General features: G+C 66.3%; 98 protein-coding genes and 1 tRNA gene (2 of these 99 running past the window's edge). 41 read left to right on the top strand and 58 right to left on the bottom strand.

Translation table 11 applies throughout. The annotated features are described in order from the left end of the window. From AC1DX5_RS08815 to AC1DX5_RS08790, 6 genes are all read right to left on the bottom strand, one after another. On the bottom strand, positions 1–57 hold the start of the coding sequence (locus AC1DX5_RS08815; RefSeq protein WP_478014887.1) for a hypothetical protein. Its footprint begins 849 nt before the window's first position; the window shows 57 of its 906 coding nt (coding positions 1–57); the start codon lies at positions 55–57; its stop codon lies off the left edge, out of view. A gap of 217 nt (positions 58–274) precedes the next feature. Beyond that, positions 275–1,177: an NAD-dependent epimerase/dehydratase family protein gene (locus AC1DX5_RS08810; RefSeq protein WP_478014885.1), complete on the bottom strand. Its 903-nt coding sequence runs from the start codon at positions 1,175–1,177 to the stop codon at positions 275–277. 121 nt (positions 1,178–1,298) lie between these two features. Then, positions 1,299–2,429: a glutamate 5-kinase gene (gene proB / locus AC1DX5_RS08805; protein ID WP_465177086.1), complete on the bottom strand. Its 1,131-nt coding sequence runs from the start codon at positions 2,427–2,429 to the stop codon at positions 1,299–1,301. 45 nt (positions 2,430–2,474) lie between these two features. After that, entirely contained in the window at positions 2,475–3,344 is an 870-nt protein-coding gene (locus AC1DX5_RS08800; protein WP_478014883.1) for a hypothetical protein, read from the bottom strand. A 69-nt stretch (positions 3,345–3,413) separates the two neighbouring features. Next, positions 3,414–4,460, bottom strand: a complete 1,047-nt coding sequence (gene obgE / locus AC1DX5_RS08795) for a GTPase ObgE (protein WP_465169471.1) — start codon at positions 4,458–4,460, stop codon at positions 3,414–3,416. A gap of 47 nt (positions 4,461–4,507) precedes the next feature. Further along, positions 4,508–5,092 carry a TetR/AcrR family transcriptional regulator gene (locus AC1DX5_RS08790; RefSeq protein WP_465169470.1) on the bottom strand — a complete coding sequence of 195 codons (585 nt, stop codon included), beginning with the start codon at positions 5,090–5,092 and terminating at the stop codon, positions 4,508–4,510. Between the two features lie 67 nt (positions 5,093–5,159). Between AC1DX5_RS08790 and AC1DX5_RS08785 the strand changes: the two genes are divergently transcribed. Next, entirely contained in the window at positions 5,160–6,020 is an 861-nt protein-coding gene (locus AC1DX5_RS08785) for a metal-dependent hydrolase (RefSeq protein ID WP_465169469.1), read from the top strand. 35 nt (positions 6,021–6,055) lie between these two features. Here AC1DX5_RS08785 and AC1DX5_RS08780 read toward each other — a convergent pair whose 3' ends face one another. The 6 genes from AC1DX5_RS08780 to hspQ form a co-directional block, all read right to left on the bottom strand. After that, the gene (locus tag AC1DX5_RS08780) at positions 6,056–8,524 is read right to left on the bottom strand and encodes a TonB-dependent receptor plug domain-containing protein (RefSeq protein ID WP_478014881.1); all 2,469 of its coding nucleotides are present in this window, start codon (positions 8,522–8,524) and stop codon (positions 6,056–6,058) included. A 179-nt stretch (positions 8,525–8,703) separates the two neighbouring features. Then, positions 8,704–9,261 (bottom strand): GNAT family N-acetyltransferase, encoded by a 558-nt coding sequence (locus AC1DX5_RS08775; protein WP_478014879.1) that lies wholly within the window; start codon positions 9,259–9,261, stop codon positions 8,704–8,706. Between the two features lie 170 nt (positions 9,262–9,431). Beyond that, a complete protein-coding gene (gene rpmA / locus AC1DX5_RS08770; RefSeq protein ID WP_465169466.1) occupies positions 9,432–9,701 on the bottom strand; it encodes a 50S ribosomal protein L27 in 270 nt (89 codons plus the stop codon). A 12-nt stretch (positions 9,702–9,713) separates the two neighbouring features. Further along, positions 9,714–10,091, bottom strand: a complete 378-nt coding sequence (gene rplU / locus AC1DX5_RS08765) for a 50S ribosomal protein L21 (RefSeq protein ID WP_465173954.1) — start codon at positions 10,089–10,091, stop codon at positions 9,714–9,716. A gap of 176 nt (positions 10,092–10,267) precedes the next feature. Then, positions 10,268–10,927, bottom strand: coding sequence for a glyoxalase superfamily protein (locus AC1DX5_RS08760; protein WP_478014877.1), 660 nt, complete (start codon positions 10,925–10,927; stop codon positions 10,268–10,270). Positions 10,928–11,050: 123 nt separating this feature from the next. Continuing rightward, positions 11,051–11,431 carry a heat shock protein HspQ gene (gene hspQ / locus AC1DX5_RS08755; RefSeq protein ID WP_465169464.1) on the bottom strand — a complete coding sequence of 127 codons (381 nt, stop codon included), beginning with the start codon at positions 11,429–11,431 and terminating at the stop codon, positions 11,051–11,053. 149 nt (positions 11,432–11,580) lie between these two features. Between hspQ and AC1DX5_RS08750 the strand changes: the two genes are divergently transcribed. Next, a tRNA-Ser gene (locus AC1DX5_RS08750) sits at positions 11,581–11,670 on the top strand. 200 nt (positions 11,671–11,870) lie between these two features. Here AC1DX5_RS08750 and AC1DX5_RS08745 read toward each other — a convergent pair. The 4 genes from AC1DX5_RS08745 to AC1DX5_RS08730 all read right to left on the bottom strand — a co-directional run bounded on the left by AC1DX5_RS08745 (position 11,871) and on the right by AC1DX5_RS08730 (position 15,143). Then, positions 11,871–12,185 (bottom strand): hypothetical protein, encoded by a 315-nt coding sequence (locus tag AC1DX5_RS08745; RefSeq protein WP_465169463.1) that lies wholly within the window; start codon positions 12,183–12,185, stop codon positions 11,871–11,873. Next, positions 12,182–13,327 (bottom strand): class I SAM-dependent methyltransferase, encoded by a 1,146-nt coding sequence (locus AC1DX5_RS08740; protein WP_465169462.1) that lies wholly within the window; start codon positions 13,325–13,327, stop codon positions 12,182–12,184. Before AC1DX5_RS08740 ends, AC1DX5_RS08745 begins: the two co-directional genes overlap by 4 nt. After that, the gene (locus tag AC1DX5_RS08735) at positions 13,327–14,259 is read right to left on the bottom strand and encodes a VOC family protein (RefSeq protein WP_465169461.1); all 933 of its coding nucleotides are present in this window, start codon (positions 14,257–14,259) and stop codon (positions 13,327–13,329) included. Before AC1DX5_RS08735 ends, AC1DX5_RS08740 begins: the two co-directional genes overlap by 1 nt. A 128-nt stretch (positions 14,260–14,387) precedes the next feature. Further along, positions 14,388–15,143, bottom strand: coding sequence for a GntR family transcriptional regulator (locus AC1DX5_RS08730; protein ID WP_478014875.1), 756 nt, complete (start codon positions 15,141–15,143; stop codon positions 14,388–14,390). Positions 15,144–15,214: 71 nt separating this feature from the next. On the opposite strand from AC1DX5_RS08730, the gene AC1DX5_RS08725 reads away from it, so the two are divergent. Continuing rightward, positions 15,215–15,613: a GlcG/HbpS family heme-binding protein gene (locus tag AC1DX5_RS08725; RefSeq protein WP_465169459.1), complete on the top strand. Its 399-nt coding sequence runs from the start codon at positions 15,215–15,217 to the stop codon at positions 15,611–15,613. 23 nt (positions 15,614–15,636) lie between these two features. On the opposite strand, the gene AC1DX5_RS08720 is transcribed toward AC1DX5_RS08725, so the two are convergent. From AC1DX5_RS08720 to AC1DX5_RS08690, 7 genes are all read right to left on the bottom strand, one after another. Continuing rightward, the gene (locus AC1DX5_RS08720; protein ID WP_465177077.1) at positions 15,637–16,488 is read right to left on the bottom strand and encodes an SDR family NAD(P)-dependent oxidoreductase; all 852 of its coding nucleotides are present in this window, start codon (positions 16,486–16,488) and stop codon (positions 15,637–15,639) included. Positions 16,489–16,499: 11 nt separating this feature from the next. Beyond that, positions 16,500–18,476, bottom strand: a complete 1,977-nt coding sequence (locus AC1DX5_RS08715; protein WP_478014873.1) for an oxidoreductase — start codon at positions 18,474–18,476, stop codon at positions 16,500–16,502. A gap of 14 nt (positions 18,477–18,490) precedes the next feature. Further along, on the bottom strand, positions 18,491–18,790 hold the full coding sequence (locus tag AC1DX5_RS08710) for a hypothetical protein (RefSeq protein ID WP_332717809.1): 300 nt from the start codon (positions 18,788–18,790) through the stop codon (positions 18,491–18,493). Between the two features lie 74 nt (positions 18,791–18,864). Beyond that, positions 18,865–21,222: a TonB-dependent receptor gene (locus AC1DX5_RS08705; protein WP_478014871.1), complete on the bottom strand. Its 2,358-nt coding sequence runs from the start codon at positions 21,220–21,222 to the stop codon at positions 18,865–18,867. A gap of 222 nt (positions 21,223–21,444) precedes the next feature. Continuing rightward, on the bottom strand, positions 21,445–22,038 hold the full coding sequence (locus tag AC1DX5_RS08700) for a glutathione S-transferase family protein (protein ID WP_478014869.1): 594 nt from the start codon (positions 22,036–22,038) through the stop codon (positions 21,445–21,447). Positions 22,039–22,046: 8 nt separating this feature from the next. Beyond that, on the bottom strand, positions 22,047–22,862 hold the full coding sequence (locus AC1DX5_RS08695) for an alpha/beta fold hydrolase (protein ID WP_465169453.1): 816 nt from the start codon (positions 22,860–22,862) through the stop codon (positions 22,047–22,049). Continuing rightward, positions 22,862–24,274 carry an FAD-dependent oxidoreductase gene (locus AC1DX5_RS08690; RefSeq protein ID WP_465177072.1) on the bottom strand — a complete coding sequence of 471 codons (1,413 nt, stop codon included), beginning with the start codon at positions 24,272–24,274 and terminating at the stop codon, positions 22,862–22,864. The genes AC1DX5_RS08695 and AC1DX5_RS08690 overlap by 1 nt, the downstream gene beginning before the upstream one ends. Before the next feature lie 214 nt (positions 24,275–24,488). On the opposite strand from AC1DX5_RS08690, the gene AC1DX5_RS08685 reads away from it, so the two are divergent. Next, positions 24,489–25,439, top strand: coding sequence for an alpha/beta fold hydrolase (locus AC1DX5_RS08685; protein WP_465177071.1), 951 nt, complete (start codon positions 24,489–24,491; stop codon positions 25,437–25,439). Positions 25,440–25,496: 57 nt separating this feature from the next. Here AC1DX5_RS08685 and AC1DX5_RS08680 read toward each other — a convergent pair whose 3' ends face one another. The 3 genes from AC1DX5_RS08680 to AC1DX5_RS08670 are packed head-to-tail and all read right to left on the bottom strand — an operon-like array spanning position 25,497 to position 28,861. Next, a complete protein-coding gene (locus AC1DX5_RS08680; RefSeq protein WP_465169450.1) occupies positions 25,497–26,270 on the bottom strand; it encodes an IclR family transcriptional regulator in 774 nt (257 codons plus the stop codon). A gap of 41 nt (positions 26,271–26,311) precedes the next feature. Next, positions 26,312–27,637 (bottom strand): MFS transporter, encoded by a 1,326-nt coding sequence (locus AC1DX5_RS08675; protein ID WP_478014867.1) that lies wholly within the window; start codon positions 27,635–27,637, stop codon positions 26,312–26,314. Between the two features lie 39 nt (positions 27,638–27,676). Continuing rightward, positions 27,677–28,861: a class I SAM-dependent methyltransferase gene (locus AC1DX5_RS08670; protein ID WP_465177069.1), complete on the bottom strand. Its 1,185-nt coding sequence runs from the start codon at positions 28,859–28,861 to the stop codon at positions 27,677–27,679. A gap of 201 nt (positions 28,862–29,062) precedes the next feature. On the opposite strand from AC1DX5_RS08670, the gene AC1DX5_RS08665 reads away from it, so the two are divergent. From AC1DX5_RS08665 to AC1DX5_RS08635, 7 genes are read left to right on the top strand one after another with little or no spacing between them, the layout of a single operon-like run. Continuing rightward, positions 29,063–30,247 (top strand): FAD-dependent oxidoreductase, encoded by a 1,185-nt coding sequence (locus AC1DX5_RS08665; protein WP_478014866.1) that lies wholly within the window; start codon positions 29,063–29,065, stop codon positions 30,245–30,247. Further along, positions 30,244–31,017, top strand: coding sequence for a maleate cis-trans isomerase family protein (locus AC1DX5_RS08660; protein ID WP_478014864.1), 774 nt, complete (start codon positions 30,244–30,246; stop codon positions 31,015–31,017). Before AC1DX5_RS08665 ends, AC1DX5_RS08660 begins: the two co-directional genes overlap by 4 nt. 1 nt (position 31,018) lies before the next feature. Beyond that, on the top strand, positions 31,019–32,485 hold the full coding sequence (locus tag AC1DX5_RS08655) for an aldehyde dehydrogenase (protein ID WP_478014862.1): 1,467 nt from the start codon (positions 31,019–31,021) through the stop codon (positions 32,483–32,485). Further along, complete coding sequence (locus tag AC1DX5_RS08650) at positions 32,482–33,849, top strand: MFS transporter (protein ID WP_478014860.1); 1,368 nt, start codon at positions 32,482–32,484, stop codon at positions 33,847–33,849. Before AC1DX5_RS08655 ends, AC1DX5_RS08650 begins: the two co-directional genes overlap by 4 nt. Continuing rightward, positions 33,846–34,757 (top strand): hypothetical protein, encoded by a 912-nt coding sequence (locus tag AC1DX5_RS08645; RefSeq protein WP_465169443.1) that lies wholly within the window; start codon positions 33,846–33,848, stop codon positions 34,755–34,757. The genes AC1DX5_RS08650 and AC1DX5_RS08645 overlap by 4 nt, the downstream gene beginning before the upstream one ends. Further along, a complete protein-coding gene (locus AC1DX5_RS08640) occupies positions 34,754–35,230 on the top strand; it encodes a nuclear transport factor 2 family protein (protein ID WP_478014858.1) in 477 nt (158 codons plus the stop codon). Before AC1DX5_RS08645 ends, AC1DX5_RS08640 begins: the two co-directional genes overlap by 4 nt. After that, positions 35,227–36,084 carry an alpha/beta fold hydrolase gene (locus AC1DX5_RS08635; RefSeq protein WP_478014856.1) on the top strand — a complete coding sequence of 286 codons (858 nt, stop codon included), beginning with the start codon at positions 35,227–35,229 and terminating at the stop codon, positions 36,082–36,084. The genes AC1DX5_RS08640 and AC1DX5_RS08635 overlap by 4 nt, the downstream gene beginning before the upstream one ends. Positions 36,085–36,094: 10 nt before the next feature. On the opposite strand, the gene AC1DX5_RS08630 is transcribed toward AC1DX5_RS08635, so the two are convergent. From AC1DX5_RS08630 to AC1DX5_RS08615, 4 genes are read right to left on the bottom strand one after another with little or no spacing between them, the layout of a single operon-like run. Continuing rightward, on the bottom strand, positions 36,095–37,018 hold the full coding sequence (locus AC1DX5_RS08630) for a polysaccharide deacetylase family protein (protein ID WP_465169440.1): 924 nt from the start codon (positions 37,016–37,018) through the stop codon (positions 36,095–36,097). Next, positions 37,018–37,944, bottom strand: a complete 927-nt coding sequence (locus tag AC1DX5_RS08625; RefSeq protein ID WP_478014854.1) for a polysaccharide deacetylase family protein — start codon at positions 37,942–37,944, stop codon at positions 37,018–37,020. Before AC1DX5_RS08625 ends, AC1DX5_RS08630 begins: the two co-directional genes overlap by 1 nt. Beyond that, positions 37,944–38,627, bottom strand: coding sequence for an isochorismatase family protein (locus AC1DX5_RS08620; RefSeq protein ID WP_465169438.1), 684 nt, complete (start codon positions 38,625–38,627; stop codon positions 37,944–37,946). The genes AC1DX5_RS08625 and AC1DX5_RS08620 overlap by 1 nt, the downstream gene beginning before the upstream one ends. Next, complete coding sequence (locus AC1DX5_RS08615) at positions 38,624–39,580, bottom strand: hydroxymethylglutaryl-CoA lyase (RefSeq protein WP_478014901.1); 957 nt, start codon at positions 39,578–39,580, stop codon at positions 38,624–38,626. Before AC1DX5_RS08615 ends, AC1DX5_RS08620 begins: the two co-directional genes overlap by 4 nt. 106 nt (positions 39,581–39,686) lie before the next feature. Between AC1DX5_RS08615 and AC1DX5_RS08610 the strand changes: the two genes are divergently transcribed. The 4 genes from AC1DX5_RS08610 to AC1DX5_RS08595 are packed head-to-tail and all read left to right on the top strand — an operon-like array spanning position 39,687 to position 43,470. After that, positions 39,687–40,868 (top strand): CaiB/BaiF CoA transferase family protein, encoded by a 1,182-nt coding sequence (locus AC1DX5_RS08610; protein WP_465169437.1) that lies wholly within the window; start codon positions 39,687–39,689, stop codon positions 40,866–40,868. A gap of 2 nt (positions 40,869–40,870) precedes the next feature. Further along, positions 40,871–42,274, top strand: a complete 1,404-nt coding sequence (locus AC1DX5_RS08605; protein WP_465169436.1) for a 3-isopropylmalate dehydratase large subunit — start codon at positions 40,871–40,873, stop codon at positions 42,272–42,274. Then, complete coding sequence (gene leuD, locus AC1DX5_RS08600) at positions 42,271–42,897, top strand: 3-isopropylmalate dehydratase small subunit (RefSeq protein ID WP_478014852.1); 627 nt, start codon at positions 42,271–42,273, stop codon at positions 42,895–42,897. Before AC1DX5_RS08605 ends, leuD begins: the two co-directional genes overlap by 4 nt. An 18-nt stretch (positions 42,898–42,915) precedes the next feature. After that, entirely contained in the window at positions 42,916–43,470 is a 555-nt protein-coding gene (locus tag AC1DX5_RS08595; protein WP_465173861.1) for a cysteine hydrolase family protein, read from the top strand. Between the two features lie 80 nt (positions 43,471–43,550). Here the strand turns inward: AC1DX5_RS08595 and AC1DX5_RS08590 are convergent, their stop codons facing one another. After that, a complete protein-coding gene (locus tag AC1DX5_RS08590) occupies positions 43,551–45,182 on the bottom strand; it encodes an ArnT family glycosyltransferase (RefSeq protein ID WP_478014850.1) in 1,632 nt (543 codons plus the stop codon). 94 nt (positions 45,183–45,276) lie between these two features. Between AC1DX5_RS08590 and rfbF the strand changes: the two genes are divergently transcribed. Beyond that, positions 45,277–46,050 carry a glucose-1-phosphate cytidylyltransferase gene (gene rfbF / locus AC1DX5_RS08585; RefSeq protein WP_465173859.1) on the top strand — a complete coding sequence of 258 codons (774 nt, stop codon included), beginning with the start codon at positions 45,277–45,279 and terminating at the stop codon, positions 46,048–46,050. Further along, complete coding sequence (rfbG, locus tag AC1DX5_RS08580; protein WP_478014848.1) at positions 46,035–47,126, top strand: CDP-glucose 4,6-dehydratase; 1,092 nt, start codon at positions 46,035–46,037, stop codon at positions 47,124–47,126. The genes rfbF and rfbG overlap by 16 nt, the downstream gene beginning before the upstream one ends. Here the strand turns inward: rfbG and AC1DX5_RS08575 are convergent. The 9 genes from AC1DX5_RS08575 to AC1DX5_RS08535 are packed head-to-tail and all read right to left on the bottom strand — an operon-like array spanning position 47,102 to position 57,292. Then, a complete protein-coding gene (locus AC1DX5_RS08575; RefSeq protein ID WP_478014846.1) occupies positions 47,102–47,563 on the bottom strand; it encodes a GtrA family protein in 462 nt (153 codons plus the stop codon). The genes rfbG and AC1DX5_RS08575 overlap by 25 nt on opposite strands. After that, complete coding sequence (locus AC1DX5_RS08570) at positions 47,548–49,368, bottom strand: thiamine pyrophosphate-binding protein (protein ID WP_478014845.1); 1,821 nt, start codon at positions 49,366–49,368, stop codon at positions 47,548–47,550. The genes AC1DX5_RS08575 and AC1DX5_RS08570 overlap by 16 nt, the downstream gene beginning before the upstream one ends. Next, a complete protein-coding gene (locus AC1DX5_RS08565; protein ID WP_478014844.1) occupies positions 49,365–50,378 on the bottom strand; it encodes an NAD-dependent epimerase/dehydratase family protein in 1,014 nt (337 codons plus the stop codon). Before AC1DX5_RS08565 ends, AC1DX5_RS08570 begins: the two co-directional genes overlap by 4 nt. Further along, complete coding sequence (locus AC1DX5_RS08560; RefSeq protein WP_465173854.1) at positions 50,375–51,673, bottom strand: hypothetical protein; 1,299 nt, start codon at positions 51,671–51,673, stop codon at positions 50,375–50,377. Before AC1DX5_RS08560 ends, AC1DX5_RS08565 begins: the two co-directional genes overlap by 4 nt. Next, a complete protein-coding gene (locus AC1DX5_RS08555; protein WP_478014842.1) occupies positions 51,670–52,668 on the bottom strand; it encodes a glycosyltransferase family 2 protein in 999 nt (332 codons plus the stop codon). Before AC1DX5_RS08555 ends, AC1DX5_RS08560 begins: the two co-directional genes overlap by 4 nt. Beyond that, positions 52,665–53,774, bottom strand: coding sequence for a capsule biosynthesis protein (locus AC1DX5_RS08550; protein ID WP_478014900.1), 1,110 nt, complete (start codon positions 53,772–53,774; stop codon positions 52,665–52,667). Before AC1DX5_RS08550 ends, AC1DX5_RS08555 begins: the two co-directional genes overlap by 4 nt. Positions 53,775–53,776: 2 nt before the next feature. After that, positions 53,777–55,651, bottom strand: a complete 1,875-nt coding sequence (locus AC1DX5_RS08545; protein WP_478014840.1) for an SLBB domain-containing protein — start codon at positions 55,649–55,651, stop codon at positions 53,777–53,779. Then, on the bottom strand, positions 55,648–56,445 hold the full coding sequence (locus tag AC1DX5_RS08540; RefSeq protein ID WP_478014899.1) for an inositol monophosphatase family protein: 798 nt from the start codon (positions 56,443–56,445) through the stop codon (positions 55,648–55,650). Before AC1DX5_RS08540 ends, AC1DX5_RS08545 begins: the two co-directional genes overlap by 4 nt. Before the next feature lie 37 nt (positions 56,446–56,482). Beyond that, the gene (locus tag AC1DX5_RS08535) at positions 56,483–57,292 is read right to left on the bottom strand and encodes an aldolase/citrate lyase family protein (RefSeq protein ID WP_478014838.1); all 810 of its coding nucleotides are present in this window, start codon (positions 57,290–57,292) and stop codon (positions 56,483–56,485) included. A gap of 200 nt (positions 57,293–57,492) precedes the next feature. On the opposite strand from AC1DX5_RS08535, the gene AC1DX5_RS08530 reads away from it, so the two are divergent. The 5 genes from AC1DX5_RS08530 to AC1DX5_RS08510 all read left to right on the top strand — a co-directional run bounded on the left by AC1DX5_RS08530 (position 57,493) and on the right by AC1DX5_RS08510 (position 63,186). Then, on the top strand, positions 57,493–58,086 hold the full coding sequence (locus AC1DX5_RS08530) for a M23 family metallopeptidase (protein WP_478014836.1): 594 nt from the start codon (positions 57,493–57,495) through the stop codon (positions 58,084–58,086). 98 nt (positions 58,087–58,184) lie between these two features. After that, a complete protein-coding gene (locus AC1DX5_RS08525; RefSeq protein WP_478014834.1) occupies positions 58,185–58,697 on the top strand; it encodes an RNA polymerase sigma factor in 513 nt (170 codons plus the stop codon). Positions 58,698–58,751: 54 nt separating this feature from the next. Then, a complete protein-coding gene (locus tag AC1DX5_RS08520) occupies positions 58,752–59,681 on the top strand; it encodes a FecR family protein (RefSeq protein ID WP_478014832.1) in 930 nt (309 codons plus the stop codon). After that, on the top strand, positions 59,665–62,118 hold the full coding sequence (locus AC1DX5_RS08515) for a TonB-dependent receptor (protein WP_465177047.1): 2,454 nt from the start codon (positions 59,665–59,667) through the stop codon (positions 62,116–62,118). The genes AC1DX5_RS08520 and AC1DX5_RS08515 overlap by 17 nt, the downstream gene beginning before the upstream one ends. Positions 62,119–62,262: 144 nt before the next feature. Continuing rightward, complete coding sequence (locus AC1DX5_RS08510; RefSeq protein WP_478014830.1) at positions 62,263–63,186, top strand: HPr kinase/phosphorylase; 924 nt, start codon at positions 62,263–62,265, stop codon at positions 63,184–63,186. A 6-nt stretch (positions 63,187–63,192) separates the two neighbouring features. Here the strand turns inward: AC1DX5_RS08510 and AC1DX5_RS08505 are convergent, their stop codons facing one another. Genes AC1DX5_RS08505 through AC1DX5_RS08495 form a run of 3 tightly spaced genes read right to left on the bottom strand, consistent with a single transcriptional unit; the run spans position 63,193 to position 70,319 of the window. Then, positions 63,193–63,474, bottom strand: coding sequence for a PqqD family protein (locus AC1DX5_RS08505; protein ID WP_465173845.1), 282 nt, complete (start codon positions 63,472–63,474; stop codon positions 63,193–63,195). A gap of 16 nt (positions 63,475–63,490) precedes the next feature. Continuing rightward, positions 63,491–63,643, bottom strand: a complete 153-nt coding sequence (locus AC1DX5_RS08500; protein WP_465173844.1) for a hypothetical protein — start codon at positions 63,641–63,643, stop codon at positions 63,491–63,493. A gap of 37 nt (positions 63,644–63,680) precedes the next feature. Next, positions 63,681–70,319, bottom strand: a complete 6,639-nt coding sequence (locus AC1DX5_RS08495; RefSeq protein ID WP_478014828.1) for a beta strand repeat-containing protein — start codon at positions 70,317–70,319, stop codon at positions 63,681–63,683. Between the two features lie 163 nt (positions 70,320–70,482). Here AC1DX5_RS08495 and AC1DX5_RS08490 point away from each other — a divergent pair, with 163 nt between their 5' ends. Beyond that, positions 70,483–70,815, top strand: a complete 333-nt coding sequence (locus AC1DX5_RS08490; RefSeq protein ID WP_478014826.1) for a DUF6481 family protein — start codon at positions 70,483–70,485, stop codon at positions 70,813–70,815. Positions 70,816–70,857: 42 nt separating this feature from the next. Here AC1DX5_RS08490 and AC1DX5_RS08485 read toward each other — a convergent pair whose 3' ends face one another. Both AC1DX5_RS08485 and AC1DX5_RS08480 read right to left on the bottom strand, forming a co-directional pair. Further along, positions 70,858–72,906: an NAD(+) synthase gene (locus AC1DX5_RS08485; protein ID WP_478014825.1), complete on the bottom strand. Its 2,049-nt coding sequence runs from the start codon at positions 72,904–72,906 to the stop codon at positions 70,858–70,860. 45 nt (positions 72,907–72,951) lie between these two features. Continuing rightward, positions 72,952–73,461: a homogentisate 1,2-dioxygenase gene (locus tag AC1DX5_RS08480; RefSeq protein ID WP_465177043.1), complete on the bottom strand. Its 510-nt coding sequence runs from the start codon at positions 73,459–73,461 to the stop codon at positions 72,952–72,954. 101 nt (positions 73,462–73,562) lie between these two features. On the opposite strand from AC1DX5_RS08480, the gene AC1DX5_RS08475 reads away from it, so the two are divergent. Next, the gene (locus AC1DX5_RS08475) at positions 73,563–74,966 is read left to right on the top strand and encodes a M20/M25/M40 family metallo-hydrolase (protein WP_478014824.1); all 1,404 of its coding nucleotides are present in this window, start codon (positions 73,563–73,565) and stop codon (positions 74,964–74,966) included. Between the two features lie 10 nt (positions 74,967–74,976). Beyond that, positions 74,977–75,423, top strand: a complete 447-nt coding sequence (locus AC1DX5_RS08470; RefSeq protein WP_478014823.1) for a hypothetical protein — start codon at positions 74,977–74,979, stop codon at positions 75,421–75,423. Between the two features lie 140 nt (positions 75,424–75,563). On the opposite strand, the gene AC1DX5_RS08465 is transcribed toward AC1DX5_RS08470, so the two are convergent. Both AC1DX5_RS08465 and AC1DX5_RS08460 read right to left on the bottom strand, forming a co-directional pair. Further along, on the bottom strand, positions 75,564–78,110 hold the full coding sequence (locus tag AC1DX5_RS08465; RefSeq protein ID WP_478014822.1) for a TonB-dependent receptor: 2,547 nt from the start codon (positions 78,108–78,110) through the stop codon (positions 75,564–75,566). A gap of 116 nt (positions 78,111–78,226) precedes the next feature. Further along, the gene (locus tag AC1DX5_RS08460) at positions 78,227–78,865 is read right to left on the bottom strand and encodes a TetR/AcrR family transcriptional regulator (protein ID WP_478014821.1); all 639 of its coding nucleotides are present in this window, start codon (positions 78,863–78,865) and stop codon (positions 78,227–78,229) included. Positions 78,866–78,955: 90 nt separating this feature from the next. On the opposite strand from AC1DX5_RS08460, the gene AC1DX5_RS08455 reads away from it, so the two are divergent. Beyond that, positions 78,956–79,621: an O-methyltransferase gene (locus tag AC1DX5_RS08455; protein WP_478014820.1), complete on the top strand. Its 666-nt coding sequence runs from the start codon at positions 78,956–78,958 to the stop codon at positions 79,619–79,621. Positions 79,622–79,843: 222 nt separating this feature from the next. Here the strand turns inward: AC1DX5_RS08455 and AC1DX5_RS08450 are convergent, their stop codons facing one another. Beyond that, positions 79,844–80,446, bottom strand: a complete 603-nt coding sequence (locus AC1DX5_RS08450; RefSeq protein WP_478014819.1) for a TetR family transcriptional regulator C-terminal domain-containing protein — start codon at positions 80,444–80,446, stop codon at positions 79,844–79,846. A 102-nt stretch (positions 80,447–80,548) separates the two neighbouring features. On the opposite strand from AC1DX5_RS08450, the gene AC1DX5_RS08445 reads away from it, so the two are divergent. Both AC1DX5_RS08445 and AC1DX5_RS08440 read left to right on the top strand, forming a co-directional pair. After that, positions 80,549–81,748: an aromatic ring-hydroxylating oxygenase subunit alpha gene (locus AC1DX5_RS08445; RefSeq protein ID WP_478014818.1), complete on the top strand. Its 1,200-nt coding sequence runs from the start codon at positions 80,549–80,551 to the stop codon at positions 81,746–81,748. 97 nt (positions 81,749–81,845) lie between these two features. Continuing rightward, a complete protein-coding gene (locus AC1DX5_RS08440; RefSeq protein WP_478014817.1) occupies positions 81,846–83,459 on the top strand; it encodes a phytoene desaturase family protein in 1,614 nt (537 codons plus the stop codon). On the opposite strand, the gene AC1DX5_RS08435 is transcribed toward AC1DX5_RS08440, so the two are convergent. Continuing rightward, positions 83,431–84,744, bottom strand: coding sequence for an amino acid permease (locus AC1DX5_RS08435; protein WP_478014816.1), 1,314 nt, complete (start codon positions 84,742–84,744; stop codon positions 83,431–83,433). The two genes, AC1DX5_RS08440 and AC1DX5_RS08435, sit on opposite strands and share 29 nt — an antisense overlap. Positions 84,745–84,814: 70 nt before the next feature. Here AC1DX5_RS08435 and AC1DX5_RS08430 point away from each other — a divergent pair, with 70 nt between their 5' ends. From AC1DX5_RS08430 to AC1DX5_RS08420, 3 genes are all read left to right on the top strand, one after another. Then, positions 84,815–86,431, top strand: a complete 1,617-nt coding sequence (locus AC1DX5_RS08430; RefSeq protein WP_478014815.1) for a tetratricopeptide repeat-containing sulfotransferase family protein — start codon at positions 84,815–84,817, stop codon at positions 86,429–86,431. Between the two features lie 114 nt (positions 86,432–86,545). Beyond that, positions 86,546–89,128, top strand: a complete 2,583-nt coding sequence (locus AC1DX5_RS08425) for a TonB-dependent receptor (RefSeq protein WP_478014814.1) — start codon at positions 86,546–86,548, stop codon at positions 89,126–89,128. 419 nt (positions 89,129–89,547) lie between these two features. Continuing rightward, positions 89,548–93,291 carry a LamG-like jellyroll fold domain-containing protein gene (locus tag AC1DX5_RS08420; RefSeq protein ID WP_478014897.1) on the top strand — a complete coding sequence of 1,248 codons (3,744 nt, stop codon included), beginning with the start codon at positions 89,548–89,550 and terminating at the stop codon, positions 93,289–93,291. Positions 93,292–93,298: 7 nt separating this feature from the next. Here AC1DX5_RS08420 and AC1DX5_RS08415 read toward each other — a convergent pair whose 3' ends face one another. After that, a complete protein-coding gene (locus tag AC1DX5_RS08415; RefSeq protein ID WP_478014813.1) occupies positions 93,299–94,195 on the bottom strand; it encodes a LysR family transcriptional regulator in 897 nt (298 codons plus the stop codon). Positions 94,196–94,299: 104 nt separating this feature from the next. Between AC1DX5_RS08415 and AC1DX5_RS08410 the strand changes: the two genes are divergently transcribed. After that, positions 94,300–95,913 carry a family 43 glycosylhydrolase gene (locus tag AC1DX5_RS08410; protein ID WP_478014896.1) on the top strand — a complete coding sequence of 538 codons (1,614 nt, stop codon included), beginning with the start codon at positions 94,300–94,302 and terminating at the stop codon, positions 95,911–95,913. 6 nt (positions 95,914–95,919) lie between these two features. Here AC1DX5_RS08410 and AC1DX5_RS08405 read toward each other — a convergent pair whose 3' ends face one another. The 7 genes from AC1DX5_RS08405 to AC1DX5_RS08375 form a co-directional block, all read right to left on the bottom strand. After that, positions 95,920–96,915 (bottom strand): alpha/beta hydrolase, encoded by a 996-nt coding sequence (locus tag AC1DX5_RS08405; RefSeq protein WP_478014812.1) that lies wholly within the window; start codon positions 96,913–96,915, stop codon positions 95,920–95,922. Positions 96,916–96,991: 76 nt separating this feature from the next. Then, positions 96,992–99,946 (bottom strand): TonB-dependent receptor, encoded by a 2,955-nt coding sequence (locus tag AC1DX5_RS08400; protein ID WP_478014811.1) that lies wholly within the window; start codon positions 99,944–99,946, stop codon positions 96,992–96,994. A gap of 262 nt (positions 99,947–100,208) precedes the next feature. Further along, a complete protein-coding gene (locus AC1DX5_RS08395; RefSeq protein ID WP_478014810.1) occupies positions 100,209–101,762 on the bottom strand; it encodes a carboxylesterase/lipase family protein in 1,554 nt (517 codons plus the stop codon). Further along, positions 101,749–102,756: a sugar kinase gene (locus tag AC1DX5_RS08390; RefSeq protein ID WP_465173823.1), complete on the bottom strand. Its 1,008-nt coding sequence runs from the start codon at positions 102,754–102,756 to the stop codon at positions 101,749–101,751. The genes AC1DX5_RS08395 and AC1DX5_RS08390 overlap by 14 nt, the downstream gene beginning before the upstream one ends. A gap of 67 nt (positions 102,757–102,823) precedes the next feature. Beyond that, a complete protein-coding gene (gene kduD, locus AC1DX5_RS08385) occupies positions 102,824–103,582 on the bottom strand; it encodes a 2-dehydro-3-deoxy-D-gluconate 5-dehydrogenase KduD (protein ID WP_465173822.1) in 759 nt (252 codons plus the stop codon). 104 nt (positions 103,583–103,686) lie between these two features. Further along, positions 103,687–104,526 carry a 5-dehydro-4-deoxy-D-glucuronate isomerase gene (gene kduI / locus AC1DX5_RS08380; RefSeq protein WP_465177027.1) on the bottom strand — a complete coding sequence of 280 codons (840 nt, stop codon included), beginning with the start codon at positions 104,524–104,526 and terminating at the stop codon, positions 103,687–103,689. Positions 104,527–104,616: 90 nt separating this feature from the next. Then, positions 104,617–105,636: a LacI family DNA-binding transcriptional regulator gene (locus AC1DX5_RS08375; protein WP_465173820.1), complete on the bottom strand. Its 1,020-nt coding sequence runs from the start codon at positions 105,634–105,636 to the stop codon at positions 104,617–104,619. Positions 105,637–105,813: 177 nt separating this feature from the next. Here AC1DX5_RS08375 and AC1DX5_RS08370 point away from each other — a divergent pair, with 177 nt between their 5' ends. Together AC1DX5_RS08370 and AC1DX5_RS08365 are read left to right on the top strand one after the other, a co-directional pair. Beyond that, a complete protein-coding gene (locus tag AC1DX5_RS08370) occupies positions 105,814–106,608 on the top strand; it encodes a 2-keto-4-pentenoate hydratase (protein ID WP_478014809.1) in 795 nt (264 codons plus the stop codon). A 22-nt stretch (positions 106,609–106,630) separates the two neighbouring features. Continuing rightward, positions 106,631–107,938: an MFS transporter gene (locus AC1DX5_RS08365; protein WP_465173818.1), complete on the top strand. Its 1,308-nt coding sequence runs from the start codon at positions 106,631–106,633 to the stop codon at positions 107,936–107,938. A 3-nt stretch (positions 107,939–107,941) separates the two neighbouring features. On the opposite strand, the gene AC1DX5_RS08360 is transcribed toward AC1DX5_RS08365, so the two are convergent. Continuing rightward, a complete protein-coding gene (locus AC1DX5_RS08360) occupies positions 107,942–109,072 on the bottom strand; it encodes a nucleotidyltransferase domain-containing protein (RefSeq protein WP_478014808.1) in 1,131 nt (376 codons plus the stop codon). A gap of 262 nt (positions 109,073–109,334) precedes the next feature. Here AC1DX5_RS08360 and AC1DX5_RS08355 point away from each other — a divergent pair, with 262 nt between their 5' ends. The 7 genes in view from AC1DX5_RS08355 to AC1DX5_RS08325 are tightly spaced (at most 3 nt apart) and all read left to right on the top strand, a layout consistent with a single transcriptional unit that may run on beyond the window. Continuing rightward, a complete protein-coding gene (locus AC1DX5_RS08355; protein WP_465173949.1) occupies positions 109,335–109,628 on the top strand; it encodes a TrbC/VirB2 family protein in 294 nt (97 codons plus the stop codon). 3 nt (positions 109,629–109,631) lie between these two features. After that, positions 109,632–109,916 (top strand): VirB3 family type IV secretion system protein, encoded by a 285-nt coding sequence (locus AC1DX5_RS08350; RefSeq protein ID WP_272627477.1) that lies wholly within the window; start codon positions 109,632–109,634, stop codon positions 109,914–109,916. Beyond that, positions 109,895–112,267 (top strand): VirB4 family type IV secretion/conjugal transfer ATPase, encoded by a 2,373-nt coding sequence (locus tag AC1DX5_RS08345; RefSeq protein ID WP_465173816.1) that lies wholly within the window; start codon positions 109,895–109,897, stop codon positions 112,265–112,267. Before AC1DX5_RS08350 ends, AC1DX5_RS08345 begins: the two co-directional genes overlap by 22 nt. Continuing rightward, the gene (locus AC1DX5_RS08340) at positions 112,267–113,532 is read left to right on the top strand and encodes a TrbL/VirB6 family protein (RefSeq protein ID WP_478014807.1); all 1,266 of its coding nucleotides are present in this window, start codon (positions 112,267–112,269) and stop codon (positions 113,530–113,532) included. Before AC1DX5_RS08345 ends, AC1DX5_RS08340 begins: the two co-directional genes overlap by 1 nt. Continuing rightward, the gene (locus AC1DX5_RS08335) at positions 113,529–114,380 is read left to right on the top strand and encodes a VirB8 family type IV secretion system protein (protein WP_478014806.1); all 852 of its coding nucleotides are present in this window, start codon (positions 113,529–113,531) and stop codon (positions 114,378–114,380) included. The genes AC1DX5_RS08340 and AC1DX5_RS08335 overlap by 4 nt, the downstream gene beginning before the upstream one ends. After that, a complete protein-coding gene (locus AC1DX5_RS08330) occupies positions 114,377–115,072 on the top strand; it encodes a TrbG/VirB9 family P-type conjugative transfer protein (protein ID WP_478014805.1) in 696 nt (231 codons plus the stop codon). Before AC1DX5_RS08335 ends, AC1DX5_RS08330 begins: the two co-directional genes overlap by 4 nt. Further along, a protein-coding gene (locus tag AC1DX5_RS08325) for a TrbI/VirB10 family protein (protein ID WP_478014804.1) crosses the window boundary here: on the top strand, positions 115,072–115,343 show its 5' portion. The gene runs 847 nt beyond the window's last position; only the first 272 of its 1,119 coding nucleotides appear in the window; its start codon is at positions 115,072–115,074; the stop codon falls past the right edge of the window. Before AC1DX5_RS08330 ends, AC1DX5_RS08325 begins: the two co-directional genes overlap by 1 nt.

Raw genomic sequence — 115,343 nt, 5'->3', positions numbered from 1 at the left:
GGGGTTGTCCCGCTGGATGGTCCTGTCGGGCTTCGTGTCGTTATCGCGGGTTGGCACTATTTCAATCCTGGCCGAGGCGTGGTCTTGAGCGGATGCGAGGCCGCCAAATGGTATCCCGCACCAGAGCGCCACGCACATCATCGCTCGGAAAGGACAAGCTTGCCTCCGCGGTTCAATCATCACCGGTAAGCCCTATTTGCGTAAATTGATCCATGGCCGATGATCCCGCGCCAGCTCCCATTAGCCTGGACGTGCCCGACTATGGGCTCGCGCGCTAGAGCAGGCCGTTCGCGCGGTACCAGGCGGCAGTGGCGGCAAGGCCGCGCGGCGTCGGTACCTCGGGCTGCCAGAGCGAAGGGGCGGGGCGGCGCGCGGGATCGATCGTCCAGTCGGGGTGCGAGAGATAGCCGACCCGATCGGCGGTGAGCTTCGCCTTCGGGCCGCGGAACAGCCCGTCGCCCTTTGCCGCGAGCGACAGCAGCGCCTTGGGCAGCGCAAGGGGCAGCACGCGCTGACCGACCGCCGCGCCGATCGCGCGGGCGAACGCATCGTGAGTCCAGCCGCCCTCGACGCCGTCATCGGCCTCCAGGATCACGCGCCCCGGATCGGTCGCGACCAAGGCGAGCAGCAGCCGCGCGAAATCGCCGACTTCGATCACCGAAATCCTGCCCGGCGGCGGCAGCAGCGCGAGGCCGCGCTTCGCCAGGCGGAACATGTCGCGCATTTCCATGTCGCCCGGGCCGTAGATCGCGGTGGGGCGGACGATGGTCCAGTCGAGCGAGGAGGCCTCGACGACATGCTCGGCGCCGGCTTTCGACCAGCCATAGGCGGACAGAGAGGGCTCGCGGGCGGCGAGGGAAGACACGTGGATGAAGCGGCGGGCGCCGGCGCCGGTCGCGGCATCGACCACTGCCTGGGTGCCCGCGATATTGCCGGCGGCAAAGCCGTCGCGGTCAGGCGCATTCACCACGCCCGCGACATGGATCACCGCGTCGGCGCCGCGCACCAGGCTGGTCAGCGCCATGCCCGTGTCGAGCGCGCCGGAGACCCAGGTGACGCGCGGCATGTCGGGCTGCGGGCGGCGGGTGAGGGCGCGGACTTCGTGCCCGGTCTCTACCGCCAATTCGATCAGTTTCTTGCCGACGAATCCGGTGCCCCCGGTGATGGCTAACAGCATGAGGTAATCTCCCCAACCGTTTGCCCTGAGCTTGTCGAAGGGCTGCTCTTCTTCGGCCGGGCAAACAGAAAGGACAGGGCTTCGACAAGCTCAGCCCGAACGGGGTGAGGGGCGAGCTTATTCACAGCAGCGCCATATGGTTGCGGTGGACCAGCGCGGCGCGCGGCGCATAGCCGAGGATCGCGGCGAGCGCGTCGCTGCGGCGGCCGATGATCTTGCCCGCATCGGGCGCGTCATATTCGGCGAGCCCGCGCGCGATGGGCTTTCCGTCCGGCCCGCAGATCGCGACGAGGTCGCCGCGCCGGAATGTGCCCTCGATCCGCACCGCGCCGGCGGCGAGCAGGCTCTTGCCGCCGAGCAGTGCCTTCATCGCGCCGGCATCGATATGGATTTCGCCCTTGGCGGTCAGGCCGCCCGCCAGCCAGGCCTTCCGCGCGGGCGCGGTCTTTTCGGCGACGAACACGGTGCCGCGGCCGGTCTGCGCGAAGGTCGCGAGCGGGCTGGTCTGGTGGCCGGAGACGATGGCGAGATGCGCGCCCGCGGCGGTGGCGATGCGGGCGGCGGCGATTTTCGACACCATGCCGCCCGACCCCATGCCCGAGCCGGAACCGCGATCGGCCATCGCCTCGATCCTGGCGTCGATCCGCTCGACCCGGTTGATCATGATCGCGTCTGGATTGGTGGTCGGGTTGGAATCGTACAGGCCATCGACGTCGGACAGCAGGATCACGCCCTGCGCGCCCGCCGCCTGGCCGACCCGGGCAGCGAGCCGGTCATTGTCGCCGAAGCGGATTTCCTCGGTCGCGACGCTGTCATTCTCGTTGATCACCGGCACCACGCCCAGCGCGAGCAGCCGGCTGAGCGTGGCGGCGGCGTTGAGATAGCGGCGGCGATCCTCGAGATCGTCGAGCGTGATGAGGATCTGCGCCGCGGTCAGCCCCTCGGCGCCGAGCAGTTCCGCCCAGACCTGGCTCAGCGCGATCTGGCCGGTCGCGGCGGCAGCCTGCGCGTCCTCCAGGCTGGCGCGCCCGCCCTTGGGCAGCTTCAACCGGCGCGCGCCGAGCGCGATCGCGCCGGAGGAGACCACGGCGATCTCCTGGCCGGCCTTTGCGCGCGCGGCGATGTCGGCGACGAGGCTGGACAGCCACTCGCGTCGCACCGTGCCGTCAGGCGCGACCAGCAATGCCGAGCCGACCTTGACGATCAGGCGGGGGCATCTGGCCGGGGAGAAGGAGAGCGGGGCGCTGGTCATCGCTCAAGCGCTTAGCGACGGTTGCGCCCGCAATCCACCGGCACGTCACACGATCGACGGGCGCCCGATATCGCTGCGATGCCCGGTCGGCGTAGCGGCGAGCCGCGCCACGATCGCGTCGCGCGTCTCTTCGTCGCCGGCGCGGATTTCGCCGAGCTCGACGGCAGTGAGCAGCACGACCGGCACGATGCGCACGGGCGACAAGGGCATGTCCTCGATCAGCGTGGCGAAATCGGGAGCGGGGCCGCCGATGAGAATGCCGATCGCATCGTCCGCGGTGACGAAATCCTCGGGCAGCTGGTTTCCGATCGCGTGGGACGAGGAGACACCGGGCACCTCCATCGACAACACACCATAGCTTTCGAGCTGCCGCTCGATCCCGCCGGCGCCGGCCACCGTGCCGGCGACATTCTGAAGCAGCTCGAGCATCCAGCTCCGCGCGAGCGGGGATATGTCGCCTGGCGTGCCGGCGAGGTCGGCGGGCAGATCGGCGCTTTCCACGAACAGTTCCAGGTTGAAGCCGTTGGTGTCGCCGCCCCGGTCACCCGCGTCGTCGAATGGATCGGAGAGGCCGTCGGTCGCGATCAGGATCGATCCGTTCGCCCGGCGGATCACCCGATAGGCCTGGCGCGTGGTCGGCCAGGCGGGGCCGCCCATCAGGCCCGGGCTGACGAGATGCGTGAGGACGTCGCTCTCGACGGCGCCGACCGTTGCCCAGAACGCGTCCCGCCGTGCCGCCGAGCGCTGAAACGTGTCGGGCTCGACCGGCTCGGGTTCCACCGCGATTTCGGAGTCGACGGCTATGGGGTCGGCAATCGCTTCAGGTGTAGCAGGCGCTTCGGTAGCGACGAGTGCCGGCTGCGATGGAGCGGGCGCGCGGCCGAACAGTTTCCGGATCAGATCGAAAAGCGCCATGTCCACATCTCCGTTCGGTTTCCAGGGCGACGGCCCCGAATCGCTACGGCGTGATCGCGCGGATATGCTTCACAGCGGTGACCATTCGATCGTATCTTCCGCCCCGTCGTCGCGCACCGGCGCCGTTTCGGCCGGGCCGATCGCTTCGAGTAGCCGGTCGAGCACTGCTTCCAGCCCTTCGCCGCCCGCGCCCGACATGGGCAGGACGTCCGCCTTGCTGGCGCGCTTGAGCTTGGTGATCAGCTTCTTGGCATCGGCGGGCTCGATCGCATCGACCTTGTTGAGGCCGATCACCTGGGGCTTGTCGATCAGGCCGGCGCCATAGGCGTCGAGCTCGCCGCGCACGATGCGATAATTGCCGACCGGATCCTCCTCGGTCGCGTCGACGAGATGGAGCAGCACCTTGCAGCGCTCGATATGGCCGAGGAAGCGGTCACCGATGCCGGCGCCGTCCGCCGCGCCTTCGATCAGGCCGGGGATGTCGGCCACGACGAACTCGCGATTGTGGCGGCTGACTACGCCGAGCTGCGGCCGGACGGTGGTGAAGGGATAATCGCCGACCTTGGCCTTGGCATTGGTGACGGCATTGATGAAGGTCGATTTGCCGGCATTGGGCAGGCCGACCAGCCCGGCATCGGCAAGCAGCTTCAGCCGCAGCCAGACCCAGGCCTCTTCCGAGGGCCAGCCCGTGCCGTGCTGGCGCGGGGTGCGATTGGTCGAGGTCTTGTAGCTGGCATTGCCGCGCCCGCCATCGCCGCCGCGCAGGAACACTTCGCGCTGGCCCGCCACGGTGAAGTCGGCGAGCACTTCCTCCTTGTCCTCGGACAGGATCTGGGTGCCGACGGGGACCTTGATCACCAGATCCTCGCCGCCCGCCCCGGTCATGTTCTGGCCGGAGCCGCCATGGCCGCGCGGCGCCCGGAAATGCTGGGTGTAGCGGAAGTCGATCAGCGTATTGAGACCGGCGACCGCCTCGAAGATGATGTCGCCGCCCTTGCCGCCATTGCCGCCGTTCGGGCCGCCATATTCGATGAACTTCTCACGCCGGAAGGCGACGGCGCCGGGGCCGCCCGCGCCCGAGCGGACGAAGATCTTTGCTTGGTCAAGAAAATGCATGGCCGCTCTCTAGCGGAAATCGTAATTTTATCCAGTACGGGCGTGGATCAGGCGTTTTCGCTCTTGTGCGACGCCATCAGCGCATTGGTGGCGAGCTCGCGCGCCTTTTCCCGGGGCAGGCCGAGCGCCTTCGCCATCGGACCGCCGAGTAGCGCGTCGCCCAGCGCGGTCAGCACCAGCTGGAGCGTTTCCTCATGGATCGTCATGCGGCTGGCCTCATGGTCCTCGGACAATTCCTCGACGAGGTTGTGGATCGCCTCGAGGATCGGATCGAGCGCATTCTGGTTGCCGGTCAGGATCATCCAGCTCGCCATCGCGCCCGCGCCACGGGCGAAGGCGTCGAAGGTCATGTCGACCACTTCGCGCGGATTCTGGTCGGTCTCGCGCGCGCGCTTTGCCGCGGCGCCGATCTGTGCGGTGATCTTGTCGGCGAGATGCTTGATCAGCGCGCGTTGCAGATCCCCGGCCGAGCCGAAATGATGGAGCAGATTGGCATGGGTCCGCCCGATCCGCGCCGCGACCGCCTTGAGCGTCACGGCCTGCGGCCCTTCCTCGACCAGCAGCGCGCGTGCCGCCTCGATCGCGGCATCGCGTGATTCTTCCGGGCTAAGGCGTTTGCGAATTATTGACACTAGTGTAAGTAAAGCCTATTGACAGTCTTGTAAGCGACCCATTTCCCTACCCTGTTCGGAGGTTTTCGTGGCGAAAGCAACCACTCCCGGTGACCTGACGATCACGCCACGCGATCGCCGCTTCGGCCGCGAGACGCGGATGGGGCGCTGGTGGCTCAACAACGACCCTTATGCCACGGCCTTCTACAACGCGCTGTCGGTGACGTTTCCGCGCGGCGAGGCCTTTTTCGTGGAGAGCGTCCGCGCGTTTCGCGACGGCACGCCGCCCAAGCTGTCGGGCGAGATCCAGGCGTTCATCAAGCAGGAAGTGATGCATACGCGCGAGCATGTCGCGTTCAACCGCCATGTCGTCGACCAGGGTTATGACATCGCCGGGCTGGAGGCGCGGGTGCAGAAGGGGCTCGACCTGACCAAGGGGCGCCCGCCGATCGCCAATCTGACCGCGACGATGGTGCTCGAGCATTTCACCGCGATCATCGCGCACGAACTGCTCGCCAATCCGCGCCATCTCGCCGGCGGCGAGGAGGAATTCGCCAATCTGTGGCGCTGGCATGCCGCCGAGGAGATCGAGCACAAGGGCGTCGCCTATGACACCTGGCTGCATGCGACGCGGAACTGGAGCGAATGGCAGCGCTTCAAGGTGAAGGCGCTGGTGATGCTTCGCGTCACCGCCAATTTCACGCGCGGACGGACGCGCGGCATGCTCGACCTGCTCGCGCAGGACGGGCTGACAGGTCCCAAGGTGTGGGCGAAGATGTTCTGGTACGCGTTCGGCCGGCCCGGCATGGCGCGCAAGATCGCGGGGCAATGGCTCGCTTTCTTTCTGCCGAGCTTCCATCCGTGGAACCATGACGATCGCAAGCTGATCGGCATGTACGAGAGCGAGTATGAAGCGGCGGTGCTGCCGCGCGAGACGGTCGCGGCCTGAAGGGGAGGGCCGGCGAACCGGCCCTCCGCCTGTCGTTACCAGGTCACGCCGACACGGGCGTAGAGGTAGCGGCCGTTAAACCCGAACGGCGAGTAATAGGGAAAGCCGACCAGGCCCGTGCTGTTGAGAAGAGTCCCGCGGGACGAGGCGAGCTTCACATAGTCCGGATAGGTGTCGAACAGATTGTTCGCGCCTACCGCCAGGTTGACGTTGCGGATCACCTGATAGCGCGCCTCCAGATCGAACACCGCATGGCGCCCGGTATGAATGTCGTCCTCGGCAAAGCCGGTGCTGCTCGGCTGGGTCACGTCACCATAATAGGATCCGCGTGCGGTGACGCCGAGATCGTCGAGCGACCAGTCGACCGTGCCGACGACCTTGGTGCGCGGCGTACCCTGCTCGAACGAGATGATCCGCTGGCGGCTGAAGATCGGCAGCGTGACGCTGGTCGCGCCGCTGGTGATCGTCGCCGGCGCGGGGGCGCGCGTGATCTTGATGTCGTTGAAATTGCCGGCGGCCGTCAGATCGAACGTTCCGATGCCATCGGTCTTCACGCGATAATGGGCGACCACGTCGATGCCCTTGGTGGTCGAGCGGATGCCGTTGAGGAAGAAGCGGCCGGCGGTGACGCCATAGGGCTGGAGCAGCGACACGACCACCGCGCCGCTGAGATTCTCCGACAGCGCGATCTGATCGCGCACCTTGATCTGATAGGCGTCGACCGACAGGTCGAACCCGCCCGAACGGACGACGAGACCGGCCGAGAAGTTCGTCGCCTTTTCCGGACGCAGCGGCTTGCCGCCGAGAGCGGAGCCGACGGGGCTGATCGACGGGAACAGGCCCGTCTCCACGATGTTGCCGTTGCTCAGCACCGAGGCGGTCGAGGTGAAATATTGCTGCTGCAGCGAGGGCGCGCGGAAGCCGGTGGAGGCAGTGCCGCGGATCGCAATCCAGGGCGCGAACTCGTAGCGCGCGCTGACCTTGCCGTTCACCGTCTCGCCGAAATCCGAATAGCTCTCACCGCGAACGGCCGCGCCGATCGTCAGCTGCTGGACCGGGTGTGCCTCGATATCGAGATAGCCGGAGACGTTGGACCGATGGGCATCGACCCGGTTCGACGGCTGGAAGCCGGGAAAGCCCTGGGCGCCGGAGCCGAGCGTTGGTAGCACGGGGGTGGGAGAGCCCGGATTGCGGTCATGGGACGCCGGGTCGCCGGCCCCGATCTGGAAACCTTCACGGCGGAATTCTCCTCCGCCCGCGATGTTGATGGTGCCCTCGCCCAGCGGCAATTCCCTGGACACGTCGAGGCCGCCAACGATCTGGTCGTAGGTCAACTGGCCATCATAGAATTCCCGGGCGGAGCTCGCGCCGTAGGTCGCGTTGCCGGAATTGCGGGTGTAGAATGTCAGCTTGTTCCGGCCGTAGGACAGATTCAGGTCGACCTTCCAGCCGGAGATCTCGCCGCGCAGGCCTTCAGTGAGTGTCACATCCTCCGACTTGACGTTGATCAGCGGGGTGAAGCCGTCTGGATAGAGGCTGGCGAGGGCGGTCGCGCTGAGATTGTTGTCGGTGCCGCCATTGATGCGCGGGGTGGCCGCGCTGGTGCTGTTGCGATGCTGATAGCCGCCGAACCCATAAAACTCCCAGCCGCTATCGCCCAGGCCGTAGCCGGCATTGGCATAGATGCTGTACTGCTCCACCTCCGGGTCGCCGAAACGCGAACGCACCCGGATCGGCGTCTTGCGCGGATCGAAATCGCCGCGGCTGGTGGCGTTGCGGTTCAGATATTCGGCGGAGAGCGTGAGGAAGCCCTGCGGCCCCAGGGCGAGGCCCTGCCATCCGGAGACGGTGACGGTCTCCCCGTCATGCTCGTTGCGCTGCCCGCGCGCGGTCTGCACGTCCGTGATATACTGGCCATAGGTCACGGTCGCGCCGCCGCCGCTGCGCGCTTCGCGCAGGCGGAGATTGACCACGCCGGCGATCGCGTCGGAGCCATATTGTGCGGCGGCACCGTCACGCAGCACTTCGATCCGGTCGAGCGCGACCGACGGGATGGTGTTGAGATCGACCGCCGCGGAGCCGCGACCCACCGAGCCATTGGTGTTGAGCAGCGCCGAGGTATGCGCGCGCACGCCGTTGATCAGCACCAGCGTCTGGTCGGGTGAGAGCCCGCGCAAGGTGGCGGGGCGGATCGAATCGGTGCCGTCCACGGCGGACGAGCGCGGAAAGTCGATCGAGGGCACGACCGCCGAGAGCGCGGCGCCGAGTTCGGTCGTGCCCTGGCGCTGCAGCGTCGCGTTGGTCAGCACATCGACAGGCGAGGCGCTGTCGAAGCGCGAGCGGCCGGCAGTGCGGGTGCCGGTGACGACGATATCGCCCTGGTCGACCGGTGCGGCGGCGTCAGTCGAGTCGGCGGGTGCGGATACCTCCTGCGCGGCGGCCATCGAGCCATGGGTGAGAGCAATGGCGGATACGGCCAGGGCCAGAGCGGATCGCGACGTCATGGATGGAAACCCCTTTATTTTGTTTCCCGATCCGTAATCTGGCCAAAGGTTGCGCCACGGATCAGCAGGTTACCATAATCCTCCCGTTCGATAGGAATTGATGCGAAGAAATCATTTTCGCATCTAAAGCCGGTGCCGAAAACGGACTTGTCCTCTCCCTTGGTCGGGGAGAGGACTGGTCATGCCGCCATCTTCACGTCGCACATTCGGTCCCCGTCCACCTCCGGGTCGAGGTCGAGCGTGAACACGGCGCACGGTACGTCGACGCCGCGCGCGCGCGAATGGCGCGGCACGATATCGCCGGTAGGCCGGAAGCCGAGCTTGTAAAGCACCCGGCCGGAGGCTGGGTTGTCGACGAAATGCCCGGCGCGGATGTGCTTCACGCCGAGCGCGTGGCGCCCCATCTGCAGCACGATGCGCCCGGCCTCGGTCGCATAGCCGCGGCCCCAGGCCGAGGGGGTCAGCCAATAGCCGAGCTCCCAGGCATCGTCCTCCACCCACATCCCGATCGTGCCGACGATGCGCGGATACTCCGCCTCATGGCTGAGGATCATGAAACGCGCGTCGTCGGCCGCGCGGGGGCGGGCGAGGAATTCCTCGGCGTCGGCGAGCGTATAGGGCCAGGGCGCGCGCGCCAGGTTGGCGACCACCGCTTCATGCGCGATCGCCTGTGTCAGCGCCGGGGCATCCTCGGGCCAGCCCGGGCGCAGCGTCAATCTTGCAGTCCGAGCGAACATTTTACTCTCCTCGTCGGTCGCATTGCCGCTCGCACGCCGGGATGACGCGGGAACGACAATGGGTGGGGAGGGAGCATGAAAAAAGGGAGCCGGGGCGACCCGTCTCCCTTTTTCGGTTCTCTTGCGAAAACCCGGGTCGCCCAAGTGGGCAACCCGAACGGTTACCCGTGTTATTCGGCGGCAGCCGCCATAATCTCTACCGAGCAGAACTTGCGGCCGAGCTTGCCTTCCTTGAACGACACGCGGCCGTCCACGAGGGCGAACAGGGTATGGTCCTTGCCCATACCGACATTGACGCCCGGGTAGAACTTCGTGCCGCGCTGACGCACCAGGATGTTGCCCGGAACGACGGATTCGCCACCGAACTTCTTCACGCCGAGACGACGGCCGGCCGAATCGCGACCGTTGCGCGAGGAGCCGCCTGCTTTCTTATGTGCCATCTAAACTACTCCTTACGCCTGAGCGGCCGGGGCTTCGCCCTCAGCTGCTGCGGGGGCTGCGTCAGCCTTCTTCGCCTTGGCTTTCTTTTCCTGCTCGCCGATGGCGAGGATCTTCAGGATCGTGTGCTGCTGGCGATGGCCGTTCTTGCGGCGATAATTGTGGCGACGCTTCTTCTTGAAGATGATGACCTTGTCGGCCTTCGCCTGGGCGATGATCTCGGCGGAGACCGTCAGGCCCTCGACCGACTTCAGCTCCGACCCTTCGCCTGCAAGCAGGACGTCAGCGAGCGTGATCGACGCTCCCGCTTCGCCGTCGAGCTTCTCGACGACGATCTTGTCTCCAGCGGCAACGCGATATTGCTTGCCGCCTGTGCGCACGATTGCGAACATGGCCCTCATCACTTTCAAAATGCATATGCCCGCTCAGGCAAGCCCGGCGGGGGAAGGGGCGCAGCTAAGGGAGGCAGGCGATTCTGTCAACGCCGAATTGCCCTTCCGCCGGTCAGCGGGGCCGCGCCCGGACGATATAGGCGCTCGAGCGCGAGTCGTCCACGCACCCCTCGCCGTCAGAGGACGGCCGCCTGGCGATATTGCACGAAGGAAAGGACGTTCCCGTCCGGGTCGCGGACATGGAAGTCGGTGCCACCCCAGGCCTGTTTGACCAGCCTCTGTGGGAATATGACGCCGCGGGCATCGAACTCCTCGAAAAGTGCCTTGATATTGCCCGTCTCGATCGTCGCCAGGATGAGCGAGCCTTCGTGTGCCGCCAGCTCGGCAAAATTGGGCTGGTGAACGAATCGCAGATGCAGACACGCGCCGTCGCGCGAAACGGCGCCGTAGAATGGCGGATTGCCGTGGAGGAAATCCACCGCGAAGCCGAGCTTCTCTTCGAACCAGGTCGCCGCCGCCGAGACGTCGCGCACGAACAGGATGGGGGTGATGGCCTTCAGGACCGGGGGCCCAGGCTCAGTCCGTGGTTGGAATGGGCTGCTCAAGCCCGCCTTGAGCGCGGCCCAGGTCGGGAAGCCGGCTTCGACTGCGACGACCTCCTGCGCGAGGGTGAGTGGCAGCGGCATGTCGAGCGCTTCGCGATCGGTGAGGCGGCTGAAGCGCTCCAGCAGGCGCAGCTTGCCGCCCACGGAATAATTGCCCTCGCGGTGCCAGCGCAGCAGCAGCTTGGCGTGCTTGCGATAGGCTTGCAGGGCGGGATCAGGGGAATCGGACATAGGCAGGCTCCGGCTGAGAACGTCAGCGGGCGGGCCTTGCCCTTTCGGCACCATGCCGATGCACCCCGGTGGAGCAATGCGAAACTAGATTCTGTGCCGGCCGCCTGTCAATCGGCTGCAGGCTCAGTGCTTGTGCTCGCGGCGCAGCTGATAGCGTCCGTCGGCGAAATCGGTGAACAGGTCCGAGATCGCCGGATGATCGATCGGCTCGTCGGTGTCGTCAGCCACCAGATTCTGCTGGCTGACATAAGCGACGTAACTCGACTCCATGTTCTCGGCGAGCAGATGGTAGAAGGGCTGATCCTTGCGCGGCCGGATATTCTCCGGGATCGCCTCATACCATTCGGCGCTGTTGGCGAAGATGGGATCGACGTCGAAGATCACCCCGCGGAAATCGAACATGCGATGCCGCACGACGTCGCCGATGGCGAAGCGCGCATGAGAGACGGGCGGCAGGGGAATCGTCGCATCGAAGGGGTGAGCGGGGATATGGGCACGAGGCATGATGTCAATCTAAGGACTCTTTTGCGCTGCACAAGCGGATTGCCCGCGAAGCGGTGCTTGTGCGACGTTTAGCTTTGCGTTAGAGGCGCGCGCTCTTCGACCGGCACCCCTTGCTTTCATTGGCCCGGGTTGCTTGCAAAGACCTCTGCGGAGAGGTGCCAGAGTGGTCGATTGGGACGGTCTCGAAAACCGTTGTGCCCTCACGGGTACCGTGGGTTCGAATCCCACCCTCTCCGCCACGAGGCCCCCCAAAAGGGGGCCATGCCGGGCTATCGGTATCGAGTTTTTCCTCCTGAAACCGATGCTTAGTCGATCAGTTCACCACGGCCGTTCGTGTCCTTCCGGCGAATTTCGGAGACTCAAACATAGCCAAGCCGCGGACCAGGCCCCGCGCGGCTCGATTACCGGCTACGCGACCTCCATGTCACCACAAGGCATTTCAAGAGGTTTCGGCCGCGCGGGGATCGACCATGACGCGCAACACGCGCAACTGCAGTGCTTCCAGTGATTCCTGACGCTCGGCGATAGCGGCGTCGGTGAGCCGGGCGTCCCGAAATTCTTCGAGCGTCGTTCCACGCAAGTCGGCGACTTCGCGTTCGAGGCGGTCGATTCGGTCGTTCGACACCGACAGTTCGACCAGCAATGCCAGTGCGATCGCCAACACCCGTTCGGTTTCGACATTGTCGAGGCTCGTCGGACGGGCGCCCCGGCCCGCTGCGATCACCGCATGGATCGCATCCGTGGCGCTCGTCATGCGGCAACCAGCGGCTTGCGGCCGCTGATCACGTACCAGCGGTTGAGATTGCTTACAGCGGCGACGTTATGTTCAGCGACATCGGCAGCGGCGAAACCAGCGGACAGCATATCGGCCTCGAGGTCTGACTCGGTATAGGTCTGCCAGAATATCTCGCCATTGAAGCGGGTGTCCCAGTTCTTCTCGACGCGGTGGACATCGCTCGGCGCGAAGCGGGTGTCGACGTCCTGGAAGATCACCAGCCCGCCCGGCCGCACCACGCGCAGCGCCTCGGCCATGGCGCGGCGGCGTTTGTCGGCGCCGATTTCATGCAGCATGTTATGCGAGACGACGAGGTCGAAATGATCGTCGGGATATTTCAGGTCGGCGGCGTCCATCTGGCTGAAATGCACTGCCACATCGAGCGCTTCGGCGCGAGCGTGCGCATAGCGGAGCATGCCGGCGCCGATGTCGATCGCATGCACTTCGGCGTCGGGGAAGCGATCGGCATAGGCGGCGGAAGCTGCGCCGGCCGAGCAGCCGAGATCGAGGATGCGCTTCGGTTCGAATCCGGCGAATGTCTCGTCGAGCAGGCGGAAGATGACGCCTGCCTTGCTGTCGCTCTTGCCGGCGCCCTGGCCGAAGGAGAACACGTTGCCGCCGGTTTCGTAAAAGGCACCGGCGACGACGTCGTCGGGCCCGTCATCGCGGGCATAGCCGCCAGGCTGGAGATGGACGTCAGTGCCGGCCAGTTCGGGAGAGGGATCATAGGACGGGTCGAGCGTCAGGCTGCCCTTGCGGTCGGGGGAGGTCGCGAGATCTCGCGCGGCCGCCTGCATCCGGTCGCGATCGCGGAAGATCGGTTCGCCGACCGAGACCCAGATCATCTCCTGGGCGGCGCGATTGGCGGCGCTCCACAGGCGGTAGCCGGGGGATTCGAACAAAGCGGCCGAGATGTCGTCCGGCGACTGCGGCTGGCGCTGGTGGCGCGCGGCGAAGGCGGGCGCACCCTCGTCATGAAACCGGCGGACATTTTCCGAACGGACGCGGGCGTTGAGCAACTTGCGCAGCGACACCACGGCGCGCTGGCGGCTCAACTCCTCGGCCGTGGCGCGCGGCAGGACGGGGTGCTGCACGTCCCGGACGTTCATGGCCTTGGTCATCACGTTGCCTCCTCGATGAATTCGATCAGTTCGCCCGCCGGCCCGCGTACCGTGCAGGCGAGCCGCCCGTCATAGCCGGGGCCGTCGCGCCGCACCGGCGGCGTGATCGCGAGCGGGGCGATCCGGTCCATCGCGACCGTCGCGATGCTGGCCATCGCGCAGCCCGGCGGGAGCATGCCCGGCGCGCAGGGGCGCGGCCCGGCGATCAGGCCGGGGCCCGGGGGATATTCGTCGAATTCGAACAGATAGCCATGATCGCGCAGGCCCGCCGTGGTCATCCGCGTCACCGTGTCGGGGGAGAGGCCCTGGGCGGTCTGCACCAGCGAAATCCGGCTGTCGCGCAACGGGCGGCGCTTGAGATCGAACAGGTCGCAATACCAGTTGCGGAGCGCGTCGAAGTCCGGTCCCGCCACGACCAGGATGAAGGGGCGATCGATCAGCGAGCGCGGTTGCGGTAGGATCGAGGTAGTGCGGTCGCCGCTTTCCATGGTGAAATAGAGGCATTCGCCGGATGGGCCGACGGCCTGCATCGCGACGATCGAGGGCATGAACTGCAGCGGCCGGGGCTCGCCGATGATGGTGAAAGCGGAGGCTTTGAGGCGATCGTGCACTTCGTAGACATCGTCGACGATGATCTCGAACGCGGCCCAGCCATAGGTGGTCAGGGCGCGGTATCGCGACACGGGAACAACCTCCACGAGGCGGAGATAATCGTCGCTGGCGCCGGCGGTGCTGAGGGTATGACAACGTTGTCCAGCCATGGCGGGGGTGCCCCAGCTGGCGGCGAGATCGGGAGCGATCGTGCCGCTGTCGCGGACGATGTAGCCGAGCGCGGCATAGTCGGCGACGCAGCCGTCCAGATCGGGGGTGGCGACCGTGGCGAAGCGGAACCGCGTCAGCAGCGGATCGCCGTCCGAAGTCCAGTCGGTCATGTCCGCATGCTCTTCATGAGCAGCAGATTATCACCAATTACACTTATTTCTATATCAAATGAGCGTTTCGTGGCAAAAGCATCGAGATGCTTGCGAAACCCGCAGATTCCCGACCTTTTCGACGCCCGTCAGAGCCGCGCGGAATGCAGATCGAGCTTGATCTGATAGAGATCCGGGCGGAATTGGGCGAGCACATACTGGACCGGGCGGTGCGCGGTATCGAACACCGTGCGGTTCACGCGCAGGATCGGCGAGCCGATATCCACTTCGAGCAGATTGGCGAGCGTCCCGTCCGCCAGCGACGCAGAGATCGTCTGACTCGCCGCGCCGATCTGCACGCCGGCCTGTTCGAGCAGCGAGAGCATCGGCGTGGTCTTGAGCGCGGTCCGGTTCATCGCGCCGGCAAGATCGCCGGGGACGTAGCTGACGAGATGGCTGATCGGCTGGTTCTCGAGCCAGCGGACCCGGTCGACGCGCAGGACCTGGCTATCGACCGGCAGCCCGAGGGCGTCGCTGATCGGCGGGCGCGCCGCGATCATGTCGAGCTCGAGGATACGGACCTGAGTCTTGCGGCCATAGGTGATCAGCGATTCGAGCGCCTGTTCGAGGCTGCCCTCGATCGGCCGGGCGGGCGACTGATAGGTGACATGCGTGCCGACGCGCCGCTTGCGTTCGACGAGGTGCGTGTCGGCGAGTTCGGCCAGTGCCCGGCGCGCGGTGATGCGCGAGACGCCGAAGTTTTCGGACAATTCCTCCTCGGTCGGCATGCGCGATCCGAACGCACGGCTGCCGTTGATGATCTCCTCGCGAAGCTGGAGGAAAATCTGATGATAGAGCGGGATCGCCTGCAGGCGGTCCACCTGGTCTTCGTTGCGCTTGCTCAAGGCCGATCGTCTCCCCCGTTGCACCTGCGCTTGTCACTTAACCACCAGCCCACCAAGAGGGAAAAGACTTCATGATCACCAAATTTTGCCTGAGTGCCGCCGAACTGGACCGGATGCTGGCCGCCGCGAGCGCGAAAGCCGCGGAGCTGGGGCTGGCAGCCTCGATCGCGATCGTCGACGAGGGCGGCTATGCGTTTCGCCTGTATCGCGGTGACAGCGCCGGGCTGATGACGCCGGCGGTCGCGCAGGCCAAGGCCCGCACGGCGGCCCTGCTGCGCGCGCCGAGCGGGGTGCTGACCGCCCGGCTCAAGGACCAGCCGGAATTGCTGCGGCTGACCGAATATCTGCCGATGCCCGGCGGCTTGCCGGTGCGGTTCGAAAACAGCGTCGTCGGCGCGGTCGGGGTATCAGGCGGCTCGCCGGACCAGGATGAGGCGATTGCCCAGGCCGCCCTGGACGCATTGGGCTGACATGGTGCGGAAGGGCGGGGGGATCAGTGCATCTCCTCGCCGCCCGACACGTTCATCGCCTCACCGGTGATGTAGCGCGCCTGGCCCGAGCAGAGGAACGCACAGGCATTCGCCGTGTCCTCGGCCGTGCCGACTCGGCCGAGCGGGATCCGCCCGCGCATCGCCTCGAGATATTCCTCGATCGTCTGACCGCGCATCTTCGCCATATACTCGTTCTGCCACGATCCGAGCCCGGTGGTGACATGGTTGGGGCAGACCATGTTCACGTTGATCTGGGCCGACCCCATCTCGATCGCGACCGAGCGGGTCAGGCCGACCAGCCCGTGCTTCGAGGCAATGTAGGAGGAGGTCAGCGCCGAGCCCGATTTCGAGCCGCGGCTGCCGATCGACACGATCTTGCCCCGGCCCCAATCGGCCACTTCGTCCTGCTTCAGCATCTGACGGATCGCGTGCTTCATCGCGAAGAAGGCGCCGCGCAGGTTCACGTCGAGCACGGTATCCCATTGCTCCTGAGTCTGCTCGATGAACGGGCCGAACAGATATCCGACGCCGGCATTGTTGACGAGGATGTCGAGCCGGCCGAATTCCGCGACGGCGCGCGCGACCAGCCCTTCGACTTCGCTCTCGACCCGCATGTCAGCGGTATGCGTGACGATGTCGGGATGGATCGCGCGCAGTTCGGCCGCGATCTCCTCCAGCTCCGACGCCTGGGCGACGCCGTGTTCGGGCGCCATCGCACCCTTGGTCGTGCCGAGATCGTGGAGCACGAGGCGCACGCCATCCTCGGCCAGCTTGCGGGCGATCGCCGCACCGAGGCCGCCGTGGCGGCCAGCGCCGGTGACGATCGCCACCTTGCCTGCGAGATCAGGATACATCGGCAAACTCCTCAGAATGACATGGCGGCGTGATAGCCTTCGGATGTCGCGGCGAGCACCGTGCGGGGCGCATAGGCATCGCCGATCGCGCGCACGTCGAGACCCGCCGCGAGCAACGGGGCTTCGAGCGCGAGGTCGGGAATGCGGGCGGTGGCGTAAGTGAACAGCGCGACATCCGTCAGCACGGTTTCCCGCCCGGAAAAAACATCGGCATAGGCAAGCTCGCCTTCCTCGAAGCGCGACGTCGCGAGGGGGCGGACCGAAGTGACGAAGTCGATGCCCTTGCGGCCGAAACGCGCATAGACCCCCTGGCGCGTGACCATCGCTTCGTCGGCCGCGAGACGTTCGCGGTCCGTGAGGATCACGACGCGCTCGAAGCGATCGTTGAGCAGTTCGGCCGCCGCATAGACGAACGCCGTGCCATCGGAATCGTGAATCACGGCGGTGCCGGATTGCCGCCCCGGCCGCTGTGCGAGATCGGCCATCGCCTCGCGCAGATCGGGAAAGAAGCCCTCGCCGCGATATTCAGCCGGCAGATAATCGGGCCAGGCGGGCGTGGCGCCAGTGGCCAGCACGACATGATCGGGGGCGAGGGCGATGATGTCGGCGGCCGTGGCCGGCACGTTCCAGCGGAAGACGGCGCCGGCACGTTCGGCGGCGAGGCGCTGGTAATCATAGATGCTGCTGAGATTCTCGCCGCCGGGCAGCAGGGCGTGGAGCCGCGTCTTGCCGCCGGCCTCATCGGAGGCGGCAAAGACGGTGACATCATGGCCTCGCGCCGCGGCGACCCAGGCGGCCTCCATGCCGGCGATCCCGGCGCCGACAATGACGATCTTCCGCCGCACCGGCGCAGACTCAGGCTGCCAGTCCGCTTCGTCGGGTGCGCCGACGCGCGGATTATTGTCGCAGTGCAGGCCGCGCCCGACATTGATCATGTGCCAGCACGTGTTGCACGACACGCAATAGCGGATCTGTGCCTCGCGCCCGGCCTCGGCCTTGATCCCCCAGGCGGGGTCGGTGACCAGCGGACGGCCGAGCATGACGAGATCGGCGAGACCGGCCCGCACGATGCGTTCGCCCTCGTTGGGATCGGTGATCAGGCCGAGCGCGCCGAGCGGGGTGCCCGGCGCCGCCTTGCCGAGCGCGGCAATGCGATCGACATAGGGCATGCGCGGGCCATGCAGATCGGGCAGATGCTCGTACAGCGTGTCGCCATGGGCGCCCCAGCAATAAGTGAGATAATCGACCTGCCCGGTGGCGTGGACCAGCGTGGTGATCTCGGCCGCGGCGGCGAGATCGATGCCGTCGGGCATGCCATCCTCGGCGGGCAGCTTGGTGCCGATGATGAAGTCGCTGCCGCAGGCCGAGCGCAGCGCCGCGATCAAGTCCAGCAGCAAGGTGGCGCGGCCAGCGAGATCCCCGCCATAGCGATCCTCGCGCACGTTCGAGCGCGCGGCGAGGAACTGGTGGAAGAGATGGCCGTGGCCTGCCGAGATCTCGACCCCGGCAAAGCCGGCCTGCTGAAGTGTCCGTGCGGACTGAACGAATTCGGCGATCATGCGCTCGATCTGACCGATCGAGAGCGCGTGCGGCACGGTACCGCTGAGATCGTCGGGCAGGGCCGACGGACCGAACGCATTCGGATTGCGAAAGCCAGACCGGAAGCCGCGCCCGTTATCCTGAATCTGGCCGAGCATCAGGCTGCCATATTCGCCCACCGTATCGGCCCAGCGCGTCAGTTCGCCGGCATTGATGCCGGAGAGGATCGCCGGGCGAGTAGGCAGATTCTGCCAGGAGAGCATTGCCATCGGCTCGCTGACCAGCATCGACGCGCCGCCTCGGGCACGATTGGCGTAATAGTCGATGAGGCGCGGCGTGACCCGGCCGGCCACTGCATAATGAGTCGACATGGATGCGTGGACGATGCGGTTGCGCAGGGTCCGCGGGCCGATCGTCACCGGCGAAAAGAGATGGGGGTAGGCGGTCACGGCTGGCGGTGCGTTCATCCCGGCGCGTGCATCCGCATCACGCGCTGGAAATAGGCGTTACGCCATTCAGTCCGCTCGGCCTCGACGGCTGCGTCGGCGCGGTAGGCTTCGATGTCGGCACGCGACACCAGGCCCTTGTCGTCGAGCAACCGCTCGATCGTGTCGGTGCGTTCGCGCAGCACCGCAACCTCGGTCATCAGCTCGAAGAAGAAGGTCATCATCTGATCGATCGACGGATCATCGAAGAAGTTCGGGCGCTGGCCCTTGCTGCTGCGCGGCAGCGAGACATCTTCCGGGCGACGGGCTTCGGACATCGAATCAATCCTGCGGATAGGGAAGTGCGAGGGGCGGGACGCAATGTCTGCGCCCCGCCCCTCGGTATTGGCAATCAGAAGTCGAAGCGCGCACGCACCGTCCACCGACCCGGCTCGTTGAGATACGGGAAGATCAGGAAGGACGCCACGTACCGCTTGTTGAAGCAGTTGGTGCAATCCGCCGACAGGCTCCAGCCCTGTTCCCGGTTGCGCAGCGTGAGGCCGCCGTTGAACAGGCTGTGCGCCTTCTGATAGCCGCGCACATCATTCTGTGCTGAGGGATAGCTGCCGTCGGTATAGGCCCAGGTGACCGACGGGATCAGCTGGAAGCTGCCCCCGAGATCAGCGGTATAGTTCGCCCCCAAGGTGGAGTTGAACGGCGCCACGCGCGAGGGCAGGGCGATATTGCCTGCCGCCGTGACGATACCCTGGTTGCAGTTGGTCGTCGCGGCGATACCCGCCTTGCAGTTCGCAGCCTGGGTCAGCACCGAAGGATCGACATTGACGAAGCGGGCATGCTGCAGGCCAGCCGTCCAGAAGATGTTGAACCCACGAGCCGGCACGATCGTCAGTTCCGCTTCCAGACCGTAGTTGCGCAGATCGGCGAAGTTGCGCGTGACATAGATGATCTGGCCCGGGACCAGCGGGTTTTCGCGACCGGCTGGCAACTGGTTGTCATAATCGTTGAAGTAGAAACCGGTCAGATTCAGACGAACCTTGCGGTCGAAGAATTCCGAACGCAGGCCGCCTTCATAGGACCAGATCGTCTCCGGCTTGAAGGCGAACATCCCAGCGGCGTTATAGGAGCGCGATACCCAGCCACCCGATTTGAAGCCCTTGGTCGCCGAGGCGTAGACCGAGATGTCCGGCGTGATCTTGTAGTCGAGCGCGAAACGCGGGGTCCACACCTTGGCGGTCTGCTTCACCGGATTGCCCGCCGCGATGATGTCGGCCGTGGTGAAGGGCTGGTTCAGTCCGACCGGAGTCAGCGGCGTGGCGTTGGGCTGGAAATGGATATCCTTGAATTCTGCCGTGTAGCGGATGCCGGCAGTGAAGGTCAGATCGGGGGTGATCTTGTAGTCGCCCTGTACATAGCCCGCGATGGCATCGGTGTTGTTGTACATCGTTCGATCGGCCGAAAGCGTCCCGACGCCGGCAGCGGTGATCGCGATGTTGGCGAAGCTCGTCTTGTTGTCCTCGCGGATATAATAGAGGCCGGCGGTGTAGTTCAGCTTGCCGTCGAATGCCGTGCCATTGGCCTTGAATTCCTGGCTGAACTGCCCGTGCCAGCTGTCGTTCGCGAGCACCGAGGTCGAGCCCATCACCGGCGTGACGATATCGCCCGGATAGGTGTAGACCGTGCTTGCGCTGGCCAGGCTCATCGCGCTGTCAGTGAGGTATTCGTTATAGATGTGGCGATAGCCGGTGATGAGGTTGATCGTCAGGCTGTCGCCCGCGTCGATCTGCACGTTCGAGGTCGCCGACCATGAGGTGGCGGTGTTGCCAAGCTTGTTGTCGGCGAGCCCGGGCGACAGATAGTTGCGGCCGCCGAACACCTGCGAAACGGTCGAATCCTCGCGCAGCCGCGTGTAGCTGACCCGATCACCGGTCGCGGGATCGTAGAAGTTCGGGAAGTTGGCGTAGCTCTGGGAATTATAGTCGCCAGTGATATCCCAGCTGGTGTTGCCGGCACCGAGCAGGCGGAGCGCGCCGCGGAAGCCGTAGCTGTGCTCCGAATTCAGCTTTTCGCCGGTGACGCGATTTTTCACATAGCCGGCATCGTCGATATAATAAGCCTGGAACTTGCTGAGCAGCTTATCCTTGATGATCGGAATGTCGACTGAGCCGCGCGCCTGCACGCGATCATATTTGCCGTAGCTGACTTCGCCGAAGCCGCCGAAATCGGCACCCGGCTTCTTCATGATGACGTTGATCGCGCCGCCGGTCGTGTTGCGGCCGAACAGCGTGCCCTGGGGGCCGCGCAGCACCTCGATCCGCTCGACGTCGAACAGCGAGAAATTGTTTGCGCTCTGCCGCGACATATAGACGTCGTCGACATAGGTGCCGACCGGCAGATCGAAGGTCGAGATCGTCTCGTTGTTGTTCAGGCCGCGCATCGAATAGCTGTTGGCGGTGCCGACCGAGGTGTTGTTGTGGCCGATCAGGTTCGGAACATAGGACAGCAGGTCGATGGTGCGCGTGATCTGGCGTGTCTGAAGCTCCTGCGCGGTGAACGCGGAAATCGCGATCGGCACTTCCTGCAGCTTCTGTTCGCGGCGCTGCGCGGTGACGACGATATCTCCAACGCCGTCGGATTCGTCAGCGGCCTGAGTGGCGACGGGCGTTTCGGTCTGGGCGTGAGCCTGGGTAGCGATGGCGATCGCATAGAGACTGAGGCCGAAAGCAGTGCTGTATCGTAGCTTCTTGGTCATCGTTGAACCCTTTTCAAAATGCCGCCGACCGGCGTCTTCGCCTTGCCGACCCCACGCCCGAACGCCGGGCAATACGATCCCGTCTCCGCCAACCCGGGGTCAGCGGCACGCCTGCAAACTTCATTTCTTATTTGTTATAGAGCTATGACATATACTCGGCGCTGTCACGTGAATTATGCGTTAGCCCGAGGGATCGTCCGGAGTGTGTCGTGATTGCAACAATCACCCATTATAGGCCGGGCGCGCCACGGCCCGATCGAGCCAGCCAGCCAGGTTGGCATATGAATTCAGGGACACTTTCGACGGCTTTGCCAAGGCTGCGATGGCCGCGAGATTGACGTCGGCGACGGAAAACTCCCGGCCCAGCAGCCAAGGGCGATCGGCGAGCGCGGTATCGAGCACCTTGAGCGGCGCCTGCAGATCCCGCTCGGCCTGCTCGGCAGCGCCCGAGTCGCGATCCGCTTCCGGCTTTATGACGCGTTCGAACAGGCAGACCGTCAGGTTGCGTTCGAGTTCGTTCAATCCCCAGAAGCTCCACTGCCAGACCAGTGCTTCCTGCTCGACCGTCTCGGGATAGAGGCGGCCGGTGCCGTATTTCTTGGCGAGGTAAAGGCTTTCGGCGAAGGATTCGAACAGGGTGAAGCCGTTATCGACCAGCGCCGGCACCTTGCCGTTGGGATTGATCGCGAGATAGGCAGGCTGCCTGGTCTCGCCGGCGGCCGGTTCGATATTCTGCACGTCGAGTCCGAGCTCGCGCGCGACCCACAAGGGACGGCGGGCGCGGGATCCGGGACGGCCGTAGATGGTAATCGTCATTCGGTTGTTCAGCCTTTGCGTTGCAGGAAATCGAGGATCGGTGCGGCCCATTCGGCGGCGCGTTCGAACACCATGCCGGCGCCGCCCGGCAGCTCGGCATACGCCCAGCCGGGACGACGCTCGACGAGCTGCCGGCCCATCGGGAACAGCCGGTCGGTGCGGCTGGCGATGACGAGCGTCGGGCAGGTAATTGCATCGAGATCGGCTTCGAGATCATAGGCCGGCGCAGCGCGGTGACCGTCCTCCTTCCACGGACCGTTCGCGAAATAGGCGACGATGCCGACATGCACCGTCTCGTCGCTCCACGCCGGATCGGCGATGCGGCGCACGGTGGCCCAGCGATCGGTGAAGTGACTGCCGTCCGCCTTGATCTCCTGCGCATCGTGCAGGCCGGAGGCGCGCTCGGCGCGCTGTTCCGCAGTGTAATAAGGCATGTTGTCCGTGATGAGCGCGGCAATCCTGTCGGGCCGGGTCGCGGCGACCCGCGCGGCGACCAGGCAACCGCCATGGTGGCCGGCGATCGCGACCTGGTCGAGGCCGAGCGAGTCGATCACCGCGGCTGCGGCTGCGGCATAGCCCTCGATGCTTGCCTCGGTGCGCGGCGGATCGGACATGCCGTGGCCTGGCATGTCGGGAACGATGACCTGATAACCAGCCGCCGCCAGCACCGGCATCGCCTTGCGATATTGAATGGAACCCCAGGGAGCCTGGTGAATCAGCATGATCGGCGTGCCGGTGCCGAGAATCCGGCAATGAACCTGTCCGTCCGGGCCATCGACGTACAGCCGGCGCTCGCCGGGGATGAGGTTTACCGAAGGCAGCATCACCTGGCTCCCGAAAGGCGCTGGCCGAGCAGGCGGCCGAAGGTGAGCGCCGGGGTGACCATCATGCCGCCGCACGCCGCCTTGCCCATCGTCTGGCCGGAGCCGAGCAATTCGCCGGCGGCGTAGAGATTGCCGACCGGCGCGCCATCCTGGCGGATGACCTGGAGATCATCATTCACGGCAAGGCCGATCGCGCCGGTGATCGCGCCGCCCTGCATGCGGATCGCGTAGAACGGACCTTGGGCGATGGGGGCAGGGGCGCGCGCGCGACCGAGGAAATCATTGCCGGTCTGCACGCCGTAGTTGAAGCCGGCAACGGTGGCGGCGAGGCCGTCTGCGTCGATCCCGGCAGCCTCGGCCAGCCCCGCGATGCTGTCGGCCGAGGCGAAGGAGGGACCGTTTTCGGCGAATTTCGCGGCCAGATCCTCGCGGGTCCAGCCGACGACGATCGGCGGCGCGCTATCCAGAATATGCTGGTCGAATATGATCCAGTAGCGCCGGTCCGGCTGGTAGCTCAGCGCCATCTCGCGGGCGTCGACGCTGCGGATGTCCTCGCGGACGAAGCGCTGGCCAGCCGCGTTGACGTAGATTTCCCAGGGCTCGCGCCGTTCGGGGAAATGCTCGACCGTGCCGATCGCGCGCGCCGGAAAGGTCGCGCTGTTGTAGAGCGTGCCGAAATTGTTGAACACCTTGTCGTGCCCGCGCAAATAGCCGCCGACCGACTGGCCGAGCTTCAATCCCGCGCCGCGCGAAAAGGGATAGGGTGCAGCATTGTACAGCGGATAGCCGTTGAGTTCGGCGAACAGCGCCGGATCGGCCGTGTAGCCGCCCGAGGCGAGGACGACGTTGGCGGCATCGAAATCATGGGCCTGGCCATCGGCGTCGCGCGCCGTGACGCCGGTAACGCGGCCGTCGGCGTCGGTGCGCAGCGCCGTGACTTCATGGCCGAGCTTCAGCGTCACCGCGCCGCTTTCGGCCAGCCCCTCGACGATCGGCACCAGCACGTTCTTCACGCTGATGCCCCCCTCAGGTCCCCAATAATAGCGCTTCTCCCGATACGGCTCATGGCCGAAACCGGTGACCGGGTGATCGGGCAGCGGCTCGAAGCCACGGCTCATCAGCCAGTCGAACGTATCGGCGGCATTGTCGATCGCGAGCCGGGCAAGGCCGGGATCGATCGTGCCGCGGCTAATCCGGATCACATCCTCGAAATGCGCGTCGGGCGTATCGGCAATGCCGTTCGCTGCCTGCAGCTGCGTGCCCGCGGCGCTCATCTGGCCGGTCGCGACCCAGAGCGTGCCGCCGAGCTTTTCAGCGGCGTCGACCAGCAGGACCCGCGCGCCGTTTTCAGCCGCGAAGATGGTCGCCGGCAATCCCGCAGAGCCGCCGCCCACCACAATCAGGTCCCACATTAGGCGTCTTTCCACTTGTTCTGAATAATGGAACATCGTTCTATAATGATGCTATGCCGGGCAATGAGGCATGGTCAAGCGCCAATTCGCGGACCGCCCGAAACAAAGTTACGCGCCGTATCGTGCGCCGGTCCGTCAGCATTGACTCGCCCGCTTCGCGGCGTCAGTCTTCATTATGGAACGGTGTTCTATATAGTGATACAAGGAGATTTCGGTGGTGATACGCAGCCTGATCCTGCTCGGCGTACTTTCGGGCGCAAGCGCGCTTGCCGCCAACGAACCCGCGGCACCGCCGCCGACCGCGCGGGCCGCCGCCTGCGTGCCGCCATCGATGCAGGATGCCAGCTGGGACGGGCTGGGCGTGCTGAAGGGCGGCAAGGGCTATGCGCCGACGCCGATGGGACAGGTACATTACCGCCTGATGGGGCCGAAGAACGGCCCGGTCGTCCTGCTGCTCCACCAGACGCCCTGGTCGCTGGTCGAATTCGCCGACATCCAGCCCTGCCTCGCGGCGCGGGGCATCCGGTCGCTTGCGATCGACACGCCGGGTTACGGCATGTCCGATGCGCCGGACGGGATGCCGACGATCCAGCAATATGCCGACAATGTCGCGCCGGTGCTGGACTATCTGAAGATCCGCAAGGTGATGGTTGCCGGCCATCATACCGGCGCCTCGATCGCCGCTGCCTTCGCCGCGCGCTTTCCGCAGCGGGTGACCGGCGTGGTGCTGCACGGTGCGCCCAATTATAACGATGCCGAGCGCGCACAACGCAAGGCGCTGCCGCCTCCCGACCTGCAGCTGAAGCCCGACGGCAGTCATCTCAGTGCCTATTACGCCAAGCTGTTCAAGGCGCAGGGCGCCTATCCGCGCAACCTGGCGACGATCAACTGGTCGACCCTGAGCATCTTCCTCGCCGGCGCCTCCGACGTGGCGCATGCCGCGGTCTATGACAACGACATGGCGAGCGACCTGAACAGGATCACGGTGCCGTTGCTGGTGCTGTCGGACGGTGCCGACGCGCTGAATGCGATCGACCAGCGGACCGGGGCGATGAAGTCCAATTTCCGATACGAGAAATTCTCGGACGGATCGGCCCATATGCTGATCGTCGAGCCGGCCCGCTGGTCCGACATCGTCGCCGGGTTCGTGAAGGGCCTGAAATGAGCTGAGCGTCAGGCCGGATCCGGGCCGCGCCCGGATCCGGTCGACGGCACCGGGGATTCAGGCGACCAGACGGGCCTGCCCGGCAATCCGCGGGACCGAAGCCCCGAGCGCGCGCGACGCCTCGGCGGCAGCGGCCCGGACCTGAGTCACCAGGGTCGCGCTATTCTCTTCGCTGAGGCGCGACAGCGGCAGGGCCAGGCCCATTGCAGCGATGATCTGGTTGTCCGGGCCCCAGACCGGCGCGGCGATGCCGCCGACCGCGGTTTCCCATTCGCCGCGGTTCATCGCGATGCCCCCCTCGCGCACGGCATCGACCGCAGCGGTCAGCGCGTCGGGATCGACGATCGTGCGCGGCGTGTAGGCGCGCAAGGGGCGCTCGAGCGTTTCGCGCAGCGCGGTCGGATGAAAGGCGAGGAAGACCTTGCCGGTCGCCGAACAGTGAGTCGGCGCGCGCTCCCCGATCTCCGAAAAGGCGCGGACTGAATGCACGCCTTCCGACTTGTCGATATAGATCACGTCGGCGCCGTCCGAGATGGCGAGATGGACCGTTTCCAGCGTGGCGCGGGCGAGCTGATCCATGATCGGGCGGATCGAGCGGCGCAGATCCAGCCGTTCGATCACTTTCGCACCCTGCTGCCAGACCTTCAGCGTCGCTGTGTAGCGGCTGTCGGCAGAGGCCGCATAGCCCAGCGCGATGAAGGTCTGCAGATAGCGGTGCACGTTGCTTTTGGTGAGCCCGACCTGGCGCGCCAGTTCGGACACGCCCATCGGTTCGGGTGCGGCGACCAGCGCTTCGAGCACTTGCATGCCCTTGACGATCGTCTTGTCCAATTCCGTCTCCGCTCGTCTATCTGGCCCGGCAGGGGCGTTGTTCAATTATGCGCATGGGCGGGGGAATTCGCCAGTGCCAACTCAAGCTCGCTCACGGCGGCACGGTAATATTTCAGCCCGGCGATGCAGAGCAGGATCGATGGAATGCCGAGCACGAGAACATAGCAACTGAGCACGACACCGATCATCTTCGGATCACCGGTCATATCGGTAGCAAAGCCGATGATCGGCGGGCCGAGCAACGGCCCGATCAGCGAGATGAAGGTGTTGAAGATCGCCATCGATTGTGTGCGGACTTCGCCCGGGGTGATCTGCGCCATTGAGGCGGGGCCGCCGGCGGTCGCCACCGACTTGCCGATAAAGGCGACGAACATGAATATCACCGCGATCGGGGCGCTCGGCATGATCGGATAGAGCGCGCTGCACGGCACGCAGATCAGCAGGCCGAGGATCAGCACGCGCATCGAACCATCGACCCGGCCGATCGCGAAATGCCGCTGCGCCCAGACCGCGACGGCGGTGCCGATCGGGCCGGCGGTGAAGTAGAACAGCCCGGTGACGAGGCCGGTCTCCGCGATGCCCCAGCCCCACAGGCGCGAGAAGAGCGGCACGTTCCACAAGGTCAGGGCGCTCAGGGCGAAATTGCAGGTCGAGCCGACGATCAGCGCGCCGAAGCCGCGCCAGCGCAGGCCCATATATTTGAAGGCGGCGCTGGCGGGGGGGCGCTCGGTCGTGGTTTCCTGGCGCACCGGCTCCCTGACCGTCATCATCAGACCGGCGAAGATGAAGCCCGGAATGCCGACCAGCACGAAGGTCGCCTGCCACGGTGCGAGCCGGCCGAAGATCGGCCAGTCGACATGGCCAAGCGTCTGCAGGTGACTGACGATCAGGCCTCCGAGCAGGAAAGCGAGGCCTGCGCCGAGATAGGGCCCGGCCATGTAGACGCTGATCGCGCGCGGCCGCTCCCGCCGGTTGAAATAATCGCTGATGATCGAGATCGAGCAGGGGCTGACCACGGCCTCGCCGAGGCCGAGGCCGAGGCGCATCAGGAACAGCGGCAGGAAGGTCGCGACCAGGCCGCTGCCGACCGTCATCGAACACCAGATCACGATGCCGGCGAGAAGCAGATATTTGCGGTTCGAGCGATCGGCATACCAGCCAAGCGGAATCGCGACGAGCACGTGAAAAGTGGAGAAAGCCGGTCCGAGCAGCAGCCCGACCTCGAAATCGCTGAGCTTCATCGACGCTTTCAGCGGCTCGATGAGCAGGCTGAGGATGAACCGGTCGAAATAGGAAAGGATGAAGACGCCGAGCAGCAATATCACGACATACCAGCGGTACGCCGGGCCGTTCTTCTCAAGTGTCACGCGCGGCGCCCCCTTGTTGTGGTGTGCGATGAGTGAAGATCAGCCGGGCTTGCGGCTGCCGAAGACATACCAGCCGCCCTTGCCGTGCCGCGGCCGGCCGGGCTCGTCCCAGGCAAAGGCAGTGCCGCGATCGGGATAGGCCGCGATGTCCGGCAGGATGTGCGCGAAGCTCGCCTGCGGATCGAAGCCGGCGCCGGCCATCAGCGCGATGGGATCCTGGTTGCGCCAGGCGGTATAGGCCGGCTCGTTGTTGTTGCGGGTATCCCAGTTCCAGAAATAATTCTCCCACGCATCGACCAGATCATGGGCGGGCAGTTCCTGGTGGATCATCAGGCCGCCGGGTTTCAGCAGGCGATGGCATTCCGCCATCACCTTCTTCGACGCCCAGACCGGGATTTCGTGGAAGAAGAAGCTGGAGACGATCAGATCGAAATGCCCGTCGGGGAAATTGGTCTGCTCGGCATTCTGCTGGCTGAAATGGACGGGCAGCCCGTCATGCTCGGCCGCGGCATGGCCGTAGCGCAGCAGGGGCGCGCCGACATCGATGCCGTGCGCCTCCACGTCGGGAAAGGCCTGGACATAGGGCATCAGGTTCTTGCCCGAGGTGGTGCCGAGATCGAGCATCCGCGTGGGCGTGAAATCGGGGAATTCGGTCTTGATCCAGCGGCTGATGACCCGGGCGACGCCGCCCCAGCTGCGGTGGCTCTGCTGCGCGGTGAAGACGCGCGCGCCGAGGCTGACCACCGCGCCCTGCGCGACATCGTCGTCGGTCCATTCGCTGTGAAAGCAGCCCGGCGTCAGGTGCACGTCCAGATTGGTGACATAGGCCGGCACCTCGAACCCGGGCGTCAGGCGCAGCGATCCGCCCGCCGGGTTGCGCTCCGCCGCGTCGCGCGCGACGGCGATCAGCTCGGGCAGGGCGCGCTCCACTTCCGGCTGGACTGACTGGAAACACATCTCCTGCGCGTTGTAGCGCAGCGTGCTGTAGAAGCGGTAGGACGGCTCGTTGCGCATCGCGCGGTCGATGTCGCGCCAGTCGGCCGGGGCGGGCGCCTTGGGGGCGATGCGCTCGCGGTAATCGCTTTCGAGCGCGGTCGCGAAATCCTGGATCGCGTGACGGCGCAGCGTGCTGCAGAATCGCTGGCGGGCGATCTCGTCATGCGTCGGCTTTGTCACCGTTTCGATGTTGGCGACGGCGGAATTGGAAACCAGCGTATCGGTCATCTCGACCCTCCATTCCAACATTTAGAACACTGTTCTGAATGCACGCTAACATGCTCTTTCAGCCGTAGCAATGCGCCTGCGGCGATTATCCGACGCTTATTCGTACCCGCTCAGAAACCGCTTGCGCCCGCCCAATTCCTATTAGAAGTAATACAAATCATCCACGGGTCAACGGGGTCGGCGACGGGCATGGAAACGGGCGTGATCGTTGTCGGGGCAGGGCCGGTCGGGCTCACCGCCGCCTATCTGCTCGGGCAGCACGGCATCCCCTGCACGCTGATCGCCGAGGAGCCGGTGCTGGCGACCGACCTGCGCGCCTCGACCTTCCATCCGCCGACGCTCGACATGCTCGATACGCTCGGGCTCGCCGCGCCGCTGGTGGCGCAGGGCCTGCGCAGCCCGACCTGGCAGATCCGCCTTCACGAGACGGGCGAGCGCGCCGAATTCGACCTTTCGGTGCTGGCCGGGGACACGCGGCATCCGTTTCGCCTGCAGTGCGAACAGTCGCGGCTGTGCGCGCTGCTGCTCGAGCGGCTCGGGGCGGAGGGCAAGGTGCGGTTGCTGCTCGGCCAGCGAGTCGAGCGCGTGGTGCAGGATGCGGACGGGGTGACGGTGACGGCGCGCCCGGTGGCGGGCGGCGATCCCGTCGCGTTCACCGCCCGCTATGTGATCGGCGCCGACGGATCGCGCAGCGTGGTGCGGCAGGCGGCCGGGATCGGCTTCGAGGGCAAGACCTATCCCGAGACGACGATCCTCGCGACGACGACCTTTCCGTTCCAGGATCATCTGCCGGGCCTGTCGAACGTCAATTATGTGTGGAAGGCGGGCGGCACCTTCTCGCTGCTGCGGCTCAGGCAGCTGTGGCGCTGCAGCCTCTATCCCGATCATGACGAGAGCATCGAGGACGGGCTGACGCCGGCCAGCATCGCGCGCAAGCTGCAGGAGATCGCGCCGAGCGATACGCCGCACGACGTGCTGGAGACGCGCGCCTACCGCGTGCACATGCGCATCGCCGACGATTACCGCGCCGGCCGCATCCTGCTCGCCGGGGACGCAGCGCACGTCAATTCGCCCGCCGGTGGCATGGGCATGAACGGCGGCGTGCACGACGCGTTCGAGCTGGCCGAGACCTTGCGGCAGGTGTGGGGCGGGGCAGGGGAGGCGCTGCTCGACCGCTATACGCGCCGCCGCCGTCCTATCGCCGAGCAGGAGGTACTGGCGCAGGCCGACCGCAACCGCGCGCGGATGCAGGAACGCGACGGCGACAAGCGCCGCGAGATGCTGACCGCGCTGCAGGCCGTCGCGGCCGACCCGGAACAGGCGCGCGCGCATCTGCTGCGCAGCTCGATGATCGCGGGGCTGCGGCGCGCGGCCGAGATCGCATGACCGCGGGCGGCTATGATTACGGCCGCGCGGGCCGCATCGGCATCGGCACGCCGCAGGCCAATCCGACGGTCGAGACCGAATTCGCCATCCTGCTGCCGCCGGCGGTCAGCCTGACCGTCACGCGGCTGACCAGCGGGGCGAGCGCACCGGCCGACCGGTTGCGCGCCTACCTGCTCGACCTGGCCGAGCACCTCGCGGCGTTCGACACGTTCCGCCCGGACGTGTTCGGCTTCGCCTGCACGGCATCGTCCTATCTGATCGCACCGGACGACGTGCGCGCGACGACCGCCGCGTGCGAGGACCGTTTCGGCTATCCGATCATCACCGCGGCCGAGGCGATCCATCGCGCGCTGCAGCGGATCGGCGCGCGGCGTATCGCGCTCATCTCCCCCTATCCGGCGGCGCTGGCCGAGGCGGCGACGCGCTACTGGTCCGGGCTGGGTTATGAGATCGTCGCGGTCGCCGCAGCGGGCGATCTCGCACCGGACGCGGATACGCGCGGCATCTACGCGCTGGGCAGCGATGCCGCCGCGGCGGCACTGGCGCGGATCGACCTTAGCGCGGTCGACGTCGTGCTGCTGAGCGGCACCGGCATGCCCTCGCTGCCGCTGATCGCCAGCGCGACGGCGGGCGTACCGATCCTGTCTTCCAACCTCTGCCTCGCCGCGGCGCTTTGTGCGGCGGTGGGTGCCGGCGACCTGCTCGACCCTGCCGCTTCCCGCGCCTGGCATGCCCGCTGCGCGGCGGCGATCGACCCGAAAGGACAATGAGATGACCATGATAACCGCATGGATCGACGGCGAGACCGTCAGCACCGGCGCAGCGCCGATCCCGGTGATCGATCCGGCCACCGACGCGCTGATCGTCGAATTGCCCGAGGCCGACGACGCGACGATCGACCGTGCCGTGGCCGCGGCGCGGCGCAGCTTCGACCAAGGGACTTGGCGGACCATGCCAGTCGAGAAAAGACAGGCAGTGCTGCGCACCTGCGCTGACCTGATCGATGCCGCGACGGCCGAGCTGGGCGATCTCGAATGCGCCAATACTGGCCTGCCGCTGGCCCAGATCAAGGGCCGATCGATCCCGCGCGCAGCGGACAATTTCCGCTTCTTCGCCGATTATATCGGTCAGAGCGCGGGCGAGCTGTTCGAGCAGAACCCGGACTATCTGACCTTCGTGCGGCGCGAGCCGATCGGCGTTGCGGCGCTGATCAGCCCGTGGAACTCCCCGCTGGCGCTGGGATCGATGAAGATCGCGTCGTGCATCGCCTTCGGCAATTCCTGCGTGCTGAAACCGTCCGAACAGGCGCCGCTCGGGATCAGCCGGCTGGTCGAGATCCTGGGCGCGGCGGGCATTCCCGAAGGCGTGGTCAACCTCGTCAACGGTCGCGGCGCGACCACGGGCGACCGGCTGATCCGCAACCCGGACGTCGATGTCGTGACCTTCACCGGCGGCACGCCCACCGGCCGCGTGATCATGCGCACGGCCGGCGAATTGCTCAAGCCGGCCACGGTGGAGCTGGGCGGCAAATCGGCGAATATCGTGTTCGATGACGCCGATTTCGATCAGGCGGTGGATGGGGCGCTGCTCGGCATCTTCACCAACAATGGCCAGCAATGCCTGGCCGGATCGCGCATCCTGGTACAGCGCGGGACCGCCGATCGCTTCATCGAAGCGCTCGTCGAACGGGCGAAGCGCATCCGGGTCGGCGATCCGCGCGATCCGGCGACGGAGATCGGGCCGCTCGTCTCGGCCCGGCACATGGCGCATGTGCTGAGCTTCGTGCCGCAGCCGGGCGAAGCGGGTGTCGCGCTGCTCACCGGCGGCAAGCGCGCGCCGGCGTTCGAGCGCGGCTGCTATGTCGAGCCGACCCTGGTGCGCGCGGACTCCAATGATTCGCGCGTCTGCCAGGAAGAGATTTTCGGCCCATTCGGCGCGATCCTGGTGTTCGATACCGACGAGGAGGCGTACGCGCTCGCCAATGCCAGCCGCTTCGGGCTGGTCTCCTATGTCTGGTCGCAGAGCCTGATGCGGATCATGGAAGCGCAGGAGCGTATCCAGGCCGGCATCGTGTGGTGCAACACGCCGATGATGCGCGAACTGCGCGCGCCGTTCGGCGGCTGGAAGGAATCGGGTATCGGCGCCGACGGCGGACGGGCGTGCGAGGATTTCTACACGCGGCAGAAAGCGGTCACGATCCCGCGCCGGCCGATCACCCTGCGGAAGCTCGGCGCTTGACCGCCACGGCGGCCGCACCGACCCGGTTCCTGTGGCAACCATGGGCGGCGGTGCTGCTGCTGTTCTTCGCGCAGGCGCTGTCGCATCTCGACCGCTTCCTGCCGAGCCTGTTGATCAAGCCGATCAAGGCCAGCCTCGACCTCACCGACTTCCAGGTCGGGTTGATGCTCGGCCCGGCATTCGCGGTCTTCTATTGCACCATGGCGCTGCCGGCCGGGTACCTTGCCGACCGCTACAGCCGCCGCAAGCTGCTGGCCGGGGCAATCGCGATCTGGTGCGTGATGACGGTGATGGCTGGGTTCGCCCATAGTTTTGGCCTGCTGCTCGTTTCCAGGCTCGGCGTCGGGCTGGGCGAGGCGGCGCTGACGCCGTGCGCGCTGTCCCTGATCAGCGATTATTTCGACCGCAGCCGCCGCCCGCGCGCGATCGCGCTGATGATGGCTGGCACGACTTTCGGATCAGCCATGGCGTTCCTCGGCGGCGGCCCGCTGGTCGCCTATGTCTCGAGCCTGCCGCCGGTGGTGATGCCGCTGGCCGGCGCGGTCGAGCATTGGCAGCTGGTGTTCCTCGTCGCCGGTCCGCCGGGCCTGCTTCTCGCCGCCCTGATCCTGCTGATCCGGGAGCCGCAGCGGACTGAACGCATCGGCGGCGCGATCGGCGCTGACGCACACAAGCATGTACCCCTACTGTCCGCAATCGGCTTCATGGCCACGCGCTGGCGGGCATTCGGGCCGCTGGTGCTCGGCAATGCCGGGTCGCTGACGCTCGGCACGCTGAGCCTGTGGAACGTCGCCCTGTTCGAGCGGACCTGGGGCTGGGACGTTCGGCGCTTCGGCGTGACGGCAGGGTTGATCTACCTGGTGGTCGGCGCGGTCGGTTATGTCTTTGCCGGCTGGCTGGCGAGCCGCGGGCTGAAGGCCGGCAAGAAGGACGGCACCCTGCGCGCTTTCCTGCTGGGCATCTGCATCGTCGTGCCGGCGACGATCCTCTATCCGCTGGCGCCGAGCGGCGAATGGGCAGCGATCGGCTTCGCTTTCTTCATGTTCGGCCAATGCCTGTGCGGCACGTGCGGACCGGCTTCGCTCACCATGTTGACGTCGAGCGACGTGCGATCGACCGTCACCGCGCTCTATTTCATGATCCTCAGTCTCGTGAGCCTGATCCTCGGCCCGCTGCCGGTCGGCCTGATGGTCGACTGGTTCGGCGATCCGGCCGCCCTGCGTTACGCCATCGCGATCGAGGCAGCGGTGATCGGTATTCCGGCGATCCTGATCGTCCTGTTCGGTTTCGGTGGTTATCGCCGCGGCGTCATCGAGGTCGAGGGGTTGATCGCCCTTTCCGCCGCAAGGGAATCCCGCGCATGACCGATCGACGCCGCCTGGGCGGAATCCGCGCCGTGACGTATTCAGTGCCGGACATCGTCGCGATGGAACGTGCCTATTGCGACGTGCTCGAATATTGCGTCGCCGATCGCGGCGTCGTGTCGGCCGGGCGGGCGGCATTCTGGAACGCACCCGAGGCAGCGGGGCGGCCCTATGTCTCGCTCGAGCCGGCAAGTGGGGAACGCGTGCCGCTGCGTTTCATCGAGACGCCCCATGTCGAGCCATGGCGGGCCCTCACCACGCATGGCTGGAATGCGACCGAGATCATCGTCGAGGACGTGAACGCGCTGGCCGAACGGATCGAGGGATCGCCCTTCCGCCGCATCGGCGGGCCGCGGCCGTTGACCAATTATCCGAAGATCAGCGCGATGCAGGTGATCGGGCCGGCCGGAGAATGCGTGTATCTCACGCATGCGCCACCGGGCTGCGGGATGAACCTCGGACCCGCAAAGTCGTTCGTCGGGCGAGTCTTCTCGGTCGTTGCCGGCGGGCCTGACATTGAGGCGATGAACGCCGCTTATGCCGCGCGGTTCGACAATCACGTCCGCCCGCCCAGGCCGACGCCGATCGGCATCATCAACGAGGCGAACGGCCTGCCGGCCGACCACAAGACCGATCTCGGGCTGGTTGAGATCGACTGGGGCACGGTCATCGAACTCGACGGCTATGCCGATGCGATGGGTCCGCGGCCGACCCGGCCAGGCGATCTGCCGCCGGGCATGGCGATCGTGACGCTCGACGTTCGGGCGAATGCCGACGGCTATGATCCGGACATTTTGGCCGCGCTGCCGCTTTCCGCCCCACCGGGGGAGGGCCTGTCGCTCTGGTCCGGCGCGGCGGGGGAGCTCATCGAACTCGCGGCCAGCGATCTTGCGAAGGAATCGGCATGACTATCGACCAGGAAATCTCTGCCTTCGTCGCTGACTATGTGCGGCTGTGGAACGCCTATGACGTGCCGGCGATGCGCGCGATGTGGGACGAGGCGGAGGAGAGCCCGATCTACGTCGCCGAAGAGGCGGAGCCGATGATCGGATGGCCGGCCGTGCATGCCTATTGGGCGATCGACCGCAGCAAATCCGACCGGCTGCTGACTCACGACCGGCTGACCGTGCGGCAGGCGGCAGACGATATCGCCATCGCCTTTTATCATATGCGCTGGAACGTCTTCATCCCGGGCAACCGACTCTACCCCCGGCCGTTCGGCGGCGCGGTACGGGTGAGCGCGATGCTGCGGCGGCGCGAGGGCGTGTGGAAGCTGTTCCACTATGTCGAGGCCCCGCTCGCTGCGCTGATCCAGCTCCGGCACGCCGCCGAGGCGATGGTCGATCCGGCGCTGCACGACCGCATCGCCGCCAGGGCGTGACGCAGATCGACCGCGCGTTCGTGCGCCTGCCGCAGGGGCTGGTGCATCTGCGGCGCGTGGAGGGCGAGGGTACGCCGCTGGTGCTGGTCCATGCCTCGCCCGGATCGTCGCGGGCGCTGGCGCCACTGCTCGGCGCGCTGGGTACGGCGAAATACTGCCCACCGCTGATCGCGCCGGACACGCCGGGCAACGGCGATTCGGACGGCTTCGCCCCGGCCGATCCGGCGATGGACTGGTATGCCGATACGCTGGCCGGCCTGCTCGACAGGATGGAGATCGAACGGTGCGACCTGTATGGCACGCATACGGGCGCACGGATCGCGATCGAGACGGCGGTCCGCCATCCGGATCGCATCGGGCGGCTGATCCTGGACGGTCTGACCGATTATCCGCCCGAGACGCGCGACCTGTTCCTGAAGCATTACGCCCCGGCGATGGCACCGGACGATTATGGCGGGCAGTTCGCCTGGGCCTTCAACTATATCCGCGATCAGGTCGTGCATTTCCCGCACTTCCTGCGCGATCCCGAGCACCGGCTGATGACCCGCGCGATGCCGTCCGCGGCGGACCTGCACGCCGCGACGCTCGATGTGCTGAAGGGGCTGACCTCCTATCACAAGGCATACCGCGCCGCGTTCCGCTATGCCGCGACGGAGCGCCTGCCGCTCGTGCGGGCCGAAACGCTGGTGTGGCGCGCGGAAGGCGAATTGCCCGAGTTGCGCGCGGCGAGCGAAGGGCTCGCCGCGTTGTTGCCGAACGGCCGGATCGAGGATGTCGGGCGCTCGGCCGCGGCCAAGGCCGCGTCCATCTTGCGGTTTTTGCGGCCCGGTGGACCGGGCGTACGTCCGGGGTGACGATCCAGCCCTAGATCACGCCCTTCGCCGCATCGACGATCTCATCGCCGCGCGCGAACCAGGTGGCCGGGCGGGCCGCGAGATCGGCGAGCAGGCGTTCGAACGCGTCGATCCGGTAAGGCAGGCCCATGATGTACGGCGTGAGGTTGAGCGGCAGCATGCGCCCGCCAAAGGTCGCGCTTTCGGCTTCGAGCAGGTCATAGGCGTCGGTCATCTGCTCGACATAGGAATCGACTGAATGCTGCTGGTTGACCAGGATCTGTCGATCCGAGAGCTCGTGGTTGAGCGGCAGGTTGACGATGTCGCCCTGGGGTGTGGCGAAGCGATAGGGGAGCTCGTCGTTCACCCAATCGCACATATAGTCGAGGCCTGCCTCGACCAGCAGGCCGGGTGTGGCGAAGCTTTGCGAGCGGGCGATCGAATGCCAGCCGCGCGGGCGCTTGCCTGAAACCTTTTCAAGCGAATCGATCGACTTCAGGATCAATTCTCGCTCCGCATCCGAACCCATGCCGCTGGCGATGGTGCCGTTCATGTCAGTCGAATGCGCGACGATCTCATGCCCCGCGGCGACGATATCGGCGATGATCGAGGGATAGCGATCGGCAATGGCCGCGTTGACCGCGACCGAGACGGGCGCGCCGACCTTCGCGAAAGCATCGAGCAGGCGATAGAAGCCGACGCGCGTGCCATATTCGCGCGCCGTATAATGGCGATAATCGGGATAGGAGGTCTGCATGTGCCCCGGCGCGCGGAACGGCTTGTCGGCCGGGGTGATCGGAAACCATTCGAGATTGACCAGCATCCATACCGCGACGCCCTTGCCGCCGGGCCAGGCGAGCGGCGGTCGTTCCGTGATGCTCGACCACGGATAGGAATCATGGTCCATGCCGTGGCGGCGCCGGGAATATTCGAGATACGCGGGATCGAGCGCCATTACCGGCCTTTCGTCGTGTAGCGCGCCGCGTCAGCCATGGCGGCATCGTAATCATGGGCCAGGAAATGATCGGCGATGTCGCCGCTGCGGGTGATCCAGGCGCGCCCGTCGGCGGCGATGTGGCGCAGCACCTCCTCGAACGCGCCGATGCGGTGCGGCTGGCCGATCAGATAGGCGTGCAGCGGGATGCACATCACCGTGCCGGACTGCGCGCCCTCCGCCGCGAGGCGATCAAATTGGCGGATCAGCGTTTCGGCATATTCCCGGGGGGACATGTTGTAGACCGAGAAGCCGTAATGATCGTTCACCTCTAGGCTGTACGGCATCGACACCAGCCGGCCCGCGGCGACATGCACCGGCCCCGGCTGATCGTCATGATACAGATCGCAAGTATAGGTCAGGCCATATTCGGCGATCAGATCGAGCGTGCGCGGCGTGTGCGTAAGGGCTGGGGCGAGCCATCCCTTGATCGTCTGGCCGGTCGCCTCGCGGACCGTGCCGATCGAATCCTCGATCAGCGCGCGCTCCTGCGCCTCGTCCATGCCGTAGCTGTAGCGCGTGTTGTAGACGCCGTGGCTGAAGAATTCCCAGCCAAGCGCGTTGACCTGGGCGATGATCTCCGGATGATGCTGGCACATTGCGACCGACAGCGAGACGGAGCCCCTGAAACCGTGGCGTTCCATGACGTCGACCAGCCGCTGGTGGCCGACGCGGTTGCCATAATCGCGGTGGCTGTAGCCGACCACGTCCGGATGCGGCTTCGCCCAGCTCTTGCGATGCGGGTTGGCCGGCGGATCCAGTTCGTAGAATTCGATGTTCGGGGATATCCAGACGGCGACTGTCTTGCCGTCGGGCCAGGCGATCTTCGCACGATCGCGGTAAGGGCGGAAATCGTACAGGCCGGGATCGGCATCACCTTCCCGCATCAACGCGCCTCCAGCCAGTCGATCACGGTCTGGACCGGCTCGACATCGGCATATTTCAGCTGAAGATCAGTAAGGTTGGCGAAGTGATAGCTCTCATGCTTGTCGGCGCAGGTCTCGATCGGGACGATCGTGCGATAGCCGCGCGAGAGCGAGTCGACCGCGGCCGCGCGGACGCAGCCCGAGGTCGACCCGCCGGTGATCACCACCGTATCCACCTTGTGCCACACGAGCAGGCTCTGCAGCGGCGTTTCGAAGAAGGGCGAGGGCATGCGCTTGGTGTAGATCGCGTCCTTCGCATGATCGATCTCGCAGCGATCGTCGAACGCGTGGCGGCGCGAGTCATATTTGATGTTCTGCAGCGAATCCGGGGTGTTGGTGCGCGTTCCCCACACACCGGCATCGGACGCGTCCTCGGCATAGGCGACGTGAGTCCACACCACCGGCATGCCCTTGGCGCGTGCCAGGCGGGAGAGGGTGTTGACGTATTCGATCTGGCGCGGATCGGTTTCATAGGCAGTCTTGAATTCGTCGATGCGGGTATAGGCGTTCTGGAAATCGACGTTCACGATCGCGAGCTTGTCGCCGAAGCCGAACTTGGCGCGCGCCGGGTTGGCCATCACCTCGTCGAACAGCTGTCGCGCGGTCTTGCCGTCGCTGACCATCTTCGTGCCGACGATATTCATGCAACCTCCTCGATCCGGCGCGCAGCGGCCGTCTTGAACCCGAGCGGCACGCCCGCATCGGGGATAAAACCATAAAGCGGCTCGCCCGGCAGGGCGTGCGCCAGAATCTCGCGCACCGCGGTCAGCCGATCGATATCGATGCCGGTGCGCAGGCCCATCGCCTCGAGCATGAAGACGAGATCCTCGGTGACGATATTGCCGGATGCGCCCGGCGCAAAGGGACAACCGCCCAGGCCACCGAGCGACGAATCGAGCGTGGTGAGGCCGCATTCGAGCGCAGCGAGCGCGTTGGCAAGGCCGAGGCCGCGCGTGTTGTGCAGGTGAATGCCGGTGACGGCATCACCGCCGACGGCATTCCGCACCAGCGCGATCAGCCGCTTCACCGCCGCGGGATCGGCATAGCCAGTGGTGTCGGAAATGCCGACCTCGTCGCAGCCAGCCGCCATCAGCCCCTCGGCGAGGCGGGCGATCTGCGCATCCGGAATCGGGCCTTCGAGCGTGCAGCCGAACGCGGTCGACAGGCTCCCTTCGAAATGCGGACGGCGCCCCGCCGGCAAGGCAGCGATCATCGCGGCGATTTCCCTGGCACCGGCCAGCACCTGTTCGTGCGTGCGGCGCAGATTGGCCAACGAATGCGTTTCGGATACCGACAGCGGCAGGGTGATCTTGTGCGCGCCGGCCTTGATCGCGGCCTGCGCGCCGCGCACGTTGGGAACCAGCACCGCGACGGTCAGGCCCGGGATGGTGAGCGCGTGGGCGACGATCTCTGCGGTGTCGGCGAGTTGGGGCAGGACGCTGGCCGGCACGAAGCTGCCGACCTCGATCTCGCGCACGCCGGCGGCTGCTTCAGCGCTGATCCACGCCTTCTTCGTCTCGGTCGGCATGATCGGCGAGATGCTCTGCAACCCGTCGCGCGGGCCCACCTCGCTGACCAGAATGTCGATGCCGTCCATGACGTTCACTGGAGGACCTTTCGTTGCCCGTTGCGTTATTTGTCTTACGTCTATATCAAATGAAACGCGCCATTCAAGGCGTGCTTACAGCAATATCGAGATACGAATGAAGCAGAGCGCCTTACCGCTGGCCGGCCTGAAAGTCGTCGAATTCACCCATATGGTGATGGGGCCGGCGGTCGGCGTGATCCTGGCGGACCTTGGTGCCGAGGTCGTCAAGGTCGAGCCGATCGGCGGCGACCAGACGCGCGAGTTGCTGGGTTCCGGCGCGGGCTATTTTCCGATGTTCAACCGCAACAAGCGCAGCATCTGCCTCGACCTGAAGAGCGAGGCGGGGTTGAAGGTAGCGCGCCAGCTGGCCGTCGACGCCGACATCCTGATCGAGAATTTCCGCCCCGGCACGCTCGCGCGGCTGGGCCTGTCCTACGAATCGCTGAAGGCGGAAAATCCCGGGCTGATCTATTGCTCGGCCAAGGGATTCCTTGCCGGCCCCTATGAGAACCGCACGGCGCTCGACGAAGTGACTCAGATGATGGGCGGCCTCGCCTATATGACCGGGCCTCCCGGCCGGCCGCTTCGCGCGGGTTCCTCGGTAATCGACATCACCGGCGGCATGTTCGGCGTGATCGGCATCCTTTCCGCGCTGGAACGTCGCCACCGCACCGGGGAGGGGGGTGAGGTGCGCTGCTCGCTGTACGAGACCACTGCCTTCCTGGTCGGCCAGCATATGGCGCAGGCGGCGGTGACCGGGCAGGCGGCGCGGCCGATGCCGGTGCGCATCTCGGCCTGGGCGATCTACGACGTGTTCGATACCGCCGTGCCGGACGAGCAATTGTTCGTCGGCGTGGTGAGCGATGCGCAATGGGTGGCGTTCTGCGCTGCCTTCGGGCTCGACGCGCTGGGCGCCGATCCGCGCTTCGCCAGGAACAACCAGCGCGTGTTGGCGCGCGACGAGATTGTGCCGCAGATTCGCGCCTTGTTCGGCGCGATGCCGCGCGCCGAGCTGATCGCGAAAGTGGAGGCGATCGGCCTGCCGTTCGCCCCGATCGCGCGGCCCGAGGATCTGTTCGACGATGCGCATCTGAATGCGGGCGGGCTGATCGAGCTGACCCTGCCCGATGGCCGCACGACCAAGCTGCCGGGCCTGCCGGTCGAGCTGGACGGCGCGCGGCTTGAGCTTCAGCGCGACATTCCCCGGATCGGCGCCGACAGCGATGCCGTGCTGGCCGAGCTTGGCTATGGGGCGCCGGCGATCGCCGAGTTGCGGGCGAACGGCGGAGTCGCCTGACCATGGGCCGTACGCTGTTCGACAAATTATGGGACCTGCACACCATCGCCGATCTGGGAGAGGGGACCGACCTGCTCCTGATCGACCGGATATTGCTGCACGAACGGACCGGCAGCGTCGCGCTGGAGAGCCTTGCCGAGGCGGGCCGTGCAGTCGCCGTGCCGGCCCAGGTATTCGTGACGATGGACCATATCGTCGATACGCTGCCGGGGCGGGGCGATCGCACGATCATGCCGACCGGCACGCAGTTCATCACTGCCACGCGCAAGGCCGCGCTGGACGCCGGGCTGACCCTGTTCGACATCGGCGACCCGCGGCAGGGCATCGTGCATGTAATCTCGCCCGAGCAGGGCATCGTGCTGCCGGGCCTGTCGCTGGTCTGTCCGGACAGCCATACCTGCACGCAAGGGGCGCTTGGCGCGCTGGCCTGGGGCATCGGATCGACTGAAGCCGAACATGCGCTGGCGACAGCGACGCTGCGGGTGCGCAAGCCGAAGACGATGCGGATCACCGTCCGCGGGCGTCTCGGCACGGGCGTGACGGCGAAGGACCTCGCGCTGCACATCGTCTCGCGGTTCGGATCGGCCGGGGCGAGCGGGCATCATCTCGAATATGCCGGCGAGGCCGTGCGCGCGCTCGACGTCGAGGGGCGGCTGACCCTGTGCAACATGGCGACCGAGCTCGCTGCCTTTTCCGCGATCATCGCGCCGGACGAAGTGGTGTTCGCCTATCTGCAGGGGCGCAGCTATGCGCCCGACGCCGCGGCGTGGGACGGAGCGGTGGCATTCTGGCGCACGCTGAACTCCGACGAGGACGCGGTGTTCGACGCAGATCATGTCATCGACGCGGCCGATGTGCCGCCGATGGTGTCCTGGGGCACCAGCCCGCAACAGGCGCTGGCGCTGGGCGAGCCGGTGCCGGCCTTTGATGCGGTGGCGTGCGGGACCCAGGCGGCGCATGATCGCGCGCTGAGCTATATGGGGCTTAAGCCCGGCGACCGGCTGGAGACGCTGCCGATCGATGCCGCGTTCATCGGATCGTGCACCAATGCCCGTATCTCCGACCTGCGGCGCGCGGCGGACATCTTGCGCGGGCGCAAGGTGGCCGCAGGCGTGAAGGCGATCTGCGTGCCGGGATCGACCGCCGTCAAAGCTGCGGCCGAAGCCGAGGGGCTGGACCGGGTGTTCCGCGACGCCGGGTTCGAATGGCGCGAGGCAGGGTGCTCCATGTGTTTCTTCGCCGGGGGCGAGAGCTTCGGTTTCAGGCAGCGTGTAATCACGTCGACCAACCGCAATTTCGAAAGCCGGCAGGGGCCGGAGACCCGATCGCACCTCGCTTCGCCGGAGACGGTGGCGGCCTCGGCGATCGCCGGGCATATCGCCGACCCGCGGGTGCTGGCGGCATGAGCGCGGCCCCGTTCCGCTCGCTCGCCGCCGTCGCGCTGCCGCTGGTGCGCGACAATATCGATACCGACGCGATCATCCCGTCGCGCGAGATGAAATCGGTATCGAAGAAAGGGCTGGCGGACGGGCTGTTCGCCGGGTGGCGATATACCGCGATTGGCGGGCGCGAACCCGAGCACGGTTTCGTGCTCAACCGGCCTGAATTTGCGAACGCGCGGATTCTGATCGGCGGTGCGAATTTCGGTTGCGGATCGAGCCGCGAACATGCCGCCTGGGCGTTGGCCGAATATGGTTTCCGCGCAGTGATCGCGACGAGCTTCAACCCGATCTTTCGCGGCAATTGCGTGCGCAACGGCATCGTGCCGGTCGAACTGACCGAGGAGGCGGTGCGCGTGATCGCTGATATAGTCGAGGCGAGCGCTGGCGGTGAACAGGTCACGATCGATCTGGAGGCTCTGCGCGTGACGGTGGCGGATCGCGACTGGATCTTCCGGATCGACGACGAGGCGCGGCGGATGCTGTTGTTCGGCATCGACGCGATCGACCTGACGCTCGAACGCGGCGCCGACATCGCAGCGTTCCAGGCGACCGACCGGGCGCTCAGGCCCTGGGCCTATCTCGGCTGACCCCAAGAGGAATTTTCCATGTCGAATGCCCGTACCGCCTTGCTGCTGATGGATTTCCAGGCCGACATCGCCGAGCATTCGCGCGCGGCCGGCACGGTGCAGGTCGCGCTCGACGCGCTGGCGGCGGCGCGGGCCAGCGGTGTGAGAGTGATCTTCGTCAAGGTGGGCTTCCGCGACGGCTATCCGGAAATCGGCGAGGAGACTCCGGTCTTTTCCGGGGCGAAGGCGGCGGGCCGGTTCAGCGGCGCATCGTCGCGGCTGCTGGAGGAATTCGTGCCGCAGGACGGCGAGCCGGTGATCGACAAGCGCCGTTTCAGCGCCTTTGCCGGCAGCGGCCTGGAACTGGTGCTGCGCGCGCACGACATCCGCGATCTGGTGCTGGCCGGCGTATCGACGGGTGGCGTGGTGCTCTCGACGCTGCGCCAGGCGTTCGACATGACCTATCGCATGACCGTGCTGTCCGACGGCTGTTTCGATCCGGACGCCGAAGTGCACGACGTGCTGATGCGGAAGATATTCCCGCGGCAGGCCAGGGTGGTTTCGGGCGCCGAATGGGCGGCTGGCCTGGGATGAACCGGACGACATGGTCGACCCGCCGCGATGGATCGCCGGATCGCTGATCCGGTCGAGATCGCGGGAGTCGCGATCAATCGCTACCGTGTGGGTCCAGCCCGTCTCGGTGACTTCGGGTGCGTGAACGCTGTCTGCGTGCGGGCCAGGCGCATGATCCGCACGACCGGCCCAGTGCGCGAGCCGGGTTGCGGGCGGAAAACGGCCAATTGCCTGCCTCCCCGAAGCAACAGCGCGTAGCGACTCAGTTCATCCTGGAAAAGCGCTGGATCGGCCCGATAGCCGTCATAATGGGACAGGATTGCGATATCGGCATGGCAGGTCGGGATCTGTGCCGCATCCACATGCGCCAGATCGACCACGGCGCGCCCCGATCGCACGGTCTCGACCTTCGAATAGCGGATTTGCCCCGCGAGGATGGCGCGGGCATCGACACAGCCGAGCGAACCGAGCGGGAAGAGGAAGCGCCATGGCCCCTGCAGCAGATCGAAGGCGGCAGGTTCCGTCACGATCGTGCTGCCGCGCGGGACGTTGGCGCGGATCCAGGCGCTGGCGACCTGGCGCGTGTCCTGCGCGCGCTCGATCGCGCCCACCCGCGCGGCTTGCAGCATCGGGATCAGCAGCAGCAGCGCCGCTGCAGCGTCGAGAAAGGGCAAGGGGCGATTCAGCCGGGCCCGCGCCCAGTCGGCCAGCCAGCAGAGCGCGGCCGCGGCGGCGAGCGCGGCGAACGGCAGCATCGGCACGATCCAGCGCTCCCATAACAGGGCCTGTCCGCCGATGACGACCATGAAGGCGAGGCCCCCCGGCAGGACCGCCGCGGCGATTCGGGGGCGGGACAGCGCGCCCAGGGTGCCGGCCGCGACCAGCGCTAGCCCGACCGGGCCGAAGGAGCTCAGCAGCGGGTGCCAGACATACCAGCCGAGATTGGCGAGGAAGCCGCCGCCCGTGGCGCCCGGATGGACCGTGCGTGCTTCTCCGGCGAGGTTGTGCAGCACCGTTGCGTGATCGAGCACCAGATAGGGCGAGGCGATCAGCAGGGCGGCGAGCGCGGCCGCAGGCAGCAGCGCCAGGCGGTGCAAATCGCGGCGATCGGACAGACCGCGATAGAGGCCGGCGCAGAGCGGATTGAGGATGATGATCACCGCGGGCCATTTGGTCGCGCAGGCAAGGCCGGCCCAGACGCCCGCCAGCACATAGTCGCGCGGGCGGCCCTTGCGGGCGATCGCCACGGCCGATTGCGTGCACAACAGCATGAAGATGGTGGCGTGCACGTCGGTGCGGATGATCTGCGAATACTGGATATGGACGGCATTCACCGCGAGGAATGCCGCCGCGATCAGCCCGAGACGCGGCCCGCCCAGCTTCCTGCCGAGCGACCAGAGCAGTCCCACACAGGCAATGCCGCACGCGACGATGAAGAGTCGCCCAGGCAGGAACAGGATGCCGGGGTCGGCATAGGCCGCCGCCATCAGCGCCGGGCCGTCGGCGAAGCGGCCCGTGGCGATGCCGATGCCGCCGACCGCCAGGCTGACCAGCGCGAGGCAATAAAGCGTGGTCGTGCCGGGATGGCCGAACCAGCCCGGATTGAGGCTGTGGTTCCGCAGCATCTCGAGCGCGGTCATCATGAACAGCGGCTCGTCCGGGTCGTTGAGCGAAGGCAGACCGAAACCCACCCCGTGGATCCTCAGCGCAGCCGCCACCGCGAGAATCAGCACCAAGGCGCCCTTTTCGGCCCATCCATGGGGTCGCCCGTTACGGGCCGGGGCGATCGGTTTCGTCATGCTGGTGAAGACATGACGTGGAGCGACGATGCGAACCGTAATCCTGGCTGGCGGATTGGGCACCCGGCTCGGCGAAGAAACCAATGTGCGGCCGAAACCGATGGTCGAGATCGGCGGCATGCCGATCCTCTGGCACATCATGAAGATCTATTCCGCGGCCGGATTCAATGACTTCGTCATTTGCCTCGGCTACAAGGGCTATCTGATCAAGGAATATTTCGCGAACTATTTCCTGCACACGTCGGACGTCACGATCGACCTGCGCGGGGGCAACGGCATGGAGGTGCATTTCGCCCGCAGCGAGCCGTGGCGCATCACCCTGGTCGATACCGGCGCGGAGACCATGACGGGCGGCCGGCTGGCGGCGATCCGCCATCACCTCGATCCCGACGAGCCTTTCTGCCTGACCTATGGCGACGGCGTGGCGGACATCGATGTCGGCGAACTGGTGCGCTTCCACAAGGCGCATGGCCATCGCGCAACGATCACCTCGGTCACACCACCGGGACGCTTCGGCGCGCTCGAGTTCGATGGCGATCTGGTCACCGATTTCCGCGAAAAGCCGGCGGGCGATGGCGGGCGGATCAATGGCGGCTTCTTCGTTGCCGACCCGTCGGTGCTCGATCTGGTCGACGGGCCGGAGACCGTGTGGGAATCCGGCCCGCTCGAACAGCTGGCGCGGCGTGGGGAGTTGATGAGCTATCGGCATGACGGTTTCTGGCAGCCGATGGATACGCTGCGCGACAAGATGCAGCTCGACGAATTGTGGCGCGCGGGCAACGCCCCGTGGAAGCGCTGGTGAGCGGCGCGTGGCGCGGTCGCCGGGTGCTCGTCACGGGGCATACCGGCTTCAAGGGCAGCTGGCTCAGCCTGTGGCTCCACATGATGGGCGCCGAGGTCACCGGCTTCGCGCTGGCGCCGCCGACCGAGCCTAGCCTGTTCGAGGCAGCGCGGATCGCGGGGGTGGTCAGGCATGTCGAAGGCGATGTGCGGGATCTCGCCGCCGTGCGCGCCGTGGTCGAGGCCACCCGGCCCGAAATTATCTTCCACCTCGCCGCCCAGCCGCTGGTGCGGCTGTCCTATGTCGAGCCCGTGGAGACCTACGCGACCAATGTGATGGGCACGGTGCACCTGCTGGATGCAGCGCGGCGCACCCCGGGCGTGAAGGCGATCGTCTGCGTCACCAGCGACAAATGCTATGAGAATCGCGAATGGATCTGGCCTTATCGCGAGAGCGACCCGATGGGCGGGCACGATCCCTATAGCAGCAGCAAGGGCGCGGCCGAGCTGGTCGTGTCGGCCTGGCGTCGCTCCTTCTTCGACCATGGCGGGCCGCTGCTCGCGTCAGTCCGCGCGGGCAATGTCATCGGTGGCGGCGACTGGGCGGCCGATCGCCTGTTGCCCGATCTGGTCCGTGCCTTCGAGGCGGGCGTGGCGCCGTTGATCCGCGCGCCCGATGCGGTGCGGCCGTGGCAGCATGTACTGGAGGCGCTGGGCGGCTATCTCATGATCGCCGAGCGGTTGCTCGCCGGCGAGCGGCAGTTCGCCGATGCCTGGAACTTCGGTCCGTCCGACGAGGATGCCCGGCCGGTGTCCTGGATCGTCGAGCGGATGCGCGCGGCCTGGGGCGGCGGCGCGGCGGATGCGCTGCCCGATACCGGCCCACGGTCGCATGAGGCGGGATTGCTGCGGCTCGATTGCTCCAAGGCGCGCGCCGCGCTTGGCTGGCACCCGGCGCTCGCGCTGGACGAAGCGCTCGACTGGATCGTGAACTGGCACAAGGCCGTCGCCCGCGGTGCCGATGCGCGCGCCGTCACCCGCGGGCAGATTGCCGATTATCAGGCCACCACTGGCTACGCGATCCGATCGGCCGCCTGAGCGGGCCTCGGTTCCGCCGCCTTCCGCTCGTCCGTCCGGCGGAAGGTGACGTGATTGTGCCAGAACCAGCTGCCGACGATCAGCACCGCGGTAAAGCCGAGCTGTGCCAGTACCGGCGGCAGGCCGGCGACCTCGACCAGCAGCGGCAGGGTAGCCCAGTTGGCGGCATAGTTGAGCAGGTAGAAGCTGGAGAAGGTGCCGAATTCGCGCAGGATGTTGCCGCGCGTGCGGAAGACGCCGAGCTTGTAGGTCGTAAAGGCGAAGCACAGGCTGATCGCCTGGGCGATACCCAGCGCGATCAGATAATGGCGGTGGAGTATGGGCGAACTCCACAATAGCAGCGGATAGATGGCGAGGCCGAACGCCGTGTTCGCCGCGCCGGCCACAAGGAAGCGCAGCGGGCGCCGCGCCCCGCCCGCGATCACGATTCTTCCCATAGCGGGATTCGCATATTCTCGCGCAGCACCTCGCGCGGCAGGAAGGGCGACAGATCCTCCAGCGCAGGCGAGGTGATCCGCCCGTCGGGATGCGCCTTTGCGCCGAGCTTGGGCGCGAAGGAGACATGCTCGTCGACGAACAGCTCGCACAGTACCGGGCCTTCGGTCGCCAGCGCCGTGGCGATGGCACCGGGCAGTTCGTTATGCGTGTCCGCCCGGAAATAGGCGAAGCCGAACGCGCCGGCGACCTTGGAGAAATCGGGAAAGGTCACGTTGCTCTTGGGCCCGCCGCCCACTTCCACACCGTTGAAGAAGTTGCGGTGAGTCTGGAAGATCGAGACATAGCCACTGTTGTTGATCAGGAAGATCTTCACCGGCAGGCCGTAACCCGCGATCGTCTGCAACTCCTGCAGGTTCATCATGATGCTGCCGTCGCCGGCGATGGCGATCACGCGCTGCTTGCCACCGGTCGCGGCGCACACGCCGATCGCTGCGGGCAGCTCGTATCCCATCGTGGCGCAGCCCGAATTGGTCCAGAGCCGCTGGCCGCGCTTGATCTCCGCCGCCTGGAAGCTGACGACGCAGGCGCTGCCATTGCCGGTGACGACCAGATCGTCCTCGCCCAATTGCCGGAACAGCGCGTCCATCGCGACATAGGGGTGCATCAGCGGCCCATGGTCGTGATATTCGGGCAGCACGACCGGGAAGCGGCGCACACGCTCGCGCGCCCACTCCATCCATTCGCGGTGATCTTCATTGGGGCCGGCATAGGGCTGGTCGAGCAGCGCCGGGATCAGTCCGGCAAGGTCGGCGACCACGGGCATGTCGGGCACGACATTGGGCTTGCGCAGCTCCACGGGGTCGATGTCGACCCAGATCTTGAACGCCGCGCGCGCGAAGCTTTGCCAATTATAGCTGACCTGGCGGATGTTGAGCCGGCTGCCGAGCACCAGCAACAGGTCTGCGCTCTGCGTGACCATATTGCCGGCGCGGTCGCCCACCGTGCCGGGCCGGCCGGCATAGAGGGGGTGGTCGTTCCACAGCACGTCATGCGCGTTCCAGCCGGTGACGACGGGCACGCCGAGCTTTTCGATCAGCGTCAGGAAATCGTCATAGGCGCCCGACAGCCGTACGCCGCCGCCGGCGAACACCACTGGGCGTTCGGCGCCGCGGATCAGGTCGAGGATCGTCCCGGCGGTGGCCGAAAGGTCGGTGGCGGTCCAGGGCTCGTCCAGCTCGGCCGGGTCGAAACCGGGCAGCGAATCTGGATCGATCTTCGAGGCCTGCACGTCGAGCGGAATGTCGAGCCAGACCGGCCCGGGCCGTCCGCTGGTCGCGAGGTGAAGCGCCTTTTCGAGATGGTAGCGGATCGTCTGCGGATCGTTGACCATTGTCGCATATTTCGTGATCGGGCGGATCAACTCCTCGATGTCGAGCTCCTGGTCGCCATATTGGCGTAAGGGCAGGCCCGTCGCGCGCACCGTGGTCTCGCGCTTCACCTGGCCCGACAGCACCAGCATGCCGATCGAATCGACATAGGCGCCGTACACCCCGGTAATCGCATTGGTGCCGCCCGGGCCTGAGGTCACGTTCACCACCGCCAGCCGGTTCGTCAGCCGGTAATAGGCCTCCGCTGCCATCGACAGCGCCTGCTCGTGATGCGTGAAGGTCGTGGCGAGATCGGGATGCGTGCCGAGCGAGTGGTTGAGGTGCATCGCCCCGCCGCCGGTGAGCATGAAGACATGCTCGATGCCGTGCCGGGCAAGCCGTTCGGCCACCCAGTCGGAGAGTTTCATCAGGGTCATGGTGTCCATCCGTTCCAAAGCGCGGTGCGCCGGATCGCCTCGTCGAGGCCGATTATGGGGGTAAGGCCGAGCGCGCCGCGGATCGCCGCGTTCGACGGCACATAGCGGCCGGGGTTCCAGCCGGGATCGGGCCGGTCGAGAATCTCGACATCGGGCGCGCCGAGCAAGGCAGCGGTGCGCGCCGCCAACTCGGCGATCGAGACGGCTTCCTCCGATCCGACGTTGAAGACGGCGCCATGCTCGCCGGCGATCAGCAATGTCCACAGCCACACCGTCAGGTCGGCGGCATAGAGATAGGATCGTACCGCGGTTCCCGCGCCTTCGACCCGAATGGTCCGGCCGGCGATCGCATCGCGGATGAAATTGCCCGCGGCGAAGTGGATGTCGAGCGAGAGGAGCGGGCCAAGCAGCGCGAAGATGCGGGCGTTGACCGTCTCGAGCCCGAACTGCTTGCCGTAGATGGCGCAGAGCATCTCGGCGGCGCGCTTGCCTTCGCCATAGGCGGAGCGTGGATCGCGCGGATCGGGACCGCCCATCCAGTCTTCGCTCACATGCGTGACGTCCCAGGGCTGCGCGCCATAGACCGCGCCCGAGCTGAGGAAGAAGAACCGTTCGGCGCCGCGATCGACCGCGAAGTCGAGCGCGCGGCGGGTACCGGTGACGATCGTGTCGAACATGCGGCGCGGATCATTGGCGTTGAGCGCGGCGCTGGCGTCGGTCGCGGCGTGGATCACATGCGTGAACCGGCCGCCGGGCGGTGCAAAGTCGGTGACGTCGCCCGCGACGAGCTGGAAGCGCCGCGCGAGATGCGGCACCCTGGCGGCGAAAGCGGCGGGGTCGCGGCTCAGCAGGGTCACTTCGATATCGGTCTCGGCGCGGGCCAATGCTTCGAGCATCCAGCGGCCGATGAAACCGGTGCCGCCCGTCATGAAGATGCGCGCGCCGGCGAGGCGCCACCAGAACGGCGCGAGCGCGGTGTGCACCGCATCGAGATCCTGCTCCAGGATCATGCCGGCATCAGCCCGAGCGAGGGGCGATGGGCCGCATGCGCGCGGATCGCCCGCGCCACGCTGTCGAGCGCGAGCGACCACAGGATCAGCGCGACCAGGCCCGGCCGGACGAAATGCCCGATGGCGAGGCCGAAGCTCGGGCTCACCGGACGACCACCGAGCCAGCTGTCGAGCGACAGGTCGAGCACGGTCGACAATGGCCAGTCGGCGACCAGGCAGAGCAGATAAGCGCAGACGATCGCGGTGATCGGCCCCGCGCCGCGCCACGGCTCGAGCAGCACGAGGAACAGCAGGAACGCCTGGGTATAGCCACCCGGCGACTGCGTCACGAGGAACGCGCCGAGCAGGATCGTCGCGACGCGGTGCGGCGGCAGCGCGCGCGGCTGCAGCCAGGCAGCGGCCAGCGCGAGCACCGCCACGCCCTGGCTGGCGCGGATCAGGAGCGGCACGATCCGTTCGATCGTCTCGACCGTGCGCGACGGCACGAAATCGAGCACCGGGATCTGCGCGTTGCGGACCTGGAGCAGCGGCGCATAGCTGGTCGAATAATGGATCTCGTTCCACACCTGCCCGCCCTGGAAGACGACCCAGTTGGCGGTGTTCGCCGCGATCTCACCCGGCGTGCCGCTGCCGATGAGTGCCAGCGTGACGAGATAAAGCGCGATGGTGGCGAGACCTGCCAGTTCGAGGCCGCGCCAGTCGCGCTTCACGGCCTGGGCAAGCACCGGCAGCAGCAGATAGGGCTTGAAGTTGATCGTCGCGGCGGCCGCGAGCGCGCGCCATGCGCTCGATCGGACGAGTGGCCCGTGTGCAATGATGAAACAGGGCAGGGCGACCAGGATCAGGTTGCCGCGTTCCAGCGTAAACAGCAGCGGCAGGCCGAGACCGAAAGCGATCGCGCGCATCGGCGCGGTACGCGGATCGGCGCGGTGGAAGCTCCACCAGACCAGCACCACATCGAGCAGATAGAAGCCGATGATCGTCGAGCGCGCGAACCAGTCGCAGTCGCGCGCGTAAAAGGGCGACTGGAGATAGCAGCCGGGCAGGCTGAACAGATCGAGGAAGACGAAGGACAAAGGCGGATAGACCGTCCGCCACACCGAGAAAGCGCCGGGATGATTCGCCCAATAAGCGGTGTTGAACCAGTCCATGAACGTGTCGTTGGTGTCGAACACGAAGGGCTGGGGCAGGAAGCCAGTCTCGCGGAACTGCATGGCCGTCCATGCGACACTCGCCACCACGGCAAGCGCCAGCGCGACCTCGGGCAGCAGGGAAAGCCGCGTCCGGGTGCTCATGGCCCGCGCACCAGCGTCCGCGCGGCGGGCCGGGCGCGGGCGGCGGGGAAGTTGAGCCGTTCCTCCTCGATCACCAGCGGCACGTTGCGGCTGCGCTCGGCGAGCATGCGCACCTGTTCGCCGATCAGGCCGAGGAACAGGAGGATGATCGCGAACATCGCGGTGGCGATCGTCAGGCCGAACAGCGGCCAGGCGCTGCCACCCATGATCGCGGTTGCCACCGCGCCCGCCGCAAGCGGCACGACTCCTGCGGCCGCCAGGAAGGCAAGCGGGATCGGCAGACGCAGCAGCGACTTGGCCGATCCGGCAAGGCCGGACAGCGCGAAGGAATACAGCGCGGCGAGATTGTTCTTGGTCTCGCCCGCCGCGCGCTCGGGCCGGTCGAACGGCAGGATCGCCAGGCGGTACCCGCTCTCGACCAGCATGCCGCGGAAGAACGGCTCGGGCTCGTTCCACGCCGCGAGCGTGTCGATCACCTCGCGCGCATACAGGCCGAAGCCGGTCGCGCCGGGGATCACCGGATAGTCGCCGTAACGATTGAGCAAGCCGTAGCCCAGCCACCGCGCGGCCGTCAGCAAAGGCGGCGTCCGCTCGGATCGCCGCTGCGCCAGCACCACCTGAGCGCCCGCACGCCATTGCTTGACGAAGGCCCCGATCATCTCCGGTGGATCCTGGAAATCGGCGCACATGCCGATCACCGCCGCGCCCTCGGCCTGATAGATGCCATAGGTCGGTGATCGCATCTGGCCGTAATTGCGGTTGTTGAAGATCACCCGGATGCGCGGGTCCTCGGCGCAGAGATGCCGCATCAGCAGGCGGGTGCGATCAGTCGAATCATTGTCGATCAGGATGATCTCGTGCGACCGCACATGGCGTTCCGCCTCCGCCGTCACGGCGGCGCAGATCGCCAGGACATTCTCCTCCTCATTGTAACAGGGGATGACGATCGACAGCTCGATCGCCCCGTCGGCTCCGGCGCCGTCGTTGGGAGTCATCGCGCACCGTCCTCGCGGCGCTTCAGACCCAGGTCGATGCCGGTCGCCGGCGCGTAGATTTCGGTGAACAACGCCGCCAGTATCGTCAGGACAAGCAGGGCAACCGCGGAGATGTTGTACTTGCGATCGGCATCGAGGCGCGGCGCTTCGATCACCTGCACGTCCGAGGCGGTTTCGGAGGCGAGCGTCTCGACCGCCACTTCCTCGGACGACCGGGCATAGACTTCGTACAGTGCCTGGGCGAAACGATAGTCGCGATAGAGGTTGAGATATTCGCCCGAGACCTGCGACAGGCCGGCGACGTTCGGTCCCGTGACCCCGACCTTCGCTTCGGCCGTACGCGCGATCTGCGCGCGGATCGAGGCGACTTCCGACTGGACTGACTGGAGCTGCGGATTGTCCGGCCCCTGGAAACGCTGCAGCGTCTCCAGCTCGACCAGCTTGGCCTGAAGCTGTGCTTCGAGCCCGGCGCGCAGCGACAGGGCGGAGCCAAGCTGCGCTTCGGGCTCGGCCAGGTTGTTGCGCCGGCGGAAGCCGTTGAGCGCCGCTTCGGCGGTGGTCACGCGGGTGGCGGCTTCCTTGAAGCGGTCCTGCACCACGTCGCGCTTGCGGCGGACCCGGTCGCGGCCCAGCGCGATGATCCGGTCGCTGATCGCCTGGACATAAGCGCCGGTCAGCGCCTGCGCTTTGGCCGGGTCGTGCATGCGGACCTCGACCTCGACGATGCCGCCAGTCAGCGAATGCACATCGACCTTTTGGGCCAAAGCGAGCCGAGCCGCATCGGCGCTGGCATAACCCTCTGGCCCGACCAGCTTCAGGCGCCGGATCACGTCATCCGTCACCTCGGTGCCGCGCGAGATGGCGAGATACATGTCGATCGGCTGCTTGGCGCCGCCGAGCAAGGCGGCGAAACCCTGGAGCTGGCCGCCGAGCGCATTCATCATCGATCCCAGCCCGACGCTGTTGCTGTCCTGCGGCACCATCTTCGCCCGGGCGACATAGGGGCGCGGGAAGACGCACAGCGCCGCCAGCAGCAGCGCCAGCACCATATAGCCGAGGCGCCGCGAGCGCGGATCGCGCACCGCATCGGTCAAGCGCGCGATCATCGTCAATTTGCCAGTCCCTTGATCGACGCCGCACCGACCAGGCCGCCGAACAGGCTGCCCGTGATGTCGCGCAGGCGCGCCCAGAACTCGCCGCGATTGGCGTCGATCGGCACATACACCAGGTCGCCCGGCAGCGCCGGCGCGTGCACTATCTTCTTGCCGTTCGCCAGCACGGTGCCGTTGGCGCGCACCACGAAGATCTCGCTCTTGTCGCCGAGTTGCTGCACGCCGCCCGCCGACCGAATGAAGTCGCCGATCGAACTGCCGTCGCGATAGGCGAAGGACGCCGGGCTCGGTACCGCACCGAACACGCCTACCGTCACCGGCCGCGGCGGCACATAGATGGTGTCGTTATTCTCGACGATCACGTCGCCGGGCAGCGCCGGCGCCGTGACCGGCAGGTCGAACACCAGCCGCCCGCTCGGCTCGCGCGTGCGGAGCTGCTCGACGATCGAGTGGACCAAAGCGAGATTGCCTGGCTGGGCGAGCTGCGCGCGATTGGCCGAGACCACCGGCTGGGCGGTGAGCTGGAACTCCATGTCCTTGATCGCTCGGTCGAAGCTCAGCTTCTGCTGCGCCTTGACGCTCTCGCGCGTGATCACGCTGGCATAGGGAAAGGCCTGAGGAGTAAGGCCGCCCGCCTGAGTCACCACGTCTTCCAGCTTCGTGCCCGGACGGAAATAATAGCGGCCCGGCCGCGCCACCTCGCCGCTGATCGTCACCAGCACGGATTGCTGATCGATCGGGCGCGCAATACCGACATCGGAGAGCACGCGGACGATATCGCCGCGCCGCGCCTTGCGGCTCTTCGCCTCGGCGGCGGTGACCTGCCGCCAGCCGGATTCGGACTTGCCGAGCGAATCGAGCACCATCAGCCGGCTGTCGTCGGCCACGGTGTTGACACCGCCGGCATAAAGGACGGCATCGTTGAGCGTCTCGCCCGGCGCGATCTCGAAAATGGCTTCGCGATTGACGCTGCCGATCACGGCGACCTGCTCGCCGGCCGGCGCGACATGGATGACGTCGCCATTCTGCAGCGCTGCGTCGCCGGTTTTGTCGCCCTTGAGCAGCAGGTCGTAGAGGTCGAAGTCCGAAACCAGTTTCCCGTCGCGGCGAAGCTGGATCGAACGGAAGCTGCCGCCCGAGGAAGGTCCCCCGGCCGCGAGCACGGCATTGACCAGGGTCGACAGGCTGCTGACGGTATAGGAGCCCGGCGTCGCCGCGAAGCCCGTCACGTAAACGGTGATGCCGTGGAGCCGCCCGGCCGACACCTGCAGATCGAAGCCGCGATACTGGCGCGAAACCTGGCGCGCGATCACGTCGCGGACATCGCCGTAGCGCATGCCACCGACCGTGATCGCGCCGACGCGCGGCACGAAGATCCGGCCCTCCTGGTCGATCGTCAGCCGCAAATCTGCCGCCTGCACCGATCCGGTCAGGCCGAGCAGCAACTCGTCGCCGGGGTTGAGGCGGTAATCCGGCGGCACGGTGGTAGTGGGCGCCACGGTGAAGTCGCGCGCGCCGGGCACCAGCAGCTCGGCCCCGAAGCGGCGCAGCGGCTTGCCCGCCGCCTCGGAGACGAACGCCTCGAACTCGTTCGCTACTCGGGGTGCCGGCTGCTTCTTCGTCACGGGATCGGCGGCGCTGTCGGGCTGCGGCGCGCCGGGCCGGCTGTCGATGACGGTCGGCTCGTAAGGCCGGACTTCCGCCTGCGGCACGGCGACCTGCCCGGCAGCGGCCCCGCGCGAGATTGCATCGGCGCCACCCTGTTGCCCGGTGGACGACACGGGCGGGGAAAGCTGCGCGCCCGCCTCGGCCGGGATCAGCGGCAGCGCGAACACGCAGCCGAGCAGCACTCGCTTCCAGGACGTCATCATATGGGGCAATCTTCTCTTTCGATCAGGCCGGCCGCCGGCCCGAGCAATATCTCGGCACCGGTCGCCCAGAGCCGCTCGTCGGCGGCGGCAAGGATGCCGCGGCCGCTGCCGACCCGGTACGGCGTGCCGTTCCAGTCAGTGACGAAGCCGCCCGCTTCGGTCAGGAACAGCGCGCCTGCGGCATGGTCCCAGGGCAGGGTGCGCTGGAACAGCGTCAGGTCATTCTCGCCGAGCACCAGTCGTGGATAGCTTTCGGCGGCACAGCGCGGCACGGGCACGCGCTCGAACCGCGTATCGGCGAGATCATGGACGCGCTCGCGGCATTCCGGCGTCATGAAATGCGTGCCCAGCGCCGCGACCGGCATGGCATTGCCCGTCGGCCTGCTGCGCACGGGCACGCCGTCGCAGGTAGCGCCGGCACCCCTTGCGGCATGGCACATCCGCCCGCTGAGCGGGTCGAGGATCCAGCCGGCGAGCGGCACGCCTTCCTCGACCAGCGCCACCATCATGCCGAAGGGCGCGCGGCCCGCGGCGAAATTGGCGGTGCCGTCGAGCGGGTCGATCAGCCAGACCAGCCCCTCGCCGATGCCGTCGAGCAGCTCGGGCTGGTGCTCCGCCGCTTCCTCGCCGACGATGCGGGCGGGGATACCGATCAGCTCCAGTCCTTCGTGCAACAGCCGCTCGGCCTCGCGGTCGACGCTGGTGACGATCTCGCCCGGGCTCTTCTCCGCGATCTCGCTGGCAGCGAGCGTGCGGAAACGCGGCGTCACCGCGGTCGCGGCAACGCCTCGCATCAAGGCGGCAACTTCCTCCTTCAGCGACATGTCCGGATCAGGCAGCGACGCTGGCCAGCCGACCGCGCGCGACGACGGCCATGCGATCCTGGATCATCCGGATGCGCGACTGGTCCTCGTCGGCGATGGTGCGATAATAATCGCGCTTGTTCTCCAGCCAGGCGAGCTCGAACGCGACCGCATTGCTGATCGCCGCCTCGAAGCCGGGCATGTCGGCGGCGCTGCCGTCGAAGATCACCTTGCGCGTCTCGAACCGGTCGAGGCGGATGCGGTGCATCTCGCGCAGCGCGGGCCCGGATTCGACCGCGACCGACCCGCCGACCACCAGTTCCAGCCCGTGCTCGGCGCAGGACCTGGCGACGGTGAGCACCGCGTCAGTGATCCCGCGATCATTGATCGCGCCGCGCGGCAGGCCGCGCGACAGGGTGAAGTCGACCCGGCCGAACACCACGCCATCCAGCGCCACCTTGGCGAGCGGTAGCATCGCTTCGAGATTGCGCAGCGTCGTTTCGGTCTCGAGGTTGAACAGGAACTGCGTGTCGCTGTCGTCGCCATAGACCTTGGCCTTGGCCTCGACGAACTTCGACAGGGCATAGGGCGTCTCGACCATCGGCGCGATGATGTAATTGGCGCCGTAGAGTTTCGAGGCGAGCAGGTCCGACACCGCTTCGCAGCCACCGATCTTGAGCGCGACCTTCAGGTCGGCGCGATAGGCGAGCTCGAGCAGGCGCAGCAGCTCGTCGGGACGCGTGCCTTCCGCTTCGAATTCCGCCTTCACCGCGACGACGCCGAAGCGGTCGCGGCCTTTCTTGAGCATGTCGAGCATGCGGCGTTCGGTCGAATTCACCCTTCGTCTCCTGAGTGCAGCCGTTGTTGGTGAACTGAGGGACGGAGCGCCGCGGCCATTCCCGCAGCCGAAACGGGACCGCAAAAAATAATTGAATCAGGCTTACGGGACGGGCGGAAGGTCTCCGTCCTTCAGTCATAATGCCAGTGCTTCCCGCCCTTCCGCTGACCGGTGCCTTGTGGCTTTTGGGCAGCTCGGGGATGGCGGCGGTCGATAACGACAGGCTACCTGGTGGGCATGATGCCGTCCGGCGCGAACCTGTGATCCAGTCCGCGTCCTTGCCCGAAATGCCGGTCGCGGCGCCGAAAACGCCGGTACCGGTCGACCTGCCGCGCTTGTCCTCCGGGTTCGGCTGGCGCGTTGATCCGATCCTGGGCCGGCCCGCCCTGCACAGCGGCATCGACATACCCGGGCCGCTCCGTTCCCCCGTGCTGGCGGCCGCGGGCGGGGTGGTGCATTTCGCCGGCAAGGCGGGCGGCTATGGCAATATGATCGAGGTAGATCATGGCGGCGGGCTGGTGACGCGCTATGCGCATCTCTCCGGCTTCCTCGTCGGGCCCGGCGCGCGGGTCGAGCGCGGTCAGGAAATCGCGACGATGGGTTCCACCGGCCGCTCGACCGGCAGCCATCTCCATTTCGAGGTGCGGCTGAACGGCCAGGCGACTGGCCCGCTCGCGTGGCTCACAGGCACGCCAGCGGCGCCGCGGGTTTTGCCACGGCGGGAGGAACCCCATATCTCTGCTTTTGCCCGCGCCCGCGCGGAGACGGAGTCGGTGGTTGGAGCGGGTCTCTGATGCTTGTCGGGGGACCGGTCTTCACGTCGCGGCAGGTAGACGCTGCGGCGCGGCGTCGGGGCTTGGCAAGTCAGTCTCCGGATGCTTTGCGTCGCGCCATGGACGGTGAGTCAATCGACGGCCTGCAGCGCGTCATCCTGAACGAGCGTGCGCGGCTTTTGCGCTTCCTCGCCGCGCGCGGCGCCGGCGACGAAGCAGAGGATGTGCTGCACGACCTGTGGCAGCGCGTCGCCATCGCGCCTGGACAGCCCGTGGCTGATCCGGTCGCCTATCTGTTCCGTGCCGCCGAGAATCTGATGCGCGATCGCCGCCGCTCGCTGGTCAGCCGCGAGCGTCGCCAGATGGACTGGCACGACGCCGGCCCGACCCCCGAGGACGAGCCGCTGGGCGAGCGCGTGCTGATCGCGCGCGAACGTGTCCGCCAGGCCGAAGCGATGCTGGCCGGGCTCGGCCCGCGTGTCGAGCAGGTGTTTCGCCGCTATCGCCTCGACGGCGTCGGCCAGGCCGCGATCGCCCGCGACCTGGGGGTCAGCCTCAGCTCGGTCGAGAAGGATCTGCAAAAGGCCTATCGCGCCCTCGCCGAACTCAAGGAACAGTTCGATGCGGAATAGCGAAAGCGAGTCCGTCATGTCAGTGAGGTGGGCATGATGGAACAAGGGTCTGGTATGATTGGAGAAACAGCGCGGCTCTGGGCGATCCGTGCCCATGACGCGTCCTTCGCCGATTGGGACGGGCTCACCGCATGGCTGGAGAGCGATCCCCGCCACCTGACCGCTTATGAGGTGGCTCTGGAAGACGATTCCTGGGCGGCCCAGCTCTTCGCCGCATCCCCTGTTGCGGCGTCGACAGCGCCCGCGCACTCCCCCCTGCGCGGGCGCTGGTTTGCCGCCGGCGGCGCGATCGCGGCGGCGCTGGTGGCAGTGGTCAGCGGGACGGTGCTGCTGCGCGATGCGCCCGTGCACGAAGTCGCGACGGCGCAGGGCGAGCACCGGACGATCGATCTCGCCGATGGCTCGCGCGTCATGCTGAACGGCGACACGCGCGTATCGTTCGATCCCGATGCGCCGCGCCAGGTCACATTGACCCAGGGCGAAGCGCTGTTCGACGTGAAGCATGATGCGAAGGACCCGTTCGTCGTGGTCGCCGATGGCACCCGGCTCATCGATATCGGCACTGTCTTCAACGTGGTGCGGAGCGGTGATGCCCTCGATGTGGCGGTCGCCAAAGGCGCTGTCGACTATGAGGCAGGCAAGCAGCGCATCCGGCTCAACCAGGGCGACGCGCTGTCCCGGGCCGACCGTGATGCCGCGCCAGCGCTGCGCAGGGCCAGCCCGGAAGGAATCGGCAGCTGGCAATCGGGCCAGCTCCAATATGACGATGCGACGCTCGATCAGGTCGCGCGCGATCTCTCCCGTAATACCGGACGCTCGATTCGGGTCGCAAACGGGGCAGCACGCCTTCGCTTCACCGGTACGCTGGTGTTGCGAGGGCCTCCGCGCGAAGTGCTGGCGCGCGCGGGCCCGCTTCTCGGCGTGACCTTTGCCGAGCGGGGCGATAGCTGGACGATGACCCCAGCCAATGTCCGGCGGCACTAACACCGCTCTCTCCCTTCCCCTGATCGCCGCAGTCCTGCTGATCGGCGCGCCTGCGCATGCCCAGGAGCAGGCGGCGGATATCGACATTCCCGCTGCCCGGCTCGACCAGTCGATCCGACTGCTCAGCCGTCAGAGCGGCACCAGCATCGGCTTTCGCGACTCCCGGCTGGCGACGCAGCGGGTGAAGGCCGTGCGCGGCAAATTCACCGCGGCCCAGGCGCTCGAGCGGATATTGCTGGGCACCCGCCTCGCCGCCCGGCGGGTCGCGACCAACACCTTTCTCATCGAATATGTGCCGCTCCCGCCGCCACCCGTACGCGTCGCGCGCGGGGCGCCGCGGCAACCGGTCACCGTGCCGGATGAGACCGCCACAGCGGAAATCGTCGTGACGGGATCCAAGCGCAGCGTGCCGCTCAGCGTCTATCCCGGCGGCGTGCAGATCATCGACGGCGATACCGTGTCGAAGGCAGATGGGGCGCGCGGCACCGACGCGATCGGCGCGCGCGTCGCCAGCGTCGTCTCCACGCATCTTGGCCCCGGCCGCAACAAGCTGTTCATTCGCGGCATCGCCGATTCCAGCTTTGTCGGTCCCACCCAGGCCACTGTCGGCCAATATTGGGGCAATAGCCGGATCACCTACAGCGCGCCCGATCCCAGCCTGCGCCTCTACGACATCCGCAGCGTCGAAGTGCTCGAAGGACCGCAAGGCACGCTCTATGGCGCGGGGTCACTCGGCGGCGTCGTCCGCGTGGTGCCGCGCGCGCCCGATCTGAACCTGACCGGCGGCACGATCTGGAGTGGCGCACAGGCCGTGCAGCATGGCCAGGCCGGGGTCGATGGCGGGCTCATCTTCAACGTGCCGATCGTCGACGACCGGCTCGCCTTTCGCGCGCTTGCCTTCGGCTCCGTCGACGGCGGCTATATCGACGATACCGGCCGCGGACTGAAGGATGTGAACGACGTCCGCACCATCGGCGGCCGCGCCGCCCTGCGCTTCGTGCCGGCGGACGATTGGACGATCGACCTCAGCGGCGTCGGCCAGCGCATCGACGGTGCCGACAGCCAATATGCCGAACGTGGCGGCGACGGCCTTACCCGCAGCAGCGACGTGGCGCAGCCCTATCGCAACGATTACTGGCTCGGCGACCTGGTCGTGCGCAAGCAATGGGGTAATCTCGAGCTGACCTCGTCGCTCGGCTATGCCCATCAATATGTCTTCGAGCAGTTCGAAGGTGCGGCACTGGCGGACCCGCTCGACCCGGTGGTGAAGCCGGTCGTGGACGCCGCGGCCGCCGCCTATATCCAGACCGACCGCATCTCGATGATTACCGCCGAGACCCGGCTCGCGCGCCGGGGCCCGGACGGGACGGGGTGGGTGATCGGTCTCAGCGTGCTCCACAATGAGGCACGGGTGAACCGCCTGATGGATGTCGGGCCGCTCACCGCGATGCTGACCGGCGTGCGCAACCAGGTGGACGAACAGACGCTCTATGGCGAGACGTCGGTCGAGCCGGTCGACCGGCTGACGCTGACATTCGGCGGGCGGCTAACCCATTCCCGTCTGGCGGGCGATTCCGAGGATGCGCTCCGCGCCGTCGCCTTGAGGGTCGATCCGGGCGCGAACAGCGACCGATCGGAAACCCGGTTCCTGCCCTCCGCCGCGCTCGCCTGGCGTGCGACCGACCGGCTGACGCTGTTCGCCCGCTACCAGCAGGGCTTTCGCCCTGGCGGGATCGCGGTGCGGCAGGATTTCGTGCAGCGCTTCAAGGGCGATCGGGTCGCCACCACTGAAGGCGGCGCTCGCTATAGCGGCGATACTTTCAGCCTGTCGCTGAATGCGTCCTGGTCGCGCTGGAACGATATCCAGGCCGATTTGATCGATGGCTTCGGCTTCCCCACCACGGCCAATGTGGGAGATGGCCGCGTCCTGTCAGTCGGGCTGTCGGCACGCTGGCAACCGCTTCACGGCCTGTCGTTCGACGCGTCGATCTATCTCAACGACAGCAAGGTGACGACGCGCGATCTGAGCAGCTTCGTGATCGTCGGCGGGACGACCACCTTGCCGGCCGATCTCGCCCAGACGAATTTCGATCGCCTCCCCAATGTCGCCGATGCCACCGGCCGGCTCGGCTTCGCTTATGCCACGCCGCTGTCGGACAAGCTCGATTTCGAGGTGAACGGCTATGGCCGCTATGTCGGAAAATCGACGCTCGGGATCGGCGCGATCCTCGGGCAGCTCCAGGGCGATTATCTCGATACCGGCCTCGAATTCAGGGTTGGCAACGCAAAGCGCGCGGTGACATTGTCGCTGACCAACCTGCTCGACGCCCGCGGCAACCGCTTCGCGCTCGGGTCGCCTTTCCTGGTCCGGGACCGCAACCAGATCACCCCGCTTCAGCCGCGCAGCATAAGGCTTGGCTTCGACGTCGCATTCTAGGGTCGCGTTGATTGTGTCTGAATGCGCGGGGGATTTTCCAAGCGCTGGTCTCATCCTGTCCGCCACCTCATTCAGGGCGAGTCGACAAGTGACGCGGCGGCGCATAGCAGGGCCGGGTTTGGACCAGGGAGTGCGCGCCGGACCATGACGGACCTTCCCGGCGACCGGCTCGTTTATCGCTATGCGCTGTTCGGCCTGACCATCAGATCGGAAATGGCGCTGCCCGAACTTCACCCCGCGCCGGGCGAAGGTGCCGATGTCGCTATCCGTTTCGCCGATCTGGGCGTTGCGCGTTCCGACGTCCAGGAGCTGGTGGTGAGCGGGAAGGGGGCCGTGCTCCATGTGCCCGGCATCGCGCGCTACGGCATCGAACAGGGTTGCCGGATCCTCGTCGACCCAGTCGACGGCGCTTCGCCGCGCAACATTCGCCTGTTCCTGCTGGGCTCCGCGTTCGGCGCGTTGCTGCATCAACGCGGCCTGATGCCGCTCCATGCCAATGCGGTGGCGATCGGCGACCGGGCGATCGCGTTTACCGGCGCCTCCGGTGCCGGCAAGTCGACCCTGGCGTCGCTCTTCCACGACCGCGGCCATGCGCTGTTGTCGGACGATGTGTGCGTGATCGGGGCCGACGATGCCGGCAGGCCGGTCGCTTATGCCGGCATTCCGCACATGCGGCTCTGGCGCGATTCGCTCGAGCGGTCCGGCCGCACCACTGACGGCTTCGAACGGGCGCTTGACGGGCGGGATAAGTATAATGTGCCCGCGCGTCGGGACGGCGCACCCGCGCAGATGGAGCTTGGTGCCATCTTCGTGCTCAGGCGCGCCGAGGAGGCGCGGCGCGTGGCCATCAGGCGGCTGCGCGGCGCGGAGGCGCTGAACGCGGTGCTCGCGAATACCTATCGCGGCCGCTACATCGCCACGCTTGGCCATACGCGACGCCATTGGGTCGCCTCCGTCGAACTGATCGGCAGGGTACCGGTGCTTGAATTGGAGCGGCCGTGGAGCCCGGACTGGTTCGAGCCGACGCTGGATGCGGTGCAAGCCTATCTGGACGCGGAGGTCGATTGACCGGCGTCAGGCGGGGCCGGTCTCCAGCACGGCAAGGCCATCCTGTTCCAGGTCACGGAGCATGAGCAAGACCTGTTCCCCGCAGGTGGCGGGATCGATGTCGAATTCGGTGGCCAGGGCGTTGCAGATATCGGCGACGCTCCTGGGGCGATCGAGCAATGCCCAGATACGCGCCGCGGTCGCGTTGAAGCTGTAGCAGGTGCCATTCTCGATATGGAGCGCGACGAGCTCGCCATCGACTTCCGCCTCGACCACTCCCGGCAGGCGGCGCGCCACGAGCGCGTTCATCGCGGCAGCCGGCGGATCAGGAGCCGAAGCTGAGTGCGCCGTCCGGGATGATCGGATCGAAGCTGTTTTCAGCGTCGCCGGCCTTCATCTTCTCGACTCGCGGAGCCACCCAAACGCGTCGCGGCTGCAAGGCGGGCTGCGTCCCGGTTGGCTTGACGACCTGCTTCATCCAAGTTTCCCCTGTAAAACCGAGAACCATCTGCCACCTATAAGACAAAATCGCTCCCCGTGAAGCTGTATGCGCCAAGTGTCGTGACGGCGATCGCGAAATCGGCAATGCCGTCCCCGTCCACATCGCCCTCGACCGTCCAGCTGGTGCCGGAGCCCGACACGCGAAGCTCGCCCGCGACATGGTTGAACGCGCTGCCCCCGATATACGAAAAGGCGTCGTTGCCGCCGGCCGCGGTGCTCGCGTCGATCACCGAAAGATCGATATGATCGCCGGCATTGAAGTCGGTGATCTGATCCATCGCGCCGGTGGTCGATTCAGTGATGGCGCGGAAATAGAAGGTGTCGTTGCCGCCGCCGCCGGTCATCACGTCCTGGCCGAGCCTGCCCCAGAACTGGTCGGCATTCGCGCCGCCGGTCATCGAGTCGTTGCCGGCGCCCATCATGAAGCGGAAGGAGCCGTCGGTCTCGGCCGAGCCGTCGAACGCCACGTCCTCGCCGGCTTTCAGCGCATTGGCCGAGATGGTCAGCACCTTTCCGGCGCCGACATTCGCGTCGTCGAGCGTGATATCGTAATCGAACGCCGTGCCCGGCGCCGCGAACCGCGCATCGGTCGCCGATATCAGCACCAGCGTTTCGATGTTGGTCATGGTCGTGGCGAGGAAGGTGACGCCGCCCGAATAATCGCCGCGCAGACCAAGCTGGTCATCCAGGCCTCCCTGGCCGTCGACCTGGTCAGCCGCCGTGAAGCGCCCGTCATCGCCGAAGAAGAACGCGTCGCTACCCTGACCGCCGGTCAGGTCGTCGTGGCCCTGGCCGCCATAGATCAGGAAGGAGCCGTCGGTTTCCGCCGCGCCGTTGAAGGTCAGGTTCTCACCGGCCTGCAGCAAATTGGCGTTGACCGTGAGTGTCTTGCCCGCCTCGACATTGGCGTCGATCGTGGTCAGGTCGTAGCTGTACTGGCTGCCGCTCGTGTCGCCGAAGCTCGTCGTGTTGCCGGAGAAGATCACCAGCGTTTCGATGCCGACCAGGTTGTTCGCGCCGAAGGTCAGCGCGTTCGGGCCAGTATAATCACCCTGCAACCCGACCTGGTCGTCCGTGCCGGCGCCTCCATCGACATTGTCGGTCGAATCCAGCGCGGCACCGAAATAGAAGCCGTCATTGCCGCCGCCGCCGGATGCGCTGTCGGTGCCGCCATGCTGGAGCATGTAGAGGTCGGCAGTGCTTCGGCCGAGAAGCACATTGGCGCCGGTATCGCCGGCCAGCTGGTCGTCGGCGGAACTCACGCCGTTGATGGTCACCGAGACCGTGCCGGTGTCGCCACCGTCCAGCGTATAGGAGAAGCTGTCGATCGCGCTGGTGTTGACCGCGCCGGTCGCGGTCGCGGTTGCGAGGTCGATCAGGCTGTTGAACGCCCCATGCGGATCATAGGTCAACGTGCCGTCGGCGTTGAGCGACACGCGCGCGCCCGAGGCCAGGGTAGTGAAATCGCCCGGGTTGACCAGCGTCGCGCCATTGACCGTCGCCAGCACCGGCGCCGGACTGTCCACATCCGTGTCGTTGGCCAGCACGTCGACGATCACGGTCGCGTTCTCGAACAGGGTGAAGCCGGTATCGTCCGTCGCCACCCCGGCATCGTCGACCGGATCGACGGTAATGCCGACAATGGCCGAGACGCCTGAACCGCCCGGACCGCCGATGCTGTTGTTGTTAAAGGCGCTGAGCGTGCCGTCCAGCATATTGGCGACGATGATGTCCAGGTCGCCGTCAGCATCGGGATCGCCGAGGGCGATCCCAACCGGGATCCCGTCGCTGCCCAGATCGACCGGCGCCTGGAACGTGCCGTCGCCATTGCCCGCAAGGATCGAGATCGTGCCCGGATCATTGCCGTTGGTGACGACCAGGTCGATGAACCCATCCCCATTGAGGTCGGCCGCGACGATCTGGGCGGGGGTGCCGTCACTGGTGGTGGTATAGCCGACCGCGGCGGCGAAGCTGCCGTCGCCATTGCCCAATGCCACCTGCACCCCGCTGATCGAACTCGGATCGGACGGGTCGGCGATCGAGGAAAAGGCGATGTCGAGCGCGCCATCTCCGTTGAAATCGCCAAGCATCAGATCGGTGATATGGGAAGCGCCGCTCAATATCTGGGTCGCCGATCCAAAGGTACCGTCGCCATTGCCGAGCAGCAGATCGATCGCGCCCGGCGGCGTCATGCCGGGCAAGGTGCCGGCACTGCCCGCGAGCAGGTCGAGAAAGCCGTCGCCATTGACGTCGCCGACCGCGACCGAAGCGATGAACTGGCTGGTCGTCGTCGAATAGGCCGGCGGCTGGAAGACGCCGGGCGCGCTTTGCAGCATCACGCCGACACGGCCATTGTCGGCATCGGTGACGACCAGGTCGGTCAGGCCATCGCCGTCCAGATCGGCCGCCACCAGGTCGAAGGCATAGGGGACCGCCGCGATCGTCTCGGTGTCGCCGGTGATCGACGAGACATAGCCGACATAGCCGCCGCTGCCCGCGCCCTCGCTGGAGAATGCGATATCGGTCACCCCATCGCCGTCGAAATCGCCAAAGGCGAAGGCGCGGGGCGAGCCGTCGGGTATTCCGAAGCCGCCACTGAACGTGCTGCCGAACACGATGATGCCGCCCTCGACTCCGATCACGATCTCGGCGGCGGAATCGCCGTCAAGGTCAGCGAAGCCGAGCGCGGTGGGCGGAGTGCCGACGGGCAGCGACGGGAAGGGCGTGAAGGAGATGGGCGCGCCTGAATTGACCGCGATGGCGGAGATGTCGAGCTCGTCAGGCCCGTTATAGTCCTGATCGCCGAGATAGGTCAGGCCGTTCGCCGCCGCGAGAGTCGCGTTGATCTGATCCTGCGTGGCGGTGAGGGTGATGGTGTTCGAACCGTCGGCGCCGCCGGTGATGGCGCTCGCGTCGATTCCGCCCGCCACGTCGGTGCGGATGTCGAGCGTGCCATGCGCAACCTCAAGGGTGACCGTCACGAGGCTGGTCGCCGGGTCGGCCGCGACGCCGTCGACGACGATGCCGGTCAGCGCGATCGCTACGTCCTCGTCGCCGGTCACGTCCGGGCCGGTCAGGATCTCGGCATAAGGGAGGACGTCGAGCGCGACGGTCGCGCTGGCGGTCTCGGCGCCGTCGACGAAGCTGAACGTCACGTCGCGCGTGCTGGCGGCGGAGAGATCGTCGATATTCTCGTAGAGGATGCTGGCGGCGAGCAGTTCGATCGCGCAGGCGCAGGCATCGGCGTTGAAGGTGACGACCAGCGGGGCGCCATTGACGCCGCCGCTCCACGTGCCGACCACATCGCCTTCATAGGTGATGTTCGATCCGTCGACACCGAGCTCGCCGGGGCCAGTGCCGACATCCTCGATGGTCAGCTGATCGCCAGCGGTCGCGCCGGCGATCGAGATGGTCATCGTCGCGCCGTCCCAATCTTCATTGTCGTCGTCGAACACCGCGTCGAAGGCGAGATAGACCGGTCCGTCGCCTTCCGTGAAGGTGGCGACGGCATTGTTGCCCGAGGCGAAATAATCGAGATCGAGCTGAGGCGCGTCGTTGATCGCGGTGATGACGATATTGGCGGTCGCGCCGCCGCTCTGCTCGCCGCCGTCGCCGCTGTTGCCGCCATCATGGATGTCGAGCATCAGCGTGGCGCTCGACGGCGGGAAATCGTCGTCGGCGGTGTAGGTCACGACGCTGCTGGCGTCGCTGTTGAGCAGGGCGTTGATCTCGTCGATCGTGCCGGTCAGCGTCACCTGCCAGCTGTCATTGTCCGTGATGACGACGCTCGTGCCGCCCGCCTCGACATGCAGCACGCCGTAGTCGACGCCGAGGGTCACCGTCACCTCGCCGGTGCCGGCATCGGGGTCGGCGACCGAAAGGCCGCTATTCTTGATGTCGAGCGCGACCTGCTCGGTCGCGGCATAATCGGTCAGCGGCGCGGTCGCGGTCGGCGCATCGTTGATCGCCACGACGTCCAGCACGAGCTGCGCGCTGCCCGTATCGAATCCGCCGAGATCGGTGCCGCCGCCGTCGACCAGGCTGAAGTCCAGGGTGCGCTGGTCAGTCGTGGGCGTATCGGAACTGGTGAAGAAAGCGATGTTCTGCATCGTCGCCTGGACCGCGCAGCCACACGCATCGGCATTGAACACGACGATCAGCGGGCCACCATTGGTGCCGCCGTTGAGCGTGCCGACGATCGTGCCCTCATAGCTGAGGGTGAGGCCCGACACGCCGATTTCACCCGGCCCGGCCCCGACGTCATTGACGGTAAGCTGGTCGTCGGCCGTGCCGTTGTTGCTGATGGTCACGGTCAGCGTGGCGCCGTCATAGCTCGTATTGTCGTCGGTCAGGGTCGCAAAGGGCGCCAGGCCCGCCAGCGGGTCACCCTCATAATAGGTCGCGACCGCGTCGTTGCCGGCTTCGAAGATATCGAGATCCAGCACCGGTGCGTCGTTGACCGACGCGACGGCGACGGTGACGGTGGCGGTATCAGTCAACCCGGCGCCGTTGCGCGTGACATAGTCGAAATGGGCGTCGCCGCTGAAATCGGCATCGGGCGTGAAGGTGACGCTGCCGTCCGCATTGAGCACCGCGCTGCCGCCCGACCAGGCGCTGACGCTGTCGATCACCAGGGTCTCGTTGCTCGCGACGCCGTCATTGCCGAGGATGTCGGCGGCGGCGAAGGTTATCGGGGTGTCCTCGGCCGCTGCAAGCACGTCATCGACCGCATCGACGCCAGGTGCGACGTTGAGCAGGATGGTGTAGGTGCTCGATCCCTCGATGGCGGTCGGATCGCCGATCTCTACGCTCGACGCATTGAGCTCCAGCTGGAGGCCGCCGCTATAGTCGGCGGCGGTGGTGATGGTCAGGTGCGCGGTGCCAGCGGCCAGCGCATCGAGAAAGGCCGCATCGCCCGGGTCGCTGCGATCGATCACCCAGGCGCTGGTGGGATCGCCGCTGTCCGCGCGATGCCCTGCCGACAGCGTGAAGTTTTCGGGAAGCTGGCCGATCGTTACCAGGTTCAGCATCTCCGAACCGTCCTGATCGGCGAGCGTGATGGTGGTCGGCAACTCGACCGTGTCTCCGGCCCGGACGTGAATAAACTCCGGGGTCGGATCGAAGTGACGGATGAAGATGTCCTGGTCGGTGCCGCCGCTGGCGCGAAGCTGCAGCCAGCCGACGGTGAAGGTGCCGTCGTCATTGACGGTGATGGTCGGCTGCGCATCCTGGATCGGCTGACCCGAACCGTTCATGCCGGTGTTGCTGACGTTCACCGCGCCCCCCGCCGCCGGGGTGCCATTTCCTGAGAAGACCTGCGTGAAGATATCGTTGGTGCCGTCGACGCCGTTATTGCCGATCCAGGCAAGGACGAACCGGCCGTCGGGCAGGCCGGCGACATCGACCGAGAATTCTGCGGAAGAGGCCAGGTTGAGCGGGGTGAAGTCGAGCACCGCCGCGGTGCCGTCCCAATGGAACAGGGTGACGTGCAGTTCCTCGCTGCCTGAGCCGTCGTCCTGCTGCCACACCACCACGAAATCGCCGTTCGCCAGTCCGGTCACGGCCGGCAGCGTTCCGCCGCTGCTGTTCGCCGGGGTTTGCGGGCCGGGCGTGTCGGTCTCGTCGACGCGCGTCGCGACGATCATCCCGCCGCTCTGGGCCGCGACGACAAAGGCGCCGTCATCCCCCACCGCCGCGACATGGTGCGCCGGGGGATCGAAACTGGACCCGGAGTTGAAGCCGGGATCGGCACCGGTCATGACCAGGAAGGGGCCGCCGTCGGTGGTGCCGTCCGCCTCATAACGCTGGGCATAGATGTCGGCGGCGCCGGCATTTTCCACTGCCCAGGTGACGACGAAGCCGTCACCGACCGCCGTCACGGTCGGATCGGCCTCGCGCCCCGTGGTACTCGCCGCCGTGCTCACGACAAGCGCCGGCGTCGTCGTTCCGGCGTCGTAGAAAGCCGTGACGATGTCGCCGCCGCCGGTCGACCCGCCGTCGACGACCCAGGCGATGGCGAAGCCGCCATCCGGCCGCCCGGCGGCGGAGGGCTGGATCTCGTTGACTCCGCCGCTGGCGGTAACGGCAAAGGCAGCGCCTTCGGGCGCACCGCTCGCGTCATATATGCGTGCGCTGACGCTTCCGGGGAACAACCCCTGCTGCCAGACGACGAGCGTGCGACCGCCGTCGAGCGCGGTGACGATCGGGCCATTCTCCTGGCTGGACGTGCCGGTCACGTTCTCGGCCGGCCCGAGCACGTCGGGCTGATCGTTGATGTTGACGTCGATCAGCGGCGCGTCGGCGACGGGATCCGCCGTGATCGTCGCGGTTGACGGAGCAGAGACCTCCGAATCGCTATCGACCGCGACATAGTGAAAATCAGTGACGCCGCTCCAGTCGAGATCGGGCGTGAAATAGAGCACGACGGTCCAGAGCCCGGTGTCGGGATCCAGATAGTCGGCAACGTAATCCGCCCCGACGGTTACGGGATTGCCCAGGTAATCCGTGAGCGTGCCGTTGGCCGGCAGGTCGTCCAGGCGGAAAATGGGGGGAGTCGAATCGCCATCGTCCTGATCATAGGCCCGGAGAGTGACGAAGATGATTCCATCTTCCGTGCCGACCGCATCGATATCGTCCGATACTGGCGTTGCCATCGACTATCCCCCGCATTGGCGATCCGCCCCCGCGGATTCGTCTCCACATCGTATAATCAAATTACGTCAATACGTCATGAAAATTAATGGCATTCATCGTGCCAATATAATCTTCAATTCCTGTGGCATTTCCTATCGCGCGAAAAGTCTCTAAGGGGCGCCGATGGCATCGTATAAAGAACCCTCCTTCAAGGACCGCGCCGCGCTTTCCGCGCAGGCCAAGCAGGCTGCTCTCGAAAAACTGAAGGCGAAACCGCCGGTCGACCCCGTAGTCGCCGCCGAGCGTGCCGCCGCCCGCGCGGCCAAGGAAGCCGCCGAAGCGCAGAAGCGCGCCGACAAGAAGGCCGCGATGGAGCAGGCCCGGCTCGACAAGATCGCCAAGGCCGAAGCCGCGAAGGCCGAGGCCGAGCAGGCCGCCGCCCGCTCGCAGATGACCGAAGCCGAGAAGAAGGCGGCGCGCGATGCGCGCTACGCTGCGCGCAAGGCCCGCAAATAGCTCTTCGGCAGACCGCCCCGCGGGGCCGCTGCTACTTCCACGCTAGGGCAGATTCTTCGCCAGCTCGTCGAGCCACGGCCTGGCCGTGCCGTCGGACGGCGCACGCCAGTCGCCGCGGGGGGATAGCGCGCCGCCGGCCGAGACCTTCGGCCCGTTCGGGATGGCGGAGCGCTTGAACTGGCTCGTCACGAAGAAGCGGACGAGGAATTTCTCCAGCCAGCCGCGGATCGTCCCCAGGTCATAGTCATGGCGCGATGCCGGCGGAAAGTCGCGCGGCCAGCGGCCCGCCGCGGCGTCGCGCCACGCATGGAGCGCCAGGAAGGCGATCTTCGACGGCGCCATGCCGTGCCGCACGACATAATGCAGGAAGAAATCGTTGAGCTCGTACGGCCCGATCCGCGCTTCGGTGCTCTGCATCGCGCCGTCGGCGCCGGCCGGGACCAGCTCGGGCGAGATCTCGGTCGCCAGGATCGCCTCGAGGATCGCGTCGGTCTCGCGGTCATACTGGTCGGTCCGGATGCACCAGCGGATCAGGAACTGGATCAGCGTCTTGGGCACGCCTGCATTGACCGCATAATGGCTCATCTGGTCGCCGACGCCATAGGTGCACCAGCCCAGCGCCAGCTCCGACAGGTCGCCGGTGCCGACCACCAGCCCGCCGCGCTGATTGGCGAGGCGGAAGAGATAGTCGGTGCGCAGCCCCGCCTGGACGTTCTCGAAGGTCACGTCATAGACCGGTTCGCCCTCCGCGAAGGGATGCTCCATATCGGCGAGCATCTGCCTGGCGGCGGGGCGGATATCGATCTCGTCGCCGTCGACGCCCAGGGCGCGCATCAGCGCCCAGGCGTTGCTCTTGGTATGCTCGCTGGTGGCGAAGCCCGGCATGGTGAAGGCGAGGATGCGGTTGCGGGGTAGCTCGAGCCGGTCCATCGCCTTCGCCGCGACGATCAGCGCATGAGTCGAATCCAGCCCGCCCGACACGCCGATCACCAGCCGCTCGGCCCTGGCCGCCTCGAAGCGCTTGAGCAGCCCCTCCACCTGGATGTTGAACGCCTCGTAGCAATCGGCGTCGAGCTTTTCCGGGGTATTGGGCACGAAGGGGAAGCGGCGGATGTCGCGCTTCAGCCCGATATCGGCATAGTCGGGCTTGTGATCGAAGGCGATGCGGCGGAAGCGCGTCTCGGGATGCCCGGCCAGCACCGCTGAATCGTTGAACGTGCCGGTGCGCATCCGCTCCTGGCGGATCCGGCCGCAATCGACATCGGCGATCAGCATGCCCGGCTTTTGCGGAAAACGCTCCGATTCGGCGAGCAGCTCGCCCAGTTCGTGCACCATGCCCTGGCCGTCCCAGGACAGGTCGGTGGTGCTTTCTCCCGGCCCGGCCGCCGAGAAGACATAGGCGCAGACGGCGCGCGCGCTTTGCGAGGCGCAGAGCAGCGCCCGCTCGCGCGCCTTGCCGACGACGATGTTGGAGGCCGAGAGATTGCAGCACACCAGCGCCCCGGCGAGCGCGCCCATGGTCGAGGGCGGGGTGGGCGACCAGAAATCCTCGCAGATCTCGGCATGGAAGACGAAGTGGGGCAGGTCGCTCGCCGCGAAGATCAGGTCCGGGCCGAACGGTGCCGTCTGCCCGGCGATCGCGATCTCGCCGGACTGGCCCGCGCCGCTCGCGAACCAGCGCTTTTCATAATATTCGCGGTAGTTCGGCAGGAAGGTCTTGGGCACGACACCCAGCACCCGTCCGCGCGCGATGACCACCGCGCAATTGTAGAGCCGGTTGTTGCGCGGGATCGCCGCGCCGACCAGCAGCACCGGGCGCAGCCTGGCGCTGGCCGTGACCACGGATGCCAGCGCGTCCATCGTCGCGCGCTGCAACGCATCCTGCAGATGCAGGTCGTCGATCGCGTAGGAGCTGATGTTGAGCTCTGGGAAGACGAGCAGGTCGGCGGCGCTTTTGTGGCCCTGCTTGGCCAGCGCGATGGTCGCCTCCGCATTGGCCATGGGATCGCCCACCGTCGCGCGGGGCGTGCAGGCGCCGACGCGGATCAGCTCATGGCTGTGGATCGAGTGGAACGGATGTGCCTTCGCCATGGCAAGCGCTTAGCGAGCTTTGGTTGCCAATGCCATGTTCGCCGCTCAGGGCAGTCTGGCGATCAGGACGCCGGCCACCGCGTCCTTGCCACCTTCGATCTGCAGCACGTAATTGCCCGGGGTCAGCGCGAAATCGACCATCTTGCGGATGCCGGTGCAGCTCAGCTTGTGCGTGTGGGCGGTGGACGCGAGGAATTTCCCGTCCTGCGCGATGTTGATCCAGGCACTGGTGCCGAGCGCCACGCGATAGGTGCCGGCGCTCGCCACGCTGAAGATCGCCATGCCGCTATGGGTGGTCAGCGCCGGGGCCTTGTTCGGCATGGTGGCAAAGGTCACCTCCGGGGTCGGCGCCAGCGCCAGGTCGGTACGGCTGCCGATCTTTACCAGCGCCTTGGCCAGCCCGCCGGGCGTGGTTGCCGCGGCAAGCGGGGTGCCGTTCGCCCAGCCGGCGAGTTCGGCGGGCAGGGCGGGGCAGGGGGCAGGGCTTGCCTCCTGCGCCATGGCGGGGAGCGCCGCGAAGGACAGAGTCAGCGCGAACAGGGCGGCAATTTTCACGGGTCACCTCGCAATCGATCGATCATCATAACGCCCCGCCGCCCGCTTGACGACCCGGAGCGCGCCGTTACGCACGTGTTTCAAGCAATTGGAGTCGGGCGATGAACATGAAGCGGGCAGCAGCGATACTGGCACTGGGCACTGCCTGCACGATCGGCACCGGCGCGGCGGCGAAGACCGTGGCGCATCCCCAGGCCGAGGCCCAGGCGCTCGACCTGGCGAAGAAGGCCATCGCGCTGCGTTCGGTGCGCGGGCCGGGCAACGAGACCGACAAGGTCGCCGCCCTCTACAAGGCTGCCCTGGTCGAAGGCGGTTTCGCTGACGGCGATGTCGAGATCACGCCGGTCGACGATACCGCCTATCTGATCGGGCGCTGGCGCGGTTCGGATCCCAAGGCCAAGCCGCTGGTGATTTCCGGCCATATGGACGTGGTCGAGGCCAAGCCGTCCGACTGGCAGCGCGATCCGTTCACCCCGGTGGTCGAGAATGGCTATCTGTTCGGCCGCGGCGCGACCGACATGAAGCTCGACGGCACCATCGCCATCGCCGCGCTGATCGAACTCAAGCGCTCGGGCTACAAGCCGAAGCGCGACATCATCATCGAATTCTCGGGCGACGAGGAAACGACGATGAAGACCTCGGGCATCATCGCCGACAAGCTCTCCCATGCCGAGATCGTGCTCAACATCGATGGCGGCGGCGGCCTGCTCGACGAGAAGACCGGAAAGCCGGTACTGTGGACCTGGCAGGGTGCCGAGAAGACCTATGCCGATTTCGAACTGACCGTGACCAATCCGGGCGGCCACAGCTCGGCGCCGCGCAAGGCCAATGCGATCAATCAGCTCTCGGCGGCGCTGGCGCGGATCGGCGACTATCAGTTCAAGCCGGAGGTCAGCGACCTGACCCGCGCCTATTTCGTCGAGGCGGCGAAATATGAGGATGCCGAGACGGCGGCGGCGATGCGCGCCTTTGCCGCCGACCCGACCGACAAGGCGGCGATCGCCACCCTGACTGCCAACCCGGCGACGATCGGCAAGATCGGCACGACCTGCGTCTCGACCATGGTCAGTGGCGGCCATGCGCTGAACGCGCTCCCCCAAAAGGCGACCGCGAACATCAACTGCCGCATCTTCCCCGGCCACAAGCCCGCCGACATCATGGCCGAGCTGCAAAAGGTCGCGGCCGAGCCGGCGGTGACCTTCAAGGACGTGACCGAAGGCTCGGTCGCCACCGACGCCTCGCCGATGCGGCCCGATTTCATCGCGGCGGTGAACAAGGCGATGAAGACGGTCTATCCGGGCGTGCCCGTCTTCCCCAGCCTGTCGTCGGGCGCGAGCGATTCCATGTGGTTCCGCTACAAGGGCGTGGACAGCTATGGCGCGAGCCCGACCTTCAGCAAGGATTCGGACGATTTCAGCCACGGCCTGAACGAGCGGGTCCTGGTGTCGAACATCGCGCCGGGGATCAGCTATTATCTGTCGGTGTTCACCGACCTGTCGAAATAGGCGGCGGCGGGTGACGGAGCAGGGCGCGATCACGGACGACCCGGTCGTCGCCCGGCTCCTGCGCCACCCGAGCGGGCTCAAGGCGGGCGGCCTTCCCTCGGCCCATGAGGTGCTGGCGACCTATTGGTTAGCGGCGGGGGCAGCATCGTTCGCCTTTTGCCGCCACGGGCTGTTGCTGAATCCAGGCGCGGCGGAACGATATATCCCGTTCGTCGAGATCGATGATGCCGGCTATTACAACCGCGAGATGATCGAGCGGGCAAAAAGGGCCAGGGTCGATGGCGGCCCGGCCAACCTCGTCATCCGCTTGCGCTCCGGCGAGAGCATCGAGCTTACCCTGGAACGGCGTGGTGAGAAGAGGCCGGACTTGCCGACGATCGCCCGGCTTGTGCATCAGCGCGTGGTGATTCATCGTGCTGAGCAGGAGAGGACGTCCCGGGCGAGCGATCCTGCATGAGGATCACCGAACAAATGATCGCGGGTTACCGGGCGGGCGATTTACTCGGCTTCGTGCCGCTCGATGGGCCTCCGCTCTCAGCGGCAGGCGAGGCCTCGTGATACACGAGACCTCGCCTGCCGTTCGAACTCCCGCTGGCGTCAGTAAGCGGCCGACAATGTCAGGAACCACTGGCGCGGCGCGATCGGATAGGCGGAGTAGCTGTTGGTCGCCGATCCGATCGACAGGGTCGATACGCCCTTCTTGTCGGTCAGGTTGGTGACGTTGAGCGCAAGCTCCACCTTGTGCAGCGGCACGATGTTCTCCGGAAGCCGTGCTGCGAGGCGCAGCGACGTCAGGAAATAGGACGGCACGCTGGCGTCGTTGGTGAAGGTGCTGAAGCGGCGACCGACATAGTCGCCGATCAGCTGTGCCTCGATCGGGCCGACCGACACCGTCGCGACCGTCTTGTTCATCCATTTCGGCGTGCCGGGCAGTTGCTTGCCGCAGGTCGGCACGACGCCGCCGGTGACGATATACCCGCCAATGCAGCTGTTGGTTGCGTTGCCGATGCCGAGCGCCGCCGACGTGTAGTCGCTCTGATATTTGGACAGATTGTACGAGGTCGCATTGTAGAGCGAGAAGGCGCGTCCGACGCGGAGCGTGAAGGCGGCATCGACACCGTCCGTCTTGACGTCGCCGACATTGACCAGGATCGAGGTACCGCCGGTGATGTTGCCACCAGCGATGCCGCCCGGGTTCGTCGAGATCGCCAGAAGGCGGTCGTTGAACACGACGTGGTAATAGTTGATCTGCGCGTCGAACCCGATCTCGCCGGAGAAAGTGCGGCGGGTGCGCAGGCCGCCTTCATAGGTCCAGCTGCTCTCTGGCTTGCCCTGGTCGGCAAAGGCGTCGAACGCCGCCTGGCTTCCCGTGAACCACGGACCGCCACCGCCGGCCAGATATGCCTGATATTGCCGCAGGTTCTTCTGGACGTTGAAATAGACCTCTTCATGGCCGTTGAAGTCATAGGTCGCGCCGATCGCCGGTAGGAACCAGCGCAGCGTATTGATCTTGCCCTGCGGCAAGCCGCCCGACAGGCCAGACAGAGACCCGGCCTTGGGCTGGACCGGGAAGCGCCCGTCCGCCCATTGCGCGCTGGTCTTCACGCCGCCCTGGACGATCAGCCGGTCGGTGACCTGCCAGGTATCCTGGATATGCAACTGCAGCTGGTTGATGCTCGCCTCGCCCTGATATTGGGTGAACAGCGGCGTCGCGACCTCGAGCGGGCGGATATAGGGTGTGCTCGATGCCGGATTGTTGACGTCGACGCCGTACCACCGGCGCCACTGCGTGGTGCTGTTATGCTCGAACCAGCCGCCCAGCTCGATCTTGTGGTTGCCGACATCGAGATTGAGCGCGGAGATCACACCTTCGCGGTCGATGCGATATTCCGTGGTGCGGGTGATCAGGCCCGAGCCACCCGTCGCCTTGACCAGCGCGGCACCGGCCGCGGCCGCCTGGGCATCGGTCAGCGCCGTGCAAGCGGTGGGCCGGATCCCGTTGGCGTTGGCGCCGAAACGGCAATTGGCCGGGAGCGTCGCGTAATTGGGGTCGAGATAGGGCTGGGCCGTCGTGATCGACTGGCCGAGCGGGCCGGYAACCACGCCGGCGCCGTCATTGTGATGGAAATAGGCGGTGGTCGACCAGGCGACATGGTCGGAGAATTTCGCGTCGTAGCGAAGATAGCCGAGATAGTCGGTCCGCTGCGCATCCGAATAATAGTTGCGATAATTGCTGCCCTGGGCGGCCGGGGAATTGCCCATCGCGCTCAGATAGGAGGTCCGGTACCCGTCGAAATCCGGGTAGAAGAACGGCTTGGTATAAGGTGTATAGAGCTGGACCGGGGTCGCCGTGCCGCCCGCCGAAGGCTTGAAGAAGACGGTCGCGTCCTCGTTCGGCTGAGTCATGTCGTTATAGTCGAAATACAGGGTCAGCTTCCCGATCGCGCCGTCGTGCACGAACTTGGCGTTCGCCTGGTAACCACCCTGGGTACCGTTGAAGTCCCAGGCCTTGGCATGCTGGCGCGCCGCCGAGATATAGCCCGACGTCGTGCCGCCGCCGAACGTGCCGGTGTCGATGCGGACAAAGGTGCGCGAGGTATCGTAGCTGCCGAAGGTCTGCGCGGCCTGGACGCCGAAACTGCTCAGCGGGCTCGACGAAAAGGTCTCGACGGTACCGCCGAGATTGCTGTTCGAGGCCGTGGCGAGATCGCCGGCGCCGGTCGACACGACGACGCGGCCGACATTCTCCGAAATCACCGCACGCTGCGGGGAAAGGCCGTTGTAATTGCCATAGCTCTGGTCGCCCAGCGGAATGCCGTCCATCGTGTAGCCGAGCTGGTTCGCCGCGAAGCCATGGATGAAGATCTGCGCGTTCTGCTCGTTGTAACCCCAGGGATCGGCGGTGATGTAGAGCACGCCGGGCAGCGTCTGGATCGCCTTCAGCGGCGACACGCCCGGCAGGATCTTCTGGATCTCGCTCTGGGGGATCGCGGTCGACGAGCGCGTCGATTTGGCGGCGGTGACGACGATCGTCTCGTCCGACTGGCTGTCGCTCGAATCGACGACGGCCGTCTGCGCACAGGCTGCGTTGGCGTAGAAGAGCGCGCCCGCGAGCGCGAGCAGGCTGGAAGTATGTCGAATCACGGCAGGGCCCCCTTGGTGCAGTCGTTGCTGCGATGCAGCGACGCGCCCTGTGCGCCCGGACCATGCCAGTTTCGCGACGTTTCGGTTGCGATGGTGTGACAGTGGCCGATCTGGTCTTAACTGCCCGCGACAGCCAGCCGCTCCAGATAGGCGCACAACATGTCCGCCAGCGCGTCAGCATAGGCATGGATTTCCTCTGCCGTGCGCGGCGTGGCGGAAAAGCTGCTGCCCACCTCGCTCAAGGTCGTCTCGACGAGATCGCCGACCAGCGATCGCCGGCTCTCGGTGGCGTCAGGCAGCAGCTCAAGCAGGAATGACTGGAAGGCCTGTGTGCTCGACGCATGGACGTCGATCGCCTCGGGCGCGTCGCGATACAGCGGCGCTGCGTCGTTGAGCGCGCCGCGGATCTCCGCTTCTTCGCATTCCGAGCGGATGAACATATGGACCAGGGTGCGCACGCGTTCGAGCGGCGGTTTTGTGCGATCCTCCAGAATGTCGCGCATCAGGTCGCTGGTGGCCCGCCACTCGTCGCTCTGCAGCCGGAACAGGATCGCCGCCTTGTTGGGAAAATACTGGTAGAGCGAGCCGACGCTCACCCCCGCGCGCTCGGCGACTCGGGCCGTGGTGAATCGCTGCGCGCCCTCGGTCCTCAAAACCTGAACAGCGGCATCGAGGACCGCTGCGACAAGGTCGTTGGAGCGGGCCTGTTTAGGCTGTTTGAGCAAGGAGACACGGGCACTTCGTCGGGTCGTCATCTGCGGTTTCGCCAATGCGAATAGGAAAGCTGACGAACTAGTCGTATTTCTACCGGCGAGCAAATAGCTGCTCGAAACCGGAGAAAATGGATGAGCATCCTTACCAGCGCGCCGGTGGCGCCGCTGCTCGATCGCCTGTTCGCTGAAGCCGAGGCTGCGCACCCGTCGATGAGCCCCGTCTTCGCGTCCGTCTCTGTCGAGGAGCGGCGTCGAGTCATGATGAGCAAGACCGATTATCGCGAACTGTATGACAGGCTGAAGGACTTCGCGCTTCCCGTCTCGCGCGAGACGGGCAAGCTCCTCTATCTGCTCGCGCGGGCGGGCAATGCCCGATCGATCGTCGAGTTTGGCACCTCGTTCGGCCTCTCGACCTTGCATCTTGCGGCGGCACTACGGGAAAATGGCGGTGGGCGGCTGATCACCAGCGAATTCGAACCGTCGAAGCTGGCCATCGCCAGGGAGAACCTCGCGGCCGGCGGCCTGGCTGACCTGGTCGAGTTCCGCGAAGGCGACGCGCTGGACACGCTGGCGTCGGATCTGCCCGAGACGATCGACCTGCTCCTGCTCGATGGCGCCAAGTCGCTCTATCTGGAGGTGCTGGCGTTGGTGGAGAGCCGGTTGCGACCGGGCGCGGTGATCGTTGCCGACAACACCGATTATTGCCCCGACTATCTCGAACGCGTCAGTTCGGTCGCGAACGGCTATTGGTCGATGTCGTTCACGGACGACGTCGAACTCTCGATCCGCCTCGCTTGAGCCGCCTCAATGTCACCGGCGACTGACATTTTGTCAGTCGCCGGTGACGTGACGCGGCGTCATAGTAAGTATTTGAAAAAAAGAAAAATAATCAGCGCACCTTATCGGGTGAGCGCAAAATGTCACCGACCCTCATGACATTTCCAGCGGACACTCGATTCAATCGCTGCCCGGCAGGCGCTATCGAGGCGATCGCGGCGGCGATCACCGCACGGCTCTTTCTCAGCGCTGGAGAGGTAGCAGCGCGTCGATATGGCGCTCGGCGATCGCGCTCGCCTCGGCTGGGGTGAAGGCGTCGGGGGCGAGGCAGAGTTCCAGCCACAGGCCGTCCACGATCGCGCTGATGCCGATCGCAGCAAGGCGACGGTCGTTTTCCGCCATGCCGCAGGCGGCGAGCAGGGTTTCGAGATCGCGCCGGTATGCGCCGTAAAGGTCGCGGTGCAGCCGGGCGATGTCGTCATTGCTCTTCACCAGGCTCCAGAAGGCGATCCAGGTCGAGAGCAGGCCGGGATCGGCGATCGGCCTGGCGAAGCTGGCGGTGACATGCGCGAGCAGGCGCGCGCGGGGCTCCGGTCCGGCGGCGGCCATGGCGGCTTCGAAGGCGGTCGAGACCTGCGCGTCGACATGCGCATAGGTCGCCGCGATCAGCGCATCTATGCCGTCGAAATAATGGCCGAGCAGGCCCGGCGACACGCCCGCCTCGGCTGAGATGGTACGGACCGACACGCCCGTCGCGCCGTGGGTGGCGAGTACGCGCGCAGTCGCCTCGATCAGGCTGAGGCGGCGCGCATCGGGTTCGGCGCGGGTGAAGGCGGGTTTGTGCACTTGCCCCTTCTCCCGTTCGTGTCGAGCGAAGTCGAGACACATTCGCGTTGCGCCTCCGTCTATCTTGTTATACGATCGTTCAACAAGAAAACGGAGGCCGGCATGGCGCATCGCTACGCGGACACTGGCGAAGGGAAGGGGGCGGAAGGGCACGATCCCGACGCCGACTTCAGCCTGCCGGGCTGGCTCTATACCGATCCCGAATATTTCGACGTCGAGGTGGCGCGGGTGATCCGGCCGTCCTGGCAGATCGTCTGCCACGTCAGCGATATCCCCAAGCCGGGCGACTATCACACGCTCGATTATATCGGCGAAAGCGTGATCGCGGTGCGCGGCGAGGATGGCGCGGTGCGCGCCTTCGCCAATGTCTGCCGCCACCGCGCGATGCGGTTGGTCGAGGGGCCGGCGGGGTGCGCGAAGAAGCTGGTCTGCCCCTATCACGCCTGGGCCTATGAGCTTGACGGGCGGCTGACCGGCGTGCCGATGAAGGGCGATTATCCCGCGCTCGACATGGCGAAGAACGGCCTCGCGGCGGTCGATATCGAGATCTGGAACGGCTTCGTGTTTGTCCGGCTCGAGGATGACGGCGGCCCGTCGGTCGCCGGGATGATGACGCCGTACGAGGCCGAGATCGCGCCTTACCGCTTCGAGGAGATGCGCACGCTCAGCCCGGTGCGGCTGCGCGAGCGGGCGGTGAACTGGAAGAATGTCGGCGACAATTATTCCGACAATCTGCACATCCCGGTCGCTCATGCCGGCCTGACCCGGCTGTTCGGCAAGAGCTATGCGATCGAGGCGCAGCCCTGGGTCGACAAGATGTCCGGCTATCTTGCCGACAAGCCGTCGAACGACCGGTGGGAGCGCCTGTACCAGGCGCATCTGCCCCGCGCGGAGCATCTGCCCGAGGCGCAGCAGAAGCTGTGGCTCTATTACAAATTGTGGCCGAACATGGCGTTCGACATCTATCCCGACCAGGTCGATTTCATGCAGTGGCTGCCGCTGTCGCCGACCACCTGCGTGCTGCGCGAAATGGCCTTTGCGCTGCCCGACGACCGGCGCGAGATGAAGCTGGTGCGCTACGCCAACTGGCGGATCAACCGCACGGTCAATGCCGAGGACACCTGGCTGATCACGCGGGTGCAGCAGGGCATGGCGTCGCAAAGCTACACGGTCGGCCCGATCGGCGCGAGCGAAGTGTGCCTGCGCAGCTTTGCGAAGAAGATCCGGCGGCTGATCCCCGAGGCACGGCTGCACAAGGCGCCGGCGCCGGGGTGGAGCCGGCGACCGCGCCCGGTGGACTGACGATCCACCACCGTTCGTGTCGAGCGAAGTCGAGACACGGCCACGGGCGCGCCAGACGCGGTTTCTCGACTTCGCTCGAAACGAACGGGTGGTTTGAATGACGAAAAAATACGACGCGCTCATCATCGGCGGTGGCCATAACGGCCTGGTGTGCGCCTTCTATCTCGCGCGTGCCGGCCTCAAGGTCCGCGTGCTCGAACGCCGCGCGATCGTCGGCGGCGCGGCCGTCACTGAGGAGTTCCATCCCGGTTTCCGCAACTCGACCGCGAGTTACACGGTCAGCCTGCTCCGTCCCAAGGTGATCAAGGACATGCGGCTGCACGAGCGCGGCTGGCGGATCATCGAGCGGACGATCTCCAACTTCTTCCCGAACGAGAAGGGCTATCTCAAGCTCGGCGGCGGCGAGGATCGCACCCGTGCCGAGTTCGCGCGCTATTCGCAGAAGGACGCAGACACCTTCCCGAAGTACGAGGAAGCGCTCGAGCGCGTCGCCGAGGTGCTGCGCGATATGGCGCTGAAGACCCCGCCCAACGCCGGCGGCGGCATCCGCGCGCTGATCGCGGCGGCGGCGCAGGGCAGGCGGCTCGCCGGCATGGGACTCGAGGCGCAGCGCGACGTGATGGACCTGTTCGTCAAGTCGGCGCGGGACTTTCTCGATAGCTGGTACGAGGACGAATATGTGAAGGCCGCGTTCGGCTTCGACGCGGTCGTCGGCAATTATGCCAGCGTCGACACGCCGGGCTCGGCCTATGTGCTGCTCCACCACGTCTTTGGCGAAGTGAACGGCAAGAAGGGCGCCTGGGGCCATAGCGTCGGCGGGATGGGCGCGATCACCCAGTTCATGGCGGAGGCCTGCACCGACATGGGCGCCGAGATCAGCCTCGAGACCCCGGTCGCGAAAGTACTGGTCGACGGCAATCGCGTGACGGGCGTGACGCTGGAAAGCGGCGAGGAGATTGCCGCCGATATCGTCGCGGCCAATGTCGGACCGGCGCTGCTGTACCGCCAACTGGTCGACCGCAGCGACATGACCCCGGAATTCGCCCGCCGGATGGACAATTTCAAGACCGGCTCCGGCACCTTCCGGATGAACGTCGCCCTCTCCGAACTGCCCGATTTCTCGGTCCTGCCGGGCAAGCAGGTCGCCGAGCATCACACCTGCGGCATCATCATCTCGCCGACGCTCGATTATATGGACAAGGCCTTCACGGACGCGAAGGCCAAGGGCTGGTCGGACGAGCCGATCGTCGAGATGAAGCTGCCCACGTCGATCGACGACAGCCTGGCCCCCCCGGGCATGCACATCGCCAGCCTGTTCTGCCAGCAATTCGCGCCGGAACTGCCCGACGGACGCTCATGGGACGACGAGCGCGAAAAGGCGGCGGACCTGATCATCGACACGGTCACCAGGCACGCGCCGAACTTCAAGGGCGCGGTCATCGCGCGGCAGATCCATTCCCCGCTCGACCTGGAGCGCAAGTTCGGGCTGATCGACGGCGACATCATGCACGGGCATATGTCGCTCGATCAGCTCTGGGCGTCCCGGCCGGTGCTCGGGCATGGCGCCTACCGGTCACCGATCAAGGGCCTTTATATGTGCGGTGCCGGCACCCATCCGGGCGGTGGCGTCACTGGCGCGCCGGGCCATAACGCAGCGCACGAGATCATCGCCGATCGCGGCATCATGGGGCGGTGGCGGCGCTGGAAGTGACCCGCTCGCGATGGACCATCCAATAAACCGGCAGGCCGAGCAGCAGCAGCACAAGGCCCCATAGATCGGCCTTGAGACCAAGGCCGTAGACCATCCAGACCACGAACGCCGCGGCGATGGCGGCCGCCAGCTTGAGAGGAACATCGTCGGGCAGCAGCCGGATCGCCGCCAGCGCGCAGGCGAGATAGGCGAGCATGCCCGAGGCGAGCGAGATCGAGGCGATGTCTTGGAACAGCTGACCCATCGACCCGGTATAGTTCATCAGGGTCACGATCGTGACCAGCACGCCCGAGACGAGATGCGCGCGCGCCGGGGTGCCGCGGCTGCTTTCCTTCGCCAGCCAGGCGGGGAACACGCCGCCGCGCGCCATCGCCCAGGGCACTTCGCCCTGCAGCAGGATGAAGCCGTTGAGCGCACCGAACGCGCTGATCGCGGCGAACAGCGCGACGATCTCGGCGGTGCCCGATCCGAAGCCGCGACCGAGGAATTCGGCGATCGGGGAAGGTGAGGCGGCCGTGATCGCGGCGGGCATCAGGAACATCGTGGCGGCGGAGACCAGCACATAGACCAGGCCGGTCAGCACCGTGCCGATCAGGGTCACGCGCGGCACGATGTGCGCCGCATTCTCCACCTTGTCGGCCGGGACGGTCGCCGATTCGACGCCGAGAAAACCCCAGAAGGTGATCGCGGCAGCACCGGCGATCGAGCCGACGCCGAGCGGCACCGGCGTATAGGGCGCGATGGCGGCGCTGCCGTCGCGCAGCAGCAGCCAGGCGGCGAGCAGGATCACGCCGACCAGCGGCAGCAGCTTCAAGGCGGTGGTGACGAACTGCACCTTGCCGGCCAGCGCCACGCCGCGGATATTGACCGCGATCAGCGCCCAGATCGCGACCAGCGCCGCGATCGCGGGCAGCCCCGGCGTCGACCCGAGCTTGGGAAAGATCAGGCTGAGCGCGCTGACCACGGCGACCGCGACCGCGGCATTGCCGCACCATATCAGCACCCAGTAGCTCCAGGCGACCGCAAAACCGGCGGCAGGCCCGAACGCGGCCCGGGTAAAGGCATAGGGGCCGCCGGCACAGGGCAGCTTCGCACCGAGCCGGGCGAAGACGAAGGCGAGGCACAGCGCGCCGCCGATCGTGACGAACCAGCCCATCATGCCGTTCCAGCCGAGCGGCGCGAGCGTCGCCGGGAGCATGTAGACGCCCGATCCGATCATGTTGCCGACCACCAGCGCCAGGCAGGTCCAGAACCCCAGGGCGGCGCGTGACGGCGATGTGGACATAGGCAATCTCCCCGATAACGCACTCTACGGCTTGATCGGCGGCGCGCACCATGTTTCTTGGGCGCACCTCATGGCAAGCATTCCCCCCTCGCAATCCTCCTGGCAGCCCGAGAGCAGCCGCTGGCCGCCCCGGCTGATCGATGCCGCGCTGGCGCTGCACGACAATGCGCTGTCGGTCGCCGAGCCGCTGCTGCGCGCGCATCTCAAAGAGGATCCGTTCGACGTCGCCGCGATCCGCATGCTCGCCGAGCTGGCCGGGCGGATCGGGCGTTACAAGGATGCCGAAACGCTGCTGCGCCGCGCGCTGGAGCTGTCCCCCGCATTCACCGCCGCGCGCGCGAACCTCGCCATCGCGCTCTACCGGCAGAATCGCCCGACCGAGGCGATCGCCGAACTCGATCTGGTGCTCGACGACGAGCCGGACAATCCCGGTCATGCCAATCTCAAGGCCGCGGCGCTCGGCAGGATCGGCGGGTTCGACGAAGCGATCGAGCTGTACGAGGCAGTGCTGAAGAGCGCGCCGACACAGCCCAAGGTCTGGATGAGCTATGGCCATATGCTCAAGACGGTCGGGCGCCAGGCGGACGGCGTGGCCGCCTATCGTGAGGCTATCGCGCTGAAGCCCGAACTGGGCGAGGCATGGTGGAGCCTCGCCAATCTGAAGACCGTCAAGTTCGACGAGGCGGATATCGCGGCGATGCAGGCGGCCCTGGCGCGCGACGAGATATCGGACGAAGACCGGTTCCATCTCGATTTCGCGCTGGGCAAGGCGTTCGAGGATCGCAGACAGGCGCCCGAAGCGTTCGATCATTATGCCGCGGGCAATGCGCTGCGCCGGACGAAGATCGACTATGACGCCGACGAGACCGGGACGTTCGTCGACCGCAGCATCAAGTTGTGCACGCCCGCCTTTTTCGACGCGCGGGCGGGGCAGGGCTGCGATGCGCCCGACCCGATCTTCATCCTCGGCATGCCCCGCGCCGGATCGACCCTGGTCGAGCAGATCCTGTCGAGCCACCCGTTGGTCGAGGGCACCTCCGAACTGCCCGACATCCCGGCCCTCGCGCTGGCCGTGTCCAATTACCCGCAGCGGCTCGAGGCCCTGGCGCCGGAGCGCCTCGAGGCGCTGGGCGCTGAATATCTGCGCCGCGCCAGCGTGCAGCGGCGCACCGACCGGCCCTATTTCATCGACAAGCTGCCCAACAACTGGGCGCATTTGCCCTTCATCCACCTGATCCTGCCCAACGCGAAGATCGTCGACGCACGGCGGCATCCGCTCGGGTGCTGCTTCTCCAACTTCAAGCAGCATTTTGCGCGCGGCCAGGCGTTCAGCTATTCGCTCGAGGATATGGGCCGCTATTACCGCGATTATGTGCGGCTGATGGCGCATATCGATGCGGTGCGGCCGGGCCTCGTTCATCGCGTGATCTATGAGCGGATGGTGGATGATACCGAGGCGGAAGTGCGGGCGCTGCTCGCCGCGTGCCGTCTGGAATTCGATCCCGCATGCCTCGATTTCCACAAGACCGAGCGCGCCGTGCGCACCGCCAGCTCGGAACAGGTGCGTCAGCCGATCTTCCGCGAGGGCACGGAAAGCTGGAAGCCGTTCGAGCCCTGGCTTGATCCGCTCAAGACAGCGTTGGGTGATGTCCTCGACGCCTATCCGGAGGCTCCCGCCTTCCACTGAACGTTGCAAAACTGTCACGATGCGGCGGCGAAATGATTTCGTGTGCTGCGCCCGATTGACGGATGTTGCGAGTGCGAACAGCATCGCTCCAGATACATAACATCGGGGGCTACGATGCTCGTCACCAAGCGTAAACTCGCCGTCACTGCCCTGCTGGCGTCCGTCGCCGGCATCGCGACACCTGCCTTCGCGCAGTCGACCGACACCCAGGAAGCGGCGCCGGCCTCCGACCAGGATGACATCATCGTCACCGCGCAGAAGCGCGAGGAGAATATCCAGAACGTCCCGATCAGCATCCAGGCGATCGGCACGAAGAAGCTGGATCAGCTCAACATCGCCAACTTCGCCGAATATTCGCAGCTGCTGCCGTCGGTGTCGTTCCAGGCGCTGGGCGGCACACCCGGCACCAACGTCGTCTATATGCGCGGCGTCGCCTCGGGCGGCGACGGCAACCATTCGGGCTCGCTGCCCTCGGTCGGCGTCTATCTCGACGAACAGCCGGTCACCACGATCGGCGGCAATCTCGACGTGCATGTCTACGACATTGCCCGCATCGAGAGCCTCGCCGGCCCGCAGGGCACGCTCTACGGCGCCTCGTCCGAGGCCGGCACGATCCGCATCATCACCAACAAGCCCGACACGAGCGGCTTTTACGGCCGCGTGGATGGTGAAGTGAACTCAGTCAACAAGGGCGGCGTCGGCGGCAAGGCGGAAGGGATGATCAACATCCCGATCTCGCCCGACATCGCGTTCCGTGCGGTCGGCTTCTACCAGAAGGACGCGGGCTATATCGACAATGTGCCCGGCTGCCGCAGCTTCCTGCCCGAGACCAATCCGCTGGGCTGCACCGCGACCAATGGTGGCATCACGGTCAACAATTCGAAGTTTGTGAAGAAGGACTATAACGATACCGAGCTGTGGGGCGGCCGTGCCGCGTTGAAGATCGATCTAGACGAGAACTGGACGGTCACGCCGACCGCGATCTACCAGGATACGCGCTCGCACGGCAGCTATGGCTATGATCCGCGGCTCGGCGACCTGAAGGTCCAGCATTTCTTCCCGGAATATCGCCGCGACCGCTTCATCCAGGCGGCGCTGACGATCGAGGGCAAGCTCGGCAACTGGGACCTGACCTACGCCGGCGCCTATCTCGACCGGAAGACCTTATCCTCGAGCGACTATACCGATTACGCCGAGGCCTATGACCATCTCTACTCCTCCTATGGCGGCATCAGCAGCTATTTCTATTTCCACGATGCGGCCGGCAACACGATCGACCCGCGCCAGAAGGTGATCGGCAGCGATCACTTCAAGAAGATGAGCCAGGAATTCCGCGTCGCCTCGCCGCAGGGTGAGCGGTTCCGGGTGGTGGCCGGTGCCTTCTACCAGCGCCAGAGCAACGAGATTCACCAGGATTATCAGGTCGCTGGTCTCGCGCCCGAGCTGTCGGTGAACGGTTCCCCGGGCACGCTCTGGCTGACTCAGCAGCACCGCGTCGACAAGGATTACGCGGTGTTCGGGGAGGCTGCGTTCGACATCCTGCCGAACCTCACCCTGACCGCCGGCGGCCGCGCCTTCATCTACGACAACTCGCTGATCGGCTTCTTCGGCTTCGGACGCAATCCGGGCAATGGCTTCTCGGACGGGCCGCCCAACGCGGCGGGCAGCAACCGCACCGGTGTCGCGCAGTGCTTCACCACGTCCGGTCAGCGGCTCTACGACCGCGATACCGATACCTATAGCAGCTCGCTTACCCTGCTGCCGGCGGCGGTCGCGGGCAGCCCCTGTACCAATCTGGCGGTCTATGCGGTCGGGCGCGGACTGCAGCCGGTCAATACCCAGGGCCAGGGTTTCACGCATAAACTCAACCTGACATGGAAGCCGGTCGAGGACGTGCTGTTGTACGGCACCTGGTCGCGCGGCTTCCGGCCGGGCGGCATCAACCGGCGCGGTACCATCCCGCCCTATGCCGCCGACTTCCTGACCAATTACGAGATCGGCTGGAAGACGACGCTGGCGGGCGGCAAGCTCCGTTTCAACGGCGCGATCTATCAGCAGGAATGGAAAGCGTTCCAGTTCGCCTTCCTCGGCCAGAACAGCTTCACCGAAATCCACAATGGCCCCGATGCGCGCATCCGCGGTGTCGAAATGGACGCCAATCTCAATCTCGGCCCGCTCGTGCTGACGGCGGCGGGCTCCTACACGGACGCCAAGACCAAGAACAATCTGTGCCTGTATGACGATCCGACCTTTGCCTGCACACTGCCGGGGCCGGGCGGACAGGATAATTTGATATCGGCACCTGCCGGCACCAGGCTTCCGGTTACGCCACGCGTCAAGGTCAACGGCACGGCGCGCTATACCTTCGACCTCGGCACGCTGAAGCCCTATCTCCAGGGCGTGGTCGCCTACCAGAGCTCGGCCTCGTCCGATATCCGCACTGCGGTCATCCAGGCGGGGACGTTCGCGGTGGTCAATCCAGCCGCGCTGCAGGGACGCCTGCCGGCTTACACGACCGCGAATTTCGCGATCGGCGCCGAATTCACCAACTACACGCTCGAACTGTTCGTGCAGAACGCGTTCGACGAGCGCGGCCAGCTGTCGCGCTTCCAGGAATGCGGAAGCTGCTCGCAGCGGCCTTATATCGTGCCGATCAATCCGCGCACGATCGGGGTGAGGGCCGGCGCCAAGTTCTGATGAAAGGCGGCGGGCCGTGTCCCGCCGCCGCTTCGTGAACCTGACATCAGGCGAAACGTAAGTGGTTGTAATTAATTGAAATAATGGCGGTCTGGGCGGTTGGGAGCCGGGGGGAAGATACGAGACATATGGTGTCCCATATCTCCCTGCGATTCGCTCCCTATTCGCGCTGACGTGCCGCGCCTCGATTCAACTCATGCCGTTTCCGCGTTATCCCAATCTCGATCATCGACAACCGATGTCTTTCGCCGATTCCCGGCAACGACGCGGTGCTCGCCGATTTTGGGCTAGGAGAGCGCTCCAGATACTCGATCGCACGTTGATACCGGTGTCATCGGCTGCCATAGTAGCGAAAGGAAGGTGGACGTAACCGCCTCCATTGGAGAGCGCGTGTGACATTGGGGTTTCGTACATCCTGGATCGCCTTGGGAATTGCGCTGGCCGCGGGCAGCGCGCACGCTCAGGGAGCGCCCGACCCCACCGGCCTGCTGTTCCGCGCTCCCGCCGACAAAAACCTGATCGCCGAGCCTGCCGGGGGTGAGGCCGAGCCCAATTTCCAGAGCAACGTCGCGATCGTGCCCACCGGCAAGGCGGGCGGCGCGATCCAGTGGGAGGATGACGGCTATGTCGCCTGGCGCGCGCCGGGCAACATCCTGGCCCAGCGGGGCACGCTCTCCTTCTTCTGGCGGCCCCGCACGCCGGTGGGTGAGGCACCGTTCGCGATCTTCCGCGTCGGCTTCGCCGATCATTCGAGCTGGGACATGGCGTTCCTGCGGATCGACTGGAACGGGCACGGTTTCGATGCCTTCGTTACTGACGCCAATCTGGCGCGGAGCCGGGTGTCGTTCCGCATCGACTCGCTTCCCGCGGCGGACCGGTGGAAGCATATCGCCTTTTCCTGGGACGAGGGCGTCGGCGTGCGGCTGTTCGTCGACGGCAAGGAGGTCGCGCGCAAGGACGGCAAGGCCGATCTCGATGCCGGGCTCGACCAGTTCGGCCTGGCCGGGCGCGTCCTGTCGCCGCATCAGGTGCAAAGCCGCTACAATTTCATGCGCGGCAGCGATGTCGACGAGATTCGCGTCTATGACCATATGCTCGGGGCGGCCGACGTGGCGGCGCTGGCCGATAATGCGGAGCCGGCCGCGGCGCCCGCGCCTTCGGAAGCATCGCGCCGCGTCGCCTGGCTCCACCGCTTCGGCTGGGACACCGCATCGCCGCCCGCGCTGACTGGCGACACCACCAGCATCCGCAAGGTCGAGTTCGCTGATGCGAAGGACCTGAAGCAGTGGAACTGGAAGGGCGTGGACGGGATCCCCGAGACGACCTGGCCGGGCGTCTACAATCGCTCGCGACTGGCCGGGCGCGACGATTATTTCATCCTGCCCGACTGGAACACCTATGTGGAGGGCGGCAAGGCCTATGATCTGGCCGTGCCGGCTGGCGTGTCGTTCAACCGCGTCGAGATCCGCGGTGCGGTCTATGGCGCGCTGAGCTGGTTGGCGGATGGCGGTTCCTGGGCGACGCTCGCGCGGCGGCCGCAGGGCGAGGTGCGCAGCGTCGACAGTTTCGGGCGGAAGACCGGGGGCCGGCTGCGCTTCGCCAATACGGCACAGGAAACCCCGATCCAGGAAATCTGGGCCTATGACATAACCGATGCGGCAGAGCCCGCGGGCAGCTTCAAGCTGAGCTACACGGTGCAGGCCAATGCGGCACCGGCTTTCGCCACGCTCGCGTCGCTCAACGATTACATCGCCGGCCGTTACGCACCCGACGAACGCACTACGGTGGTCGCCCTTCCGGCGGGCGCGCGGGCCGCCGCCGGCGCGGGCAATGCCGCGGCCACGACCGCGATCGAGCATCGCGCCGATGCCGCCCCGATCGTCCATGTCCTGATCCCGTCCGGCTTCGGCGAAGCCTTTCTCGGCAAGCCATCCGCGCGGTCGTGGAATTATGGCTGGGAGAATGTCCATGACGGGCTCGACGGCATCGCGATCGACATACCCGCCCTGAAGGCGACGCCGGGCGCGGATGGGCTGATCCCGCTCAACATCCGGGTGAAGGACCCGATCTGGCCGGGCCGCGACATGATCGATGTGTCGGTGTCGGTCAGGCCGGGGCAGAAACGCACGGTCTGGCTCGACCTGCGCGACCGAATCCTGACCGATGACAGCCTGTTCCTGAGCATCGCTTCGGCCGCGCCCGATTTCGGCGCGGCGTCGCTCGACGGGATGCAAATTCGGCTGGTGTTCAAGGATCGCGCGGCGGCGCTGCCCGAGCATATCGCCGATCGGTTCAACCAGGTGAAGGACAATTGGGGTTTCCTGGTCGAGGAACATACCTCGTCGAAGCGCGCTGGCCTCTATCGGCGCCTCTATGGCGATATCTCCGACCTGCTCAGGGTCGATCCCGACAATGTCGAGGGGCGGCGCTATTGGGCCGATATCAGCTATGGCGAGCAGAATCTCCCGGCCTTCACGCAGCCCCAGGCGCCGGCTGGCGTGCCGCTCTGGGCGTTCCGGCAGCTCGAGGATCTGAAGCTGGTTCGCCAGTTCGTCACCTGGTGGATCGACAACCGGCAGGTGCCCTACGGCGATTTTGGCGGCGGCATTTCCGACGATACCGATCTGGTGCAGCAATGGCCGGGCCTCGCGCTGATGGGCGTCGAGCCGGACAAGATCAACGCATCCGTCCGCGCGCTGTCCGATGCGGCCCATGCCAATGGCATGATCACCAACGGGCTTGGCACGATCACTACCGACGAGCTCCACGCCTATGAGGAGGGGCTGAACAGCGATGCCGAGCGGCTCTATCTCAACTGGGGCGAGCCAAAGGCAGTCGAGCGGCTGATGGCGACGACCCGGGCGCTGGGCGGCGTCATCCTGAAGAACCCGGCCGGGCACCTGCATTTCGCCAGCAACTGGTATGGCGGGCAGAAGATGTACCGCGAGGGGCCATGGGAATGGCAGAAACCCTATAGCTTCACCGTGATGCACGGCCCGATCCTGATGGGTCTCTATAACGGCAATCCGTCGGCTCGGGGGCTCGTGACCGGCGTGGTCGATGGCTGGATGGCGCATGGTAGGCAGGACAAGGATGGGAACTGGGCCTATCCCAACGAGATCAACTGGCACACGGATGCCGAGCGCGTGGGTGATGGCGGCGGGGTGGCGACGCCGCTGCAATCGGCCTGGGCGGCGTGGCGCTTCACCGGCAACGAGACTTATCTCCGGCCAATCCTGGCGCGTACCGCGAAGAGCGGTCCGGGCTCACTTGCCGATATCAACGAGAATGCGGTCGATGCGCTTGGCCGAGGGAAGGACTGGGGCAAGGCGTTGACCGCCAGGGCGGGCGGCGGCGGGGCGTTCGAGCGCTATGCGGCGTGGAACGCGACCGGCGACACCAAATGGCTCGACGCGCTGCATGCGGATGCCATCGCCGACAAGGCGCAGCATCAGTATATGTATACCGAGGGGCATTGGTGGTCCGACCGGGTCGATCAGCCCAACGAGATCCTGCAGCGTGAACGGCTGGGCGGGGTGGCCTTGCGCCGCAACCAGAACTGGCCGGGCAACAGCGTGAGTTGGCGTTTCGCCGAGCCGGGCGCGGCGGAGCAGGTCGCGATCCTGGTGCCGGGCGCGACCATGGGCAGGTTCAAGGTGATCGCCTGGAACGCCAGCGGCCGCCCGCAGAGCGTCGCCATGACGGCGTGGAACGTGACCGCCGGGCGCTGGACGATGACCGGGCCGGCCGGCGCGAGCGAGGTCGCGCTCGAACGCAGCGCGTCGATCCCGCTGGTCTTCGCGCCGGGCGAGAATGTCTTCGAGTTCGCGCTGGCCACGCCGGGCCTGCCGACGGAGCGGCGCGCCGATCTGGGTATCGGCGTCGACGATGTGGTGGTGGCGAAGCGGGCGGTGACGGTGACCGTGCACAGCCTCGGCGCGATCGACGCGGTGGGCGGGACGGTGTCGCTCGAGGATGCGGGCGGCAAGATGCTGGCCACGGCGCCGATACCCCGGCTCGCCGCGCCGCTGGATCTTCAGCCGAAGACCGCGAAATTGAAACTGGCGCTGCCCACTGGTGCGGTGCGGGTCCGCGTCGCACTGGCGGGCAATGCGCCGGAGACGACCTTGCTCAACAATGTCGTCGTGCTCCCGGTCAAATAGGCCCGTGTCAGGTCAGGCTGGCCCAGAAACGCTCCGCCGCGGCGGCTTGCGGCGCGATCGGGCGGAACAGGCCGATCTCGATCGGTACATCCCAGTCCGGCCCGCCGGCGCGAACCAGCATGCCGCTCGCCATTTCCTTCGCTGCAAGCCCGGCGGGAAGCCAGGCGATGCCACGGCCCTCGCGCGCCTTGCCGAGCAGGGTGGCGGCAAGCTGCGCGGCGAAGACGCTTTCCAGCGCGGGCACGCGATCGGTGATGCCATGCGCGGCGACGATCTGGCCGAGCCCGGATTCCGCGGTGTAGGACAGCAGGGGCAGGGTGCCCGTCGTCCTGTCCAGCGACCAGCGGGGCGACCCGGCCGGATCGGACGCCACGAGCGGCACCAGCGAGTCCATGCCGACCACGATCGAGGTGAACTGGCTTGGCTCGAACCGGCTCGTCGCCAGTGCGTGGCGGTGACAGAGCAGGAATTGCGCCTGGCCCTGCAGCATCAACTCCTCGCACGCGGCAAGGCTGTCGGAAAACAACCGCATGGGGCCGATCGGTGCGCGCTGTTCGATCTGCCGGATCCAGCCCGGGAAGAAGGAGAAGGCAAGCGCGTGAGTCGCGGCGAAATGCAGCGTGGTGGTATCGCTGTCGCGCGCCTCGCCCACTTGCCGCGCGTCCCGCCGCAGCCGATCGATCGTTTCGATCAGGCCGGCCGCGCCGCGTTCGAACTCGAGGCCGGCGGCCGTCATCGTCACGCCGCTGGACGAGCGGATGAACAAGGCGGTGCCGATCCACTCCTCGAGCGCGCGGATGTGGCGGCCAAGGGTAGGTTGTGCGACACGGCGTGCCTCCGCCGCCCGCGAGAAACTGCCGCTTTCGGCAAGCGCGACGAAATCCTCGATCCACGCCAGTTCCACGCCGTTCCGACCTCGCCTTGCCCCGATCGGAAGTGGAATAGCAGGATGCGGTACGGAGGCCTAACGGTGCTGAAAGCGCGCGCTGCGGACATGGGAGCCCGATGATGACGGACGACACTGGCGGCGGGATCAACCGGCGCGACATGTTCGGCACGGCCTTGGCCGGTACCGCGGTCGCGCTGATCGGCCCGGCTGGGGCAGAGGCCGCGACCCGGAAGCCGGCGGTGCCTGACTGGCGGCGCGGCTATGATCGTCAGCGCGTCGCTGACCTGGGCGACGAGCGCTTCCTCAATCCGCTGCTGGCCGGCGACCATCCGGATCCGGCGATCCTGAAAGACGGCAGCGACTATTACATGACCTTTTCCAGCTTCGATTCCTATCCGGGGCTGACCATCTGGCATTCGCGCGACCTGGTGAACTGGCAGCCGCGCACCGCTGCGCTGACCCGCAATATCGGGTCGGTATGGRCCGTCTCCCTGGAGAAGCATGAGGGGCGCTATTTCCTCTACATCCCGGTCAAGGCGACCCCCAATTCGATCTGGGTGATCTGGGCCGATCATGTCGACGGCCCATGGAGCGATCCGGTCGATCTGGGGCTGCACCGCCATATCGACCCCTGCCATGCGGTGGGCGAGGACGGATCGCGCTGGCTGTTCCTGTCGGGCGGCGACCGCATCCGGCTGAGCGCCGACGGCCTGTCGACGGTCGGTGAGGTCGAGCATGTCTATGACCCATGGCACTATCCCGACGATTGGGATGTGGAGGGCTTTTCGCCGGAGGGACCCAAGCTGGTCCGTCATGGCGGCTGGTTCTACATGATCACAGCAGTGGGCGGCACCGCCGGCCCGCCGACCGGACATATGGTGATCGCGGCACGGTCCCGCTCGATCCACGGCCCATGGGAGAATTGCCCGCACAACCCGCTGGTCCGCACCGTCGACAATGAGGAGAAATGGTGGTGCCGCGGCCATGCTTCACTGGTCGAGGCGCCCGACAAGAGCTGGTGGTCGATCTATCACGGCTATGAGAACGGCTTCTGGACGCTCGGCCGGCAGGCGTTGCTCGACCCGATCGAATGGACTGCCGATGGCTGGTTCCGGATGAAGGGCGGCGATCTCTCCGCGCCGATCGCCAAGCCGAAGGGCGGTCAGGCGCTGCCGCATGGCCAGCCCCTGTCCGACGATTTCAGGACGCTCGCGCTCGGCGGTAAATGGAATTTCTTCAAGCCGGGGCCCAAGGAAAGCATCCGCGCCCGGGTCGAGAACGGAACGCTGATCCTCACCGCGAGCGGCGTGGCGCCCGTCGATTCATCGCCTTTGCTGCTGATCGCGGGCGATCTCGGCTATCAGTTCGAATGCGATATCGAAATCGCGCCGGGCGGCACGGCCGGGCTCGTGCTGTTCTACGACGAGAAGCTCTATTGCGGCCTCGGCTTCGATCAGGATCGCTTCGTCACGCACCAATATGGCATCGAGCGCGGCAGGCCGGCCAATCCGCACGGACGCAGGATGCGGATGCGGATCTCCAACAAGCGCCATATCGTTGCGATCCACACCAGCGGGGACGGGGGCAGGACCTGGGCACGCTTCGATCGCGGCATGGAGGTGTCGGGATACCACCATAATGTCCGTGGCGGTTTCCTGATGTTGCGGCCCGGCCTCTATTCGGCCGGAGCTGGTGAGGCGCGCTTCTCCAACTTCACCTATCGAGCGCTGTAGTCACCATCAGGCGAAGCCCTGAGTCCTGGCCCAGTCGACGAACAGCTCGGGCCATGCCGCGACCGGCTTGCCGATCGTCTTGCGCAGCCCGAAGCCGTGGCCGCCATTGGTGAACAGGTGAGTCTCGACGGTCACGCCCTGCGCCTTCAGCGCGGCGCGGAACATCAGGCTGTTCTCGACCTGCACCGTCGGATCGTCCTCGGCATGGAGCAGGAAGCAGGGCGGGGTCTGTTTCGTGACATTGTCCGCGGGCGTGTGCGCCCTTTCCAGTGCCGGACTCGCGTCCTTGCCGATCAGTTGCTCGCGTGAGCCCGCATGGGCGACCGGCAGGCTCATCGACTGCACCGCATAGATCGGCGCGGCGAGGAACGGGCGCGCGCTGAGCCGGTCGGCGGCATCGACCGGATCATAGGTCTTTGCCGCAAAGCGCGTGGCGAGATCGCAGCACAGATGGCCACCGGCGGAAAAGCCCATCGCTGCGACGCGCTCGGGATCGATCGCGAAGTCCCGCGCGCGCGACCGGATCAGCCGCATCGCGCGCTGCGCATCCGACAGCGCGACGTCAGGTCCGGCCTTCCATCCGTCGCCCGGCAGGCGATAGAACAGAACGAACACCGTATAGCCGCGTGCGCTCAGCCAGCGGGCGATCTCATACCCTTCCTTGTCGACCACGATGCGGACATAGGCGCCGCCCGGCATTGCGAGCACGGCGGCGCCATTGGAAATGCGCGGCCTGAACACGACCAAGCGCGGGCGCGCGATGCCGCGGACCGCACGGTCGGGAAGATCGGGGTCGGTGCTGCGCTGATCGACCGTCTCGACCGGCGGCGTGGCGGGCATGCCCGGCGCGCCCTTCGGCCAAAGATCGATCGTCTCCACCGGATCGGGCAGGCCGGGCACGGGTGCGTCTCCCGCCTTTGCCGGAGGAGGGGTTTGCGCGCGTGCGCCGGCTGTGACGCTTGCGGCAAGAGTCCCGAGGATCAGGTCGCGACGATCGAACATGGAACCTCCGAAGAAAAAGAAACGGACGCTGCCCGGATAGGCAAGCGTCCGTCAGGATAGTCCAGGGGAGGCGGACTTACATCTTCACGCGCGCGCCCACCAGGATCGTACGCCCGAAATGGTTGTTCTCGTAACTGCGGTTTGCGTCGTTGTCGTTGTAGCGATAGCGATATTCGTCGGTCAGGTTGACGCCTTCGACTGACATTTCGAGCCATTCGGTAAAGCGATAGCGCACCGAGGCATCAATGTTGATCGTCGAGCCATAGCCTTCGAACAGGTTGCCGTTGGCGCTGCCCTGATCGACATACGGACCGCGGTAGCTGACTGAGCCGCGTGCGCTGAACTTCTTGTCTTCATAATAGAGCGTGCCGTTTATGGCGGTCTTGGACAGTCCATACAGAGTCGTCGAGCGTGTGGTCGCGACGTTCGGCCCGAACGCGCCGGTCGCGGTCTTCACCACAACCACTGGGCCAGCCAGTGTGTAGGATGCGCTCGATTCGATAAACGTGGCGTTGGCGATGCCGCCGAAGTTCGAGAGGAAGCCAGGCAGGAATTTGAAAGGCGCCTGGATCGACAATTCGATGCCTTTCAGGCTCGCGCCCGACCCGTTCACGTTGCCGGTAATCGTGTAGATCTGGTTTGGATCGAAGTTGATATAGGCCGGTGAACTGGTCGGCAGCACCGACTTCGGGAGGCCAGTAGACGCGAACGTCCCGCTATAGGTTTGCGCAACCGGGAAGCTATCAACATTCTTCTTGAAGACCGCGACCGACGCGATCGACTGCGGCGCGAAATACCATTCGAGCGCGAGGTCGTAGGCGGTCGCCCGGAACGGATTGAGCAGCGGATTGCCGAAGGTGATGCGATAGTTGAACCCGTCGACCGAACCGCCCGGTGTCAGATTGCCCAGAGTTGGGCGCGTGATGACCCGCGAGATCGCGCCGCGCAACACGACGCTTTCGGTCGGAAATAGCGCGACGTTCACCGACGGCAGCCAATCGTCATAATCGCGCGTGACCGTTACGCCGGTTCCGCTGTTCAGGCCGAACGAAGACTGGTCGGTATGGGCATAACGAACGCCGGCATTGGCCGCATAGCGCAGGCCGAAGAGATCGCCCTTCACATCGACCTGGAAATAGCCGCCCTTCACCGTCTCGGTCACGCTTCGGGTATTGCCCGCGTCGACCAGTGGTGTGCGGCTGTACAGCTTGGTCAGGTTCGCCGCGGCGTCGATATTGGGAACGAGCCAGGTCGTGGTGGTGCCCGCTGGCTGGCCGGCATCGCCCAGTTTGACGGTGTCGGACAGCGCCGATGTCGCCTGGAAGCCGTAGATCGCGCTTGGACCGAACACCGTGTTCGCCGAACAGGTCAGGGTGCCCAGCACCAGGTCGGCACCGCCATTGCCGCACACTGCGGTGTCGCGCAGGAACCCGGCGGTGTTGAAGCTGAAGCGGCGATAGACCCCGCCCGCCTTGAGTGTGAAGCCCTCCGTCACGTCCCACTCCGTGCGCAGCTGAGCGGTGCGGAACTTGTTGGTCGTGTTCGACGGGCGATCGCGGATTTCGGCGAGCTGGAAGTTGGCCGGATCTGTCACGCTCGTGCCGAAGGTCAGCACCGGGGTGGCCATGTTGCTGTAATCATATTTGTACCCGGCGGCGTCCCGGTCGTCATAGACGAAGGTCGTCTCCACCGGGATGTCCGCGCTGGACTTCGAGAAGCCGCCGAGCAGGGTGAAGCGGAAGCTGTCGGTGACGTCCTGATCCCAGGTGCCGCCGAGCTGGTAGAATTCGGTCTGCGACTTGCGCAGATAATGTTCGGTGCGGACCCAGGCGTCGTTCAGCGTCGCCGAGATCATGTTATTGTTGCCGTCATAGACGGGGTTGAGCACGTCGATCGAGCGTTCGTTGCTGCGCAGCAGGACCTCCGCCCATTTCTCTTCGCGCTCCTCCTTGAAGCGCGAATAGAGGCCGTCGATCGAGATCTTGGTCGAATCCGTGGGCGCGAACTGGACGCTGGCGGTGATGCCGAGGCGCTCGCGGCGGTGATCGACCACGCCGTAGCGCGGGATACGCGGATGGAAGGCGAGCGCCGCCTTGTCGCAAGCCGCGTTCTGGAAATAGGTACCGCCGGTATTGGTCTTGGCGGTCGTCGGGGCGCCGGCTGCATTGGTGTTGAAAAAACACGGCGTGCCATCGACCGAGTCGAAGCGCGCCTGCGCCCAGCGAACCGAGTTGTTGCCGAGCTCTAGCGTGTTGATCTTCGAATAGGCGGCGGAAACCGATGCACCGAAGGTGCCGGCATCGTTGCGCCACGACAGCAGACCGGCAAAGCGCGGACCGACATTGTTGCTGAGATCGTTATACGACGCCTGGGCGGAGAGGGCGCCGGTAAAGCCGACCTTGCCCGCGAGCGGGTTGCCGGTGTTCAGGTCGACCACGGCGCCGAGCGAGCCCTCGTCAAGCGAAGCCTCGGCCGTCTTGTGGACGACGAGCGAGCTGAACAGCTCCGAGGCGAAGACGTTGAAATCGAAGGCGCGGTCGCGGTTGGCGCTGGCGCCGTCGGTCGAGGTGGCGACCGTTTCCATGCCGTTGACGCGGACTCGGGTGAATTGCGCGCCCAGACCGCGCACCGTGATCGCGCGGCCTTCGCCGCCGTCCCGCTGGATGGTGATGCCCGGGATTCGCTGCAGCGATTCGGCCAGGTTCTGGTCGGGGAACTTCGCGATATCCTCGGCAACGATCGCGTCGACGGCGGAAATCGAGTCGCGCTTGAGAGTCAGCGCCTGTTCGAGCGAACGGCGGAAGCCGGTGACCACGATATCCTGTTCGTCGGTCGCGGGCACGTCCTGCGCCGCGGCATCCTGCGCGGCGACCGGCTGGGCCGGGGCTGGAACGGCCGCCGGCTCGGCCGGCTTGAGCTCGGCCGCGAAGGCCGCCGCCGGCATCAACAGGCCGATCGCCAGCGCGCCAAGCGAAGCACCTGCAATATTGCGAGAAATCGTGCCTCGCGAGGCCCGGACTGCATTCCCCATTTACCCACTCCCCATCTGCGTCGCTTTGCGACGTTGCTGACACCGGTAGCCGGAGAGAGCAGTTCAGCTGCTCGTCCGGGCCGTCGGCACGTCAGGAGAGGGTAGGCCATGAAGTGGCCAGCGATTCGCCCTCTCCTTCGGTGACCAATCTCCGTTGATCTTCCTCAGCCCCAACTTGTCGCCTTTGGTAACCGGTGTCAATGGCCAGAGACAATGATCTGCGTCAGTTGATAACGGGCGATGTTGACCGGCTGCGAAGGGTTCAGGTTCCCGGCTGGATATAGGGAATGCGCGCAAACAGCTCGCGCTGCCATTGGCGCGGATCATTCCCGACCCGGCTGCGCGCGTCGAAGATCATCGTCGGCCGGTGGACCAGGTCAAAGACCGGCCATTTCGGCAGCCCGGCATGGTTGGGATTGCCGGCCCTGGTGAAGGCGACGAAGCTTTCCTGCATCGCGGCCGAGGCGGCGCGGGCATCCGCCGCAGTGCCGGTCTGCGAGCCCTTCGCGCCGAGCGTACCGAAGACCAGCGCGATATCGAGGGAGTGATAGGCGCCGCGCCGCGGATCAGTGCGCGAGGTGAAGTCAAGTTGATAGACCCAGGTCTTCGTCTTCGCCCGGGCTCGCTCCTCCGCCTCGATCACCTGGCCGCGCCAGCTCCGTCCGGCGGTGGTCGCCTGGTAGAAGATCTCGGTCGGCGACCAATCGGGGAATTTCGCGCGATATTCGGCGACCACCCATTCAGGGAGCGCATCGATCCGCAGCTCGGGCGCGATACGCTCGGCGAGATTGTCCCAGGTCAGCGTCTGCACCCGGGGCGAATCGGGCGAGATGAAAGCGCGCGTTTCGTCATGGGTATTGCCGAGGACCATCGGGATCGCGTTCGACTGCGGATTGGCGTCGGGCCAGAAAGGGTGACGAACCAGCCATTTCATATCGAGCACCGGCCCGAAATAGACCCCGCCGCCGAGGATCGGGTCGGTCGCGTCGAGCGCGTCGACCAGCTTTCCGGCCGGCATGGCCAGAAGCGTGGAGAGATCGGCAGTGCCGAGCTTCGCGAGATAGGCCTGGGCGCGGCGGGTGGCGTTGAGCGGGCCGGAGGCGGTGACCTGCTGGCCGCTCATCGTCGCGGCGCGGTGGAACAGGCCTTTGGCGGCGGGCATGCCCATCATCGTCGCGATCTTCGCGCCGCCGCCCGACTGGCCGAACACCATCACGCGCGAGGGATCGCCACCGAACGCCGCGATATTGTCGCGCACCCATTGCAGGGCGAGGATCAGGTCGAGCTGGCCGTTATTGCCGCTGTCCGGGAAACGCGGGTCGAGCCGCGCGAGATAGAGATAGCCGAAGGCGTTGAGCCGGTGGTTGACGGTGACGACCACGACATCGCCGCGCGCGGCCAGCACCTGCCCGTCGTTCAGCGCATCGGTGCTGCTGCCGTTCGAATAGGCGCCGCCATGAATGTAAAGCATGACCGGCTTCTTCGCGGCCGGCCCGGCCTCGGCGGTCCAGATATTGAGGAACAGGCAGTCCTCGCTCTGCGCGCCGTAGCGATCGTCCTTTTGCGGCGCGACCGGGCCAAAGGCCCGAGCGGTGATGGTCTCGCCCGGGCGCGATACCGGGCGGGGCGGCTGGAAGCGCTCGGCAGTGCCGTAGCGGATACCGCGAAAGACGAGTACGCTGCCCTCGGTCGATCCAACGAAATTACCTGACGGCGCCCGAACGCTGGCCGATGGGGCAGCCCGAGCCGAGCCGGCAAGGATCAGCGCCGCGCCGGCGCCGATCACGCCGCGTCGGGAGACGTCAGCGGCGGACATCGAGCCCGCCGGAGAGATAGGCGTCGATATCGGCCTGGCGGAACAGGCTGGCATCGCCGGGCAGCGAATGCTTGAGCGCGGTAAGGGCGAGCCCGGTACGCGCGGCCTCAGTGATATCGCCCCCCGACCGGAGCGCATGAAGCACACCGACGGCGAAGGCGTCGCCCGCGCCGATCCGGTCGACGATCCCGGCGAGCAGCACTTCGTCGGTCTGGGCATGCTCGGTGCGGCCATCGATCCGGGCCGAGAGGCGGTGCCGGTCGGCATCTTCGACGTGACGCGCGGTGGAGGCGATCAGCTTGAGCTTGGGGAAGGCGGCAAAGGCCGCCTCGGCCGAGGCGAGGCGCCGATCCTCGCCGTCGCCGCCGAAATCCTTGCCGAGCAGCAGCGCGACGTCGCGGTGGTTGCCGAACATGATGTCGGCATGCTGCACCAGCCTGGTCAGCACGCCGCGCGGATCGCTGTCCCAGCTTTCCCAGAGGCGCGCGCGGTAATTGCCGTCGAACGAGATCGGCACGCCGCGGGCGCTCGCGGCTTCGGCGGCGGCGATGGCGGCTTCGGCCGGAACCGGGCCAAGGGCAGGGGTGATGCCGGAGAGATGCAGGCGGTCGGCGCCTGCGAGCAGCGTGTCCCAGTCCCAGGCGCTGGCGGGCGCCTCGGCGAAGCTGGAGCCGGCGCGGTCGTAGACGACGTCGGTCGCGCGCATGCCGGCGCCGCTGGTGACGAAATACAGCCCCATGCGATCGCCACTGAACTGGATAGCCGAGCAATCCACGCCGTTTGCCCGCAGGCCGGAGATGGCGGCGCGGCCAAGATCATTGTCGGGGACGGCGCTGACCAGGCTGACATCATGGCCGAGGCGGGCAAGGCCGCTCGCCACATTGGCTTCGGCGCCGGCGATCCACACGTCGAACCTGGGCGTCTGGAGCAGCAATTCCCGCCCCGGAGGCGAGAGGCGCAGCATGATTTCACCAAAGGCGACGAACTTACCCATTATCCACCTGCTGCTCCGTTCGGACCGAGCCTGTCTAAGCCCTTCTCTTCGGCGGAAGTGCAAGAGTTCATCGCGCCAGCCAACCGCCGTCGACCGCGAGGATATGGCCCTGGACATAATCCGCGCCGGCCGATGCGAGGAAGACCGCCGCACCGCCAAGATCGCTTGCATCGCCCCAGCGCCCGGCGGGAATGCGTTCGAGGATCGAGCGGTTGCGCGTCTCGTCGGCCTGAAGTGCGGCCGTGTTGTTGGTCGCGATATAGCCGGGCGCAATCGCGTTGACGTTCACGCCCTTGCCCGCCCACTCATTGGCGAGCAGCTTGGTGAGTCCGCCGATGCCCGATTTGGAGGCGGTATAGCTCGGTACGCGGACGCCGCCCTGGAAGGTGAGCATCGATGCGATGTTGATGATCTTGCCGTGACCCTGACCGATCATGTGGCGGCCGGCCGCCTGGCACAGGAAGAAGACCGATTTCAAATTGGTGTCGACCACCGCATCCCAATCCTCCTCGGTGAAATCGACCGAATCAGCGCGGCGGATGATGCCGGCATTGTTGACCAGAATGTCGAGGCCGCCGAGCTTCTCCAGCGTTTCGTCGATGACGCGCTGGACCGGCTCGATGGTGGAGAGATCGGCGGAGACGATTGCTGCCCTACGGCCCAGGGCGCGGGCCTTCTCAATGGTTTCCTCCGCAGGCGTACGGCCGACCGCCGCGATATCGGCACCGGCGGCGGCAAGGGCGAGCGCGATCGCCTGGCCGATGCCGGTATTGGCGCCAGTGACGATGGCGACCTTGCCGGTGAGGTCGAAGGGGTTGGTGGGCATCCTAAATCCGTTCGTTTCGAGCGAAGTCGAGAAACATGTCCTGGCGCGCCGTCACAGTGTCTCGACTTCGCTCGACACGAACGGAGAAGGGATTCCTTCCAGCGTTACGCCAGCTGGCAGATATCCAGCACGTTCATGTCGGTATAATCCTGGTTCTCGCCCGCCATCGCCCAGATAAAGGCATAGGCCTTGGTGCCGGATCCCATGTGGATCGACCAGGGCGGGCTGATCACCGATTCCTCGTTGGCGACGACGATGTGCCGCATCGCCTCGCCTTCGCCCATGAAGTGCATGACGCGGTCATTGGGACCGTCGAGTTCGAAGTAGAAATAGATCTCGCTGCGGCGCTCATGGATATGCGGCGGCATGGTGTTCCACACGCTGCCGGGCTTGAGCACGGTCAGGCCCATGACGAGCTGCGCCGAATCGCACACGCCGGGGATGACGAGCTGGAAGATGGTGCGCTCGTTCGATTCCTCCAGGCTGCCGCGCTCCAGTGCATTCGCATCGGCGATCGAGAGTTTGCGCGTGGTGAAGCCCTTATGCGCCGGGCAGGAGGCGAGATAGAAACGCGCGCCGGCGCCGGAGAAGACGACCTCCTTCGCGCCCATGGTGACGTAGAGGCAGTCCTTGTTGCCGAGCGTGAAGCTCTCGCCATCGACGAGGACCGTGCCATCCACCTTGCCGACATTGACGATCGCCAGCTCGCGGCGTTCTAGAAAGGGATGGCCGACGGCTGAGGCAGGCTCGGTCTGGTCGGGCAGTTTGACCGGCGTCTCCGCCACCTCGACCCCGCCGATCACGAAGCGGTCGGCATGGGTATAGTTGAGTACGCACTCGCCAGCGCGGAACAGGCCCTGGATCAGATAGCGGTCGCGCAGCTCGTCGTTCGAGACGCACTCCATCATGTCGGGGTGCGTGGCGTAATAGGTACGATCGAACATCAGGGTCCCTCCAGCTGCGCCTTCGCAGCGCATGATTCTTCGACACGCGGGGTAACCGGTGTCAGCCCCTTTCGCAATATCAGTCGCGGATCAATCGCGGGGCGGTGCGACGGAACCGCGGCGAATGAGCGTCGAGCGGAACATCGACGGTTCCTCGACCACCTCGTCACCGTCCGCGGTGAGCTTCAACGCGGCGGAGCGGGCCATGGAAATGATCGGCCAGCGCACCGTCGTCAGCGGCGGCCAGATATGCGCGGCGATCGGCGTATCGTCGAAACCGATGATCGACAGGTCGCGCGGCACCTCGATCCCGCGCTGGCGCGCGGCATGGAGAACGCCCGCCGCCATCTCGTCATTGCAGGCGAAGATCGCGGTCGGGCGCGGCATCAGGTCGAGCAGGCGATCGGCCGCCATCACGCCGGATTCGAAGGTGTAATTGCCCTCCGCGATCATCGAGCGGGGCAGGGTGATCTTCGCGGCGTTCAGCGCCTGCTCGAAGCCCTGGCGCCGTTCGCGCGCGGAGCGGAAGCCGTGCGGGCCGAGCACCAGGCCGATGCGCTTATGGCCCTGGTCGATCAGATAATCGACCGCTGCCGTCACCGCCTCGCAGTCGTTGGACGCCACCATATGCGCGGGGTCGTCAAGCTCGGCCGATCCCATGCGGACATAGCGGCAGCCGATATCGTCGCACAGCTTGGCAAGCTGATTGTTCTCGCTGACCGGGGGCAGCAGGACGACGCCGAATAGCCGTTGCCGCTCGAGAAAGTTGCGGACATCGTCGAGCATCGTCGCCGATCCGCGGTCGATCGGGCGGACGACCAGTTCGAACTCCGTGCCGTGCAGCGATTCGAGAATGCCCTGCTGGACGTTCATCACCATCTGCGCGTTCGGATTGTCGTGGATCAGCCCGATCAGGAAATTGCGCCGTAGCGCGAGCGCGCGCGCCTGGGGATTGGGGACATAACCGAGCCCGCTGATCACCCCTTCGACATGCTTGCGCGTGTCGTCGCTGAGCAGCGGCGACCGGTTGATCACCCGGCTGACCGTCTTCTTCGAGACGCCCGCGATGCGCGCGACGTCGTTGATCGTGGGAAGGCCCGTTTTACGCATCATGAGAGGGCATAGCGCCTATCCCGGCAAATCGCCAAATGCGCGTCGCAACCGCAACAATCCGCGCTGTCGGAAGGGCGATGGCGAAACAGCCAGAACCGGTCCTTGTCATTGACACCGGTTTACCTTAGGGTCCTATATGAAAGCGTCGGGAGCGCGTGCGGGAGGGTTACCAGGGTGGATTCCACCGATTTCGCCCATGAAGTGGGTCATATTGCTCAATCATTCGTCGAGGCGCGCCGCGCCGGGCGGTCCTTGCCGGACTATCCCGGCACCGTGCCGGTCGCCCTGGCCGATGCCTATGCCGTGCAGGACGCGGCGATCGCGCTGAACGAGGCCGAGATCGGCGGCTGGAAGGTCGGCCGGATCAATCCGCCGATCGACGGCGTCGACCGGCTCGCCGGCCCGATCTTCACCAGCCAGATCGTGGCAGCGACTGACGAGCCCGTGGCGATGCCCGTGTTCGTCGGCGGTTTCGCCGCGGCCGAGGCCGAATTCCTGCTGCGGATTGGTGCCACGCCGCCCGCCGGCAAGACTCGCTTCAGCCATGAGGAAGCGGCCGCGCTGATCGATTCGGTGCATGTCGGGATCGAAATCGCCAGCTCGCCGCTGGCGGCGATCAACGATCTGGGCGCCGCGGTGACGATCTCCGATTTCGGCAACAATAACGGCCTCGTCATCGGGGCCGCAATCCCGGACTGGCGCAATGCGGATATCGATGGCTGGCCGCTCGCGGTGGCTATCGATGGCGAAGTCATCGGCACCGGCAAGGCGTTGGACATGCTCGACGGCCCTGTCGGCGCGGCGCGATTCCTGTTCGAGCTGATGGCGGCGCGGGGCATCGCCCTAAAACCCGGACAATGGATTTCCAGCGGCGCGGTAACCGGCGTACACGCGGTGAAGATCGGCGAGCGGATCGAGGCGCGTTTCGGTGCGGATCTCGCGGTGGAATGCACCATAAAGGCCTCGTAAAGGGGCTCTTCGGGAGAGAGTGATGGCTGAATCGGCGATGCCGGAGATGACTGGGCCGGAGGTCGCCGACGCGGCGGCAAGCCGGATGGGCCGGTATCGCTGGGTGATCTGCGGGCTGCTCTTTGCGGCCACCGCGATCAACTATGTCGACCGGCAGATGATCGGCGTGCTCAAGGCGCCGATCTCGCAGGATCTCGGTTGGAACGAGACCGATTTCGCCACCGTGATCATCTGGTTCCAGGCGGCCTATGCCCTCGGCTATGTCAGCTTCGGCTGGTTCATCGATCGGCTCGGCGCACGCATCGGTTATTCGGTCGCTTTCATCATCTGGACGCTCGGCCATACCTTGTGCGGCTTTGCCGGCAGCGCGGCGCAATTCTCCGCGGCACGGTTCGTGCTCGGCATCGGCGAATCGGGGAACTTCCCGGCCGGCATCAAGGCAGTGTCCGAATGGTTCCCGGCGAAGGAACGCGCGCTTGCCACCGGCATCTTCAACGCGGGCGCCAATATCGGCGCGATCGTGACGCCGGCGGTCGTGCCGTTCATCGTCGTGTCGATGGGGCTCGGCTGGCGCATGGCTTTCATCATCACCGGCGCGGCCAGCCTGGTGTGGCTGGTCGCCTGGATCGCGATCTATCGCCGCCCACGCGAGCAGCCGCGCGTCTCCGCCGCCGAGCTTGCCTACATCGAAAGCGATCCGGCGGATCCGCCGGAGAAGATCGGCTGGGGCCGCCTGCTCGGCTATCGCGAGACCTGGGCCTATGCGCTGGGCAAGTTCCTGATCGACCCGATCTGGTGGCTCTTCCTGTTCTGGACGCCCGATTTCCTGTCCAAGACCTATCATCTCGACCTGAAAAGCTTCGGGCCGCCGCTGATCGTGATCTATCTGATCTCCGATCTGGGCAGCGTCGCCGGCGGCTGGTCGTCCTCGACGATGATGAAGCGCGGCTTCTCCGCCAATACGGCGCGCAAGCTGACCATGCTCGCCTGCGCCTTTCTGGTGATGCCGATCTTCTTTGCGCAATATGTCGACAATCTGTGGCTCGCGGTCGGTATCGTCGGGCTGGCGACGGCGGCGCACCAGGCATTCTCCGCCAACCTCTACACTATCCCGTCGGACATGTTTCCGCGCGGGGCGGTAGGGTCGGTTGTCGGCATCGGCGGTACGGTCGGCGCGATCGGCGGCATGGGGATGGCGTGGTTTACTGGCTATATCCTGCAGACCACTGGCAGCTACACTTTGATCTTCGCGGTCGCGGGCAGTGTCTATCTGATCGCCGTCGGGGTGGTGCACCTGTTGTCGCCGAGGCTAGCCCGGGTCCAGCCCTGAGGGTCAGGCGGGCCGTTTGCGGGGCGACCAAGGGGATCTCTTCCAGATCCACAGCGGCAGACGCAGCACCGGATAGAGAATGCCAAGCCCCGCGGGCAGACGCAGCAGCGCCACGTCCTCGGCGGGAATCGCGATTCGCCGGAGATGCGCCCAGGCATCGCGCCAGCGCGACAGGGTCAGCAGCGTCGCGCTCGGCTCCACCACTGAGTTCCACGGTGTGTCGGCCAGCTCGCGCGCACCGCCGCCAGCCGTCATCACGCGCAGGGCAAGCGCGTTCAGCAGGTTGAGCCGGATCGATCTAGGGCCGACGAAATTCGGGGGCAGGGGCGTGCCGAATACGGCATTGGCCAGCATGATCGCCGAGGCAGCCGGCCGCGCCGCCCCGCCGGCCTGCGCTGCCGCCCATAGTTCCGCGCCGCCGTCCTGGCTGGTGCCGAGCAACGCGGCGATGTCGGCCAGCCATTTCAGCCGCGCCCAGGCATGGCCCGAACCATGCACGCACAGATAAGCGAACAGCGGAGGGTCGGCGAGCGTGCGCAGCGCGCCGGCACCCGGTATCGTGACCATTTGGTGCTCGCGTGCCGGGGGCATGCCACGATCGCCGGCAGCATCGGAAAGCCGCCAGTGGAGCTCGATCGACACCTTGCGCTCGCGGTGACGATGCGCGCTGTCCTTCGAGATCGCCTGATAGGTTCTGAGCGCACCGGGCGGGAGCGGCCGGCCCGGCGCGGTCATCACATAGCCGGCCTGGTCGAGCACTTCCCAGGCGCGGGCGACGTCGGCGGATGGCACGACCATGTCGATATCGATCGAATCGCGGACAGCGATTGAGCTATAGGCGCGTACCGCCAGCGCAGATCCTTTGAGGAACAGCGGCTCGATCCCCGTCTGTTCGAGCAGGCCCTGAAGCCGCAGGGCCTCGCCCGTATTTCGCAGTGCCGCCGCCATGGTCCGGTACGCGCGTTCGGTGATGCCCGGCGGCACGGCAAGGCCGGCATTGGCCAGGCCTTCGCTGACCAGGCCGGCCACGCGGTGGCGCGCGGCGATGCGCTCGACAAATCCCCAATCCACCCCGACCGCCGCCATCGCGACGATGCGGTCAGTGCGCTCATCCGAGAACGGTCGAACGACCAAAGCGCATACAAGCGCGAATTCGGGGGATGTATCGAGGCGAATTGTACGTGCTGCCTGATCTTGCGACGGGGTGGGTAGCGTCTAGCATCGCCGCTGAAAAAGGGCGATTGGCAATCTTCCGGGACGGTTTCGCCATCAGAAACCCGTCGCCGAAAGCTGTTGGCAAGTGCCAAGCCAGCGCGCAAAGTCGAGATCGGGCGAATCAGACTGTTACGCGGGGATGTAAGGGTTGAACGGCAAGAAAGTACGCGGCGGTGGCTGGTTGGCCGCTGCCTGGGCGACGATCCAGTCAAGTGCCGCACTGGCGCAGGATTCGCTCGCCGACCCGCAAGGCTCGGGCGCGATCGTCGCTGCCGTGCGCTGGCTTCAGGGCACCTTGCTCGGCACGGTCGCGACGGTCGTCGCGGTGATCGCGGTCGCCTCGGTCGGTTTCCTGATGCTGACCGGACGGATTAACTGGCGTTACGGCGCGACCGTGATCCTGGGCTGTTTCATCCTGTTCGGGGCGGCCAGCATCGTCGCCGGCATCCAGTCCACCGCCAGCGCCGGATACTGAAGCATGAACGGGCTGGAGCGGGACCCGCTGTTCGTCGCGCTCACCCGGCCGCAGATGTTCGCTGGCGTCACCTATAGCTATTTCGTGTTCAACGCGGTCATCGCGACTGAGCTGTTCCTGATCTTCCACGCCTTCTGGGTGCTGGGCGTCGCCCTGATCGTGCATCTGGTCGGCGTGGTGCTGTGCGTGCGGGAGCCGCGCATCTTCGACCTGTGGCTCACGCGCCTCGGCCGCTGCCCGCGCGTGCGCAATCACAAGATCTGGCGATGCAACTCCTACCGCCCCTGACATCCGACCCGCGGGCGGTCGCCCGCGAGAAGTCAGCGGGATCCCATCTTCCCTATGCACGGCACGTCGACGATCACACGATCGAGACGCGCGACGGGCTGCTCATGCAGTTCATCCACCTGCGCGGGCTGCTGTTCGAGACGGCGGACACTGACGAGATCAATTACCGCAAGGTGTTGCGCGACGCGATGTTGCAGGCCATCGGGTCGTCGCGCTTTGCGCTCTACCACCATGTCATCCGCCGTCAGGCCGAGGTGGAACTGCCGGCCAAGTTCCCGGACGCGTTCTCCGGCCAGCTCGATGCCGCGTGGCGGGCGCGGCTGGCGGGCAAGCAGCTTTACGTCAACGACCTGTTCCTGACCCTGATCCGCCGGCCGTTACAGGGCCGGGTGGGGGTCGCCGATCGGGTGCGCGGCATGTTCGGGCGGGCAACGACGACGTCGGAGGCGGTGTCGGCCAACGAACTGCGCCAGCTCGACGGTGCACGCGACGCCTTGCTGGCGCAGCTCGGCAGCTACGCGCCGCGCCTGCTCGGGGTGTATGAGACCAAGCAGGGCGTTTGCTCGGAACCGCTCGAATTCCTGTCCGCGCTCTACAATGGCGAGATGCGGCCGGTGCTGATGCCGATGCAGGATGCCGGCAGCTATATCCCCTATCGCCGTATCAGCTTCGGCGAGGAGACGGTCGAACTCGGGCCGGCGGGCAACACGCAGCGCGGATTTGTCGGCATGGTCTCGATCAAGGATTACCCCGCGCAGACCGCGCCGGGCATGCTCGACGAGTTGCTGCGGTTGCCGTTCGAGTTGACCGTATCGCAATCCTTCGGTTTCGTCGATCGCCAGGCGGCGCTGGGCAAGATGAACCTCGCGCTGCGCCGCATGCGCTCGGCCGAGGATGAAGCAGTGAGCCTGCGCGGCGAGCTGTCGAGCGCCAAGGATGACGTCGCGGCCGGGCGTGCGGGTTTTGGCGAGCATCACATGACGGTCGCGGTGCGTGGTGATTCGCCGGCCGCTGTCGATGCGGGCGTGGCCGAGGTTCAGGCGTCGCTGGCCGATCTCGGCATCATCGCGGTGCGCGAGGAGATTGCGCTGGAACCGGCCTTCTGGGCGCAGTTCCCGGGCAACTTCAAATATATCGCGCGGCGCGGGCTGATCTCGACCGGCAATTTCGCCGGGTTCGCCAGCAGCCATAATTTCCCGCTCGGGCGGGCCGAGGGCAATCACTGGGGCGACGCAGTGACGTTGCTCGAGACGACCGCGGCGGGGCCTTATTATTTCAACTTCCACCAGGGCGATCTGGGCAATTTCACCGTGATCGGACCGTCGGGCTCGGGCAAGACGGTGGTGCTCAATTTCCTGCTCGCCCAGGCGCGGAAATTCCATCCTCGGGTGATCTTCTTCGACAAGGATCGCGGGGCCGAGCTGTTCATCCGCGCGATCGGCGGCCGCTATGACCTGTTGCGGCCGGGCGAAGCGTCCGGGCTCAACCCGCTGCAGATCGAGGACAATCCCGCCAATCGTCAGTTCCTGATCGACTGGGTCCAGCAGCTTGCGGGCGGCGCCGACATCGATGAGGTGGCGAAGATCAAGGACGCGGTCGATGCGAACTTCGCCCAGCCGCGCGAGCATCGCCGGCTGCGCCATTTCGCCGAACTGTTCCGCGGCGGGCACCGCCCGCACGCCGCCGATCTCTGGGCGCGGCTGCGGCCGTGGTGGGGCGAGGGCGAGCGCGCCTGGCTGTTCGACAATGACGAGGATCTGACCGATCTGTCCGCCGAGGCGGTCGGCTTCGACATGACCGCGATCCTCGACGATCCCGCGGTGCGCACGCCGGCGATGATGTATCTGTTCCACCGCGTCGAGGAGCGGCTCGACGGCACGGCGGCGATCATCGTCGTCGACGAGGGGTGGAAGGCGCTGGACGACGAGGTGTTCGTCCGCCGCATCAAGGACTGGGAGAAGACGATCCGGAAACGGAACGGCATCGTCGGCTTCGCGACCCAGAGCGCGCAGGACGCGCTGGAGAGCAGGATCGCCAGCGCGATCATCGAGCAGGCCGCGACGCAGATCTTCATGACCAACCCGAAGGCGCGGGCGGCGGATTATGTCGACGGCTTCGGCCTGACGCCGCACGAATATGAGATCGTGCGGACCTTGCCCGACGACGCGCATTGCTTCCTGATCAAGCACGGCACCGACAGCGTGGTGGCACGGCTCAACCTGTCGGGCGAGCGCGATATCCTGACGATCCTGTCGGGCCGCGAGCGCACCGTGCGGCTGCTCGACGAGATCCGTGCGGAAAGCGGCGACGATCCGCAGAGCTGGATCCCGCGTTTGCTGGAGCGTGCCTGATGACATGCCCGTCGATCTCGCCCGGCGGCCCCTTTCTCAGCGGCGTGCTGAGCTACGTCGATTGCCAGGCCCAGACGATCGGCGAGAATGGCTATCACGCGCTGACCGCGCCGGGATCGACCGTCGCGGTGCTGCTGACCGGGCTGCTGACGATCTTCGTCGCGCTGTTCGGCTATCGCATGATCCTCGGCCAGACGCCCGGCACGCGCGAGGGCGTGATGGCGCTGGTCAAGATCGGCGTGGTGCTGGCGCTGGCGACGAGCTGGCCGGCCTTCCGCACGCTGGCCTATAATGTCGCGATGCACGGGCCGGCCGAGCTGGCGGCGAGCATCGGTGGTTCGGCGGGCCTGCCCGGTTCGGATGGTGGTCTGGTCGGGCGACTGCAGGGGGTCGACAACGCCCTGGCCGAACTCCAGCGGAACGGCACCGGCAAGCCGGCGGATGCGGAGGAGATTGTCGGGCCGACCCAGCCGCTGACGCCGCAGCAACAGCAGCGGGAGTACTCGCGGCTGCAGCAGCTCCAGCAGAAGCCGCGCTGGGACCCAACGCGCGATGCGACGATGCTCAGCGAGTCGCGGACGCTGTACCTGACCGGGGCGATCGCGTCCTTTGCCTCGGTGCGGGTGGTCGCCGGGCTGTTGCTGGCGCTCGGGCCGTTGTTCGCGCTGTTCCTGTTGTTCGATACGACGCGCGGGCTGTTCGAGGGCTGGGTGCGCGGGATCGCCGGCGCGGCGCTGGGCGCGCTGTCGACATCGATCGTGCTCGGCGTCGAACTGGCGCTGATGGAGCCATGGCTGATCCAGATCCTCGAATTGCGCCGCCAGAATATCCCGACCCCGTCGGTGCCGACTGAGCTGCTGGCGCTGACCCTGGTGTTCGCGCTGACCCTGCTCGCGGCGCTGATCGCCACGGCGCGGGTGGCGCAGGGGTTCCGGATGCCGGCGGCCGTGCGCAGCGCCGCGTCGCGCTGGGCCGAGGCGATCAAAGAGCGGGTGCCGCAGCCGGCGCTCGCTGGCGCAGGGCAGCATGAGATCGCCGATCCGCGGACGCGCGCGCATTCAGTCGCCGATGCCGTCGCCGCCAGCCAGCGGCGCGAGGCGGGCATGTCGCCGCCGCCCTCGGCACAGCTCGCCCATCAGGGGACGACCCAGGCGGTGTCGCGTGATATTCCGGTGGCGGCGCCGGTGCCGCTCGGTCAAAGCTATCGGCGCCGCACGCGCGGGCGCGTATCGGCCGGCGCGTCCCGGCGGGACAGGAACGCATGAAGAAGACCTCACGAGACTCGCTCGACGCTTATTACCGGGAGGCGGAAAGCTGGGCGAGCGACCGGCAGGACATGCTGCGCGCCTCGCGCCGCAATGCCTGGATCGTCGCGGCCGCGGCCAGCACGATCGCAGTGTGCGAGGCGATCGCGCTGATCGTGCTGATGCCGCTCAAAACGGTCGAGCCCTATACCTTGCTGGTCGATCGCCACACCGGCTTCGTCGAGGCACTGAAGCCGCTCGACGCCAATCGCATCGCGCCGGACAAGGCGCTGACTCAGTCGTTCCTGGTGCAATATGTCATCGCGCGCGAGAGCTTCGACATTGCCGCGCTGCAGGCCAATTACCGCAAAACGACGCTCTGGTCGGCCGATCCGGCCAAGGCCGAATATGTGTCGAGCGTGCAGGTGTCCAACCCGTCCAGCCCGCTCGCCCGCTATCCGCGCTCGACGGTCGTCAGCACGCGCGTGAAGAGCGTCTCTCCGCTGGGCGGCAATTCGGCTTTGGTCCGCTTCGATACGCAGCGCCAGGACGCGGGCGGTCACATCATGCCCGCTCAATCCTGGGTAGCGGTGATTCGTTATCGCTTCTCGGGCGAGCCGATGACGCGCGAGGACCGGTTCGTGAATCCGCTCGGCTTCCAGGTGACCGGCTATCGCCGCGACGCCGAGGACGTGACGCCGGTCGAGCCCGCGGAGCCAGCCACGACCGTGATCGATTCCTCGACCACCACGACCACGACGACCACCGAGGTCCCGGTGCGGAACGGGGTGCCCGCGACGGCACCGCCCAGTTTCCCGCCGCCGCAGCGGGCGCCGAACCGGCCCTCGCGTCCCGAGGTCGAGCTTTGAGGATCGCGCTGGTCCTGCTCGCGCTGCTCCTGCCCGTGGCGGCGACGGCGCAGGTGCGTCCGACGGCCGGGCCGGGCGACCCGCGCATCCAGACCGTGCTCTACGACACCAACCAGGTCGTGCAGCTCCAGGTGGCGACCGGCTATCAGCTGACCGTCGAGTTCGCGCTGGACGAGCGGATCGAGAATGTCGCGGTCGGCGACAGCGGCGCGTGGCAGGTCACGTCGAACAAGCGTGGCGATCACCTGTTCATCAAGGCGGTGCAGGCGGGCGTCACCACCAACCTGACCGTGCTGACCGACGCACGCAGCTATATGTTCGATCTCGCGCCGCTCTACGGCCCGCTGCCCGACATGGCCTATACGGTGCGCTTCACCTATCCGCCGACCGCGGTGGCGACCGTCGCCGACGCGTCGCCGGCCGTGGAACCGGGCCGCTACAAGCTCGGCGGCGCGCGCGCGATCCGCCCGTCCCAGATCGATGACGATGGCGAGAAGACCTATATCGTCTGGCCGGCCGACAAGCCGCTGCCGGCGGTCTTCGCGATCGACGAGAAGGGGCGGGAGATGCTGGTCGACGGCCATATGCGCGACGGCCAATATGTGATCGACAGCGTCAAGCCGAAGCTGCTGTTCCGGCTCGACAAGGATCTCGCAAGCGCGGTGCGCGTGAAGCCGAAGGCGAAGCGCTGATGGCGAGTTCGGTCCCGGCCAATGGCGGCGATCCGCGGATCGGCCCCGATGGTGAAGCCAGCGTCCGGCCGGTCGTCGCCATGCCGTCGGCGGGCATGCCCTGGTGGGTGTTCGCTGTCGGGCTGGGTGTCTTCGCGATCCTCCTGTTCAGCATCCTCGACATGCGCCGCCGCGCGCTGACCGCGCCCCCGACCAAGCCGGGCTTCGCGGAAAGTCTCGGCGGGGCGGCGCCGCAGCCCGCACCGTTGTTCATCCCGCCCGAGCCGGCACC

It is taken from the genome of Sphingomonas sp. P2_B6, from assembly GCF_056404755.1.
The sequence above is the reverse complement of the archived record's forward strand: the minus strand, read 5'-3'. Positions and strand labels throughout refer to the sequence as shown.

Bases quoted from the DNA above. Each gene is read 5' to 3' on its own strand.
- AC1DX5_RS08810 (WP_478014885.1), bottom strand. From the start codon at position 1,177: ATGCTGTTAGCCATCACCGGGGGCACCGGATTCGTCGGCAAGAAACTG.
- proB (WP_465177086.1), bottom strand. From the start codon at position 2,429: ATGACCAGCGCCCCGCTCTCCTTCTCCCCGGCCAGATGCCCCCGCCTG.
- AC1DX5_RS08800 (WP_478014883.1), bottom strand. From the start codon at position 3,344: ATGGCGCTTTTCGATCTGATCCGGAAACTGTTCGGCCGCGCGCCCGCT.
- obgE (WP_465169471.1), bottom strand. From the start codon at position 4,460: ATGCATTTTCTTGACCAAGCAAAGATCTTCGTCCGCTCGGGCGCGGGC.
- AC1DX5_RS08780 (WP_478014881.1), bottom strand. From the start codon at position 8,524: ATGACGTCGCGATCCGCTCTGGCCCTGGCCGTATCCGCCATTGCTCTC.
- AC1DX5_RS08775 (WP_478014879.1), bottom strand. From the start codon at position 9,261: ATGTTCGCTCGGACTGCAAGATTGACGCTGCGCCCGGGCTGGCCCGAG.
- rpmA (WP_465169466.1), bottom strand. From the start codon at position 9,701: ATGGCACATAAGAAAGCAGGCGGCTCCTCGCGCAACGGTCGCGATTCG.
- rplU (WP_465173954.1), bottom strand. From the start codon at position 10,091: ATGTTCGCAATCGTGCGCACAGGCGGCAAGCAATATCGCGTTGCCGCT.
- AC1DX5_RS08760 (WP_478014877.1), bottom strand. From the start codon at position 10,927: ATGTCCGATTCCCCTGATCCCGCCCTGCAAGCCTATCGCAAGCACGCC.
- hspQ (WP_465169464.1), bottom strand. From the start codon at position 11,431: ATGCCTCGTGCCCATATCCCCGCTCACCCCTTCGATGCGACGATTCCC.
- AC1DX5_RS08745 (WP_465169463.1), bottom strand. From the start codon at position 12,185: ATGACGAGCGCCACGGATGCGATCCATGCGGTGATCGCAGCGGGCCGG.
- AC1DX5_RS08740 (WP_465169462.1), bottom strand. From the start codon at position 13,327: ATGACCAAGGCCATGAACGTCCGGGACGTGCAGCACCCCGTCCTGCCG.
- AC1DX5_RS08735 (WP_465169461.1), bottom strand. From the start codon at position 14,259: ATGACCGACTGGACTTCGGACGGCGATCCGCTGCTGACGCGGTTCCGC.
- AC1DX5_RS08725 (WP_465169459.1), top strand. From the start codon at position 15,215: ATGATCACCAAATTTTGCCTGAGTGCCGCCGAACTGGACCGGATGCTG.
- AC1DX5_RS08720 (WP_465177077.1), bottom strand. From the start codon at position 16,488: ATGTATCCTGATCTCGCAGGCAAGGTGGCGATCGTCACCGGCGCTGGC.
- AC1DX5_RS08710 (WP_332717809.1), bottom strand. From the start codon at position 18,790: ATGTCCGAAGCCCGTCGCCCGGAAGATGTCTCGCTGCCGCGCAGCAGC.
- AC1DX5_RS08705 (WP_478014871.1), bottom strand. From the start codon at position 21,222: ATGACCAAGAAGCTACGATACAGCACTGCTTTCGGCCTCAGTCTCTAT.
- AC1DX5_RS08700 (WP_478014869.1), bottom strand. From the start codon at position 22,038: ATGACGATTACCATCTACGGCCGTCCCGGATCCCGCGCCCGCCGTCCC.
- AC1DX5_RS08695 (WP_465169453.1), bottom strand. From the start codon at position 22,862: ATGCTGCCTTCGGTAAACCTCATCCCCGGCGAGCGCCGGCTGTACGTC.
- AC1DX5_RS08690 (WP_465177072.1), bottom strand. From the start codon at position 24,274: ATGTGGGACCTGATTGTGGTGGGCGGCGGCTCTGCGGGATTGCCGGCG.
- AC1DX5_RS08670 (WP_465177069.1), bottom strand. From the start codon at position 28,861: ATGACCGATACGCTGGTTTCCAATTCCGCCGTCGCCAACATCGAAACG.
- AC1DX5_RS08660 (WP_478014864.1), top strand. From the start codon at position 30,244: ATGACCGCGGGCGGCTATGATTACGGCCGCGCGGGCCGCATCGGCATC.
- AC1DX5_RS08655 (WP_478014862.1), top strand. From the start codon at position 31,019: ATGACCATGATAACCGCATGGATCGACGGCGAGACCGTCAGCACCGGC.
- AC1DX5_RS08645 (WP_465169443.1), top strand. From the start codon at position 33,846: ATGACCGATCGACGCCGCCTGGGCGGAATCCGCGCCGTGACGTATTCA.
- AC1DX5_RS08640 (WP_478014858.1), top strand. From the start codon at position 34,754: ATGACTATCGACCAGGAAATCTCTGCCTTCGTCGCTGACTATGTGCGG.
- AC1DX5_RS08630 (WP_465169440.1), bottom strand. From the start codon at position 37,018: ATGGCGCTCGATCCCGCGTATCTCGAATATTCCCGGCGCCGCCACGGC.
- AC1DX5_RS08625 (WP_478014854.1), bottom strand. From the start codon at position 37,944: ATGCGGGAAGGTGATGCCGATCCCGGCCTGTACGATTTCCGCCCTTAC.
- AC1DX5_RS08620 (WP_465169438.1), bottom strand. From the start codon at position 38,627: ATGAATATCGTCGGCACGAAGATGGTCAGCGACGGCAAGACCGCGCGA.
- AC1DX5_RS08615 (WP_478014901.1), bottom strand. From the start codon at position 39,580: ATGGACGGCATCGACATTCTGGTCAGCGAGGTGGGCCCGCGCGACGGG.
- AC1DX5_RS08610 (WP_465169437.1), top strand. From the start codon at position 39,687: ATGAAGCAGAGCGCCTTACCGCTGGCCGGCCTGAAAGTCGTCGAATTC.
- AC1DX5_RS08605 (WP_465169436.1), top strand. From the start codon at position 40,871: ATGGGCCGTACGCTGTTCGACAAATTATGGGACCTGCACACCATCGCC.
- leuD (WP_478014852.1), top strand. From the start codon at position 42,271: ATGAGCGCGGCCCCGTTCCGCTCGCTCGCCGCCGTCGCGCTGCCGCTG.
- AC1DX5_RS08595 (WP_465173861.1), top strand. From the start codon at position 42,916: ATGTCGAATGCCCGTACCGCCTTGCTGCTGATGGATTTCCAGGCCGAC.
- rfbF (WP_465173859.1), top strand. From the start codon at position 45,277: ATGCGAACCGTAATCCTGGCTGGCGGATTGGGCACCCGGCTCGGCGAA.
- AC1DX5_RS08575 (WP_478014846.1), bottom strand. From the start codon at position 47,563: ATGGGAAGAATCGTGATCGCGGGCGGGGCGCGGCGCCCGCTGCGCTTC.
- AC1DX5_RS08570 (WP_478014845.1), bottom strand. From the start codon at position 49,368: ATGACCCTGATGAAACTCTCCGACTGGGTGGCCGAACGGCTTGCCCGG.
- AC1DX5_RS08565 (WP_478014844.1), bottom strand. From the start codon at position 50,378: ATGATCCTGGAGCAGGATCTCGATGCGGTGCACACCGCGCTCGCGCCG.
- AC1DX5_RS08560 (WP_465173854.1), bottom strand. From the start codon at position 51,673: ATGAGCACCCGGACGCGGCTTTCCCTGCTGCCCGAGGTCGCGCTGGCG.
- AC1DX5_RS08555 (WP_478014842.1), bottom strand. From the start codon at position 52,668: ATGACTCCCAACGACGGCGCCGGAGCCGACGGGGCGATCGAGCTGTCG.
- AC1DX5_RS08550 (WP_478014900.1), bottom strand. From the start codon at position 53,774: ATGATCGCGCGCTTGACCGATGCGGTGCGCGATCCGCGCTCGCGGCGC.
- AC1DX5_RS08545 (WP_478014840.1), bottom strand. From the start codon at position 55,651: ATGATGACGTCCTGGAAGCGAGTGCTGCTCGGCTGCGTGTTCGCGCTG.
- AC1DX5_RS08540 (WP_478014899.1), bottom strand. From the start codon at position 56,445: ATGCGAGGCGTTGCCGCGACCGCGGTGACGCCGCGTTTCCGCACGCTC.
- AC1DX5_RS08530 (WP_478014836.1), top strand. From the start codon at position 57,493: ATGGCGGCGGTCGATAACGACAGGCTACCTGGTGGGCATGATGCCGTC.
- AC1DX5_RS08525 (WP_478014834.1), top strand. From the start codon at position 58,185: ATGGACGGTGAGTCAATCGACGGCCTGCAGCGCGTCATCCTGAACGAG.
- AC1DX5_RS08520 (WP_478014832.1), top strand. From the start codon at position 58,752: ATGATTGGAGAAACAGCGCGGCTCTGGGCGATCCGTGCCCATGACGCG.
- AC1DX5_RS08515 (WP_465177047.1), top strand. From the start codon at position 59,665: ATGTCCGGCGGCACTAACACCGCTCTCTCCCTTCCCCTGATCGCCGCA.
- AC1DX5_RS08510 (WP_478014830.1), top strand. From the start codon at position 62,263: ATGACGGACCTTCCCGGCGACCGGCTCGTTTATCGCTATGCGCTGTTC.
- AC1DX5_RS08505 (WP_465173845.1), bottom strand. From the start codon at position 63,474: ATGAACGCGCTCGTGGCGCGCCGCCTGCCGGGAGTGGTCGAGGCGGAA.
- AC1DX5_RS08500 (WP_465173844.1), bottom strand. From the start codon at position 63,643: ATGAAGCAGGTCGTCAAGCCAACCGGGACGCAGCCCGCCTTGCAGCCG.
- AC1DX5_RS08495 (WP_478014828.1), bottom strand. From the start codon at position 70,319: ATGGCAACGCCAGTATCGGACGATATCGATGCGGTCGGCACGGAAGAT.
- AC1DX5_RS08490 (WP_478014826.1), top strand. From the start codon at position 70,483: ATGGCATCGTATAAAGAACCCTCCTTCAAGGACCGCGCCGCGCTTTCC.
- AC1DX5_RS08485 (WP_478014825.1), bottom strand. From the start codon at position 72,906: ATGGCGAAGGCACATCCGTTCCACTCGATCCACAGCCATGAGCTGATC.
- AC1DX5_RS08475 (WP_478014824.1), top strand. From the start codon at position 73,563: ATGAACATGAAGCGGGCAGCAGCGATACTGGCACTGGGCACTGCCTGC.
- AC1DX5_RS08460 (WP_478014821.1), bottom strand. From the start codon at position 78,865: ATGACGACCCGACGAAGTGCCCGTGTCTCCTTGCTCAAACAGCCTAAA.
- AC1DX5_RS08455 (WP_478014820.1), top strand. From the start codon at position 78,956: ATGAGCATCCTTACCAGCGCGCCGGTGGCGCCGCTGCTCGATCGCCTG.
- AC1DX5_RS08445 (WP_478014818.1), top strand. From the start codon at position 80,549: ATGGCGCATCGCTACGCGGACACTGGCGAAGGGAAGGGGGCGGAAGGG.
- AC1DX5_RS08440 (WP_478014817.1), top strand. From the start codon at position 81,846: ATGACGAAAAAATACGACGCGCTCATCATCGGCGGTGGCCATAACGGC.
- AC1DX5_RS08435 (WP_478014816.1), bottom strand. From the start codon at position 84,744: ATGTCCACATCGCCGTCACGCGCCGCCCTGGGGTTCTGGACCTGCCTG.
- AC1DX5_RS08430 (WP_478014815.1), top strand. From the start codon at position 84,815: ATGGCAAGCATTCCCCCCTCGCAATCCTCCTGGCAGCCCGAGAGCAGC.
- AC1DX5_RS08425 (WP_478014814.1), top strand. From the start codon at position 86,546: ATGCTCGTCACCAAGCGTAAACTCGCCGTCACTGCCCTGCTGGCGTCC.
- AC1DX5_RS08405 (WP_478014812.1), bottom strand. From the start codon at position 96,915: ATGTTCGATCGTCGCGACCTGATCCTCGGGACTCTTGCCGCAAGCGTC.
- AC1DX5_RS08400 (WP_478014811.1), bottom strand. From the start codon at position 99,946: ATGGGGAATGCAGTCCGGGCCTCGCGAGGCACGATTTCTCGCAATATT.
- AC1DX5_RS08395 (WP_478014810.1), bottom strand. From the start codon at position 101,762: ATGTCCGCCGCTGACGTCTCCCGACGCGGCGTGATCGGCGCCGGCGCG.
- AC1DX5_RS08390 (WP_465173823.1), bottom strand. From the start codon at position 102,756: ATGGGTAAGTTCGTCGCCTTTGGTGAAATCATGCTGCGCCTCTCGCCT.
- kduD (WP_465173822.1), bottom strand. From the start codon at position 103,582: ATGCCCACCAACCCCTTCGACCTCACCGGCAAGGTCGCCATCGTCACT.
- kduI (WP_465177027.1), bottom strand. From the start codon at position 104,526: ATGTTCGATCGTACCTATTACGCCACGCACCCCGACATGATGGAGTGC.
- AC1DX5_RS08375 (WP_465173820.1), bottom strand. From the start codon at position 105,636: ATGCGTAAAACGGGCCTTCCCACGATCAACGACGTCGCGCGCATCGCG.
- AC1DX5_RS08365 (WP_465173818.1), top strand. From the start codon at position 106,631: ATGGCTGAATCGGCGATGCCGGAGATGACTGGGCCGGAGGTCGCCGAC.
- AC1DX5_RS08350 (WP_272627477.1), top strand. From the start codon at position 109,632: ATGAACGGGCTGGAGCGGGACCCGCTGTTCGTCGCGCTCACCCGGCCG.
- AC1DX5_RS08345 (WP_465173816.1), top strand. From the start codon at position 109,895: ATGCAACTCCTACCGCCCCTGACATCCGACCCGCGGGCGGTCGCCCGC.
- AC1DX5_RS08340 (WP_478014807.1), top strand. From the start codon at position 112,267: ATGACATGCCCGTCGATCTCGCCCGGCGGCCCCTTTCTCAGCGGCGTG.
- AC1DX5_RS08335 (WP_478014806.1), top strand. From the start codon at position 113,529: ATGAAGAAGACCTCACGAGACTCGCTCGACGCTTATTACCGGGAGGCG.